We start from the raw sequence: 114,211 nt of genomic DNA on the forward strand, positions 1-114,211 counted from the left end.
CAAGCCCGCTGCCGCAAGGTAAGCAGGAATCTCCTTCCTGAGCCTGCGAAGGGAGGAGAGCACTTCAACTTCTTGGTCGGGTTGATCGAACCATTCGTAGGGTTGGGTCGCCCAGGGGCGCTGGGTGTGGCTAACAGTCGGCTGCCGTTTCTTGGCTCCGCAGGCTTCGCCGCCCAGCGCCCCACGACGACTCGACCGCCGATTAGGAAGTGCGAACAAGTCGCTGTGTAGAGCAATGCCGGCGAGGTCGTCCGTGGCACGAACAACACGAGCACGAACGTCAGGAGCGCGATGAGCCGGATATGGGCGGGGATCGACAGCTGCAAGGGCCACCACCACGGCCTCGCCCTGGACGCCGACGGCATGACCCTGCTGTCACGGCGGGTCGTCAACGACGAGCCCGAGCTGGTGAAGCTGATCGGGGACGTCCTGGACCTGGCCGACGGCTACGAGGGCCCTCGGCGACGAGGCCGTGGGGCCAGCGCGGACTGATGCCGCTCTGCCACAACGGTCCGGTCTCGGCGACGAGTTCAGCAATCACATCGGGCGTGAGGCCCGTGATCCGCTGGCTTCGGATCATTGCTGCACGTGCCCGGTTCCCCACCACACTGACCGTGATCAACGTCCCGACGCGCCACCGCCACCCCTGCACGAGCTCGTTAGACCAGAAACGCTACGGGCGGCGCACTCGCACAAGGCGCGACCTCGCTGCGTAGGCCACCGAGTGAGCCGCTGAGGTGTCCGCACGGCAAGGAAGGCGGCCGGCGGCCGGTGCCGCCGGGGTCAGCCCGACTTCGGCGGCTTCTGCGCGTCGAAGGCGAAGAGTGTGTTCTTGGCCGCGGCCACGATCACCGCACGCCCCGCAACGGTCACGCGCGGGCTTGCGCCCTGCTCGCCCGTCAAACCATCGGCCTGCGGGTCTGTTGTCCACAGGGGTTTGCCGTCGTACGGCGACAGCGCGACCACCCGGCCGGTGGCCGAGCTGAAATACAGCGCGTCGGCTCCCGCAACGGGACCCGACGCGCCCTCCACGCCCGTCTGCCGCGACCACTTCTTCCGGCCGGTCACGGGGTCGAGCGCTGTGACGAGACCGGTCTGCCCGCTCACGTAGACCGTGCCGTCCACCACGCCGGGCGTCCCCGCGTATGTCTTGGCCAGTCGGGAGTACGTGACCTTCCGCGAGGCCGGGTCGACCCGCGCCACCCCGTCGTACCCGGCCAGCGCCGTTCCCTCCATGTGCTCCTGAAGGAGTACGAGCCTGCCCTTGGCGACGCCCATCGGCACGGCGGGGCCGTTAACCGCGATGGGCCTGCCCAGTGTCCCCGAGGCGCGGTCGACCGTGTACAGGGTGGGGTGGCGCACCTCTGAGGCATCCACCTCCGCATCCGTCGCGCACATCGCCAAGAGCTGTGGGCCCACCGGGACGGGAGCGCACTGCGTACCCGCGGGGAACGACGTCGTCCAGGTAACCTCACCACTGTGCGCATCCCGGGCCTCGAAGCGGGAGTTGGAAGCGTCGACCGTCACGACGGCGGAGCCGACCACAAGGGCATCCTGAGTCCGACCCGTGACGGCCGTCGACTGGGCGCCGGACGGGACGGACCACAGCTCCCGGCCGCTGTTCGCGTCGATGGCCACCACCTCGCTGGCAGGGTCATGCGGGGCGTCCTGCGCGGCGAAGCGGTAACCGAGCACCGTGTCGTCGGTGGCGCCCACCAGGTGCATGCCCTGGACGGGGACGCCCGGACTCTTCGCCGTCCACACCCGCGAGCCGTCCAGGGCCCTGATACGGGTCGCGACAACACCGCCGCCCCCGCAGAAAAGCGCGTCGCCGCGCGCGACGCAACGCAGCTCGTCGGGGGTGTCCTCGCGACCGCCCTGCACGGTATTGCGCCACGGCTCGAAGCCGTCCGGAAGTGCGGCACCCGGCGCCGCAACGCTGTTGCCCTTGTCGGCGCCGCTGTTCCCGCCAAAACCGCCCGCCTTCAGCGCGGCGACTCCCCCGCCGATCGCCGCCACCGCGACCGCGGCCGCGAGCACAGGACGCCATCGGCGACGCAGACGGCGGCCGATGGGGGTATCGGTGCTCCCTGTATCGGGACCGGCCGGGGCGGTGGTCGGGGCAGTCGGCGCCGGGGTGGCCCGCGTCGCCAGGTGATGCTGGGTGATCATGTCGCGGGTGCGGCTCGTGCCAGCCCCGTTCGCGTCGGTTCCGCCGAGGTCGGCCGGCAGGTCCCGCAGTAGCACGAGGAGTTCGTCCGCCGAGGGGCGCCCCTTGGGCTCCTTGTCCAGGCACGACTCGACGATCGCGCGCAAAGCCGCCGGCACGGCACCCAGCGACGGCTCCTCGTGCACCACCTGATACGCCGTCATGTATGGGCTGTCCGCGTCGAAGGGCCCGTGGCCCGTCGCTGAGTACACCAGCAGCGTCCCCAGCGAGAAGACATCGGACCGCGGCCCCACACCACGCGGCGCCTGCAATTGCTCCGGCGACATGAAGGGCGGCGTACCGATGACCCGCCCTGTCATCGTCAGCGTCTGCTGGTCCACGGCGCGCGAAATGCCGAAGTCGATGACGCGCGGGCCCTCGGGCGAGAGCACGACGTTCGAGGGCTTCAGGTCACGGTGGACGACCCCCACCCGGTGGATGTCGCGCAGCGCCTCCGCCAGCCCGATGGCGAGCCTCCTCAGCTCCGCTCCGTTCAGCGGGCCCTTCGTGGCGATGCGCTGGGCGAGCGTGTGCCCCTCGATATAGGTCGTCGCCATCCACGGCTGCTCGGCCTCAGGGGCAGCGTCGACCACGGCGGCGGTGAACGCGCCGCTCACCCGCCTCGCCGCCGCCACCTCCTGCCGGAAACGGATGCGGAACTCGTCGTCCCCCGCGAACTGCTGGTGGATCAGTTTGATCGCGACAAGTCGCCCCGAACTCGTACGGGCCAGAAAGACCGTGCCCATGCCCCCCGAGCCGAGCCGCGCCTCAAGCGGATAACCGCCGATCTCGGCTGGATCACCTCCGCGCAGCGACACTCTTCCCGACCTCCCGTCCCCCGTGCACCTCTGCCGCCACGGGCCTGCGTACCTGTCCTGCACACAAACTAGCCGCAGGGCAGTACGGCAGAGCAAAGCGGGTGACGAACCGGGAGCCCAGGGCTGCTCCCGTGCCGCACACGACGAAGCCCCGCCGAGAGGACTTGAGTTCTAGCTTGACTCTGTCGGGGATCTTGGTGGCTCGCGGTCAACTGCCGAGGGTTCGCCAGGACTTCGGCCGGTAGATCTTGTGCTGGTCGAGGTAGTTCTGGAAATCGGTCGGCTGGCGGGGTGGGGGTGCTTCTGCGGCCGGTGGCAGCTCGCTGAGGCGCTCAATGTTGACGGCGATGGCGGTCAAGACGTGCTGGAGGTGGGCTTTGTCCTGTCCTCGGTAGCGGCAGCGTCGCATCCCGTGTCCGTGGGCGAACGGAGCTGGGCGTGACCAGATCGCGCGGCGCGGTCGGCACGAGTGCGGACAACGCCGCCGCGGAGAGTCTGAACGCGACCATGAAGCGCGAGACGCTGCAGGGTCGCAAGCGGTGGAACGGGGCGCGTGAGGCCCGCCTCGCGGTCTTCCGCTGGGCGACCCGCTACAACACCCACCGACGGCACTCCCGCCTCGGCCAGATCAGCCCGATCACCTACGAACAGCGATCAACTACGCTGGCCACCGCCGCATGACAACCGGTGTCCACGATCACGGGGAAGGCCCCGTGCGCGTCCTGGGGCCCGGTGCCAAGGGTGCGGCGGGCTGTCACGTGATCATCGTACGGGCGGCGACTGCCGCTCCACGCCGGTCCTGGGGACCAGCGGAACAGCCAGTAACGCTAAGCCGGTTCCGCAGGTAGTGGCGCCGCAACCGCGTCTCTCAGAACGGCCTTGCAGAACCCGGCGGTTGCGAGAGGGGTTCTGCGAGAACCGGCCTGGGCAAACGTGCCTGGCGCTGGCCAGCAAGAACGGTCCTCACAACCGGTCATTTATGCGAGGGACTGGGCGTGCCTGCCCGCCGCCGAGGTGGAACCGGTGTGAGATCGCATGTGAACAGTGCCCGCGGTCAGGCTGGGACATTCGCATGAGCGGAGGCAAGGATGCCGGGTGACCCGTTCGGGCTGGCCGAGGTGCTCGCCGCTGCGGAGGACGCGGCACCGGCGGCGTCTCTCGCCGTGGTGGCGCGCAATCTACGCGACCGGTTCGACGCGCGGGCGGTGTCGTTCCTGTTCGTCGGCGTCGCTGGCCGGCAGATGGTGCGGGTCGACGAGGGGATCGCCCCGCGGGCCGGCCTCGACGCCGATCAGATCCAGCTGGCCGGCAGCGTCTACGAACAGGTGCTGCGCACCCAGGAGTTGGTGCAGGCCCCCGACGCAGGGCACGGAAAGCGGGTGTTCGCCCCGGTGACCAACCGCGGTGACACCATCGGCGTCCTGGAGATGTCCCTGCCGCACGTCAGCCAGGAGATCCTGAACGAGGTTGGCGAGGCCGCGCACGCGCTGGCGTACATCATCGTCACCGACCGCCGCTTCACCGACCTCTACCGGTGGGGCCAGCGCGCTACCCCTCTCAGCCTGGCCGCCGAGATCCAGCGCCAGCTCCTGCCCGACGCGCCCTCCTGCGAAGCCGCACAGTTCGTGCTCGCCGCGTGCCTGGTCCCGGCCGACGACGCCGCCGGGGACACCTACGACTACGCCCTCGGCCACGACACCCTGCATCTTTCCGTCACCGATGCCATGGGCCACGACGTCGACGCCGCACTCATGGCCACCCTCCTGGTCAATGCCTCGCGCGGCGCTCGTCGCGACGGCGACAGCCTGACCGAGCAGGCCCGCCGGATCCACCAGGCTCTCCTCGACCACGGCCACGACACCATGGCCACCGGCCAGCTCCTGCGCATCGCCCTGGACGGGACCGGCGCACAGGTCGTCAACGCCGGACACCCCTGGCCGCTGCTCCTGCGCGACGGCACGGTGAACGAGGTGCGCCTGGACGTCGACCTGCTCTTCGGCGCCCCCGGACCCACCCCGTACCACGTACAGTTCCTCGATCTGCGCCCCGGCGACCGGCTCCTGCTCCACAGCGACGGCATGCAGGAACGACAAGCCGAGTCCGTCGACCTGCCCGGCCTCATGCGCGAGACCGCCTCCGAACATCCTCGCGAGGTCGTGCGCATCCTGGCAGCAGCGGTTACCGACGCCTGCGGCGGCCACCTGCCCGACGACGCCACGGTGCTGTGCCTCGACTGGCACGGCCCCCACCACGACGGCCGCCACGCCCACGCCGGAACCGGCCGATAAGCACTTCCCCGTGCCTATCCGGAGACCGCCGCCGAGAAGAGGCCATTCCTCTCCACCGTCCGCGTCGCCATCGCCGGCCACGGCCGGGCCGCGCAGCGGGCGCAGGCCGTCTCGGATGCGCCGCCCCTCAGCCGTCTTCCCCTTCGTCCTCGATGGCATCGGGGTCGCGGAAGGGCCGCAGGCACTGGCCGGGTCCGCTGGCCTGACCGGTCGGCATCGCCCCGCGCGGTTGTGAGAACCGTTCCTGCTGGCCAGCGCCAAGCACGTTTGCCCAGGCCGGTTCTCGCAGAACCCCTCTCACAACCGCCGAGTTCTGCGAAGCCGTTCTGAGAGACGCGGATCCGTACTGCCCAACCGCCTGAGCCCGATCGCCTGCCCTGTCTGGGCGTGCAGGCGAGGGTAGCTGCGAGGGCCTGGCTAGCCCTGCCTCCAACTGCTCCCATCCCTTGGCGGCCTCGCCATTGGCGAAGCAGCGGATGTCCCACTCGTCGGGGCCCGGCGGCGGAGCGGCGCGCTCTCCGCGCTTTGGGCTCACGCGGCGGTCCCGGGCTCGGGCACCGGTCCGTAATCCTCGCCCGAGTCAGTGGTCAGCACGGCGTAGAGCTCGGGATCCGCGTGCACCTCGGCGGTGTGCCGCCACTCGGTGAGCAGCTGGGCGACGCCCGCGGTGTTGTCCAGCAACGTTGCGGCGCCGAGCGCATCGACCAGCTCGACGGAGAAGGCGCGCACGTCGTGCGCGGGGAGGTAGCGCACCCACGGGAAGGTCGCAGGCAGCACGTCCAGGACCAGGGTGCGGCCCTGGGGGGTGCGCATCATCTCCACGAACATCCGACTCGTCGCGCCCATCACCTCCAGGTCCTGGTCGGCCCGCGCAGCAGTCGTCAGCACCAGGTCCTCGTCATCACGGCGTCGGAGCACTATCCGCCGCGTGCCGCGCAGGTTCGCCAGCGTTTTCTTCGGCTTGTTCAGCAGCTCCGAGAGAGTCAGCTCCAGTGCGCTCATGACTTGAAGCTTAGTTGACAAGTCCGGGATTCGCGCGGTCACCGGGACCGGTCCCAGCGGATCGGGTACGACACAGTCAGCGTCGGCCGGGGCGCCGGATTCCTCCAACCCCGGAACTTGACCGGATACACCGACGTCGACTGCGGCCGGGGCGCCCCCTTCCTCTTTCCTCCCCCGCCTTCGCCGCTCGCCCCGGTCCCGCTGAATCCGACGATCACCAAGGCAACGACCGCCAGGACCGTCATCTGTCCCCGCGCGCCCGCCGCCCACCGGGAGTGGGACATGACCTTTGTACCGTCCGCGCGCTCGTACGCATCCACGTGCACCATGGGCTGCTCCTCCCCCTCCAGCACCGGAATGCCCCTTGGCGTGCCGGACCCACCAGGGAACCAGCTGCCACTGACAACACGTCAGGGCGCCAGCTCGATGTCCGGCGACCGCCGCGCCCTGCGTCCCGTGAATCGCGAGAACCGCCCAGCTCCCGCTCAGCCCCCGGCAGGATGATCGCCGTGGAAGCAGAGACGTTGGCTGGACTGTTCGGCCTCGGGGGTGCCCTGGTGGGTGCGGCGATCTCCACAGGGGCCGTGATCTGGCAGCAGCGCAAGACCGCCCAGGAAGGAGAGCGGACCCACCTGCTCGGCCTGTCCGAGGCGGCGGCCAATGGAGTCATCCAGATCACGTACAGGATTGAGGACCACTTCGCCGGCGGTGTGCCCCGCAGAGGAACTACTGACGGCAATCAGTGGCACAGGCATCTAAAGGCGCTTCTCCGAGACCTTGAGTCTCAGTCGCTGAGGTTCCCGGACCTCAAGACCAGACAGCTCGTGCGGTGGGGCCACGCGGAGATCCTGCGGGATCCAGAGGGCGTGGCCGAGGAGGAGGACTGGCCGACGGCGCGATACCGAGACATCTGCACCCACTTCCGGACAGTCATGGGCACGGTGATCCGCAGGGAACCCTTCCCGGATGGGATATGGACCCAATTCCCTGGCGCCTGGCCCCCGTCCTGACGCCCCAAGGGCTGGTTCAGCCTCCTCGCCATCACCGCCAACGGCCGCCCTAAGGGCTGTCCCGTAACGGCTGGTCACGGGTGAGATGATCTTGGTGTGTCTGGTGTGATCACGGCGTCGGAGCCGTCCTGGATAGCCCCGTTCACCGGGATGAGCCCACGATGCTTCGGGAAACTGGTGACCGCGCTGCGCCGCGAGGGTGCGGACGCAGTGCGTAAGGGGCGGCCGTGGGGGCTATCACTGGGGGACCGGGTACTGCTGGTCGCGGCGTACTGGCGCACGAACTTGACGATGCGCCAGATTGCCCCGCTGTTCGGCGTCTCGAAGTCGGCGGCCGACCGGATCATCGACCAACTCGGCCCGCTCCTCGCGCTCCAGCCCAGGCGTCGCTTCGCGAAAGACACGGTGCTCATCGTGGACGGCACCCTGGTCCCCACCCGCGACCACACGATCGCCGAACAGTCCAAGAACTACAGGTACTCCACCAACCACCAGGTCGTCATCGACGCCGACACCCGTCTGATCGTCGTGGTCGGCCAGCCCCTGCCGGGCAACCGCAACGACTGCAGGGCGTGGGAGGAATCCGGGGCCAAGGCCGTCGTCGGGAAGACCATGACGATCGCCGACGGCGGCTATCCGGGAACCGGACTCGTGATGCCGCACCGCCGCCGGGCCGGTGAGGAACTCCCCGACTGGAAGCAGGAACACAACCACTCGCACAAGCAGGTCCGGGCCCGCGTCGAGCATGCCTTCGCCCGAATGAAGACCTGGAAGATCCTCCGCGACTGCCGCCTCAAGGGCGACGGTGTCCACCACGCCATGCTCGGCATCGCACGCCTGCACAACCTCATCCTCGCCGGATAGACGAGCAAATCTGCCCAGCGACGGACCGTGTCCGCAGCGACTCAAAGATCATCTAAGAGGCGGCACTTAAAGATCGACAGCGTGGAACGATAGCCACCATGTCTGGTCAAGTTTGGGTGTCACTCATATCGTTGGGCGGCGTCGCGCTCGGTGGCGCGCTGTCCTTCCTCGTCCAGTTTGCGACGCAACGGTCGGCTGAGCGGACGGAGCAACGGCGGCAGCAGACCGAGTTGTCGGAGGCCCGGCGTGCGGAGCGGCTTACGCTGCTGGAACGGTTCGTCGAGGTGGGGGCCGAGGCGGAACGCGCGGCTTTCAGTCGGCCACACGAATGGGACGACACGACCCCTTGGTTCCTCACGACTCAGGACGCCATGAACAGACTCTGGGTCGCGGAACGGCTGATCCGTATCCAGTTTCCGCTGCCCGTGCACGACGCGGCACGTAAGTACTTCCTCGACCTCAACCGGACCGTGTGGGAAGGCGTGCCCGACGGTGAGAGCGTGCGCGACTACCTGGAGGACAACAGACTGGCCTTTCTCGACGCGGCCCGAGCGGTCATGGGATAGCCCACCGCGGACCTCGAAGGTCATTTACGGGACAGCCCTTAAGCCGCCGCGAGGGCGTCGATGCCGGTGAGGTTGGCTGACAGGGCCCACAGGCGTGCGGCCTGCTCGGGGTCGGTCGCGTGTGCGTGCACGCCGCCTTCCGAGCTGTTGCTGGCAGCCTCGGCTATTTCGCAGTCCTCGCAGTACACGCCGCCCATGCCCGCCAGCTGGGGGGAGGTCGCCGCCCATACCTGCGTCGCCGCGCCCTGCCCGGGCGTCTTGAAGGTGGGATCGGTCGGGTTGCCCTTCTCATCGATCCAGCCCGCGTCGACCATCTCCGCCTTCGCAAGGTGGCGCTGTAGCGGGGTGAGGATGCTGCCCGGATGCACCGCGAACGCTCTGACTCCGGCGTCGCGGCCGAGCGCGTCGAGCTGCACGGCGAACAGCACGTTCGCCGCCTTCGCCTGCCCATACGCCTGCCATCTGTCGTAGCCGCGCTCAAACTGCACGTCGTCCCAGCGCATGCCCATGCCGTGGGCGCCGGAGGACACGGCGACCACGCGGGCGCCACCGCGGGCGATCGCCGGCCAGAGATGGTTGATCAGCGCGTAATGACCGAGGTGGTTGGTGGCGAACTGCGCCTCCCACCCCGGGCCGACCCGCGTCTCAGGGCAGGCCATGACCCCAGCGTTGTTGATCACGATGTCGACCTTGCGACCCGAGGCCAGGAACCGCTCGGCGAAACCGCGGACGCTTCCGAGGTCGGACAGGTCGAGGTCGTCGGTCTCGACGCCGTCGATGCCCTCGACCGCCTCCTGAGCGGCCGCCCGTCGCCGGGCGGGGACGACGACGCGGGCTCCGGCGTCCGCCAGGGCGCGGATTGTCTCCAGACCGAGTCCCGAGTAGCCACCGGTGACAATCGCGGTGCTCCCGGACAGGTCGATCCCGCTCAGGACGTCGTCCGTGGTGCTCCGGGCACCGAAGCCCGATCCGATCTTGCGCTGAGGTGTCGTCATGACAGAGACGCTAAGTGCTGGACCGCACTTCAAGTCAAGGGCCGGTGAAGGCGACCGGGTCCAGCCGTTGTGTCTGTGCTAGGCGGTTTCGTTTGGATCAGTCGGTCGTTGGTCCGGGTGTGCCGTTGGCTGATGCGCAGTGGGCGCGGATCGAGCCGTTGTGGGCCCCGCGGAGCACCAGGTCCATGAGTCGGAAGTACTCCTCCCGCTCAGGGACCAGGATCCGGCGCCCCTGCGGCTTCCGATCCTTCCGGATCTCGAACGTCATCGCACCCCTTGAGCTGGGGTGTTGCGACGACCACTAGAACGGAAGTGATCAACGATCACGGCGTCGACGCGCCGCCGCCAACCATGCACGAGCTCGTTAGCTGTGCAGCTGGCGCACCACGTAGGCGAGCTAGCGGACGATCTAGCCGCCTCATTACGCCGGTGCCACGGCCGTAACGGTCGCAACTCGCAAGGGTGAGCATTTCCAGACGGCACGCTGTGGTGTCCTGCGCCGGGATCAGGCTGGTGGCATCCGCAGTCATGTCCTGGATAACGACCGCCAGAGCCAAGAGCATCTGGAAGAGCTGCCCGAGCACCCGCACGGACGTACCCCTCACTTCCCATGATCGCCCGCAGTACCGTTAGGCGATGGCTCGACGCTGGGTGCGAAGGCCGGCACGGCCGGTCGACCACGGCGCCGTTCACTGTGGTGCCGACGCACCGACGGCTCGCCAGCCAGATCGGCGTCCGGCCTGACAGCTGTTACCACCGGGTGGGAGAGCCCTGGTAGACACGGCCTCGCCCGCCCAAGGACAGCCAGGAGGTGCAGCGCAGTACGGGCGCGACAGTTCTCCGCGGGGATGCGCGCGGCAAGCTTGGTGCGCGGGCGAAGCGCCGTCACCTCTATGCACGTTCAGTGCTTGGGTCGCTGGTCGGCGCTGCCGGAGCTCAGGAGCCGACGGGGACAGCGTCGGGAGTGCCCTGTGACCGTGCCGTCTTTTGTCCGACTTTTCCGGGTGCGATGGTGCGGGGGTCGGTCGAGGTCGGTGGGGTCTTCGAGCCACACGACCTCGGCCTCCTGGGCGAGATCGCCTTCTTGCGGCATCGCGCTCATCGGGCCTCCTGTGTTCGGGCAGCCGGTGGACGGCCTGTCCTGGTCTTTGATCGGCTGCGGCGTGCGCAGCCGATCCGCTGCTGCTCTTGCCAGCGGTCATTTTTCGTAGGTTCGGGCTGCCGGGCGTCCCAGTGTGCCTGGTGGTGTCACGAGTTCGTGCCTGCCTCGGTGTCGTCGGGCAGCAGGGCCAGGCCGGGGTAGAACTTGGTGGCGTTGTTCTTGATCATTTCGGCGGGTGAGGCCAGACCGAGTTCCTGGCGGATGCGGCTGGCGAAAGCGCGTGGAGTGGAGGCGCGGATGCCTTCGTCGGAGCACCAGCGACCATAGGTCTCGTAGAGGAGTTTCTGTTCGACGCGCAGGTCGGGGTCGCGGCGGCCGTCGGTGCCTGTTGGTGCAGCTTTCGGTGAGGAAGCGGCCGACGTGGTCTTCGGTGGTTTCGTAGGCGGCTGTGGCAATCCTTACGGAGGTGGGGCCGGTGAGCGGGTCTCGGGTTGCCAGGTACTGGCTGGCACCTTCGATGAGCCACTGGAGGATGCCGGGGCCTTCGTCGGCGACGAGTTCGGCGGCCAGGTTGTCGATTTTGCGTTCGTCGGGGACGCGGCGCTCGAAGGGGATGATGCGCATGCGGCGCCAGAAGGCGTGGCCGCCGGTGCCGACTTCGGGGCGGTGATTGCCCAGCAGCCAGAGCTTGTGGGTGGGGGTGAAAGTGAAGAAGTTCTGGCGCATGCGGCGGGCGGTGATGGTGTCTCCGCCGGTCAGCAGTTTGACGCGGGCCTCGTTGAATTTGTCGTTGGGCTTGAGCTCGCTGCATACGACGATGCGCCGGCCGTGCAGCTCGGTGAGCTCGGTGGAGTGTTCGGTGAACTTGCCTTTCTCCATGAGGAATCCGGGCGAGGCCGCGTTGGCGTAGTCGCCGAGGATCTGCATCGTCACTTCGAGCAGGACGGACTTTCCGTTGGCTCCGGAGCCGTAGAGGAAGGGCAGGATCTGTGCGCCGACGTCGCCGGTGATGGAGTAGCCGAGCAGCAGGTGCAGGAAGCGGATCGTCTCCTGGCCTTTGTCGTCGTCGCCGAAGGTGTCGCGCAGGAAGCTGATCCAGCGCCGGGTTGGCATCTTGTGGGGTGCGACGGTGGTGGCGCGGGAGTGCATGTCGGTGAGCGGGTTGGGCTTGCGCAGCTCGCCGGTGCGCAGGTCGAGACGCCGGCGGGCGTGCAGAGGGCGTAGATGTCGCCGTCGAGGATGTCGGGGTCCAGGCGCAGGGCTGGGGCGGCCTGCGCCTGGTAGAGGAGGGCTTTGACGCCGGAGGAGGATAGGGAGTGGCGTCGGTGGGAGGCGAGTTCGCGGTTGCTGAACGCTCCGGTCGGGTCGTGGCTGGGGAGTTGTTCGGCCATTTCCCCGGCGGCCCATACGGCTGCTTCGTCGCCGCCTGTGAGTCTCCAGCGGTAGGTGTCCCAGGAGTGCCAGCCCATGCCGATGACGTAGCGGAACTGATCGCTGTGGAGGCGGGCGAACAGCTTGGCGTTGCCGCGGTCGGTCAATGAGGTCGGCATGAAGCCTGCGGAGGGCTCGGCGTGGCGGCCGTCGGTCTGCTGGGTGGGAAGCCTTGGAGCAGGCGCGGTTTCCGGTGGAGGGAAGCTGAGGCTCTGTTGGTGGATCTGCGCGGCGGCGGTGGCGGCGTCGAAGCGAACGGGTTCGGCGCTCATGAGCGTCCTCGGGGATGGAGCGGGCGCTGTGCGCCGGCGGACAGAGCGGACTCAATGATCGCGAGGTTGCGGCGTTCCTGGTGCGGGCGAGGCGTTCGTCCTTGGCCAGGATCTGCTGCCCCCGTAGGGGAACGCCCTGACACCTACCCTTACCCATCGCTGAGTTGGCCTGCGTGATTGCCCGGGTGTGCACAGTCCCTTCCGACGATCCGACCGTACTGCGTGAGCGCCAGGATGGGAGCTACTCGCACACCGCGAGGTCGACTCCTATCCCTGGAGCCTCACCATGACCGTCCGTACCCGCACCGCGCTGGCCACCTCACTCGTGCTCGCCATCGCGGCCGGCCCGGTCGCCGCCTCACCGGTCTTCGCTGCTTCGCCCTCCCTCACCGCTTCGGCTCCACGCCCCGACGCCAAGGCGCTGCGGGCGGCGATCGCCGGCCTGCCGGACGCTGACGCCACCGCGGCCCTCGTCCGAGTCGCCGGAACGGACGGCAGTTGGCGCGGCTCCAGTGGCGTCGCCGAGATCGGCAGCGGGCACAAGGCACTGGAACAGGGTCGCTTCCGTGCCGGTTCCACGACCAAGGTTTTCACGGCGGCTGTCGTACTCCAGCTCGCCGCCGAGCACCGGATCGACCTCGCTGCGTCCGTCCAGGACTACCTGCCGGGCCTGCTGCCCGATAGCCCCCCCATTAGCGTCCGTCAACTCCTCAACCACACCAGCGGACTTCAGGAAGCCCACGACGACAAGCCCTTCGCCGAGGCGTACGAGCACCGCTTCGGCACCGTCACCCCACGGCAGCTGGTGGCAGCCTCGGCTGCCAAGTCCCGCGAATTCGCCCCCGGCACCCAGCAGCATTACGTCGGCGTCAACTACACGCTGCTGGGTCTGCTGATCGAGACGACGACCGGTGGCTCGTACGAGCAGCAGGTCTCCCAACGCATCTTGCGTCCGCTCGGCCTGCGCCACACCTCATTCCCCGGCACCGACCCGCGCATCCACGGCCCGCACAACCACGGTTACCAAGCCGTCAAGAGCTCCGACGGGACGACCGAACTGCGCGATGTCACCCAGTGGAATGTCACGGACGTCTGGGCCACGGGCAACCTCATCTCCACGACAGCAGATCTGGAACGCTTCCTGCACGCATTGTTCCGCGGCCAAGTGGTGCCTAAGGCCCAACTGAAGGAGATGTTCACGGTCCCGCAGGGCATACCCCTGTACGGCAGTGACCAGCCCGCCATGTACAGCGCCGGCCTGACGCGCTTCACCTTGCAGGACGGCACGGTGGGCTGGGGCAAGACCGGCGGCCTCTACGGATACAACACCGCCGTACTCGGGGTCCGCGACCTGAGCCGCACCCTCGTCTACTCGGTCAACTCCACGGATGCCAAGGGCAGCGAGATGAACAAGGTCGTCAGACGTATCATCTCGGCCGCGTTCACCCACTGAGCACCGTGCTCCTCCTCCACGGCCCTACGGGACCGTGGAGGAGGTTCGGGCGTCACAGGAGGGACTGTCCAATCAACGGCCCTGTCTCACTTTCGGTGGTGACGAGGGGTGATGCCGTCCTGTGCCCAGTGGGTGAGGGCGGGCAGCGCACCGGCCAGGTGCAGTCGGATCGTCGTCTCTGTGCGTGGCCGCTGCCGCGGTGTGCGGGTCGTGCCGTCGCGCATCACTGCCAGCCACACTTCTACCTGGGCCTGCATCGCCTTGGGGAGGTGGGCGATGCGCCTCTGTGCCCAGGCCGTCATGGCGCATGCATGTTCTGTTCGCGCCAGCAGGCCGGCTTCCTCAAGGATGTCGGTGACGTGGGCGTGGGGCAGGTAGGGGATCTTCTTCAGCAGTGCGGCATCGGTGGCGCTCAGCCTCACTCCGGAAGCGTCAAGGAGACCGAGGAGGAAGTTGACGCCGATATGGGCCTGCCTGGTCAGATCCCGGCGCCATCCCAGACGGGCCGCCTGCCGGTCGGTGAACTGGCCCGCCCAGGCCGCCAGATGCGGCTGGGCGCGGTCCGCCAGACGTTCCGCGCCTCCGCGGTGGTGCAGGCTGCGGGCCATGTCGAACAGAACCAGCTGCTGGTGGGCGGGATCGGGTGCGGGCGTGGCGGGAGGCGTCGGGGGGTGAAAACGGAGCTGCGGAAGAGGCCGGTGATGTAGAGCTGCTGCCCGCCCGTACGGACCTCCTCCCAGGATGCGGCCTGGTCATCGCGGTGGAGGAGGGTGGCCTGCCTGCGGCACAGCCGGCAGATCCCCTGCGCATCCAGGAATGATCTGGCCCGTAACCGCGTGAACCTGAACAAGGTGATCACGCAGTGGCCGGACATGCTGAAGGTCGCCGGTTCCCCGCGTGCGGAGCCCAGCGAGGTCTCGGTGGCCGGAGAGCTGCTGGACGAGGGACGGCACCTCGAGCTCCGCCCGAGGCAGCGCCTGCAGCCCCTCCACGGACACGATCTCGACTGTTGGGCTCAGCACCGCCTGCCGCGTCCGGTTGCCCCGTTCGACCCGTGCGTCCGGCTGTGCCGTGGATATGCCTTTGCCTGCCACGCGGGGAACCTGGTGCGTGGCAGGCAAAGGCTACTCATCCACGGGGATCTGCGCCCACGGGGCACGAACCGGGGGCGTCCGTCCTTGGGGGCCGTTTGCCCGGCCCCAAGGGGTGCCGCTGAGGTCAGAAGTTGAGGAGGCTGCTCTGCCCGACGGTGTCGTTCATTTCGCAGGAGTTCGCAAAGGTGTGTTTCCAGGAGGTGCGGGTGCCCTGCCAGACGCCGTCGACCGTGACGGTGATGGGGGACCACAGTCTCGTGCAGGCCTGGCCGGGCGTGGTGGACAGCAGGGAGTCAGGCCGGCCGTCGGCGGCGCGCAGGTCGGTGCAGGCCGCGGCGGGGTTGGGATGGGTGCCGCTCGCGCCGGGCATGCAGCTCAGTGTGACGGCACGAGCTGCGGTGTCGGTCGATCCGCCGGGCTGGGAGACGGTCAGGACCAGTGCCGAGGGTGCGTACAGACTGGCGGGCGCCGCGGTGGCGGTGACCGAGGTCGCGATGAGTGCTCCGCCGATCAGGGCGGTGGCGGTGGCTGCGGTGGCGGCGAAGCGCATGTTCGTGCGCATGAGGGCTCCTTCAGGAGGGTCGGGGGCCTTGTGGGCCGGGAGCAGCTTCGCCTAAGCAACGGGGCAAGGCCACTTGACTGACCGTGTTTGAGACGTGCCCGACCTGTATGCATGGAGTGAATGCCATGTGTGCAGGTCATGGGGGCTGTGGCGACTCGTGAAGATTTCCAATCAGTTCGAATAGGTGTGAATCCGACTAGTCTCGAGGAGGTGAAAGGCCAGGTCGCCATGGTCGTCGCACCGCACAAAATGGCCGGAAGCCAGGGCCTTTCTCGCTGGGGCGGCGGTTCGGTTTGGTTGGAGTACGCTCGCCGTTCACCTGATCGCCGGCCGTGAGGATGTGGTGGTCGTGACCCGGCCCCGTGTGGGTGTCGCCGTGCTGACCATGGGCGACCGGATCCCTGAGCTGCTGGCCCTGTTGGGGTCGGTTGGCCAAGCAGGACGAACCGGCCGCCCGCATCGTCGTCGTGGGCAACGGCACGGCCCTGGAGGGCCTGCCGGACGGTGGGACCGGGGTGGAGCTGGAAGAGAACCTGGGGGTGTCCGGTGGCAGGCACGGGCCAGTGACTCCAGCAGCGCCTGCATGGAGTCAGCAGCCGGGAGAAGTCGGTGAGCTCTCCGACACGGGCGCGGGCGCCCTCGAGGGACTCCATGGTGAAGTCGATGCGTGCAAAGGCGATGTGATGCAGCAACATCGCGTGTCCTTTCGGTGGCCCCCGACCGGGCTCTGAACAACGCGGTGTTGTTGATTCGAGATCGAACAAGAAAAGGGAGTCGTCGCGAAGAAGGTTCCCCGGCAACGCCGGCAGGTCGGATAAGACGCCCGGAACCGGCCCCTCGCTCGGGCCAGGCTGAAAGCGACGATCATGTCCCCTGCCAGCCAACTGCTCCCCCACGCCTACGCACCACCCTCCCGGGTGAAGAACGCACGCAAAGCGTCATGCATCCGCTGCACGTCGAGGAGACCAGCCCTCCAGCCTGCAGGGGACCACTGCGAACTGCGTGAGCGTCACACGCTCATCCGCTCCCGACCGGTCCATGAACCCCGCTCCCACCCCCGCCAACACGAACCGGTCCACCAACTCCCCCTCCAAAGCCCCAGATACCCCGAAGCCCGGTCGGCCTCCGGGAAGGACAAGGAACCCACCACCCGCAACGCCACACCCACCACCCCTCCCCCAGCCCCGTTTAGCTCTCTCCCTCTCATCCTGGATACCGCTCCACCCTCACGAATCCTGAAGCATCCCGAGCCAGGCCAACCGACCCAGTGAACCCCAACACCCCAGGCCAGACAATAGATCCACGTCTGCTACGCCCCCGCGAACCCAAGCCCCTTCCTACAGCCAAAAGCCATATCGATGCCGGCGGCACACTCCCCCGCGAGGCGGGTGTTCCGGTCGTGCAGGGCGAAGACCTCGGCGTGTGCGTGCAGGTACAGCGGTTGGGGTGGGACAACCTCGGGGCGGCGCAGCAGTGGCTGCTGGGACACGTCCTCGGCCTGGAGGCAGCGGGCGAGGACGAGCGGCCGGTACGCCGCACCCGGGACGACAAGTGGATGCTCAACCTGGCGGCTGCCCGTCAGTTCCACAGTCGGGAGGGGCACCTGAACGTACCCAGGAAACACATCGAGCTAGTGCCCTTGGACGAGGCCGGGGTCGAGGGAGCCGGGGGTCGGGGGGCGGCGCGAACGGCCAGGATGACGGCGCAGGCGGGGCGCTCATGCAGCTGGGGATGTTCCTCGCCAACACACGCCGACGAGCCAACAAACTCACCGATGCACGACGTGCAGACCTCGATGAGCTCGGCATGCGCTGGCAGGCGACAGCGGGACGGTATCGGCATGCTCCGCGGGTGCGGACCTCGCGCTTCCCTATCCGTGGATCATGCGTAACTCGGTCACCCTGTGCGGGCAGTGGATGTACGACGCCTGCTGGACGCGGAGGGCTTCGTGGTCCTTACCCGCCGCTGGGTCGTCGAACCCTCCTGGTCGTGGATCATGCGAGCCCGACGCCACTGCCGCGGTCACGAACGTCTCCCCGAGATGAGCGAATCGTTGATCACCTGGGCCGCCATCACCCTCATGACCAGACGCCTCGCCCGGAAAGGCGTGACCTCAGCTGGCCGAGGAAACCGACCGCTGTCGACGGCTGGCCGGCAAAGGTCAGCCGGACGAAAGAAGCCTCAGCCCATCCACTTGGGCAGGGCAACGTCAAGCCTGGCCATGCGCCATCAAGGCTGCGTGAGGCAACGCCAGTACACCGCCCGGACCGGCAAACTCCGCGCACAACGACTCAAAGTGGTCCTTGATCTCGGCAACGACCACCGGGTCCTGACTCGTCACAATCTGGCCGATCGTCGCCACTCCGGCGGCCGGCCCGCTCCACCACTCCTCAAGCGTCGTCCGGTGGTCCCAGGTCAAGGTGTCGCAGAGGACGTCTGTCAGACCCGCCTCACCGAGCAACGCGGCGAAGCCCTGTTCAGTACGGGGGAAGTCGTCTTCGGGAGCAAGAGCCGGCAGGTGAGCTGGACGGGTGACGCCTGCCGCCTGGACAGCCCTACCCAGCAGGGCCTGCCCGGCGGCCGTGGGAACCGCCCAGATGGTGACGGCTATCCGCCCGCCAGGACGCGTCACACGCCGCAACTCCCTCAGGGCTTCCCGAGGCCGTCCGACATGGTTGAGAACGAAGTTGCCGACCACGGCATCGAACTCGTCGTCGGGGAACGGCAAGCAGGGCAGAGCAGCAAGCTGCACGTCAGCTTCCGGAGCCGCCAGCGCGGCCTGGGCGACCATGCCGGGTTCGGCATCCACCGCCGTCACCTTCGCTCCCCGATCACATGCAACCGCGGCGGCGGTGCCCGTGCCCGTCCCCACATCGAGGACCCGTACACCCTCCCGGACCCCGGCAGTGTCGAGGAGCCCGGGCACCGGATACGCGCAGAGTTTGGCAAAACTCGCAGCATAGGCATCGGCCTGCCCCGCCCACTTCCGCCGCTCGGACTCATCAAACGCCGTCTGCACCACTCGCCCCCTCCCCGGAACAACCACCGCCGCGACAACAACCCGGCGGACCCCGACGCTAACCCATAGCTGATCAACAGCGACTACCTGCGCGACTTCTCCCGGGTCGCCGCCGAGCAGGACACAGCGGAAGGCATCGTCACCAGATTGCTCGAACTGCTCGGGTTCGGGACAACCCGTACGCGCTCTGGCTCTGACTCCTCGTGCCAGGGCCTGGCAGGAGGTTGTGGGCCCGGTGACGGCCCCAGCGCCACTGCGGCCTCGTATCCGGCGTTCATCAGGCAAGTCGAGTGTCGGGTGAAGGGCTGTCGGGCTCTGTGACGGAGATCTTCAGCCGACTGTTGTCGCAGTCAGTGGCTGTCGGATGTTCCGTGCGCCGATACATTCTGGCTATGGCTGCGCACTGAAGTGCCATGGACAGCGCCATGGCCAGGCAGATGCCGGGCAGCCCCCAACCCGACAGGCTGTATGCAAGCGCGAGTTGGAGTGCCACGCCGCACACGGTGATCCGCGCGAGGGCCGGGCTGCCACCGCTGCCCTCGAACACCCCGCCCAGCGCGATGAAGCAAGCGAGAAGCATCAAGTACGGCCCCAAGCAGCGCAGATAGAGCGACCCTGCGTCAGCCACCTCTGCCTCACTGCCGAAGGCCCGCATGATCCACGGCGCGGCGGCGAGCAGTGTCAGCAGGGCCGTGAGCCCGAGTGATCCGGCGAGGAGCAACACCTGTCGTCCGATAGCCCGCCGCTCGTCGCGTCCGGCACCGAGCAGATGGGCGGTGCGGATGGAGGCAGCCTGGCGTATCGCGTAGAAGGCCATGGTCGCGACGTACATCGCCTTCGTCGCGATCCCGTACGCGGCGACCTCACTGACGCCGATCCGGGCGACGATGGCGACGATGGCTAGCGCCCCCGCCATCCGCACGACGAAGTCGGCCGACATGGGAAGCCCGGTCGCAGCCGTCCTGCGCGCATCGGCACTGAGCGAACCGGCCCGGTTCGGTGCCGCCTGGGCTGCCTGTCGCAGTACGCCGTTGCGGTGCAGCGCCACAAATCCGCAAATGAGCGCGACCGTCCGGCCCAGCACTGTGGCGATCGCCGCCCCACGCACCCCGAGGTCGAACCCCAGGATGAAGAAGGGATCCAGCCCGAGAATCAGTCCGTTCGCGAGGATCGCGAGCTTCATCGGGGTGCGGGTGTCGCCCGCACCTTTGAGGATGCCGTCGACGACGTTGGTGGCGAAGAACACCCCGATTCCTGGCAAAGCGATCGAGAAATAGCCAATAGTGAGGGGCAGCGAGTCGCCGCCGCTGCCGCCGAGTACGAGGTGCGCGAGCGGTTCGCGGCACAGGTATCCACCGACGACGACCAAGGGTGTGATGAGCGCCCACAGGACCCATCCGCCGCACACGGCGGAGCGTATAGCTGCCGAATCCTCCGCTCCTCTGGCTCGTGCGACGAGCACAGTCGTGCCAGAGCCGACGACGAGGATGACGCCGAGCAGCAGGTTCTCGACATTCGTGGCGACAGCCACCGCGGCGACGGCGCCTCCGCCGAGCCGCGCCACCCAGACCATGTTGATGATCCCGGCCGTGACCCCCGCGAGAAGCTCGAAGTAGACCGGATACGCGAGCGACACCAGGCTGCGCCGGTGTTCTGCTGCCCTCCCCATGACTGCCCCCATCTTTTCGCTGTACCTCTAATCGAGGTACAGCGAAAAGAGATAGCATGGCGGGACTGGATGGGCAAGCGCGCCGACAGGCGCTGGAAGGAGCTCGGGGCATGCTGGAGCTGTCGATTCTGGGTTTCCTCTTCGAGGAGTCCCTGCACGGATACGAGCTGAAAGCCCGTATCCACGGCCTCAGTGGCCACATCCGCCCGGTAAGTGACGGGGCGCTCTATCCGGCCATCTCCCGGCTCGTGAAAGCGGGTCTGGTCGAGCAGCACACCGAGCCTGGAAGTGGTGCCGCGCCCCGCCGGATGCTGTCGCTCACCGAGGCGGGCCGCACCGAACTGCTGGCCCGGCTGCGGCACCCGAAGGAGGCCGAAATCACCGACGGGCAGCGCTTCTTCACTCTGCTTGCCTTCCTGCACCATCTCCCGGACCGTGCCGAGCAGGCTGCGGTGCTGCGTCGTCGCCAGACCTTCCTCAACATCCCGGCGAGCTTCTTCTACCGTGATGGCGAGCCTGTGCGAGCCGAGGAGGCGCCCGGCCTCTTCCGGCAGGGCATGCTGCGTATCGCTCGCGCCACCGGCACCGAGGAGAAGAAGTGGCTGGCCGAGGCAATCGGCAGCCTGGAGGGCTGAGCGCGGACCGGTGTCGGCGCCCATCCCGCTAGGCGATGGTCAACGACGAGACGCCCGTCGGCGCGGGGCAGGAAGACGGGCGACGTTCCCGGACTGCTCGATTTCTCCCCGAGCCCGCGGGAGCTTCCCGCCGACACCGATCCCGGCCCGGCGCCGCCCGCGCGGATGAGGTGGGCGAACGCGCGCTCCACAAACCAGCGTTGGGCGCCGAGTCCGGAGCCGTGTCCGGTGCCCCGGCGGGCGATCAGCGGTTTCACGCCGAGGCCCCAGACTAGACGGCAGTACTTGTCGTGGTCGTAGCCGCGATCGCCGAGCACGACGTCAGGGCGGCGTCGAGGTCTGCTGCGCTGGCCCCGCACGGGCGGAACAGCGTGGAGGAGCGGGATCAGCTGGGTGACGTCATTGCGGTTGCCGCCGGTCAGGGTGACGGCGAGCGGGATGCCGGTGGCGTCGGTGATCAGATGGTGTTTGCTGCCCGTTGCTGCCCGTCTTGCCCCGGTCGACCGTGCTTCGTCCGGCCCTGGGGCCCCCTTTAACGCCGGGATGTGGGAGCCGTCGACCGCAGCCCGGGAGAAGTCCAGGACGTTCGCGCCGCGGAGCTCGGCAAGGAGAACCTCGTAAAGCCGGGGCCATATGCCGGCCTTGGTCCACTCGGCCAGGCGGCGTCAGCAGGTCGTGCCCGAGCCGAAGCCGAGTTCCTGCGGCAGGTGTTCCCAGGCGCTCTCGCGCGCCCAGCACCCGCGAAACTCGTGATTCGATCGTCAGCGGACTTGATTCGAGCGTTAGGATCGGACACTGTGCTTGGAACAAGCGCAGCGCCTGCTGTTTGGGTAAGAGTGAGAGGTGCTTCATGGACGACATCGATCGGGCCATCCTGCGGGAGCTACAGGTCGACGGCCGGATTCCCTATGCAGATCTGGGACCGAAGGTGGGATTGTCGCCCTCGGCTGCGAGGCTCCGGCTGCAGCGAATGATCGATGCCAAGGCCGTCCAGGTCGTCGGGGTGACCGATCCGATGACGATGGGCCAGCAAGCGATGGCGCTCCTGGGGCTGCGTGTCGACGGCGATCCCCGGGCGGTGGCCGATGAGCTGTCCCGGCATGAGGAGGTCGTGTACACGGTCCTGACGTCCGGCGGCTTCGATCTGTTCGCGGAGGTTGTGTGCGCTCAGCCTCGGGATCTTCTGGACTTCATCAACGACGTCGTGCGGCCCGTCGAGGGTGTCGCATCCGTGGAGAACTTCCCCTACTTCGCGATCCACACCCACCGTTTCCTGTGGCACGTCGACTGAGGGCACCGGAGCGTTGCAGCCCAGCCCGCCCGTACGAGCCGAGGAACTCCGCATGTCGCAGGACGAGCACCGCACCATCGACTTCTTCACCGAGGACGCCCTTCCCGCACCGCGGGTGACGCCGGCCGACGCCGAGCGCATCGCTGGTCAGGACCTTGGGTTCGACGCACACGCGGCAGCGCTGGGAAGCCAGCAGGACGCCAACTTCCTGCTGCGCGACGAGAACGGGGCGGACCTGGCCGTTCTGAAGATCGCCAACCCCGCCTTCGGCGCTGTGGAGATCGAAGCCCAGGACGCTGCCGCTGACCTGGTCTCATCGGCGCACCCGGAACTGCGCGTCGCCACCGTCCTGCGGCGTCCTGACGGCTCCCCGCGTCGTACGGCGGTGGACACCGAGAGCGGGCCGGCCGTCGCAAGACTGCTGCGGCATCTGCCCGGCGGGACGCTCTCGGGACCCCGGCACCTCTCCGCCAGCACCGTGGCGGCCATGGGCACGATCGTCGGAAAAGTCAGCACCGCGCTGCGGGACTTCCGGCACCCGGGCCTCGACCGTGTACTCCAATGGGACCTGCGGTACGCCGACCGCGTCGTCGCCAAGCTCGCCGGGCACATCGGCGAGCCCGAGCGGCGCGCCGCCGTACGCGCCGCGACCGCCGAAGCGTGGGCACGCGTCCAGCAGGTTGCCGACGTACTGCCGTCCCAGGCCGTGCACCTGGACCTCACCGACGACAATCTGATCCGTACGCCCGACAGTCGGCCCCCCATGCCGGACGGCGTCATCGACTTCGGTGACGTGACCGCCAGCTGGGCGGTCGGCGAACTCGCCGTGTCGCTCTCCTCGATGCTCCACCACGACGGGGTCGAACCCCACCACGTGCTGCCGGCCATCCGCGCCTTCCACGCCGTCCGGCCGCTCTCCCCGCAGGAGGCGGAGGCGTTGTGGCCACTCGTGGTCCTGCGCGCCGCCGGCCTGGTCGCCAGCGGGCGCCACCAGGTCGCCGTCGACGGGGACAACGCCTATGCCAAGGCGGCGCTCGACCGCGAGTGGCGCATATTCGAGCAGGCCACCTGCCTGCCCCTTCCGGTGATGATCCACCTCGTCAAGGACGCGACCGGCCTGGCCGGGGTACCCGATCGGGCCGATTCACCGCCGCAGCCGCTTCTCCGGGACCTCGCCGCCGCCGACATCGTCCTCGTCGATCTGTCCACCGACGCCGATGCCATGGACGACGGAGCCTGGATCGACTCCGGCACCGAAGCCCGGCTGGTGACCACCGCGCTCGCGGACGGCGCGGCCGCAGTCGCCACACGGTATGCCCAGGCGCGACTCACCCAGGCCCCGGCACTGTCAGCCGTTTCCGCAGCCACAGTGCCCACCGGTATCGACCTGTGGCTCGGTCGGGCCACCGTGGCACAGGCTCCCGCTGTGGGTGAGGTCCTCGTGGCGGACTGGGGCCAGGTCGAGATCGCCCACGGCTCACGGGTGCTGACCCTGTCCTTCCCGCCTACGGTGCGACCTCTCCTCTCTGTCGGCGCATCAGTCCAGGCGCGTGAGGACATCGCGCACCTCCCCTCTGGAGCCTCGATCCACGTCTCGCTGCGTGCCGCTGCCGGTCCCGCGGTCCCTGCGCTGGTGCGTCCCGAGTACGCCGCAGGCTGGCTGCCGCTCACCACCGACCCCGCACCGCTCCTCGGCCTCGCAGCCACCGGTCTCGCTGAGGGGACGGACCTGCTCGACCGGCGCGACGCCGTGTTCGCGACCGTGCAGGAGCACTACTACGCCAACCCTCCCCGCATCGAGCGTGGTTGGCGCCATCATCTCTTGTCCACCGACGGCCGCGCGTACCTCGACATCGTCAACAACGTCACCCCCTTGGGCCACGCCCATCCCCGCGTCGAGCGGGCGGTCTCCCGGCAGCTGCGACGGCTCAACACCAACTCTCGGTTCCACTACGCCTCGGTGGTGAAGTTCACCGAACGCCTCGCCGGCCTCCTTCCCGAACCTCTGGACACGGTGTTCCTGGTCAACTCCGGTTCCGAGGCGGTGGATCTGGGCCTCCGGCTGGCCATCGGCGCCTCCGGACAGCACGATGTCGTCGCACTGCGCGAGGCATACCACGGCTGGACGTACGCCTCCGACGCGGTCTCCACCTCGCTCCAGGACAACCCGAACGCCCTGGCCACCCGCCCCAGCTGGGTCCACACCGTGGACTCGCCCAACTCCTACCGCGGTCGGCACCGCGGCGCCGACGCCCTGCGCTACGGGCCCGAAGCCGCCGCGGTCATCGACGAGCTGGCCGCCGCGGGCCGCCCGGCAGGAGCGTTCATCGGCGAGACCTTCTACGGCAACGCCGGAGGAGTCGCCCTTCCCGACGGCTACCTCGCGCAGGTGTACGCCGCGGTGCGCCGTCACGGCGGCCTCGCCGTCGCCGACGAGGTCCAAGTCGGTTACGGCCGCCTGGGGAACTGGTTCTGGGGCTTCGAACAGCAGGAGGTCATCCCCGACATCGTGTGTGTGGCCAAGGCAATGGGCAACGGGCACCCCCTCGGTGCCGTCATCACCTCCAAGACGGTCGCCGATCGCTACCGCGAGCAGGGCTACTTCTTCTCCTCCACCGGCGGCAGTCCGGTCTCCAGCATCGTCGGCCTCACCGTCCTGGACACCCTGCGCGACGAGGACCTCCAGGGCAACGCGGTCCGCGTCGGCGGCCATCTGAAGCGCCGGATGGAGGCACTGGCCGACCGCTACGGCATCATCGGCGCCGTCCACGGCTCGGGCCTCTACCTCGGCCTCGAACTCGTCAGGGGCCGCACCACCCTGGAACCGGCCACCGAAGAGACCGCCGAGCTCTGCAACCGCATGCTCGACCTCGGCGTCATCGTCCAGCCCACCGGAGACCACCTCAACATCCTCAAGATCAAGCCGCCGCTGTGCATCGACACCACCGCCGCCGACTTCTTCGCCGACATGCTCGACCTGGCCCTCACCCAACTCGGCCACGGCCACACCTGCTGACACCGGGCTCGGCGTCGGCGCTTCGCGAATCGGCGCCGAGGTGAAACTCGATCTGCCGGCCGGCCACCGCACCACCCTCGACCCCGTACGCCGCAAACCGCTGCCCTTTTGGCCCGCGCCAACCGCACCGTCGACGGCACGCCTGCCTCCGACAGCCGACACGCAGATCCGACTTTGAGATCCCTGGAGAAGAGAGAAGATGATGGACACGATCGTCGTCGGCGCGGGAATCGCCGGCATCACCGCAGCTCGACTGCTTCACGCCGCAGGACAACGCGTGGTCGTGCTTGAGGCGCGGGACCGTGTCGGTGGGCGGATCTGGACGGACCGCACAGCAGGGTTCTCCGTCGACCGCGGCGCCTCATGGATCCATGGCCTCACCGGCAACCCACTCACGGAACTTGTCACCGCGCTCGAGATGGAAACACACGAGTTCACAGTCGGGAGCTTCCAGGCCGGCGGACGGCCCATCGCCGACTACGACGAATCGCGGGTTCGTACTTCGGCCCGGCCCCCGCCTCCCGCCTCCCGCCTCCCGCCTCCCGCCGACGGTTGCCCTCACGTCGCCCATGGCGCCCGGACTCACAGCGCGCCACCCAGCGCGGGGCAAGTCCCGCGACCAACTCGCCCAGATGTTGGCGCGACAGCCCGCAGAAGGCAGGATGGGACATGGCCGCGCGGACCTGTTTGATCTTCACACACCAGACAACTCGCGCGGGTGTCTCTATGTCCCCACACTCACCGACCAAGATCAATCGCAGGTCGGCCCATTAGTGTCGGAGGCATGACGACACCCCTTGCCAGCAGCGCTTTCGACTCGCTCCGCCTCGACGCCGTGCCCGACCAGGAGGCGCTGCGCCGGGCCTACGCACTCCCCGGCGACGCGGCCATGCGCAAGCAGATGACCGAACTCACCGAACAGACTCAGCGGTTGATCGGCTGCTCATCGCTGGTCCTGGTCGCCAGCACGGACGCCGAGGGCAACTGTGACGTCTCCCCGCGCGGCGGCCCCGCCGGGTTCGTCGCCGTCCTGGACGCACGGACGGTGGCGATACCGGACGCGACCGGCAACAAGCGTCTGGACACCCTGCAGAACATCGTCGCCACCGGACGGGCCGGGCTGCTGTTCGTCATCCCGGGACGCACCACGACGCTCAGGGTAAACGGCCGGGCCTGCGTCTCCACCCGCCCAGAGCTGCTGTCGCAGCTGACCGCCGTGGGCAAGCCGCCGGCCAGCGCGCTGGTGCTGGGGATCGAAGAGGTCTACCCGCACTGCCCCAAGTCGCTCCTGCGCAGCGGGGCCTGGAAGCCGGAGCAGTGGCTGCCAGCGGACGCCCAGCCGGCCTCGGCCGAGGTGACGCTGGCCCAACTGGGGATGCCGGAGCTGACGATCGCCGACATCGAGCAGGCGGAGGCGGACTCGCTGAAGTACCGGTACGAGTAACGGGCCGACGAGCGATTGCTGAACCACCAACCAGCCGAACCCCAGGCCGGCACACCCCAAGATCAATCGCGGGGCAGCCCGTAAGCTGCTGGCCTGAGTATCTCTAGGTGTGCCATCTCATGACATTGGTTCCTCGCGGTCAGGCTTGGCGGGCGTAGGACGCGAGGCGATCGGCGAGCTCGATGACGAGGTCGCGCAGTTCATCGGGGCGCTCGATGACGAACGGCCGGTCGAGTGAGGCCAGTACCGGAGGCAACTAGTCGAGCCGCTCCGCCCGCAGCTCGACGCGTAGCCAGCGCTCGGTTGCCCGGTCCTCGCCTGCCGCGGGCTCGTGCTCCCGCAGGCTCGCCGAGTCACTGGGCGATGGTGTCAGGGGCCTGGTCAGCGGTGCGGCGTCCACCCGGGCGTCGGTGAGGTCGGCCGGGACAGCCAGGTAGCCGGGCTGCATCCGGTCGAGGGCTACCGTCAGGACATGGTCAATCTGGCAGCCGGCATCCTGCCGCGTCAGGATCTCTCCCGCGGTGACGACCTCCAGGTACGCGCGATAGAAGTGCTCGAAGTCTCCGTCGAGGAGCATGTGATGTACCAAGTCGCTGTTACGGGCGGACGACGTGGCCGGCGAGCCGGTGATCTGCACCAGGGTCCGGCGCTAATGAGCAGCTGTTTCTGATTTCTTGATCAGTCGTTAGCCATGTCGTGGATGATCGCGGTGACCTCCCTGTGCCCTTTGCAGCCTTGCTGGGGGCGTACTGGCTGGAATCTGAGTCCGATGATCAGCGCGGTGCGGCGGAGTGTAAAGGCGTCACCGATCTGCTGCCGTCTCGGACCGGCCGGGCTGTCATAGTCGCTCTCGCTGCGGTCACCGTGGTTGCCGCGGTGGTGGCGGCCATGGTGTAAGCCATCCAGCGGACGCGCGCCGACAGTGGTGGGGTGAGGAGCGGACGGACAGGGTCCTTCTTGCTCCGGGGGAGGCACCTGGTCATGAGAGTGATAGCAGCCCAGGTGATCAGGGTTTCGGAGTTCTAGACGAGCCGCTCCACCCGACCGTCGACCATTCCAGCCACTCGGCGGCCTGCTTGGGTTCGGCAGCGGAGGGACACAGGGTCCAGGGAGGTCGTGCACGCTCCAGACCATGCCCAGCGCGTCCAACTGCCGTACCCGCTCGGCCTTGAGCCGCCCGAAAGGTCCGCGCCGCAGCCCACGGGTGGCGGCCGGGACCCGGATCACGATGACTGCGTTCAGGCGAGTTCAGGCGGGCACGAAGACGTCCTCATCGGCCCCGTCGAGGATGAACCCGTTGTCGAAGCGGACCCGTACGCTCACGTGAGGCGCCCGTTCCTGGAAGGCGGTCCACGCGGGTTCCAGAGAGCCAACCTTCTCTTCGAGCTGCCTCCTGCTATCCGTGGGCATGTCGAGTCCGAAGGCGTCGAGCAGCGACTTGAGCCGCTCGTACTCGCGCACGTCCTCGCTCTCGTCCTGGTGGTCGGTCACCCGCTCGATGGTCCCGCCGGTGCCCGCCGCCAGAGACAGAAACCCGACGACGACCCCCGACACCTCAACCGAATCGGTCAGCCTGGTGTCGGCTGCCAGCTCCACCCGCTGGCCTTCCTTCAGAGCCATCGACTCCCCATCTCTCCTACACACTGTTCGCTGGCCGCAAACCCGCTGCGAAACGGGCGTCCGCTGAGGCTATATCGGCAGCAGGCTCGCACGTCGAAGTGGCCCAAGGCGACCCGGAAGATCACTGATGACGTCGACGAGCTGCTGGCGTTCTATGATTTCCCCGCCGAGCACTGGGTCCATCTGCGCACGACGAATCCGATCGAGTCGACCTTCGCGACCGTCCGGCTGAGAACCAAGGTCACCCGCGGCGCCGGCAGCGCGGCCGCCGCCCTCGCCATGGTCTTCAAGCTCGTCGAGTCCGCCCAGGCCCGCTGGCGAGCCGTGAACGCACCCCACCTCGTCGCACTCGTCCGCGCCGGCGCCCGCTTCGAACGCGGCCACCTCGTCGATCGCCCCGAGACCCTAGCGGCCTGAACAGCTTCACTCTGTCCGCAGAAGACGAATGGATCTCAGGAATCCGTGCGCCGTATGTGCAGATGGCCATCGAGAGGGAAGGAGGGCGGCGCTGCGGGCAGGACTCTGTCGAACTCGTAACCGCTCTTCTGCGCAACGCGGCACGATGCCCGATTGTCTTCCTGGTGAAGGAGTTCGAGACGTTCCAGCCCGTGCGCGCCGAAGGTGTCGAAGGCCCAGTAGGTGAGAACCTCAAGAGCGCGCGGCGCCACACTCCGTCCCCGCGCATGGGCTGCTGTCCAATATCCCACCTCAGCAGAGGGTTTGCCGGACGCGACTTCCTTGAGGACCACGTTGCCCACCAACTGTCCGTGAGCCACGTCGGGTTGTGCCTCAAGGACGGCAAAGCCGAACCGGTTCCCTGCTACCCAACCACGCTGCTGGTCCCGCACCCACCGTGCCCCGTCAGCATCATTCTCCACGGGCGTGCTCGTCCAGTGGCGCAAAGCGGAGTCCTGGAACGCCCCGACCAGCGCATCAACGTCCTCCGCGCACCAGGGCCGAAGAACGAGAGCGGGAGCGGACGGTGTCGGGACTGCATGCAGTGTGGCGGCGGAGTTCACGAGCTGATCATATGCGGCGGCGTTCTATGCCAGGGCAGCCAAGAATCCTTATCCACAAGTCTTGACTATTACTCCCCTCAGAGCGTTCTGCAGCGGTATGGTACGGCCCTCAACCAAGATCGAGAACATGTTCAAAGAAGCGCGTATCAAACGCCCTTCAGAACACGATCAAGTGCCGCCCGGCCTGCAGGCCCCCAGTTCGGCTTGCCGCCGGGAAGGCCCCGATCTCCGTTCTGCCCCATGAGCATGAGGAAGAGGCTCTTCATTGCGGCCAGCCCGCGGGCGCGCCGGATCGCCTCCTCGTCTGCATGCGCGTACATGTCGAAGAACCGTGAGGCCGTGCCCGCGGGGAGCAGCACCCATGCGGCGGCGAGGTCCCACGCTGGGTCGCCGGCGAACATGTCACCGAAGTCGACGATGCCCGAGAGCGTTCCGTCCGAGACGACGACGTTCGCGGGATGGAGGTCGCCGTGCACCCACACTGGCGGGCCCTCCCACGCGTCGGCCGCAACGGCGTCGTCCCAGACGGCCCGGACGTCGGCAGCGATGTCGTCGGGGGCGACGGCCTGGAAGAAGTTCTCGAAGCCATCCCTGCAGTTCCTGGGATGGGCACCGCGGTCCGTAGCGATCGGCGCCTCGGCGGGCGCCTCCACATGGAGCGCCCGGAGGAAACCCGCCAGTGTGTCGGCCGCGTGGGCGCCGCGGCTGATCGAGCCGTGGTCCAGCGGCTCGCCGGGAACCCACGTCATGACAGTCCAGTGCTTGGGGAAGCGCTCGGACGGTTCGCCGAACCGCACCGGGGTCGGCACCGGGAGCGGCAGGTGCGGGGCCAGCACAGGTAGCCACCGCCGCTCCTTTAGCTGGAGTTCCGGGGTGGGGTCCATGCGCTGCATGCGCACGGCCAACTCGTCCCCGAGGCGCCACATCTGGTTGCCCCAGCCGCCCGCGACCTCGCGGATGGCCAGCCCTGCAAGGTCTGGATGTTGCTCCTGCAGCAGGTTATGGACCAGATCTGCGGTGATCTCGATCTCGGTGTCGGTGTCGGTCATGCGAAGTCACAGTACTGCGGCGGCAGGCGGAGCGGCTCTCGCTCAGGCGATCTGGTCGAAGGCTGGCATGCCGAGGTTGACCGCATTGGATCGGCGGGACGCATCGGTATCGAGCTGCTCGAGCTTGTCCTGGCGCCGGAGGCAAAAAAGACCTCTCCAACTGCAGACTAAGGCTTGCGCGATGCGCCGCGCATGGCGTGGTGGACGCCGTCTCCCTTGAGGCGACAATCACGCAGAATCTCCCAGCACTTCATGCGGGCGAAGACGTGCTCGACGCGAGCTCTCACCTGCTTGTGGGACGTGTTGTGTGCGACCTTCCAGTCGGGAAGTTCCTCGCCCGTGCGGCGGCGGTGCGGCATCACCAGGCCGGTACCCGGATAGCCGCCGTCCGCGATCGTCGTGGTGGCACCAACCGCGTCCCTGGCGCCGGATTCCGCCCATGCCTTGCAGTCATTGCGGTTGCCCGGAAGAGGCCGGCCGACCACGACGACAAGTCGGCTGTCGGCGTCGATGACGACTTGGTGGTTGGTGGAGTACCGATAGTTCTTGGACTGCTCCGCGACTGAGTGGTCACGGGTGGGGACCAGGGTACCGTCCACGATGAGGACGGCACCCTTGGCGAACCGCTCGCGCTGCCGCAGCGCGAGTTTCGGGCCGAGGTGGTCGATGACCCGGTCGGCGGAAGACTTCGACACCCCGAACAGCGGGGCCAGTTGTCGCAGCGTGAGGTTGGTGCGCCAGTAAGCGGCCACCAGCAGCAGGCGATCCTCCAGCGGCAGCTTCCATGGCCGCCCCCGGACCGGGGCGTCCGCTTCCCCTCGGCGTAGCTGCTTCACCAACTTCCCAAAGACCCGCGGGCTCAGCCCGCTGAAACGGGCTATCCAAGTCGGCTCCGACGCCGTGATCACACCAGCCACATCAAGATCATCCCAAGGGGGACGGCTCGACCTCGATCACCCAGTCCTTCAGCTAAGGACCTTGACGTACCAGTGATCCGCCTTGCCATGCCCTTCGTAGGGTCCGGTTTCCTCGTAGCCGTACCTGGTGTACAAAGCCCGCGCCTCAGTGAGTTGGGTGTTGGTCTCGCACACGATCCGGGCAGCGCCCAGCCTCCTAGCTGATTGCTCGACGGCGAGGAGGAGGCCCCGGCCCAACCCCGCTCCCCGCCCAGCGGGGCGCACGAACATCCGCTTGAGCTCCGCAGTCTCCGGAGCGCCTCTGAGCAGCCGCAACCCTGCGCAGCCCAGGAACTCACCCTCATCCCCGCGCGCAACGAGAAACTCGCCGTCGGGCGGGCTGAGCACATGGTGAGGATCTTCAACAAGCACCGCTTGCAGCTCTGCCTCTGTACCTGGGCGCCCCAGCACCCGCCGCCCCATCTCGGTGAAGTACTCCCGCATCACCTCATCGACACCCGCGCCAATGACAGGCTCCGCCTTGATAGTCCACGTTGGCATGCAGGCCATGGTCCCCGAGCAACCTGTGGCCGTCCACCGTCCTCCCAACAGGTTTCCAACCAACCACCACGCCACAGAGATCGTTTACGGGACAAGCCTTAGCTTGATCTTTAACCTGTGCGGCGTGGTCGTGGGGTGGTTGACTTCGTCGTTCTCTTTTTCGCTGCCGCTGTTTTGCGGGGTGTATGCACGTCGTGGCGGGGTGTGGGTCGTGTGTTCTTTTGGCCCGGCGGCCGTCCGGGGCCAGGGCGCGAAGGTTTCGGTGCTTGGGCTGGACAGGCCGATTGCGGGCGGATGTGCCGGAAGTCGCGGCGGACTCGGGCGGGGGTGAGTCTGTCCGGCGGGGTGGGTTTCTCCCAGGGACGGCGCCGGTCGGCTGCGAGTGGGCGGGCGAGCCGCAGTTGGGTGTAGGCAGCGAGGATCAGCCAGGTCCATCGGTCGGCTGCCTCGGGGGTGCGGAGCTTTGGGGAGGTCCAGCCGAGGGTCTGTTTGAACAGGCGGAAGGTGTGCTCGATGTCGAAGCGCCGGAGATATGCCTGCCAGAGGCGGTCGGCGTCGTCCGGGGTCGCATCGGTGTCTGACCACCACAGCCAGACCGGCTTGGGTGTTGCTCCGCTGGGCAGATGGCCGATGTCCAGGCGGATCACCGTTCCTTCCACGATCGGGAGGGTGCCGTCTGCGGCTGCCCAGGAAGAACGGTGGGTCAGCTTGGGGTGCAGCCGGTTCCAGGACCGGGCCCTGGCAGTGCCGTAGAGGCGGGTGTCGGTGATGGTTTCGGTGTCCGGGATGCTCCAGGTGTTGGGCTGTCCGAAGACGAACTCGCCGCCGTGCCGGGGCGGTCGGCCCTGAGTGTGTGGCAGCCGTGGTGGGACCGCTCTGCGCAGGACGCGGTCGGATCGCATCCTGGCCAGCACCTGGACCGGCAGGTCACCCAGGAGGAAGCCGAGGCGGGGCGCTTCGTATCCGGCGTCCGCGACGATGAGGATGTCGGGGTCGCCCGCCTGCCACTGCCCTGCTGCGATGAGTCGCTGCAGCAGATCGCGCAGTTGCCGGGCGGTGACGGTTGCGGTGTCGTCGCCAGGCTTCAGACGCAGCGCGTCCAGCGGCGCCGTCCATGAGCTACGGCCCGGCTCGAGCGCGCAGACGATCGAGTAGGGCCAGCCGGGGACCGGGATGTGCTGGTCCTTGCCCCGGCCATAGGTGTGACACAAAATCCGCTCGGGTGAGGTGTGGGCGTCGGGCCGCAGCCAGCAGGTGACATCGATCGCCAGGACCAGCCGGCCGTCGGCAGACCGCGGCAGTGGCACCTCTGCCAGTGCCCGCCGCAGCCGGCCGTCATCGATGCGTCCACGGGCCATGGCTGAGTAGAGCCCTCCATGGCCGCGGCGGTGCTCACCCACCAACGACAGTTCGGCCAGCGACCTCACCGGCCCGTCGCCGCACAGAACAGCATCAGCCAGCTCGAACAACACGTCCGAACGGGAGGTCAGGCAGGCATAGAACTCGCCCCGGAAGCATGACAGTTGTGCGAGCGACTCTCGCCGGGCGTCGTGATGCAGCAGACTCATCCTCACGGCCTTCGTGCTGAATGTGTGTGTTCCTTGGTCGGAGCACATGTTCAGACGAAGGCCGCCTTCATGTCCGGCAGATACCAAACCGAGTGATCAAGTTCGACGGACCATTCGACGCCGCACGTTAAAGATCAAGTTAGGTGAGCGCTGGCACCTACTAACAGGACTACAGTCCCGGCCGTACACGAATCCAAGCGGGTCAGAAGCCACATGCCATACCGGTCTGCACGGGAATGACGCCGACTTTCGTCACTCGCATCACAGGAAGCAGAGGGCGTCAGCGTCTTCTCCCAGTTCAGGGCAGGTTCCCCACTGACACCTCAGTGACGATCGGCAACTGCCAATTTCATGCAGCCCATCACTTCGGGCGTTGCAGGGAGCCGAGGACTGGCCGGCCACGGCGGCACCGAGCTGCTGCGGCTGGTGCGCGCGGGGGAGGGCGCGCAGGCGGCCGATCTCGTCGAGAAGCACATCCGTGTTCCACGGCACGCTGGTCGACGAGATGCGTGAGGCCCATGAGGAACGCAGGGCCCACGAGGAGCGCCGGGTGAGGACGCCGGCGGCCCGCCGCCGTGGCAGAGGACTGGAGGTCGGCAGCCGAAGGGGCGGCGGGCGGCGCGTGCCGGGGCACGCCATGCACCGCCGCCCTGCTCGGGCGGCGGTGACCGCCTCCCCGACCGCGGAGGCGGCCAGGAGGTGAAGGATGGCGAAGGTCGGCGTGCGTGGGGCAGAATCCCGGACATATGAGCCCACGGCAGTCCCGTCCCACGCACCTCGCGAACCTCGATCTCAACCTCCTGGTGACGCTGCGAGCGCTGCTGCGCGAGCGGAACGTCACCCGGGCCGCCCGGAACCTCGGCGTCACCCAGCCCGCCGTCAGCGCCGCGCTGTCCCGGCTGCGCCGACATTTCGGGGACGAGCTGCTCGCCCGGGTGCAGGGTGCCTACGTCCTGACGCCGCTCGCCGCGCAGCTGGCCGGGCAGGTCGAGACCGTGTGCGCGGCCGCCGAGAGGCTCTTCGCGACAGGCAGGGCGTTCGACCCCGACACCACCGAGCGGGAGTTCACGCTGCTGATGGCCGACTACCAGGCGACGGTCCTCGGCCCCGCGCTGTCACGGCTGTTCGACCGCGAGGCGCCGCATGCGGCGCTCCACGTCCAGCTCATCAGGGAGACCCTGGGCAGTGGCGCGGGCGACGCGATCCGGCTCGTCGACGCCATGGTCTCCCCGCCGCTGGGCCACTTCCGCACCCCAGGTGTCCACTCGGCTCCGCTCTTCCAGGACCGGTGGGTCTGTCTGGTGTCCGCCGACCACCCGCTGTGCGGGACCGAGTCGTTCGGCATCGAGGACCTGGCACGGCTGCCGTGGGTGGTGCCCTACCACCGGGACGAGGGCTACCCGTCGGCCGCTCCGGCGACCCGGCAGCTGAGCACCCTGGGCATCCGGCCACGGATCGCCGTACGCGTGGAGAGCTACCGGGCCGTGCCCGACTTCATCTCCGGAACGCGGCGGGTGGCGCTCGTTCCGGAGCGGCTCGCCGCGCCGCTGAGGTCCGCGCACGGGCTGCGCACGCTCGCCTGCCCGGTATCGCTCGATCCGCTGGAAGAGCATCTCTGGTGGGACGCGAGCCACGACGAGGACCCGGCGCACAGCTGGCTGCGTGACCTGGTGGCCCGGGCGGCGGCCCGCCTTGGACCATAAACGGAATTGATACCTCCCAGTCGAACGCTCTATTGACCTGGGCATTCCCTCCGGCGAGACGGTCCGCCTACGGTGCGGGGCATGCAGTGAGAGCCGCGGTCGCGGCACAACCCCCTTCCACAGGAGCCCTCGATGCCCCATGTCCTGACCATGGCGCAGGTCACATCTGATCGACGGCCTGCCCATGCTCGGCGAGCATGTGGGGAGCTCCCTGATCGGCCCGTTCTTCCGGAGCGGCGGGCTTCTTCCAGGCGACCCGGCTCGCCGGCGCCGCACCCCTCGGCATGGCCTTCGCGGCCATGACCGGAACAGCCGCGCTCGGCGCGGTCGTCACCCGCGTCCCCACCGTGACCGGTACGGACCGGGACCCGCTGACCGACATCCGAACCGGGGACCGGGGCAGCGTCGACGCCGGCCAGGGCATCGCCACGGCCCGCATCGACCCCGCACCCCGCCCCGCCCTCCCCTCAATGATGAGGAGACGTCCATGAGCGCCACACCACACCTCGTGGAACTGGCCCCGATCATCGAGCGTCAGCGAGCGAACCGCCGCTGGCTGTTGATGTACGCGGTCTGCTGTCTGATCACCTTCCTCGACGGCTTCGACTTCCAGATCCTGTCGTTCGCCGCCACCTACCTCAAGAAGGACTTCGGGCTCACCGAGACGCAGCTCGGCACCCTGGGCACGGTCGGCCTCTTCGGCACCATGATCGGTGCGCTGATCATGGGTTATCTGGCGGACCGGATGGGACGCCGTCCCACCATCATCGTGTCGGTCGCCGGATTCGGCGTCTTCATGCTCGGTTTCGCCCAGGCGGACACCTACGCACACCTGTTCGCCCTGCGCTTCATATCCGGGCTCTTCCTCGGCGGCGTACTCCCGCTGACCTGGGCCCTGGCGGCCGAGTACGCGCCGAAGCGGTTCCGGGTGACCGCCGTCTCCATCATCATGTGCGGCTACACGCTCGGCGGCGCCGCCGGCGGTCCCGTCTCCAACTGGCTGATCCCCGACTACGGCTGGCGATCGGTGTTCGTCGTCGGCGGTGTCTGCTCCCTGCTCACCGTCCTCGCGGTGCTGCCGCTGCTGCCCGAGTCGGTGAAGTTCCTGGCGCTGAAGGCCCGCCCCGACAGCGACGAGCGCATCTCCCGCATCCTGAGCCGCTTCCAGCCGGGCCTGTCCATCGAGCCCGGGACCCGCTTCACCACCGAGGCCCAGGAGCAGGCGCACTCGGGCAAGCGGTTCACCCCCGCCCAGCTCTTCCGCGGCCACCTCGCCGCCATCACTCCCCTGCTGTGGGTCGTCTACCTCCTCTCCTCGGCGCTGATCTACTTCCTGGTCTTCTGGACCCCAATGATCAACGAGCGGATGGGCTTCAGCGTGAGCGCGGCCGCCACCATCGCCGCCCTGGCGAGCGTCGCGGGCGCCGTCGCGCAGCTGTTCATCAGCCGGTTCGTCGACCGCAAGGGCGCGGGCATCATCCTGTGGATGCCGCTCGCAGCCGTCGTCTGCATGGTGACGCTGGGCAGCGGAGCTCTCGCCCCGGCCGTCTACGTCGCCTTCGTCATCGGCGCCAAGATGTTCGTCAACGGCGGTCATGGCGGTATCACCAGCATCGCCGGCACCTTCTACCCGACGGCGATCCGTGCCAACGGTGCCGCCTGGGCGTCCTCGGTCGCCAAGATCGGTGCGATGGTCGGTCCCTGGCTCGGCGGTGTCATCCTCGACGCCGGTCTCGGGGCACAAGGCGCGTTCACCGTGTTCGCGGTCTGCCCGGCCGTGATGGTGGTGGTGCTGTTCGTGTTCGGCCGGGTCCAGCGTCGGCTGCCGGCCGAGGCCGAGGGAGCGATCTCCGTGGAGACACCCACGACCGGCGTGGCGCCGGTGAAGACGGCGGCCGCCTCCTGATGACGGACGCCCGCCTCAGTCACTTCGCACAGAACCACCAGCAACAACCAGGAAAGAGTCAAGCGGTGTCCACAGAGCTGCGGAGCAACCATCCGATCGGGTCTTCCCGCTGGGCGACGACCCGCACGCAGTGGAAGGCGCTGGGTTACAACGACGAGGAGATCCGTCGGCCCAAGATCGCCATCGTCAACTCCTCCTCCGGGCTGGCGCCGTGCTTCGCCCACCTCGACAAGGTCGCGGAGGCCGTCCGCCAGTCGGTGTACGACGCCGGCGGGCTGGGCTTCGAGATCCGCACCGTCGCGCCGACGGACTTCAGCATGGCCGCCGGCCGGGGCGGCGGATATGTGCTCTCGGGCCGCGACCTGGTGTCCTACGACATCGAGTCGGTGGTCGAGGGCGCGAAGCTCGACGGAATGATCTGCCTGGCGTCGTGCGACAAGACGACGCCCGGCCAGCTGATGGCGGCCGCGCGGACCGACGTCCCCACCGTGATCGTCGCCTGCGGATACCAGAGCTGCGGTGTCCTCGACAACGGTCGCCGTGTCGACATCGAGGAGGTCTTCGTCGACGCCGGCAAGCTCGCCGCGGGCGCCATCAGCTTCGACGACCTCTGCCAGATGTCCGACCGCGCCATCACCGGCCCCGGCGTCTGCCAGGGGATGGGCACCGCCAACACCATGCACATCGTCGCCGAGGCGCTCGGGATGGCGCTGCCCGGCTCCACCCCGACCCAGGCCAACAGCGAGACGATGTGGGCGGCCGCGAAGGCCGCCGGCCCGGTCGTCATGGCGGCGATCGAGGCGGACCGGCGCCCCAGCACGGTGATGACCCCCGCCGCGTTCCGCAACGCGGTGACGGCGGTCATCGCGGTCAGCGGCTCGATCAACGCGGTCAAGCATCTGGAGGCGATCGCCGCGGAGTCGCCGTACGACATCGATGTCCACCGGCTCTTCGAGGAGATCGGGCGGGAGGTCGGGCCGATCGCGGCCGTCCAGCCCAACGGGCCCACGACGATCGACGAGTTCGACGCCGCAGGCGGCGCTCGCGGCGTGCTCCGGCAGCTCGGCGACAGGATCGACGGCTCCGCCATGACGGTCACGGGCAAGCCGATGGCCGAGGCCGTCGCCGGCGCCCCCGTCGACGCGGAGGTGATCCGCGCCGAGCCGATGCGCGCCGAGTCCACCATCGTCCTGATGCGCGGCAACCTGTGCCCCGACTCCGGCATCGTGAAGCTGTCGGTGACGGAGAACCGGGCCCGCACCTTCCGCGGCACGGCGCGTGTCTTCGAGGCAGCGCCCGAGGCCACCGAGGCGATCGAGCGCGGCGAGGTGCTGCCGGGCGAGGTCCTCGTGCTGCGGGGGCTTGGCGTCACCGGAACACCGGGGATGGGGATGGCCTCCAACGTGGTCTTCGCGCTGAACGGCGCCGGCCTGAGCGAGCAGGTGGCGTTCGTGACCGACGGGCAGCTCTCGGGGCTCGTCAACAAGGGCATCGTCGTCGGCGAGATCTCGCCCGAGGCAGGCGTGCCCGGCCCGCTGGGCGTCGTCCGCACCGGTGACGAGATCGCGATCGACGTCCCGAACCGGACCGTCGACCTGCTGATCGACGACGAAGAGCTGAACCGCCGGATCGAGGCGTACGCCGAAACACGCGCGCCGCAGACCTGGCCGGCGCGGCCCGGCTCCTGGCTCGGCGTGTACGCCGACGCCGTGGAGCCGCTCGACCGGGGCGCCACGCTGCGCCGGACCGCCGCCAACTGACCAACGCTCTCAAGAAAGACGAACGACACCATGCCCCACGCCCTTTCCGATCTCGTCGTCCACACGGTCACCAAGCCGGCCGACCATCCGGCCGAACGGCTCGACGCCGACATCCTCGTCGTCGGTGCCGGCATCGCCGGGCTCTCGGCGGCCATCCAGGCGCGCCGCCTCGGCCGCGACGTCGTCCTCGTCGACGCGCTCCCGGTCCTCGGCGGCCAGTGCGTCAACTCGATGATCGGGCTCTTCTGCGGGATCTACGGCAACGCGCCCGACTACCGCCAGCTGACCTACGGGATCTTCGGCGAGCTCTTCGAGGCGATGGAGAAGACCAACGACATCTACTACCGCCGTACTCACACCCAGACGGTGGTCTACGACGAGGTGGCCCTCGGCCGCTGGTTCGAGAACATCGTCCAGGAGCTCGGCATCCGGGTGGTCCTCGGCGCCTCCGTCAGCGGCGTGGGGATCGAGGGCGGCGTCATCGAGCGGGTCGACTTCGCCACCCGCTTCGGCCCCGTGAGCGTCACCGCCCGCGGTGTCGTCGACACGACCGGCGACGCTGCGCTCGCCTGGGAGGCGGGGCTGCCCTGCCAGGTCCCCGACCGTACCGTCTGGGGCTCCCAGCAGATCCGCCTGGAGGGACTCGACGAGTCCGGCAATCCGGAGCCCGCCGAGCTGGTGGCCCGGGTCGACGAGAAGGCCGGCGAGTACGGCCTCGTCCGCCGCGACGGGCTCGCGTTCTTCTTCCCGGGCCGCAACACCGCGGTGATGAACATGACCCACGTCGAGGCTCCCCTGACCGCCGTCGAGGCCACCGACGCGCAGCTGCGGGGCCGCGCCCAGGCGGACCGGGTCGTGAAGTTCCTCCGGCAGGAGTTCCCGAAGGCGTTCAAGAACGCCAAGGTCCAGGCCTACGGATTCCCGGGGCGGCGGCAGGCCCGCTGGCTCGCCGCCTCCCACCAGCTGACCCTCGACGAGGTACGGCAGGAGACGAAGTTCGACGACGCCATCGCCCGGACGGCCTGGCCGGTCGAGCTGCACGACCGGGTCGAGGGCTACGTATGGGAGACCTTCGGCCCCGACCACGTCCACTACGTCCCGCTGCGCAGCATGCTCTCGCCGCAGGCGCACAACCTCGTGGCCGCGGGCCGCTGTGTCGACGGGGACGCCGCCGCCCTCTCCAGCGTCCGGGTGATGGGCCCTTGCTCGGCGATGGGCCTCGCCGCCGCGCACGCCCTCGACCTGACCCTGGGCGAGGACGTCCACCAAGTCGACCTCGGGGCGCTGCGCGACCGCGTCCGTGAGAACGTCGAGGACTGAGGAGGAGCCGATGGTCGCTCTGACCGACGAAGAGAAGTCCATGCGCGACGGCCGTGACGGCGACGCCGTCGCGGCGGCGATGGACCTGCTCATCAGGTACGCCGACGCCCTGGGCGCCGAGCACCTGTGCGAGACACGCAATGTGGCGGGGACCAACACCCAGCCCTCGCCCGCCAAGACGAAGCTGTTCGAGGAGGGCGGCTGGTCGAAGGCGTTCGCGGTGATCAGCCTCGACTGCGACGACGACATCACGGTGCCGCAGATGAAGGTGCCGACCTGCCAGCTCCAGCACGGCTTCGGCAACGACGCGCTGGGGATCATGCCGTACTCCGAGCGCAACATCGAGCTGCAGGCCGACGCCGAGTCGTTCTACAGCTCCAAGGGCGTCAACGTCCTGGCCACGTGCACTCCGTACCAGGTGGGCAACCTGCCGACCTACGGCGAGCACGTCGCCTGGATGGAGTCCTCGGCGGTGGTGTACGCCAACTCGGTCCTCGGCGCGCGCACCAACTGCGAAGGGGGCGCCTCGACCGGGTCGGCGAGCATCACCGGCCGGATCCCCTGCTGGGGCAACCACCTGGTGGAGAACCGGTACGGCACCCATCTGATCGAGTCCGGGCTGCGGATGACCGGCTTCCAGGACTGGGGCATGTTCGGCTACTTCGTTGGCGACGCGGTCATGGAGGCGCGGCCGGTCATGGTCGGCGACCTCGGCCAGCCCGACCTGGCGGACCTGAAGCACTTCGGTGCGGCCGCCGCCTCCTCGGGCGGCGTCGAGATGTACCACATCCCTGGACGCACCCCCGACGCGCCGACCCTGGAGGCCGCCTTCGGCGGCGCCGCCCCGCCCGAGCCGCTGCACTACGGCGAGGCGGAGCGCCGCGCGATGTACGACTCGCTCAACTCCATCGGGAACAGCGAGGACGTCGACTTCGTGCTGATCGGCTGCCCGCACGCCTCGCTCGAGCAGATCGGCCGGGTCGCGCGGGCGCTCGAGGGCCGCACCCTGTCGGCCGGGACCGAACTGTGGGTCATGACGCCGCGCGCGCTGCGTTCCGTCGCGGACCGCAACGGGTGGACGGCCACCATCGAGGGCGCCGGGGGACGGGTCCTGACCGACTCCTGCCCGGCCATGTCGCGGGTGGCGCCGGCGGGCACCAAGGTGTTCGCCACGGACTCGGCCAAGCAGGCCCACTACCTGCCGGCGATCCTCGGCATCGAGGCCTGGTTCGGCACCACCGAGGAGTGCGTCGACGCCGCCGTGACCGGCCGCTGGCGCGGCTCGCTGGCCCCCGCGGCGGTGGTCCGATGACCAGCGTCGCAGAACCCCGGCGGCTTGTGCTCCGCGGCCGCGGCATCGTGCCGGGGCGCGTCGAGGGCGAGGCCCTGGTCTCCCACGAGACCATCTCCGGCTGGGGCGGGATCGATCCGGCCACTGGCACCATCGTCGAGCGCAGGCACGAGCTCTACGGCGTCTGCTTCACCGGCAAGGTGCTGGTCTTCCCGGGGGCGAAGGGCTCCTCAGGCTGGTCCGGCTTCTTCCAGTCGACCCGCCTCATGGGCACCGCACCGCTGGCGATGGTCTTCACCAACCTGACCACCAAGGCCGCCCTGGGCGCGATCGTGACCCGCGTCCCCACGGTGACCGAGCTCGACGACGACCCGGTCGCCAGGATCGCGACCGGCGACCGCGTCGAGGTCGACGCCGACAACGGGCTGGTGGTGGTGCACGGCCCGTGGCCGCGGGCAGATCATCCGCGGTGACGAGTCCGCGCCCCGCCCGCGGCTCGGGGGCCGTCACCGACTTCACCGGTGACGGCCCCCGAGGCGCGGGTGACCGGTCGGACACCCTCGGCCCGCCCCGCCCCGGCGACCTGGGCGGGGCCGTACGGTAGCCCTCATATCGCCCCGCGCCCGCCCGTACACGATCGGGCGCGCCTTGCTCCCGGCCCTCTCCCGCCAGGAGCCCGAGCATCCCGGAGCCGCCGGTGCCTGGTAAAAGCGCAGCGACGGGTGGGCGCGACGCCCGTTCCCTCAGCGTCCGCACACTCGACGTGCTGGGCGCTTTCGGCGCCGCCCGCCCGCGGCTCACCCTCTCCGAGGTGTCCCGGGCGAGCGGCCTCTCCCTCACGACCACCCACCGCATCGTCACCGACCTCATCGAGTGGGGCGCGCTGGAAGAGGCCGACGGCGGCTACCAGATCGGACTCCGGCTCTGGGAGGCGGCGTGCGCGGCGCCCCGCGGGCTCGCCCTGCGGGAGACCGCGCTGCCCGCGATGGAGGACCTCTACGAGGCGACCCACGAGAACGTGCAGCTGGCCGTGCGCGAGGGGCTCGAGGTCGTCTACGTGGAGCGCATCACCGGCCGTGGCGCGATCCGGGTCCTCACCAAGGTCGGCGGGCGCTTCGCCCTGCCGGCCACCGGCGTCGGACTCGTCCTGCTGGCACACGCTCCTCGGGTGGTCCAGGAGCGGGTGCTGGCCGAGCCGTTGCGGCGCTGGACGCCGTACACCGTCACCGACCCCGCGGTGCTCCGCAAGATGCTCGCCGAAGTGCGTGGCGCCGGGTCGGCCCTCAGCGACCGTCAGGTGACCGAGGACGCGTTGTCGGTCGCCTGCCCCGTGCGTGGCGCGGGCGGCGAGGTGGTGGCGGCGCTCTCCGTCGTGGTCCGCTCCGACGGCCCCCTCACCCTGACGGCGCTGACCCCCGCGGTACAGGCGGCGAGCCGCAGCATCTCCCGCGCCCTGGGCTGGGAACCGACCCGGCCGACCCGTGGCCGGCGTCTGCTGGACGCGGGCTGAGGTCCGTGGGCGTGGGCTGAGAGCCCGTCAGGCGCGAGCTGAAATTCCTTTCCTTCCGTACATCGGAAGTGCCCTGGGCCGCAGAGGGCCGCGTCGGTCAACGTGAGGCAACCCGGTCGTCGCACCGGACCCCGGACGGGGTTCGGCCGGGCGAGAGACACACAAGGAGACACCGATGCCCAGTTGGCCTGTGAACCAGTGGTACGTCGCCGCCTACAGTGAAGAGATCGGCGACGGCCTGCTCGGACGCACGATCTGCGGAGAGCCGCTCGTCTTCTACCGGACCGGCGAGGGCGAGGTCGTCGCGCTGGCCGACCGGTGCGTGCACCGCCGGTACCCGCTGTCGCTCAGCCACCTCAAGGACGACCAGATCGTCTGCGGCTACCACGGCTTCACCTACGACAAGACCGGCGCCTGCGTCGCCGCACCGGCCCAGAAGCGGATCCCGCGCACGGCCCGCGTCCCCGCCTGGACGGTCCGCGAGCAGGACTCGCTGGTGTGGGTCTGGATCGGTGACCAGGAGCTGGCCGACGAGGCGCTGATCCCGCGGGCGCCGTGGCTGGACTCGCCCAACTACACGGTCGTCCGCGGCATGGAGCCGCTCAAGGCGCGCTACAGCCTGCTGGTCGACAACCTGATGGACCTTTCCCACGAGACCTACCTCCACGGCGGCTACATCGGCACGCCGGAGGTCGCCGAGACGCCGATCACGACCGAGGTCGACGAGGACGCCAACGTCGTCTACGTGAGCCGCCACATGGACGACGCCGAGTGCCCGCCGTTCTACTCCAAGTCCACGGGCATCGATGGCCGGATCACCCGCTGGCAGGACGTCGAGTACCACGCGCCGTGCCTCTACCTGCTGCACAGCCGGATCGCCCCGGCCGGCGTCCTGCCGCCGCAGGAGGGCCCGGACGACAAGGCCTTCCACGTCGAGGTGACCTACGGGATCACCCCGTCGACCGAGCACGAGACCCTGGACTTCTGGATGGTCTCGCGTGACTTCGCGCTCGACGACGAGGAGGTCACCGAGTTCCTCGCGACCAACAACCACACGGTGGTCATGCAGGACGTCGTTGCGCTCGACCTGCTCGAAAAGGTCGTCGAGGGCGAGAAGGAGAACTACCAGGAGCTGTCGATCAACATCGACACCGGCGCCCTGGCCGCCCGCCGGATCCTCACCAAGCTGGTCGCCCAGGGCGAGGAGAGGACGGCCGCGGCGAAGGCGGTGACCGCGCCATGAGCAGCCCCAACCAGGCCGGTCCCGCCGCCCCCGTGCGCGCGGACCTGCCGGCGCCGACCAAGATGCTCAAGGGGCGGACCGTCTACCGGGTGGTGTGGAAGCTCAACACCGACGTGCTCGTCGGCTACTGCTGGTGCGGCACCGCCCACGAGGACACCGACCCCATCGCCCTGTGGGAGTGGCTCCTGGCGCACCCGGACACGCACGGCGGCCGGACCGACTCCGCCGTACCCGACCCCGAGCCGGAGCTGGTGGACGCGTGAACACTGAGATCGAGCTGGAGCTGGTCGTCGCGGCCGCCACGGAGCCCGCCGCGGACGTCCGGCTACTCGAACTGCGCAGCCCCGACGGGGCCGAGCTGCCTGCCTGGTGTGCCGGGGCCCACATCGACCTGCTGCTCGACGACGGGCTGGTGCGGCAGTACTCGCTGTGCGGCGATCCGGACGACCGCAGCAGCTGGCAGGTCGCCGTGCTGCGCGAGCCGGAAAGCCGCGGCGGTTCGGCGCACGTCCACGACAAGCTCGGCGTGGGCGATCCGATCAAGGCACGCGGTCCGCGCAACAACTTCGAGCTGGAGCCGGCGGCGGCATACGTCTTCGTGGCGGGCGGCATCGGCATCACGCCGATCCTCCCGATGCTCGCCTCGGCCGACGCAGCCGGTGCCGACTGGCGGCTCTACTACGGTGGCCGCACCCGGGGCTCGATGGCCTTCGTGGACGACCTTGTGGCGCGCCACGGCGACCGCGTCGTCGTCCGCCCGCAGGACGAGACCGGACTCCTCGACCTGGCCGGGATCGTCGCAGGCCGTCCGGATGGCGCGCCGATCTACTGCTGCGGGCCGGCGCCGCTCCTCGATGCCCTGGAGTGCGTGTGCACGCCCCTGCCGTCCGGCACGCTGCGCACCGAACGGTTCACGGCGCTCGAGGCCGACCCGGACGCCGTCTTTGAGGGTTTCGAGGTCGAGCTGACCGACTCCGGACAGGTTCTACAGGTGCCTGCCGACAAAACGATCCTCGACGTGATGGAGGAGGCCGGCATCGAGGTCCTCTCCTCCTGCCGGGAAGGCACCTGCGGCACCTGCGAGACCGGCGTCCTGTCGGGCACGATCGACCACCGCGACGTCCTGCTGACGCCCGACGAGCGAGCGGCCAACGATGTGATGTTCGTCTGCGTCTCCCGGGCCGCCCCCGGCTGCTCGAGGCTGGTCCTCGAACGCTGACGGCGGTCACCGCAGCCACGGAACGACGAAGGTCGACGTACGGGATGCACTCGGCCGGCGGGTGGTCGGTATCCGTGTCGAGGTAGTGCTCGGAGAGGTCATGGAAGACCCGGAGAACTGCTGCTTCGGCGAGGGTGCGGAGGATCTGGTGTTGGCGAACTCCCTGACACGCTCTACTCGACACGCGCGTGATCGATGAACGCGGTCAACGCGTCCACGGTCGCGTCGGGCTGCTCGTCGGGAATGAAGTGCCCGGCTTCCGGGATGACGACGCCGGTCACGTTCTCTGCCCAGGGACTGAGGGAGGCGGCCATGTCGGGGATCGAGCCGTGGGAGCTGGAGATTCCCAGGACCGGGATGGTCAAGTGCCCTCGTCCGGAAGCGAGAGCGTCCTGGTTCTTGCGCGCTGATTCCGTGGCGTCGCGGAAGTAGGCGAGAGCCGCCCGGAGCCCTCCCTCGGCTGCGATGGAGGCGGCGTAGTGGTCGATGTCGGTGCTGTCAAACGTGTCCGGAGACAGTGTCTTGGCCCTCAGGAACCAGGCCACGTAGTCACGCTCGCGGCCGGTGATCAGCGTCTCGGGCAGTTCGGGCAACACGTGGAATGCCAAGTGCCAGGTTTTCCAGGCCTGTTCGGGATCCGTTGGGATGGCGTCCGGGAGGGTGATTCCGGGAATGCCGGCGTCGAGCAGGGCCACGCCGTGCAGGCGGTCTTGGTACCTCAGGGCGAGCGAGAAGGCGACGCAGGCCCCGATGTCGTGGGCGACGAGCCAGTACTTCGGCACGTTGAGCGCGGTCAACGCGGCCTGTATGCGCGAAGCGACGGTGTGAGTGTCGTAGCCCCCTTGGGGGCGATCGGAGTGGCCCTGTCCCGGCAGGTCGATCGCGATCACGCGGAAGCGCTCGGCAAGGCGCGGCATCGCCTTGTGCCAAGCCCACCAGGTCTGCGGGAATCCGGCGAGCAGCACGACGGTGGGGCCGCTCGACCGACCGCCTTCCACGGCGTGAAGCCGGACTCCTTCCGCATCGACCCAGCGGTGGGCGAAGCCCGCGAGGTCACGCAGCGGCAGCCCAGAGACCTGGCTCTGACCGGGAGAGCCGTTCGGGCCGATGGCGGTGTCGGGGTCGGTCATGCCCCGAGTCTAACAAATCTTGGACTATTCAGTTCAGGATAGGATGAACAAGGCCACGCTGGACTGGCTCAAGAACGGGGTGTATGCGGTATGGCCGGAAAGAAGCAGTTCGACGTGGACATCGTGCTCGACGCGGCGATGTTCCAGTTCTGGCGGGCCGGGTACGCCGACACCTCACTCGACGACGTCTGCAGGGCGACCGGACTGAACCGAAGTTCCATCTACTCCTCGTTCGGCGACAAGGACTCGCTCTACCTGCGCTGCCTGGACCGTTATGCCGTCCGGTATGGAGACAGGTACCAACAGGCGCTTTCCTCCGGCGCGTCCGGGGAACCGCTGCTGGCGATACGGGCGTTTTTTGAAGTCACCCTCAAACGCATCGCCGACCCCGACGTGCCGGACGGATGCCTGGTCGCTCAGACCGCGATGGCGACTCCAGTACTCAGCCCCGCTATCGCCACGCGTGCGATCGAAGCCGTGGGGCTTCAGCGTGCGCGGCTGCAGACCGCCTTGAACACCGCAGAGTTGGCCGAGGGCGACGCCGAGAACTACGCCACTCACATCACGGCGGTCAACCAATCCCTGGCTGTGATGAGCAGGGCCGGGGCGAGCCAGAAGCATCTCAGCGCGATCGTCGACATCAGCATGAGCGCGCTCTCACAGGCTTTGCACAACCAGGGCTAGCTAGGCGCGGGCGGCGAAAGGCCCCTCCGCCCGACGCGATCACCTCCGAATACGCCGCGGGCCCAAACCACAAAATGCTCCTTGGCCCTCCCGACGCCGGCCGACCGGCATGCCGCCGCCGGCTACCCGGCGGCACGGGAAGGTGCCCCGAACCGGCGCGCGGTTCGGGGCCCCTTGCCACGAGTGGGCGATCACAGCTCGATGTCGAGTCGTTCCACGTCGGTGAATTCCACCCCGAGGCCGTGTGCCCGGGAGTTGTACGCGCGGAAGTACATCTGCGCGAGGCCGTCGGCCGCAATCTGCTGGAGCTGCTGCTCGTTGGCTCCTTGCTCGTGGACGGTGAACAGGCGGTCGTCGTACTCGGGCGGCAGGGCCTGGGTGATGGCGCAACCCCCGTCTTAGGCCGACTGCAGTCAAGAGGTGAAGTCCACGCGGTCTTCTATCTCACTCCGGGCGGCCGCCTGGGCCTCACTGCCCTCTCTGTGGAGCAGGCCGACGCCCTCGCCGCTCACCTGGCCGGCCTCGGCCACTCGCCGTCCAACGTCATCGCGGACCGCGACACTGCCGACGCTTTCGCCGAGTCCTGGCAGCGGCACACGAGCGCGGCGCCGGTACCGCCTTTCTGGCGGACGCATCTCTACCGCCTCGGCACACTCACCCCACCGCAGCCGCGCCCGGAGGACCGGGGCGCCTCACGGGCGGGCAGGACCGTGAGCAAGTCGTGCACTGGTGCCTTGAGTTCTGTGTCGACGTCGGGAAGCAGCCCTCCATCGACTTGATTGACGCCGGCTCCTGGGACGACTCTCGTTTCGGCGACAGGCACTTCACGTTCTGGGAGACCCCGGACGGCACCCCCGTCGCGATGGCGGCCGCGACCTCGATGGTCGGCGGCATGGACAGGGTGGACCCCGTCTACGCCCCGACCCACCTCCGGGGTCGCGGCTACGCGGGCGCCGTGACGGTCGAGGCGAGCCGGGCAGCACTGGCTGCGGGCGCGACGGATGTCGTCCTGTTCACGGACCCGGACAACCCCACCAGCAATGCCCTCTACCAGCGCATCGGGTACGTCCACGTCGCCGACTTCGCCGGGTACAGGTTCTCCGGCCTTCACAGCAGGGTCGGCGACGCTCGTAGCTCTCGCCTTCCTGTTCGGGGCGCGCAGCACAGCCAAGAGGGGCTCCCGCCCGAGCCCCCTGCAGGAACCGCTTCAACCGCGAGTCCATCGACGGCCGTCGACGGAACGCCGCCCAGCACCCCAGCGGACTGACGCCGAACACCGTTTATGAACGCCCTCTTCCGATGCACAGACAGCTGCCAGGCTGAACAGCTGAACCCCATCCCTCCCCCTTGGAGAGCACCGTGGATCTGAGCGCCAGCGGCGAACCCGTCATCGTGCAGGAGGAGACTCAGGTCGACGTCGGCGTCCGCCTTCGGCCGGGCACTGTCACCCTCACCCAGAATGGCAAGGACTTCGATGCGTACCACGCCCTGGTTAAGTTCGCTTCTGTCCAGAAGCAACCCTGGACAGCGCAGAAGGTCAAGTTCTCGGCCACGGGGACGGACGGCAAATCCGTGGGACTCACCGTGGATCTACTCCTCCTCGCCATGTCGAGCGGCCAGAGGGATCCGCCATCCCGCCCATGTCAGACTCCCACCGGGCCCCGTAAACGATCTCTGTGGCGTGGTGGTTGGTGCGTGAGTGGCCGATCCGGGTACCGTCCCGTCAGGATGATGGTCGATCCAGGACAGGCCCCCAGGTCGAGCCGCATGCGGGTACGGGTCACCGCGACATAGGCAAGCGTGAGTCGACCCAGATTGCGCGCGGCATCGCTCACGCTCATGGCCTGGAGGTTGACGTCGACTACGAGGTGAACTACCTGATCACTGTCAACGACAGCGACCAGGCCGCCTTCGTGGCCCGCACGGTGGGCGAAGTTTTCGGCCAGGATCGCTACCGGGAGGCGCCACGGGCCGGCATCGGTGCCGGAGGATTTCAGCTACGTCGCGGAACGCGTTCCCCCGGCCTTCGTGACGCCGAGCACCTGCCCCTCCTCGCGAACCACAACGTCATAAACCACCAGGAGGACGCGTTCGCTGTGCGGGCCTGCTTGCTTGGTCCCACCGGCGACGCCGCCACCAGGCCCGATCCCAGGCCAGCCACTATCAGCGACAGGCCGCCCAGGCACGAAGATCGCGATCTACAGCTGGAGCATTAGGAGCTCTTCGCGAGGAAGGCTTCAAGGAGGCGCTGGGCCGACTGATGATCGCAACGCATGGCAATTTCCATCGGAGTTTCTCCGTCAACGCACGGAAGAGAAGGATCGGCCCCATAAGCCAACACGATGGCGGTCAAGGCAGAATGCAACGGTATCCGGTCTGCAGGTTGGAATCACCCTCCAAATCAATCGCGTGCGCCAACAGCGCCATACCGAAGCAGATTTCGTTCGGGTCCGCTCCAGAACCCAGAAGAACAGCAAGTTCTTCATATTCATTCATCTCGACAGCTTGATGCACAGGCGACCATGACTCACTCACGGAGCCAACTGAATCAATCACAATTTCATCCATTGTCAAATCTCCAGTACCGAGCGACGGTAATTCAATACTGGCACACTCATCTTCCGCACCACTAATAGAGAATGGACGACTGGGAACCAGGTCGATGGCCCCCATCAGTTCGGCAAGCAGCCCTCTATCGTCCACGGACTCCGCAGAGAAGGGGAGCTGCTTGATGTCGACCCACCGAAACCCGTGCTCTTTCGGATCTGGGACGTAGCGTCGAAAGTTGATGAAGGCGCTTCCCTCGTGAGAGAGCCCGTTGTCCATGGCGCCAGCCTAGAAGGCAGGCAACGGGCCCTGGTGATCCACCGGACAGACCCTGACCACCGATGCCCTTCACTACTCCAGCGTCAGCGCGCTGCACGCGCACTCTTCCTCGCCAGGCAGAAGACTCCTGACAAGCCCTGGTCATCCCGTCCCTTCCGCAGTAACGCCCGGCTGCGGCCGGGTTCGCGTGCCCCAGCGGGCAAGAGAGGGGCCGACAGCGCCCAGCGCCGCGAAGAACAACGCCAGCAGCAGCCAGCCCGCCGTCCCGAGGCCGAGCACCACCGTGGTGAGGATCGCGGGGGCAAGAGCCTGGCCCGCGCTGAAGCCGAGGCCGAGGACACCTTGGTACTGACCCTGGGCATGGTCGGGGGCAAGACCGAAACCCAGGGCGAAGCTGGCCGAGGACTCCCAGACCTCTCCCAGGCTATGGACGAAGATCGCTGCCAGGACCAGTCCCGCCGCCGCCCAGACAGGGGTGTACGCCGCCAGCGCCATCATCGGGCAGCTGACGAGGAAAAGCAGCCCCGCAGTGCGAAACGCCCTGCCACCGTCGTGCAGGGTTTCGATACGGGAGCCGATCCTGGTCTGCATCAGCACGCAGAAGGCGGCATTGACGGCGAACAGCGCGGCCACCGTCCAGCGCGGCACTTCGGTGTGTTCGGAGATCCAGATCGGCAGGAGCAGGGAGACCACCGGGTACTGCAGCCCCATGGCCCCGTAGAGGGCGGTGAACGTCAGGAACGGACGGTCCTTGAAAGCGAGCCAACGGCACTGCTGCGGCGGCGCTGCCAGCACCGGATAACGGGGCAGCAGAAGCAGAAACACCGCGCACAGGGCGAAGCTCGCCGCGTTGCCGAGGATCAGCGTGACATAGGCGCCACGGGTGTCCGCGGCCAGCGCCAGCCCGGCACCCACCGTTCCGAGAATGACGCCAAGATTGACGAAGGTTCGCAACCTCGCCCGGAACAGGGCCGGGCGATCACCCCCCACCCGGACCACCAGAACGCCCCAGGCCGCCCCACCAGCCGCCGCGGCCATCTGATCGACCGTCGCGATGATCGTGAGCGCGGCCCAGCTCTCGACGACGACGAGGGCCGCCATCGACATCGCCTGGACCGCGAGGGCCAGCATCATGATCGTGCGTGCCCCGCGCCGGTCGGCGAGATGCCCTCCGGGGATCCCCGCGCACAAGCCGATCACTCCGGCGATGGTGAGCGCGGCGCCGACCTGCACCGCGGGCAGGCCCACGACCAAGGTGAAATAGAGCGCCGACGCCGCGTTGAACAGACCGTTGCCGACCCGGTTGACGAAACTGGCGCCGATCAGCACGCGCTCCGGCCCGTTGTCCCCTGCCATGCGGCCTATTCGGCCTGCCAGGCCGCCCTTGATCACGGACGGCAGGCTAGCAGCGGCCGCAGAACCCGCCGCAGTCGTACCAAGATCGCGTGCCCCAACCGCGAGGCGGGCCCCGACGAATGCTCCATCCCGAAGGCCGTGTCGACAAATGAAGGCACCCTCAAGTGACCTGCGCGGTCGCGGCATCGGGCTCGCCCCAAGTGGCCGACCTGGTGAAGCGCAGCTCCTTGCCGTGGTTCGGCGGCCGCCCACCCTGCGGCGGTGCAGGCTTAGAAGCACTAACAGAAGTCGTTGATCATGTGACTTTCGGCTTGTTCGGTCGTTGGTCTCGGTGTGGGAAAGCGTCAAGCGCGGCCGTGGGTCGTGTCGGATGAACTGTGGTCGCTGATCGAGCCGTTATTGCCCGAGCCGGGCCCGAAGCTGGTGGCGGGCCGGCCGCGGGTGCCGGACCGGCAGGCGTTGTGCGGGATCTTGTTCGTGCTGCATACGGGCATCCAATGGGAGTACCTGCCCCAGGAGTTGGGCTTCGGCTCGGGCATGACCTGCTGGCGACGCCTGGCCGCCTGGAACGAGGCCGGCGTGTGGGACCAGCTGCATGTCGTGCTGCTGAGGAAACTGCGGGCCTCGAACAAGTTGGACTGGTCGCGGGCGGTGATCGACTCCTCCCACGTCAGGGCAGCTCGGCGCGGCCCAAAAGCGGGCCCAGCCCGGTCGACCGCGCGCGACCAGGCAGCAAGCATCACGTCATCACCGACGGCCAGGGCATCCCACTCGCGGTGTCGCTGACCGGCGGAAACCGCAACGACGTCACTCAACTGCTGCCCCTGCTCGACAAGATCCCACCCGTCGCTGGTGTTGTCGGCCGACCGCGACGGCGACCGGACATGCTCTTCGCCGACCGCGGCTACGACCACGACAAGTACCGGCGGCTCCTCTGGCAGCGCGGTATCCGCCCGGTTATCGCCGAGCGGGGCTACCCGCACGGCACCGGCCTGGGCGTCTTCCGCTGGGTCGTCGAACGCACCATCTCCTGGCTGCACGGCTTCCGCCGCCTACGCATCCGCTGGGAACGCCGCGACGACATCCACGAGGCCTTCCTCGGACTTGCCACCTGCCTCATCACCCACCGCCACGTCCAGCGCCTTTGTTAGGACCTCTTAAGCAGACACCCAACCAGCCCCGGCGCGGAGCTGGTTGCGTGCCGAGGTGGAGGAGTGAGCGCAGCAAGGGATGGCCTGGGCGCCCCTCCCCTACCATGCAGGCGTGATCAAGCCCATTGAACTCTTGATATTTGACTGTGACGGCGTTCTGGTGGACAGCGAGCGCATCGCAGTACGCGTGGACGCGAGGAGCCTGGCGTTGCTCGGCTGGCCGCTCAGCGAGGCTGAGATCGTCGGGGCCTCCCCCTGAGTGGTGGACACGCTGATACTGGATCTGCTTGATCCGGAGGAAGCGAGAAGACCGCCGATGGCGATGAAGGACTACTCGGACGAGTTCAAGGCCGATGCCGTGGCCCTGTACGAGTCCACACCCGGGGCGACCTACAAGAGCATCGCCGCTGACCTGGGCGTCAACCGGGCGACCCTGCGTGAGTGGGTGCTGCGGGACCGCGAACGCCGTGGCGCCGGCGCCGCGGCTGCGAAGCCGGGCACCCGGCCTCGGGAGGCGGTGCCGTCCGCTGATCCGGACGAGCGGGTCCGGCAGCTGGAGGCCCGGGTGGCCGAACTCGAGGCGAGTGAGCGCAAGCTGGCCACCGAGCGGGACATCCTCCGCAAGGCGGCCAAGTATTTCGCCGGAGAGACGAACTGGTGAGGAGCCGCTTCCAGTTCGTTGACGACCACCGGGACACCTACGAGGTGAAGCGGCTCTGCCAGGTCCTGGACGTGAACCGGTCCAGCTACTACAAGTGGCTCGCCGGCGCCGAGGCCCGGGCCACCCGGCAGCACCAGGACCGGCTCCTGGCCGAGGAGATCCGCGAGGTCCACGGCGAGTCCGGCGGCGCCTACGGCTCCCCGCGAGTGACCGCCGAGCTCCGCGAGAAAGGACGGCGGGTCAACGAGAAGCGCATCGCCCGGATCATGCGGACGTTCTCCATCACCGGTATCCGCCTGCGCAGACACGTGCGCACCACCGTCCCGGACCCGGCAGCCTCACCGGTCCCGGACCTGTTCCAGCGGGACTTCACCGCCACCGGACCCGGACTGAAATACATGGGCGACATCACGTATCTCCCCCTGGAAAACGGGCAGTTCCTCTATCTGGCGACCGTGCTGGACTGCTTCAGCCGCAAGGTCGTCGGCTGGTCCATCGCCGACCACATGCGCACCAGCCTGGTCGCCGACGCACTGCGGATGGCAGCGGCGACCCGCGGCAGCCTGGAGGGCGCCGTGTTCCACTCCGACCACGGGGCCCAATACGGCTCCCGGGCCTTCGCCGGCCTCTGCGACCAGCTCGGGGTCACCCGGTCGATGGGCGCGGTCGGCACCAGTGCCGACAATGCGGCCTGCGAAAGCTTCCACGCCTCCCTGAAACGCGAGACCCTCCAGGGCGCCCACGACTACGGCGACTCCGGCACCTGCCGCAGGACCGTCTTCGCCTGGCTGACCCGCTACAACACCCGCCGCCGGCACTCCGCCAACGGCCACCTCAGCCCCAACGAATACGAACACCGACACCACACCGCTAAACTCACGCTCGCCGCGTGATCAATAACCGCGTGCCCACCTTCACGGGGGAAGGCCCGTCGAACGCTTTGTAGGCCGCTCACACGCCGACATGATCACCGAGGTCGAGAAGCACCTCGGCTACCGGCTCCGGGACGGGTGCGAGGCGGAGCAGCACCGGTTGTACCGTCAGGCCATGGAAGCCGAACTCACCACCGTCGACGGCGTGGTGGAGGCCCTCGACGAGATCCAGTTGCCCACCTGTGTAGCCTCCAGCAGTACGCATGCCGGTCTTCGCCACACTCTGGGTCTGACCGGGCTGTACCCGCGCTTCAAAGGTCGCATCTACAGCGCGGCGGAAGTGGCCCACGGCAAGCCGGCACCCGACCTCTTCCTCCACGCGGCACGGCGAATGGGATTCGACCCTGAGGTCTGCGCCGTGGTCGAGGACAGCCGCTATGGTGTGCAGGCTGCCCGCGCCGCTGGCATGCGCGCGTTCGGCTACTGCGGCGGGCTCACCCCGGCAGAGTGGCTGCACGGGCCGGGCACAGTGGTCTTTGATGACATGCGTAACCTGCCGGCTCTCCTCTCCCAGGCGTGATCGTCGAATGTTGATCACGGGCTGCGGCCGCACGACCTCAAGGCTGCGGTTACTTACCGCATCCTCGGCTGGCTCACCCGGATGATCACCGGCCCGCTCGTGCTCTGACAAGGAGGGTTCACCGGTTGGCGTGCACACCGTAGCCTCCCTCCATGGGTGAAGGAGAGGTTCGGGTCGTCGTGCGCAAGTTCGACGGCAGTCTGCACTGGCACCACACCATGGTGCGGCTGGGAGAGGACGAGTACGGGGTCTGGCTCGGTGAGTCGATCGGGACGATCTACGGCAAGGGCGAACAGTCCGAGGTCTACGCCACTCAAGAGCCACGCGTCATGCTCTTTCCCCGTGACGCCTGGTGGACGGCCATGTTCCAGGAGGCACCTGCGCAGCTGGATGTGTACTGCGACGTCACCACGCCGCCAAAGTGGGTACACACGGGTGGAGTCACCACGGTCGACCTGGACCTGGACGTCTGCCGGACACGTGCAGACGGATCCGTCCACATCGCCGATGAGGATGAGTTCGCCACCCATCAGGGCCGCTACGGCTACCCGCAGCACGTCATCAGCCACGCAGAGAACACCGCGGAGTGGCTGTCAGCAGCGCTGCGCGACGGCACCGAACCTTTCGCTACCCGCTACCGCGCGTGGCTTGCCCAAATTCGTTGAGCTCAGCAGACCTGATGCGGCACCACAACCGCACTTCACACCAGCGTCTGTGGACGATCACGTAATTCCCCGCAGCTAGAGATCTTCAATGGCTGAGGTTACGGCGGTTGGAAGTCGAGGCCAGTCTTGGCGATGAGGCCGGGTCGGTACTGCATCCGTTTGAGCCGGGTCTTCACGAGCGTGGTGAGCTGGTCGAGGCTGTGTTTGGTGAGGTTGGCCAGGGACCACTTCAGAAGGCTTCCGCTTTCCGAACGTGATCGTTTGGTTGGGGCTTGGCGGGCATGAACGGCGGTTGATGGCGGGAGAGATGGGGTGGTTCGTCCGCTCGTACTCGCTCGTGGAGGTGGCTGATGCCGTCGGTGCTGGGACTGCTGGAGGCCCGGGAGAAGAAGATCCGGGAAGAGGTCGCGCAGCTGCGGGAGGAGGCCGAGCGGGTGCAGGCTGCGCTGGCTGCGGCGGAAGATGCCGTGGAGCGGCTGGCGGGGGCCCGGGCGGCGGTGGCCGAGGTGCTGGCCGAAGCTCCGGCCGGGGACGCGGGGTCGGTGCGCGGCGCGGTGGCGGGCTCGGTGGTGCCGCACCGGGCCGATGGTGTCGGTGTGGAGGCCCTCGCGGCCGAGTATCAGCAGATCCTGACGGTGCTTGCCGCGCCGCGCGCTGCCGAGGCATGCGGGCGAAGCAGATCGCTCTGGCGTTGGGCTGGGACACGACGCCCGCCAGGGTGGAGGGAGTGCGCGGCCGGGTGAAGCGGCTGGCCGCCCGGGGATGGGCCACCGAGGTCGAGCCGGGAGTATTCGGCGCGGTCAGTGCAGTGTCGGCCGCGGGGTGAAGGCGTCGCGGCGGCGTCCGGCCAGCCGGCTGCCCATCAGCATGGTCATGGACCACTGCACCATCGCCTCATGCATGGCGGTCAGCACCTCGTAGTCGCGCACCAGACGACGCGAACGCACCAGCCAGCTCAGCGTGCGTTCCACCACCCATCGCCTCGGCAGCACCACGAACCCCGCAGTGTCGTCCGAACGTTTGACGATCTCCAGGGTGAGCTGGAGCTCCTCGCTCGCCCAGTCGACCAGCCGCCCTGCGTAACCGCCGTCCGCCCACACCAGCCGGATCGAGAAGTACCCTTCCCGCAGCCGGGACAGTAACGGCACGCCCGCATCGCGGTCCTGCACGCTCGCCGCCGTCACCAACACCACCAGCAGCAGCCCCAGCGCGTCCACGGCCAGGTGCCGCTTGCGGCCGCCCACCTTCTTCCCGCCGTCCCAGCCCGACGTGGTGCGCGGCACGCTCGCCGCCGCCCGCAGCGACTGCGAGTCCACGATCGCCGCCGTCGGATCGACCTTGCGGCCCTCCTTGACCCGGACCGCGTCACGCAGCCGGTCGTGCAGCTCGGTCAGCAGCCCGCAGACCTGCCAGCGGCGGGCGAAGGCATGGACCCGCCGAAACGGCGGAAAGTCCGCCGGCAGATTCCGCCACTTCACCCCGTTGTCCACGACATACCGCACAGCGTCGATCATGATGCGGTGGCAGTAGCCCTCCGGCCGCCCGCCCCGGCCCTCCAGCCAGGCCGGCACTGGCAACGCAGCCCGCACCACTTGCCACTCCGCCTCCGTCATATCCGAGCCGTAGCATGGCAGCCGGTTCGGATGGTCCGCCGCGTTGCCGAACCGGTGCACGAGACAGTCACACGACCGCGCCGACGAGCTGGCCTCCACGGACATCGACACGGCAGACTGCGACAACAGGGCCCTCTCCTGGTACTCGGATCGGTTCGCACCTCCGAACTACCAAGAGGCCCTGCCGTCATGCCCCGGCACCGCCAGCATCACCCCATCAGGGACCTCGTTCGACTGATCAAGACCGCCGAACGGCAAGCGGACGCCTTCCGAGCGGCGGCGTGCAGCGGCCGGCGGGAGGTTTTGGGCGACGGCGGTTCTCCGAGGGGATGCGCGCGGCGATCTCCCGGGCGAACCACTCGGCTTCCTCGGACAGCTCGTCCAGGCCCTCCGCAGCGACCAGTTGAAGAAGACGTAGCAGGTCGTGGGCTTCGTCGAGGGTAAGCATCTCCAGACGGATCGCTGTGGTGTCCTGCGCCGGGATCAGACTGATGGCATCCGAGTTCATGTCCTGGAGAACGACCGCCAGAGCCAAGAGGATCTGAAAGAGCTGCCCGAGCACCCGCACGGCCCTACCCATATCCGTGCACCCGCCGGGCTGGACCCTGACGGCGAAGATCAACGGTCGATCGGCTGAACCCGGTCCAGCCCGGTCTCGCGCACGATGCGCGCCACGGTCCCCTCCAGCGTGCTGCTCGCGTGAATCACCGTCTCGATTCCGCTGGGCAGCAGATCTCGCTCCCGGTATCAGCCCTGAAGGTGTTGCTCGGTGACCTGGGTCAGATAGTCGAGGTCGGGCTTGGTCGCATGCCGCGCGAGCGTTTCCGCCAAGGGCACGTCCAGGTAGTAGCAGCGGGAGACACCCCGATGCTCGCCGACCAGGTCCTCGAGCATCGGCCCGTACCGGTCCGCATACATGATGCCCTCGACCACGACGTGGTAGCCGGCGTCGAGCGAATAGCGGGCCACCGTATTGATCAGCCCGATGTTCTTGCCGCCGGCCACATCCCGCTCACGCCGCACGATCCTGGGGAGGTTGTCCTGAGCGACCAGAGCCAGGCCCCGGCCGAGGACGGGCTGGAGTTCAGGTGAGCGGGGCCGCCTTCGCGTTCCAGTCGATGTGGTGGTCGAACTGCCAGGCCATCTTCTCCGGGTTGATCAGCTTCATGGCCGCCGGCATCACGAGGTCGCGCAGTACGCGGCCGACCGGGCCCGCGGTCTTGTTGCTGTTCGTGCGGGCGCCGAGTTTGATGATGCGTTCGACGCGGGGGCGGCGCAGTTGTTCGTACGCCCGGAAAGCCTGGTCGTAGGGCAGGTCCCTGAGGCAGCGCGCCAGTTCAACGGCGCTTTCGGTGGCGATGGAGGCGCCCTGACCGGAGCTGGACGAGGCGGCGTGGGCCGCGTCGCCGATCAGGGTCATGTGGCCGCGGGCCCAGGTCGGGACCCTTGGCATGTTCTCCATCGGGCCGGTGGTGAGGAGCTGGCTGGGGTCGGTACGGCTGATCATCTCGAGGGCGGGGGTGCGGTCGTCGGCGAAGGCGGTCTGCAGGGTACGCATCCACTCCTTCGCACCGATCGCCTGGGCCTCGGCGACTGTCATCGGGAGGGCGTGGGGCAGGTTCACGAACCACATCGCCGAGGAGTCGTCGAAGACCTGGTAGCCGAAGAAGGCGCGCTTGCCGAAGCACATGTACATGACGCCGTTGGTGGAGGGAAGTCCGGATTGGTGCATCCGGGCTCCGAAGCAGACCAGGCCGGCGTAGTTCGGCTGTGGCGCGAGCGGGTCGATGAGGGGGCGGACCGTGGAGCGGATGCCGTCGGCGCCGATCAGGATGTCGGCGCTGGCCTGCGTACCGTCCGCGAAGTGTGCGGTGACGCCGGAGTCGGTGTCCGTCGTGCCGGTCAGCCGCTTGCCGTGGTGGATGGGTACCGAGCGGCGCTCCGCCTCGTCGTAGATCGCACGGTAGAGATCGGCGCGCCAGGCGAATTGCAGCGACGGGAGGCGGGAGGGCGGGGCGAACTGTGCGAGGTGCTTGCCCGTCCAGCTCCGCAGACCCATGGCGGTGACCGGTGTACCGATGGCGCGGACGAGGTCGCCCGCGCCGATCGCGTCGAGGGCGTTCTGGCCGTTCGGGGCGATGGTCATGGCTCCTCCGGCCCCGTCGGCCGTGGAGTCGTACGCCTCGTAGACGGCGGCCTCGATACCTGCGTGGTGGAGGGCCATCGCGGCGACGGGGCCCGCGATACCGCCGCCGATGATGAGCGCTGTGCGGGCTTTGCTCGTGCGGGTCATGACTGGTGCCCCCTGGTCGGGTCGTCGATCGTCGGTACGCCGCCGGTCTTGTTGGCGCGGCCCACATCCTGGACGTATGCGCGGGAAAACATCGCCGACAGGATCGCGATGCCACCGCGGTGGATGCGGATCTCGCTGTTCGTCGCAGAACCGGACAGATGGATACGGCGGCCGGTCTCTTTGTCGCCGGTGGACGAGGACTGGGGCCGGGAGTCCTTGATCTTGCCGCGGGCGGTCCACCTCAGGTTCCAGTGGTCAATGGCGGTGCTGTCGTCGACGAGCAGCTTGACCATGGCCCGGTCCATGTCGACGTGAATCTCGATGTCGCCGGGGAGGCCGGGGGAACGAAGGTCGAGGACAGCGGCCCCGTGGCGGGCCTTGACCGAGAAGCGGCTGGCCGCGGTCCAGCTTCCCAGGTGCTTGACGAGGTCGTGGTCGCAGTGGATGCGCTCGGTGAGGGACATCTCGGTGGTTCCTCTCTGGATGGGGTTGCGCCGACCATTTGATAGTTGCACTGAAACTAGTATCACGTCAACTAGTTCGTCTGAGGCTAGAGTGGAGTCCATGAGTTCATCTGCTCCCCGTAGCTCGCCCCTCGCCCTGACCGTCCTGGCCCTGCTGCACTACCAGCCGCTGCACCCATACGGCATCCAGCGCCTGGTCAAGGACTGGGGCAAAGAACAGGTCGTCAACGTCAGGCAGCGTGCGAGCCTCTACCGCACGATCGAGCGACTCAATGACGACGGACTGATCGCGGTCCGCGAGACAGAGCGCGATCAGCAATACCCCGAGCGGACCGTGTACGAAGTCACTGACACGGGGCGCGAGACCGCCCGCGCCTGGCTGGAAGAGATGCTCTCCGCACCCAGACAGGAATTCCCGGAGTTCCCGGCCGCCCTGTCAAATCTGCTGCTGCTCACGCCGGAAGAGATGGCGAACGTACTGGAGCTGCGAGCCGGCGCACTCACGGAGAAGCTCGACGGACTGGAAGCGGCCATGGCCGCAGAGGCGGACCGGGGGCTGCCGCGCATCACCCGCCTGGAGACCGAGTACCTGCGAGCCGTAACGGCCGCGGAGCTGGAGTGGGTGCGCACGGTGGTCGGAGACCTGCGAGCCGGCGGGCTCACGTGGTCGAAGGACCAGCTCGACGCCCTCGCGGCGGGGCCGATGCATCAGTGAGCCCGCCCCCGGAGGTCCCGGGGACGGCCCGAAGCGTTGCGCTCTCGCGGGGTCAAACGGGTCCTCCGCACGGTTGCCGGGAGGACGCCGCGACGCTCCGCGTCGGAACCACCAGACTCGCTTCACCACCGGGCTGAAGCCCGATGCACTGCGAATGAATTCCGGTAGCGCCAAGTGAACGACATACAAGCCCCTTCCGGGGCGGAGCATGACGCGAACAGCCACAATCCGCCCGCCTCCTGATCAGCGCCAAGGGGGCGACAGGTGCCGCTGTTCACCCGAAATCCTGAGGACTGGCTCATATGGCCTGTGCGAGGGTGGATTGCCCAATTCGGTTGGATTGTTGGGAGGCTGGCGCGTGTTGGTGAACGAGGTCCGGTGGGTGGAGGCGTGGCCGCCGCCGACGACCGCTGAAGTCCGGCAGGTGTACGGGATCGTCTTCGAATCCGTCAGCGGAGCGGTGGTCGTGCAGGACGACGGGGGCCGGTACAACCTCCCCGGCGGCACACCCGAACCCGAGGACTCGGGCGATCTGCTCGCGACCCTCCGCCGAGAGGTGCATGAGGAGAGCCAGCTCGCCCTCGCCGACTGGGCACCGGTGGGCTACCAGCTGGTGAGCGAGGACGGACGGGCCCCGTACGTCCAGGTCCGCTACGCCGCGCTGTTGGAGAAGGCCGACCCGATCGCGCCGGACCCATGCACAGGCCGGGCCTATGGGCGGATGCTGGTGTCACCGGTGGACGCTGCCGAGCTGCTGGGGTGGGGCGAACGGGGCGCGGCCCAGCTTGCGGCTGCCGCCCGTGTCGCTGCCGAGCGGTGGGGCCTGACGGTCGCTGCGGCAGGAACGGCGCGGCAGGATCTGGTCTAGTCGCGCGGCTGTGTACGCCAGCGCCACCACCGTGGCTCGGCCTGGGTCAGCGTGCATGGCGTGGTCATCCCGCCGCCGGCCTACGCCGGTACCTCGGCGTGCAGGATGTTCGCGAACTTCTCCAGGCCGACGGATTTGGACGCCTTGACCAAAACCACGTCTCCGCTCTTGAGCAGGCGGTTCAGGAGCGGTAGCAGTACGTCGGGGTCGTCGGCCGACTCGATGCGCAGCGGTGAGGCGGGGCGGGCGGCGTCGGCGAGCGCGGTCATCTCATCGGTGGTGCCGAGGCAGCGGCGGGCGGCAGGGCGCAGCCGGCCGGGTCAAGGTCAGTAAGCCGCCCCGTGACCCAGCTCAGCCCGACAGAACGTCCTCAAGTTCCACCAGCTCCTGCGTGTTCAGCGTGAGCTCAACGGCGCTGGCGGAGTCGGTGATGGAGGCCGGGCGGCTGGCTCCCGGTACCGGGATCACTGCCGGGGAGCAGGCGAGCAGCCAGGCCAGGGCGATCTGCTGTGGGCTGACGCCGCGTTCGGCAGCGATGCGGTGGAAGGCTGTGCCGATGGAGGTGGGGCCGGAGGGGCCGTCAAGGGAACTGCGGGAGATTCCGCCGAGTGGGCTCCAGGGCAGGAAGGCCAGCCCCAGCTGTTCACTCAGCTGCAGCTCGAGCTCGCTGTCGCGGACAGCGGGCGAGTACTGGTTTTGTACGGAGACGAGCCCGTTGCCGAGGATCTGATGTGCCTGGCGGATCTGGGCGGTGGTGACGTTGGAGATGCCGGCGGCGCGGATTGTGCCGGCGTCGAGAAGCTCGCGCAGCGCGCCGACGGATTCCGCCCAGGGCACGGTCGGGTCCGGTTTGTGCAGCTGGTACAGGCCGATCGCGTCGACGCCCAGGCGCTTGGCGGAGGCTTCAGCGGCTTGCTTGAGGTGGGCGGGGGTGGCGGTGACGGTCCAGCTGCCGTCGCCGGGGCGGCCGCGGCCGCCCTTGGTAGCCACCAGGACATTGGAGGTGTCGCCGCCGTAGCGGGCCAGGGCGCGGGCGATCAGCATCTCGTTGTGGCCCGCCTCGTCGGCGTGCCAGTGGTAGCTGTCGGCGGTGTCGATAAGGGTGACACCGGCGTCGAGGGCGGCGTGGACGGTGGCGATGGCCCGCGTCTCGTCCGGGCGGTGCTCGATGGACAGCGGCATGGCGCCCAGGCCGATGGCGCTGACGGTGGTGTGGGCGATGGTGCGGTACTGCATGGCCTTGTTCCTTAATCGGTGGGAGCGGCGGACATGGCGAGGGCTTCGGCGACGGCGCCGGGCAGCCAGTCGGTGGTGCGGGAGAAGGAGAAGCCCAGCACCTTCGCGCGGGCGTTGCTCATGGCGTAGTGGCGGTCGAAGGAGAACGGCGAAGCCTCCTCGCCCGCTGGGACGGTCCGGTAGACGGCCTCCCGGCCGGCCTGCGTGGCGACGATCTCGGCGAGGTCGTGCACATCGAGCGGGCCGTCGGAGCAGGCGTTAACCGGGCCGGTGAAGTCGGCTGCGGTCGCCCACAACAGCAGGTCCGCCAGCTCCTCGTAGTGGATGAAGACCGTGGGCAGCGCCTTCGCGTGCACAGTGATCTCTTCGCCCTGGGTCATGCGCCCGGCATAGTGCGCCAGCCTGCCGGTGAATTCCTGCGCGCCGCCCCCGAGCACATGGGCGCTGCGCACAGTGGCGAAGGCAAAGCTGCTGGCGTGGGCGAAGACGGCCTCGGCCTGCCGCTTGCCCTCGGCGTAGTGCGCCTCCAGGTAGGCGTCGTCGTGCCAGGGCAGGTCCATGGCCACCTGCCAGGTGGTCGGGTCCACGCTCTCCTCTGACACGGGCGTCCCCGAGGGCACGGCCGGCAGGGCGGCGGTCGCGGGGTCGTAGACCTCGATCGTGGAGGTCATGACGTAGCGCCGGGTGCGGCCGGCAAAGGCGCGGGCGGCGATAGCGGCCTGTACTGGGGTGTAGCAGACCTGGTCCACCACGACGTCGAAGGTGCGGGCGTCGAGCGCGGCCGTCAGTGCGGCCTCGTCGTTGCGGTCGACGACGAGGTGCTCGACGCCGGCCGGCGGCGGGGTGGAGCCGCGGTTGATCACAGTGACCTGGTGGCCCGCCGCCTGCAGGCGCTCTACCAGGATCTTTCCGAAGTACCGGCTTCCGCCGATGACGCAGATCTTTTGCATGCCCCCATCCTGGAGACCTATCGTCATCAGCAGAAGTCCTGGCTTACTGGGTACGTATTAAGGAAAACTGTTGATCGATGTGCAGCGGCTCCGCGTCCTGCGGGCGGTGGCGAAGCACGGCAGCTTCAACCAGGCGGCCGCGGCTCTCCGCCTCACCCCCTCGGCCGTCTCCCAGCAGGTGGCTGCCCTGGAACGCAGCCTCGGTGCCCAGGTCGTCGCGCGCAGCACCCGAGGCGTCACCCTCACACAGGCCGGCCAGATCATGGTCGGCGCCGCCGAATCCGTCGCCGCGGAGCTCGAACATGCACAACAGCAGATCGTCGAGCTCAGCACTGGCCGCACCCAGCTCGCCGTCGCCACTTTCACCAGCGGCGGCAGGCTCCTGCTGCCCGCCGCTCTCACCCAGCTCATGACAGCCCATCCCCGCACCGTTCTCCACGTCAGGGAGGGCGAACCCGAGGACACCCTTCCACTCGTCCGTCAAGGCGCCGTGGACCTCGCCCTCGCCTACCACTTCGACGGCCCGCTCCCCGTCGGACCGGGCCCCAGCTCCAGCCTCGAGTGGACGCCGCTCCTGGAAGACCCCCTGCACGTCGTCCTGCCGCAGGGGCACCGACTCGCCAACCACGACGCGCTCGACCTCGCCGATCTGGCAGCCGAACCCTGGGTGCTCGGCTGCCTGAAGACCGAGGCATACCTGCGCCGCATCGCCGAGCACGCCGGCTTCGATCCGGAAATCCGCGGGACCACCACCGACTACTTCTTCGCCCGCTCCCTCGTCGCCGCAGGCCTGGGAATCTCCCTGATCCCCTCTATCGCACTCGCCCCCGAGATCCCGGGTCTAAGCACCCTCCCGATCAAGTCGCCGGGCCCGATCCGGCACATCGGCGTCGCCACAATCAGCGGCCGTGACCGGCCCCACGTCACGACGTTCATTCACGCTCTTCGCGAGCAAGCGATTCAGCACAACGGGAATTGATCCGCCACGGGTCCGCCGAACGCCGACGGGGCGGCGTTTCATTGTCGTCCTTGAAGGCCGGACAGCCCCGCGCCGGCCCGCCGGGACGGAGTAGGGCCCAAGGACACGGCGCGCGGAGGCCATCATGCTGACCAGCCACAGCGTCGACGGCGACGCCCTGCACGTGACGCTGCACAACTCCCGGGCCGCGGCCGCCGTTGAGATCGAGGCCCTCGTCCACACCCACCGGCCCCGCCGCGTCACCGTCCAGGTCATTGCAGGGGAAACGACGCCCACCACGCTCAGCGTCGTCGTCCGCGCCCATCGCATGTGCAAGAGCCTCGGCATCCCCCTCAGCCCGACCGGAGCCACCACGGCGGCACAACGCCTTTCACCGCCAACACCGCCTAGACACCGGTCTCGCGTGGTAACCCCCACGAGCCACCAGCCGTTGAACCCACGTGACCACAACGGCAGTGCGACTCGCCCCCACGATCGGCACACAGCAACACAGCGGCGAAGAACCGGTTCCCCGCTCCGCACTTGAGCCGATCTACACCCAGCTCGCCCGGCAGTGGGAGACCGACGGCCGCCTCGTCCCCGGCCGACCGGATGAGCAATGGACGCGACTCACCCGCCGGTGTCCCTGGCCCGGTCGCTGACCCCCACGCACACACAGCGCCACATGTCCCTGAACGGCGGGCACCCGAGGCCGGCACGGCGGCCGGTGAGGATCGGCGTTGCCCACAGTGAGCCCTACCCGGTCACTGCCACCTGGGACTTCCCGCATCCCCGGCGTCTTCGGGAGGGGGCGCCTTGCGGGAGGCCCGGGGGAAGCCGTCCCGCAAGGCGCTCGTGGCCCGCACCCGAGGCGGATGGGAGTACAAACCCCCGGCCACGGCCGTCACCCACACCGCGGCGAGGGCAGAGCCCGCGGCGACGGCCAGTCTCGCGGCCCGGCCCACCCGCCAGCGGCGCGACGCAGCCACCCTTGACCCAGATGGCCGCCTCTTTCGCTGCTGCCCAGATCCCGTTGGTCCCATGATGCGACGCCGTTTGACTGTTCCGGGCGGCACCGCCCGCAAAGCGACCGAGCAGGAGAGTCGACCATCAGCCAGTACGCATCCAGCAGCGCGGCCGGAACAGCAGGATCCAAGACGCCGTCACCCTTCTCGCCTTGCCCCATGCCCGGGCAACGAGCCCAGCACGGCAGAGAAACGGCCGCGGGCCGTTTGGGAGCAGGGGCTGCGGACGAGGACGTCCGGGGCGAGAAGGCCGCCCTCGAACTGGGCGTCACCGGGGACAGGTCACGTCTTGAAAGTGTCCCTTGAAGTGCCCGCACCCGGCGGCGGGAGTCTTCAGCCGGCCTGGCCTGCAGTCTGATCTGCTGGCGGCGTCTGAGGAGAGCCACCTCCTGATCGCTAAGGCTTGGTCGAGCGCGAGCCGTACGCAGGCCCGAACACCACGAGCAGCACCAGGTCTTCGGCCACTTCTGTGAATCGATGTTCTTCACCTGCCGGCACGAAGATCACCGTCCCGGGACTCACCTCGTCCGTTCGGCCTGGTGTTTCGATCTTGGCGCGTCCGGCTGTGACGACATAGATCTCATCCTCGGTGTGCGGGCTCTGGGCATCACGCCCGCCGACCGGGATGCAGTACGTTCCCACCGACAGATCCGACGTCCGTAGCTGCTCGATCCAGTCATGGCCCGCTTCGCCGGGGTGCGTCCACACGCCTGCACCCTTGATGATCTCCATGACGGGACCCTAACGCTGAGCCCGGGGAGCGCAACACCCGTGATCCTGTGACGAGCTCTATGGGGACCGCTGTCCGAGAACTTCGGGGCGCCTCAACTTCACCCGTCTCGACGACATGGTCCGCAACCTGATGAGCCCGCGGCGACGGGTTCTTCTTGCTGATACCTGTGCTGCGTCCTGGCCGGCGGGCCCGGCGACACCGGCAAGAGTCCAGGCGACACAAAGCCGTCGCACTCCCCGTCGGCCCCGGCGAGCCAACACCGGTAAACCTCCACGCACATGACGAAAGGCCCCGTCATTTCCGACGGGGCCTGCTGCTGTCCAGGCGACGACGCGCGGGCCGGGAACGGCGAATACGCGGATCACGGCGCCGATGACGACGCCAGGGTTGCGTGCGGCGATGGCACGGGCGAGGAACGGCTGGGTGATGGGCCTCGGCTTCGGGATGGTGGACGGATTCGACGTCAACGAGGTGATCGAAGCGGCATGAGCTGCACCCCGTTTCGTGGAGTCCCCGGCCTGCCCCGGATCCCGTGTCGTACGGTCTGACGTCGCGGTCGCCCACCGTCCGCAACGGATCTCACCGAACCCGGCGGTGCCGCCGGTACGGCTGAACCAATACCGGGAATCAGGCGGCGACGAGCTCCTGCTCGCGGTCCGGCGTTTTGACCTTGGGCTTGTTGTTCGGCAGCGAGAGCCGGAAGACCTTGCGCCACGCGGAGAACACCTGCTTGGGCAGCGGGCCGGTGACGTACTCCAGCTCGTACTTCTCGAACAGCGCGCGCACCTTCACCGCGACCTCGGCGTACCGGTTGCTCGGCAGGTCCGGGAACAGGTGGTGCTCGATCTGGTGCGACAGGTTGCCGGTCATGAAGTGCATGGCCTTGCTGCCGCTGATGTTCGCCGAGCCCATCATCTGTCGCAGGTACCACTGGCCGCGCGTCTCGCCCCTGATCGACCGGCGCTCGAAGACCTGCACCCCCTCGGGGAAGTGCCCGCACATGATCACCGAGTGGGTCCAGATGTTGCGGACCAGGTTCGCGGTGAACGTGGCGGCGAGCGTGGGGAGGAACGACGGGCCCGACAGCAGCGGGTGGATCACGTAGTCCTTGAGCACCTGCTTGCGGATCTTGCGGCCCACGGCCTTGGCCCGCGCGCGGAACTCCGGGTTCTTGCGGCGGCGCTTGTGCAGGTTCTTGCCGAGCTCCAGGTCGTACGCCGCGATGCCGTACTCGAAGAAGCAGGCGTTGAGGAAGTTCCACAGCGGCTGGCCGAGGTGGAACGGGTGCCACCTCTGGTCCTCGTCGACGCGCATGATGCCGTAGCCGAGGTCGTTGTCCTTGCCGATCACGTTGGTGTACGTGTGGTGCAGCTCGTTGTGCGAGTGCTTCCACTGCTCGGAAGGGGAGACGTGATCCCATTCCCAGGTGGTGGAGTGGATCTTCGGGTCCCGCATCCAGTCCCACTGGCCGTGCAGGATGTTGTGGCCGATCTCCATGTTGTCCATGATCTTCGCCACGGACAGCCCGGCGGTGCCGAGCAACCACGCGGGCGGGAAGATCGAGAACAGCAGCACGCCCCTGCTGACCAGCTCGAGCTTGCGCTGCGCCGAGATGACCTTGCGGATGTACGCGGCGTCCTTCTCGCCGCGGTCGGCGATCACCTCGTCGCGGATCGCGTCCAGCTCGCGCCCCAGCTGTTCGATCTGCTCCGCGGTCAGGTGGGCGGTGGGGTCGATGGCGGTCAAGGTGCTCCTACCGTTCGATGTCGCAAGGGCCCGCCGCGGCGGACACACAGGTCTGGATGAGGACGCCCGGCTCGGCCTCGGTGATCTCGCCGGTGCGCAGGTCGCGGACGGCGCCCGACTTGAGCGGCGTGACGCAGCCGAAGCAGATGCCCATGCGGCACCCGGAGGGCATGAGCACGCCCGCCTCCTCGCCGACGTCCAGCAACGGCGTGGCGCCGTCCGCGTCGACGGTCTTGCCGGTGGCGCTGAACGTGACCTCGCCGCCGTCGCCGGCGACGACGATGCTGGGGCGGAAGCGTTCGGTGTGCAGGCGCTCTTGGACGCCGAACTCGGTCCAGTGCTCTTCGGCGGCGTCGAGCAGGCCCGCGGGCCCGCAAGCCCAGGTCTCGCGCTCGGCCCAGTCGGGCACGAGTCCGTCGAGACGGGCGATGTCGAGCATGCCGTCTGTGTCGGTGTGCACCTCGGTGAGCCGCAGCTTCTTGTCCGCGACCAGGTCGTGCAGTTCGTTGCGGAAGATCACGTCTTGCGGCTGTGGCGCGCAGTGGACCATGACGACGTCGTCGAACTCGATGTCGCGCAGCATGCCCATCACGGGCGTGATGCCGCTGCCGGCCGTCAGGTAGAGCACCTTGGCGGGCTTGGCCTGCGGCAGCACGAAGTCACCGGTCGGCTGGTCGAGCTGGATCAGCGTGCCCGGTTTCGCCCTGCGGACCAGGTGGTTGCTGACCTTGCCGTCCGGGATCGCCTTCACCGTGATCGTGACGCGGCCGTCCTGGCGGTTTGTCGGCGAGGTGATGGAGTAGGCACGCCACAGGCGCACCCCGTTGACGTCGACCCCGATCCGCATGTACTGACCGGCTGTGTGGCCGCGCCAGCCCCGTCCCGGCCTGATCACGATAGTCGCGGCGTCACCCGTCTCGGGGTGCACGGCCTCGATGCGCCCACGAAGGTCAGCGCCCGCACGCAGCGGGCTGACCAGGTCGAGGTAGTCCGACGGCAGCAGCGGCGTCGTGACCATCTCCAGCAGTTTCCACGCCCTGCTGCGGAGGGCTGTACTCGTCATGGCTCCAGCTTGGTGCGCCGCAAGGCGTAAAGTCCTGACCGCAGGACGTAAATCTGGCTGGCTGAATTGTTCGCAGGGAACAAAAACGTGAACCATGCAATCCGGAGGGCCAGCGAACTGGCCCTGGACGAGACGACGGTCACCGCACTTCGGGCCGCGCTGAAGACCACCGCCGACGAGATCGTCCAGGCGATCATCGACGAGGTCCCTCCCTACGCCAACGCCCTTTCGGGCCGCATGGGCGCCACCATCCGCCGAGCAGTCCGCACCGCCCTGGGGCACTATCTGGACCTCGCGAGCGGGAACGCCACAGGCGGCGACGGCGGTGACGCGGCCTACGAGTTGGGCCGCGGCGAGGTGCGCGACGGCCGTTCGATGGACGCCCTCCTCAGCGCCTACCGCGTCGGCGCCCGCGTGGCCTGGCGATGCCTGGCAGCGGGTGCCGTACCCGCAGGTCTGCCCGCCGCCGAGGTCGCCAAGTTCGCCGAGCTGACCTTCGCCTACATCGACGAGCTCTCCGCCGCGAGCGCCGCGGGCCACGCCGACGAACTGGCCGCCCGGGGCAGGGCCCACGAGCGCCACCTGGAACACCTGGCCCGCGACCTCCTCGCCGGGGCGAGCCTGGACGTGCTGCTGGCCTCTGTACAACGGGCCGGGTGGCAGCCTCCGGATTCGCTGACCGCGGTCCTGCTGCCCGCCGCCCAGGCCCGGCCTGCCTATCGCACGCTCGACCCGAGCACCCTCGTCCTCGACGATCTGCCGGACGCCACCGGTGTGCTGCTCGTCCCCGATGCCGACCGGTCACGTCTCTTGCGGCAGCTGACCGAGCGCACCGCCGTGGTCGGCCCGGCCCGGCCATGGGCCCGTGCGTCCGCCTCGTACGCACGAGCCGTACGCGCGCGCTCCCTCTCCTCTGATATTCGCGACACCGAGGACCACCTGCCCGAGCTGGTGCTGAGCGCCGACGTGGACGCGTTCGCAGACCTGCGTGCCCGAGCCCTCGCACCGTTGCGGACCTTGCCTGTCGCGACCGCACGGCGGCTGGAGGAGACGTTGCGGGCGTGGCTGCTGCACCAGGGCAGGCGGGACGAGGTGGCGGCGGCGTTGTTCGTCCATCCCCAGACAGTCCGGTACCGGATGTCGCAGCTGCGGGAGCTGTTTCCGGATCTCGCATCGCCACACCGGGTCCTTGAACTGACGCTGGCGGTCGGTCTTCAGGTCAGCTGACGCGTACTTCGACCGTCCACGACCGCGTCCGCGAGCGGTCCAAGAATCGCGCCTCGTTCTCGGTGCCATCAGCTGGCTCGTGCGGCCCGGGGAAGAGCGGTATGAGCCAGCTGAGACCGGGGGTTGATGTGAAGACCAGACAAGGCCTCGGGAAGCCCGTCGGGGGCGCTGTCTCTGAGAAGCGCGGTGGCGGATACGGTCGACTGGATCCGGTGGACGATGCGCACCCGCCCGCTCGTCGACGCGCTCGTCGAGCATCTGGTCGGTGATCTGGGCCGCTATGCCTTGGAAAACAGCTTTCATGTCGTCGTGGAGGGCGCTGTCCTGGCACGAGCTGACTCACGGGCGCGCGGCGGGCTGCAGCTGGGTGACCGGCGGGGAGGCCAGGCCGGGTCACCAGGGGCGGGGGGCCGGGCCGCTCGCGCCGGGGATCACCGTGGTTCTGCGACGGCCCCGTGCCTTCCTTCCGACAGGTCAGCCGGACGACCGACCGGGCCGGCCTGGCGCACCGCGCGAGGGATGATGAGGATGGAATGACGGAACGTGAGGTCAGGAGCTTTCATGGCGAAGCGGGTTCACCGACCCCGTGAGGATGCGGAGTTCAATTTCATCCTCGGGATGAGCGGAGTTCCGGTCTTCGCATATTTCACCGGGGCATGGCCCAAGGCAATAGAGCCCTGCCGGGTGATGGACATCGTCGTGGGTGGCATCGCCGACGACTACATGGGCCGCCTGACGGCCGTCCGCACCGACATCACGCGTTGTCCGGCCGCAACCGAGCGATACGGGATCACCGGAGCCCCGTCCTACGTCCTGCTGAAGGAGGGAGAGGCGGTGGCGCACGGCGCGGGGCCCATGACCATTGCCGAGGTACGGAAGTTCCTGGACGGTCATCTCTGAGCGGCCGCTGCGGCACGTGGCCGCGACGCCCGTCACGTCTCGTCTAGGAGAGCTGCGCCGCCTGAGACACCTTGGGGCTGAGACACCCCCACAGGTCACATAACGCCGTCGAAGACCGTGCCGGGGCGTAGCGAGTTCATGCCGGCCACGGCCAGATCCATCCACGCTGAGGTGACCGTCCGCCCGGACCGGGCCTGTAGCCGGACGGTCTCGGCGTCGCGCCACAGGACGGTGCGGTGCCCGTCGAACTTGATCTCGTACCACCAGCCCTTGCCGCGGGGCAGCGTCGGCACGGCTTCGGCGAGGGCGACAGCGACGGGGTACTCCACAGGGCCAGCCTGCGGCGGCCGAGCCGGGGATGCGCGCTGGCCCACGCTGCGCGGAGAGGCCCGGCGGTGCGCCCTATGTCCGGCCGATGCTGCTGCCGGGCCGCTCCCCTACTGCTGGCGGGCTTCGGTGTTCTCCCGGATGGCATGCGCGACGTCCAGCAGCGCGTACGCGACGGCCGCCAGGCCCTCGCCGATCGCGTCGGTGCCGCCACGGTGACCACAGGCGGATTCGCGCGTTAGGACTGCGTGACCACGATGACGCCCCGGCCTGCGCCGGTCACCCGCGACAAAACTCCGCCCACGTCTGGTGCGCCGATCTTCGCGGCGCTGGCCGCCCGCTGGCAGGCGCAGGGGCGTGTCGTGCCGGGGCAGGTGGACCGGGAATGGGCCAAGCTGGCTGACAGCTGCCCGTGGCCCAGCTCATAGACCAGCGTGGTGCGTGCCCCTCCACCCCGTGCCCGCACCCGCTGTACCGGCCGGCAGCCTCGACCGCCTGCCCGGCCACCGAGGCTGCCGGACCGGCCGGTCAGGTTGGGCCCCTCCCGGTCCGGCGGCCTGCACCCGGTGCCTGTTGGGCCAGTGTCTTGCGCAGGAGTTGCATCTGGTGCTGGTCGAGCTGGATCTCCCACTGGCCGTCCACCTTGCAGTCGAGGGGGTCGGGGCGGTGAAAGCCCGGAAGGCGGGCGACGATGGCGGTGTTGCGGTCCTGAGGGACGGTCTCGGTCGGCCCGACGCGGACCCAGTGCTCGAGGCGCAGGGTCTCGCAGGCCTTCACGGCGGCGGCAACATCCGGGTGAATACGGATGACTCGAGTCAGCTCGCCGTATCCCAGTTGGCCCACCAGGACCCCGTAGGCGGGGTCTTTGGCCGCGGCGCGGTGTACATCGGCCGCGTACAGGCCGAGGGTGACGGTGGCCGCCTCCATGGGCTCGTCAGGCTCGGCGAGCGGGGCGAAGGGGTCGAGGGCACGCACGCGGTCGGCGACCGCCTGCTTGCTCAGGCCGAGAACCCGCCCGACCTGTTCCAGGGAGTGTGGGGCCTTGCCGAAGGCGTCCGGTTGCCGGGTCCGCAGGGTGAGGGCGTTGACGAGGCCGAGGCAGGCTTCGCGCAGGTAGTCGGCCCGGCCCAGGGTGCACAGCAGGTCTCCGCACTCCCAGGCTGTTTCGAGGTCGATCAGCAGCACCCGCAATCGTGCGATTTTGTGCTGCTCCGGGGTTTCTTGTCCGCGTCGATCCGCAGCACACGTTCCCCGCGATCGTGCGCTCATCTGGCATAGTGGGCGGTCATTTCCGGCGAACTAGACGCCAGACGCAACAAGTGCGGCATATAAGACAGATTCACCCCGACCGGCGACACTTCGTGCTCATGTGCGGTGATCTTTCCGCACGGTGCGGGCACAGCCCCACCGCACCCGCACCGCACCCCCAGGAGCCCGCAGGCGCCCGTCGGCGGCGCGCTCCAGGGCTGCCGGACCGTGGTGGCTGGTACCCGCCGGTCGGGCAGCCCCACCAGTCCACCATCTCGGCCGGTCCGCAGGAACAGCGCCCGCAGCGCGAAGCCCCGGCCGCGCCCCTGAGGGGGAGAGGCCAGGGCTGTCGGTCACGCGGTCCGGGGAAGGGGAACCGGGGCGGCCGTTGTCGCGCACCATCTCAACGATTGCTTTGCCCGCGTGGACACGCTCCGCGTCCACGCGGCGCGCCTTTGTCTGCCTCCTAGGAGGATGCTTGTCATGGAGCCGCTGCCGACGCCCTGCCCTGCCGACCGGATCCCGGACGCGACCGGACTCGCCGCGTTCGAGGCCGCATGCAAGGAGGCCAAAGAGCAGCGCGTCGCGTTCATCGCAGTCGAGCAACAGGGCCCGCTGTGGGCGGTCAAGGCCGACGCGCTCACCGCCCCGCAGCACACCATCACCACCACCGCCCATGACGTCAGCTGTGGTTCAGGGACCACACGACCTGGTCCTCGTACCAGCGGGCGGCACTGACACCGTGCCACGAGGCCGCCGCGTCGACCTGGTCCTCGTACCAGCGGGCAGCACTGACACCGTGCCACGAGGCCACTTCGTCGACCTGGTCCTCGTACCAGCGGGCAGCACTGACGCCGCGCCACGAGGCCGCTTCGCCCTCGTGGTCCGCAGCCCGTACGTAGCGCACAGTGTCCTGCCCACGGTGGTCGTCGTCCGTGTGGTGGCCGGCTTGCTCGCTGCTGGTCGCGGAGGTGGCGGACGCGTCCTGCGCGTGCTGCACGGGCACCGAAGTCGTGGCTGCCGACGCCGAGCCGCCGGCTCCGAGAAGGACTCCGCCGGCCAGAGCCGTGGTGGCGAGTGCGATCGAGACGCGCTTGGTCATGCTGTTCATGGTCATTTCCCTTGCGAGACTGCCGCGGTTTCGCCGAACTGGCGGCCGCCGCTTCTAGGTGAACCGAGATCCGGAAATCCCGGGTCAGTCGGCTTGCCGCAAGGTCATCCGGAGGGGTGCCTCACATTCGGCTCTGCCACCGTACCCGAGGGGGGCCTCATGTTTGCGGTGAGGCTCATCACAGCACGTCGGAGGGGCGAGATTGCGATCGGAAACATGACAACAACCGAATTCGAGGGGGGCCTCATGTTACGCTCGAGCCATGAGCCACCACCACGCCCCGTCCGCGAGGGAGACACCGACGAAACCCCTGCGCCGTGACGCACAGCGCAACAGGGACGCGATCGTGGCCGCCGCCCGCACGGCCTTCTCCGAGCAGGGCCTCGGGGCGTCCCTGGAGGGCGTCGCCCGCGAGGCCGGCGTCGCGATCGGCACGCTCTACCGCCACTTCCCCACCCGGCTCGACCTGGTCGAAGCACTCTTCAACGCGAAGTACACGGAACTGCTCACCGCCGCGGAAGAAGCCGCGGCCATGGACGATGCCTGGGAGGGGTTCTGCCGCTACCTGGAGAAGCTCTGCAAGCTGCAGGCCTGCGACCGCGCCTTCAACGACCTGGTCTCGGCACGGCTGCCCCTTCACGTGGCCGGCCGCGAGATGTACGAACGCACCAAGGAACTCTGCATCCAGATCATGCGCAACGCCCAGGAACAGGGCGTCCTGCGCGGCGACGTCACCGCGCAGGACATCGCCTTCGTGATCTGGTCCCAGGCCGGGATCATCCAGGCCACACGCACCATCGCCCCCCAAGCCTGGCGCCGCCACCTCCACCTGATGCTCGACGCCTTCCGCACCGAGGGCGCCCACGAACTGCCCGAACCTCCTCTGACCAGCCAGCAGGTCGACCAGACCCTCGTCACTCTCGAGTGCACCGAAGAGGGCTGCCGCGAGCAGTCCTGACCACACGAGAGCCGAGGCCGCCGACCACAGCTGCGCATCACACCGGACCGGCGCCACACCGGACCGGTACCTCGGCCGACCGGCCGGGAAGACCCCGAACAGCACTCCGGGCAGCAGGACCACGCGCCGTCCGACCGCCGTCTCCGGCTGCCCCGGCCCGTCCTGTCACACACCGCCCGCATCTCACAGGGCATCCACAGACGCCGGTGGCTGAAGACGCCTTCACCGTTCATGGCATCAGCGATGCGATGGTCGCGGATGCGTCGACCTGGAACCAAGTCGATCTGCGAGCCGGCGTAGGTACCGGTGGCTTGAAGAGTTGTTCGTCTGCCTCGACGTATCCGAAGGGGTCTGATGCAGGGTTGGGTGACAGGTTGACCTGCCCCACCTCTCAGGTTCCAGTTCAACCAACAGCATCACGTTCGGCGGGGCCGGGCTACTTGCTGCGCGAGCGCCGTCCGAAGACCGCTTGGCGCAGGGGTGGGTACTACTGGCGCAGGTCGGTGCGGCAGGAGGGACAGTGCCGGCCGTCCTCCGACGGGGCGGACTCAAGATCGTATCCAGGTGGACCGGTGATCGGCCCTTTGCACCACTCACACGGAGCGGCATCAGGGCCGGCCCGGGACCCGGGTCAGGTTCCTGCGCCCAGCCTTTCCCTCTCCGCCGCCCACTCCTCGTGTTGCCTCTCGCGCTCTTCCTCACGTCGGGGGCAGCGTTGCTCGTCGCCGACCTACCAGGCGTCATGGTCCGCGGGGGTTGGCGAGGGCGCGACCGTCAGGGGCGTGCGGAACAGCGGACGGTCGTCATGAGTCCGACCAGGGCCGAGGACGCCGCCGAGGAATCTGGCTCAGGTACCCGGCGCTTCGCCATCGAGATCCCCGGCGGAGTCCCGAACTGATGCCAGGGTCAGGTGTCGGCCTGCGCGTCGTCGTCGTGCAGGTTTTCCGGAGTCGTCCCTGCGGTCGGCACGTCGATGCCTGGAGATCATGGTGAGTACTGTTCCTTCTGTTCCTCGCCGTCTGCCGCTGGCTCGTGTCGCCGACGAGTTCGTGCTCACCACGGTCCTGCTGTTCCTGGCCGTGACGGTCGTCCGGTGGCTACGTGATCCGGACTCCCCCCTCTACATCGCCGATCTGAACACCGCACTCGCCGTCATCGGCGTCCTCAGCGGAGCCATCCTCACCGGGCTGATCTTCACGCCGCCCGGCAGGCGCAGCGGGGGTCACATGAATCCCGCCGTGACGGTTGCCCTGTGGCTGGTGGACGCCTTCCCCGGTCGCAGCGTCGCGCCCTACATCCTCGCCCAACTCGCCGGCTCCGCAGCCGGCACGGGCCTGGCACGCCTGGTGTGGGGCCCTGCGGTCTCCCTCCCGTCGGTCGCCCACGGCGCGATCAGACCCGCGCCCACCTGGGAGCCCGCAGCCGTCTTCCTCGCCGAGGCAGGAGCCATGGCGGCCCTGATCCTCGTCGTCGGCTACTTCCTGGCCCACCCCCGCTTCACTCGCCTGCTGCCCTACGTCATCGGAATCTCCGTGGCCACGGTGATCGCCCTCCTCGGCCCCCTCAGCGGAGGCTCCATCAACCCCGCCCGTCAACTCGGCCCCGCCGCGCTCTCCGGCCAGACCAAGGACCTGTGGATCTATCTCATCGTGCCAGTCCTGGGAGCAGTCATCGGAGCCGCGATCTATCACCTGTTCATCTGGCGGTTCAACGCGTGCCGACCCCTGACCTACAAGCTGACGGGCGACGAAGCGCGCGAGGCAAACGACTGAAATCGGTATCCCGGCCATCGCCATGCGCCGGCGGTCCTCCCGTCCGACACCAGTCGCGACACCGGCACCGGCGGGGACCACAGCCGGACGGCCGGCCCGAGCACGCGGATCGCCCGGTCCGAGCGACAGCCAAGGCGGTCGTCGACTTGAGCCACGTCAACACTGTCCATATTCGAGACCTTTGATCCGATATCGCTAAGCTTGCCTCGATTCGCTTCTAGGCGGATTTCCGGAACAAGCGGAGGACGGAAACTTCCATGCGCGTCTTCGTTGCCGGTGCGACCGGTGCGGTTGGCCGACTGCTCGTTCCGCTGCTGTTGGACGCGGGGCACCAGGTCACCGGAATCTCCCGCTCGCTTGCGGGGACCGACCGCGTACTGCGTCAAGGCGCGTCAGCCGTTCAAGCAGACGTACTCGACCGGGACGTTGTCCGCCAAGTAGTGGCAACGGCCGCACCTGACGCGGTGATCGACCAGCTCACCGACCTGTCGGACGCAGATGGGGAGGCAACCAACCGGCTGCGCCGGGAGGGGACGCGCAATCTGGTGGACGCGGCCAAGGCCGCCGGCGTGCCGAGGATTGTCGCCCAGTCAATCTCCTGGGCGTACGCGCCGGGCGAGCAGCCGGCCGACGAGACCGTCCCCCTCGACCTCGGGGCTCCGCAGCCGCGAGGGGGGATGGTGGACGGTATCCAGGCGCTCGAGGAAACAGCGGCCGAGTTGGACACGGCGGTACTGCTGCGGTACGGCGTCCTGTACGGCCCCGCCACCTGGTACGCGCCTGGCGGCCCCGCAGCCGCAGCCCTGTCCGGAGATCCGGCCGCCCGTTTTCTCGGGAGCGTCGAGGCGGATCTCTCCGTGATCTCGTTCGTTCACGTTGCCGATGCGGCACGGGCCGCCGTCGAGGCCCTCGACTGGCCGACTGGGCCGGTCAACATCGTGGACGACGAACCCGCGCAAGCTCGCGAGTGGGTGCCCGTCTTGGCCAGCGCCCTCGGCGTGCCCGCACCAGAACCCACATCAGGCCAGCAAAGCTGGGCCCGAGGAGCTTTCAACGGCCTGGCCCGCTCACGTGGATGGCAACCCGCGCATCCGACGTGGCGGTCCGGCTTCGCAGCGCAACTCGCCTAGGTTCTGTCCGGTCGGACCAGGCGCACGCCTGGTGAGACAGCTGCTGGTCGGTGAAGTGTCGGTCGGCGGCCAGGCGCCTGGCCGCTCCCTCGATCGCGCCGCTGCCAATCGGCCAAGAGCGGCGGGGCTGGGTTCGCTGATTCCCTGCAACTGGTCCGGGACGCGGGAGGAACCGCAGGTGAGCCGCTGTGGCTTCTTGCCCCGAAACCCATACACGGGGGCCGGTAGCGACGGAGCCCCTCCGGTGTCGCACGAAGGGTAAGATCCCCGCAATTCCGGGGCTGGGATCCATTGGGGGCGGGAATGAAACGTGCGCTGCTGGTCGGGGTGGGAGTTGTGCTGGTGCTGGTCACCGGGTGCACGGACAGTGGATCGCCGCAGGCTTCCCGGACTTCCCGTGCGCCCTCGTCGTCACCTTCACCGTCAACGAAGGCTCCCGTGCCACCGGAGCCGGGTCCGGCCAAACCGCTCGGTAGGGCAGCGGTCGGCAAGCGGGACGGGAAGCTGGTGGACTCCTTCACCGAGTTCATCGAGGAGTCGGACCTGGACACACGCATCGAGCCCGAACTCCCGGAAGTTGCCGTGCTGCAACGCCTTACCCCCACGGGCACGGGCGACCTGGTATGGATGCCGGACGCCGATACGTACTGTCTGACGACGATCCGGTCCAGCCTGAAGAGCCATCGGTGCTACGGACTCGCGCCGAAGCGCCCGGCGCGTGGCTATGTACAGGTGGGAGACCCCACGCCGCGCGGCGTGGGGTCGACGTACTCGAAGCAGGACTGGCTGTCGGTCAGTGTTGTGGAGAATGCCCAAGGGCCCTTCACGTTTACCGGTGATCGGCCGAAGGGCACCAGCGCGGTGCGCCAGGCCACGCTGCGCTTCACCTCGGGCCGGACCGTGACATTCCTCGCCTATAGCCAGACAGATTCGAGGATTCCGCAGAACACCAAGATTTGTGGGCCCCACCACAAGGTCTGCTTCGATCCCTACGACCGTGATCTCGGGCGTGCCACTTAAGTCGTTGGTCATGCGCGTTCCGACACCGGCGGTCAGGCTGTTCGGACGCAGAAGGGGTGTCCGGCCGGGCTGGCGTAGACGCGCGAGCCTTTTGCGTCGGGGTCGGTGACGTCGTCGGTCGGGCGCAGGCGCCGGCCGCCCGCGGCCAGGACCTGTTGGTCCGCGGCAGCCAGGTCGCCGGTGGCGAGGTCGAAGTGCATCTGCTGCGCGTTCCCGTCGGGCCAATGCGGCGGCACGTGTCCGAGAGCCCTTTGGACGGCGCTGGCGGGGAGGCCATCGGCGTGCAGGAAGTGATGCGTCGGCGCCTTGGCGAGGGATCCGCCGAGCAGGTCGTGCCAGAAGGCGCTCTCGCTGTCGAGGTCCGCGCTGTCGATGATCAGTGCGGTCCGCTCAGTCGAAGACTGCTACCTCCCTGTTCGCCGTCGGGGCACCCCCATCTGTGGGCACCGGATGGGATCGTCGCCCGGGCGCTCGATCCCGCCATCGCCGAGCGCCTCTGGGCAGTCTCCACCCATCTGCTGCACGCCTAGCGGGCGATCCCGCCGCCTCCCATATACAGGTCCAGCTTCCCGGTGCGCTCGAAACTGTCGCCGTACAGCCGGGTGACGCCGCCGGTCGACAGCCCCTGGTCCGTGCCGGGCAGCAGCCATGCGGAGCTGCGAATCTTGTCGTCGCCCGGCGCGGCCACCGTCAGGTCGGCCCGGTGGTCGCCGTCCATGTCGACGAGGCGCACCGCCATACCGAATGTGGCCCGCGCGATCCTCTTGCCGCCGATGTCGCCCGCATCGATGACTCGGGCCCCCTCACCGGTCAGGCCGTTTGGACCGCCCAGCAGGAGCAGCACCTGTTCCGGGCCCGTCTTCGCGTACTCCTTGCTCCGGGGTGAGCCGGCCACCACGTCCGCGTAGCCGTCACCGTTGACGTCACCGGTGTCCAGGGAGGTGAAGGCGGCGTCCTCGTCCTGGGGCTCCTCGCCGGGTACGCCCGGGGTGTCGCGGTCGATGGTCGTCGACCGTTTCCCCTTCCCCGGCCCGGCCTTGGAGCCGTACACCACGGTCACCGAGCTATGGCTCGCCTTGCCGCGCCGGGGACTGAGCACGAGGTCCGCGACGCCGTCGCCGTCCACGTCGCCGACCGCCCCGGCCGCAGCGTCGGGGAGGTCGATGCCATCTGGCTGGGCGAGGCCGCCGCCGCGGGCGTGGAAGTAACTGACCGGCCAGCGCTCCTCGAACCGGGCTGTGCCGAGGGGCTGGTCGTGGTGGAAGGCCATCAACTCGTCGGCACCGTCACCGTCCAGGTCCCCGGCGACGAGGCCACGGTAGTTCGCGGTGTCGATATCTTTTGCGGGCTGGCACGGTGCGGACACCGGGCCGGTGCCCGCCGGGGTTCCGTCGCGTTTGAAGGGACCCTTGAGCAGGCCCTTGTCGGAACCGAGCCCGAAGACCAGATCGGCATGCCCGTCCCCGTCGAAGTCACCAGCGACGAGTTGCTCCTCCAGGATCGGGTCCAGCGCCCAGGAGACGTGGCTGCCGTCCGTCCCCGGTACCCGGACGGCACTCTTCAGCCCGTCCGGGGAGCCCCACATGATGATCACGCTCGGTTTCCAGTCGAAGACGGCGGTGGCAAGGTCGGTGTATCCGTCCCCGTCGAAGTCGCGGGCCACCACATCGGTCCCGAAGAACGCCTCGTCCCGGGCCTCCCCCGGTATCCCAGGGTCGTTCTGCGTGAGGTACTGGCAGCGTGCGAGACCGGTCCCGTTGCCCGATCCGTACGCCACCGCGATACTGCCGCCGCCGCTGCCGTTCTCCACGTCGCCCAGTGCTCCCATGGCCAGGTCGGGGTGACCGTCACCGTCGAAGTCCGCGGCGGGCGCGGTACCGGCCGGTGCCTGGGCGCCCTTCGCCGGGGTCCCGGAGGGCACGGTGCCGTGAACCGCGGTGTGGCAGGTGCGGGGTGCGGCGATGCCCTGGGGCCCGTGCTGAACCAGAACCCCTCCGACCGCGACAACGACCCCGATGACAGCAGCACCGCCCGCGATCACCCACCGGCGTCTGCCGCCACGCTTCTGCACGGCCACCTGCTCTTCATCTTCGACGTCCATGTGATCAAGCACGTCTCGGCGGTACCCAGCAGTTCCGGACGGATCACCGTAGCCCACGCACGCACGTCGTCGCGCACTGGCTAGACACGTTCAACATCGCCTACGGCCCGGTCAACACCGATGCGTTCCTCTCCACACCCACCGTGTCCATCGACGAACAAGGACCACTCCGATAACCCTGTCCTGAACGTCGGCGACGGCCCCAGGTGACGTTGCGTCACCGAGGCCGAACCCCTTTGATCGCCCTCACGGAATTTGTGCCTGATCCGAGAACCGACAGCAGACGTTCACCACTTCGGGAGTCACCGGGGTCAGCCGGCCGTTCGATTTCTGCCGAGGCACGCCGGCGACTGGCCCGTTGACATCTCCCCCAGCTGAAGCAGGGCCCGGCGGCGGCGCTGAGCCGAGGAGAGGCTCCAGGTGGCTGCTCGGCGATGTCACGAAGCGCAAGCAGTTCGATTCCGGGACTCACTCAAGTGACTCCCGAGATGTACGGCCGGGCCGGCTTCAGTCTCTTGCGGAAACGAGTCCTGCGGGCCTCCTGACGGGCCCGTCACAAGCTCTGCTGGAGTCGCTCCGCAGCCTGATCAGGAATGTCCTCGTAGCCAGGCCGTGCCAGCAGGACCGAGCTGAAGTGGTAGCCCTGTTCTTCCTCAGGCTCATCGTCGGCTGCGAACGGACGCCAGAAGCTCAACAACAAGTCAGGGGCGATGAATGAAGCATCGTCGTCAGGATCTTCCTCGATCGAGGTGAACTCACCCATGCGCTGGACAACCTCGCGGGCCGGAAGCGCGAACACGTCCACACCGTGAAGCAACACTCGGTCCGTCTGGGACGACGGCCTTCCCAGCTCGATGGCTTCAAGCATGTCGCGCATGCAGTGGATGCTGATCATCAGCCCGCTGGGACGGAAGACGTGCTGCCCCGGCCGATCAGACTCCGAGATCGCAGAGAGATCGCGGAGCAAGTCCAGCGCCGTGTTCGCCGCGTGCCGAGTCATACCGATCCGCAACGGGCCGACGCCGGTCGGCGGGGCGAGGTGGAAGTCCATGTGGGCATGATCCCAAACAGATCTGTCAGCAAGTCACGAAGTCCCGGCAGGATACAGAGCGTGAGAGGTCCACAGGAGTTGGACCAGAACCGGTTCTCGCGAACAAAGCCAGTGCAGCCCTCTTGGTGATTCAGCTTGTCACTGCGTCCTCGAGTTTTAAGAAACCGGCAGGCGCAGGGTCAGAGCTCCCCAGATGCCGGACAGGACTTCCACCGGCGCCTGGACCTGCGCGGAGCGGTAGCGCTCGGCGAGATCCCCGACCAGTACTTCCACCTGATACAGGGCTGCGCGCCGGGCCTCCGCATACGGTCCGAACGCCAGTTGGGGGCGGCGCCGCGCGGCACCGCACGACACCGTCGCCATGGTCGGCGCACGCCAGGCCCTGCTCCACGAGCACGCCCAGGGCCTTCGTCACCGCCTGCGCTACGCAGTCCCCGATGGCCAACGCGTCGGGCCACTGTCAGGACGGTCGACGAGCAGCCCGTACACGTGCTCCGCTTCGGCCCTCAGATCGAGCAGTGTCGGCAACGACCCGTCCTCGATGTCCGTCACCGAGACCACCCCTCGATCTTGCGCTGCGTTGACGGCGCCAGATTTAACGCCGCCCTCCCCAGTCGGCCACGAGCGGGCCAGGGCCGCCCCTGCACTGAGTGCCCCAACATCCTCTGGCTCGTGGCCGAGGACCACTATCCGTTCGTCGGCGCGTACGGGGATCCCGTCGCCCTCCTCCCCAACCCAGGCTGACCAGGAGCTTCCCCGTTCCTGCGAGCATCAGCATCACAGCCCGGGCAGTGGAACCCGGCGCCCACCCGACGCGACACTCGGGCCCTTGGCCTGCCTGCGACCCCGCCCAGAAGGCAAAACGGTCCACCGACTCCGTCGGCGGACCGTCGAGAAAGATCGAGGCTATCCATCTGCTGTCCACGATCACGGGGAAACTTCACCGCACAATTCTCCCCTTTCCACACGCTCCACGCCGCGCAGTTCCTCCTGGCCGCCATCGTGTACGACGACTGCCCGGAGCAGCTGCGAAACGGGTGCGGGGTCCCGGACATCGACCGGCTGGTCCCCGAGGACGCGGACGCCTGTCCTGATGACGGCCGATGGGCAGCGCAGCCTGTTCGGAGGCCGGCTCGATGAGGAACTGCGCAACGTCGAGGACCATGTGGCCGCCACCGGCCGCGCCCGGGCCACCATCCAGCTGGTGCTGGGGCAGGTGCCACACGGTCGCGAGGGCCGGGCGCGGATGCTTCACCTCGTCTACGGGCTCCGTGACGACCCGCGTGCGATCGCCGGCGTTCTCGCCTCACCACTGCGGCGCTGCGCAAGGTGGCCCTGCAGCGGCCGGCGGACGCGTGGGTCGGGCAGTGACAGTGGGCATAGGGTCCGGACGCCACGCCGCGGGAGGTCATGCCCGACAAGGAGCGACCGACCGCGTCACACTGACAGCAGGTGTGCCGACGAGGCGAGGTGGTCGCGGATGAAGTTCGGAGTATCGACATTTGTCACCGATGAGGGCATTGGCCCCGCGGCGTTGGGACCCGCCCTGGAGGAGCGTGGGTTCGACGCCCTGCTGCTGGCCGAGCACTCGCATATTCCGGTCAAGCGGGAGTCCCCGTACCCGGGGGGCGGTGAGCTGCCGCGGATCTACTACCGGACGCTCGACCCGTTCGTGGCGCTCGCCGCGGCCGCCTCGGTGACCCGTGACCTGCTCCTGGGCACCGGCATCGCTCTGGTGATCCAGCGCGATCCGATCCACACCGCGAAGGAGGTCGCCTCCCTCGATCTGATCTCCGGCGGCCGGGCCGTGTTCGGGGTCGGCGCGGGCTGGAACCGCGAGGAGATGCGCAACCACGGGACGGATCCGGCCGTCCGCGGGCGGCTCATGGACGAACGCATCCGCGCGATGGTCGAGCTGTGGACCAAGGAGGAGGCCGAGTTCCATGGCGACTTCGTCGACTTCGATCCCGTCTACGCCTGGCCCAAGCCGGTCCAGAAGCCCCATCCGCCCATCTGGGTCGGGGGCGACAGCGAGCGCGCTTTCGAACGCGTCGCCGCGTACGGTGCGGCGTGGATGCCGAGCGCTCTGCCGCTCGAGAAGCTGGGTGAACGCATCGCGCGTATGCGGCGGACGGCCGGTGACCGCCCGTCCGTCGTGGTGTACGCGGGCCGACACGACCGCAAGGCGCTCGACACCTACGCCGAACTCGGCGTCGAACGCGTCCTGCTGTATCTGCCGACCCTGCCGGAGAACGAGACGCTGCGCACCCTGGACGAACTGGCCGAGGCCACGTCCGGCCACCGGTGACAGCTCGCGGCTGCCGCTGAATAGGAGCTGACCGTGCCGGACATGGCCGGGGACGAGGCGCGCCGCCGGTTCATGACCGCGCGGGTGGCGCGCCTGGCGACGGTGGATGCGGGCCTGCGCCCGCATCTGGTGCCGGTCGTCTTCGCGGCCCACGGCGAGGAGGTCGTCACCGCCGTCGACTGGAAGCCGAAGAGGTCGCAGCAGCTCAAACGGTTAGACAACATCGCGGCCCACCCAGCTGTCTGCCTGCTCGTCGACGCGTACGACGAGGACTGGGAGCGGCTGTGGTGGGTCCGCGCGGACGGTGACGCCCGCGTGCTGCCGCCCGGCACCCAGGGCGAGTACCCGGCGGCCGTCGCCCTGTTGCGGGAGAAGTACGCGCCGTACCGGCAGCGACCGCCGACCGGTCCGGCGCTCGTGATCGCCGTCCGCCGGTGGCACGGCTGGCGTGCCGCGTCGGGGGGGTGACCGTAGGGCAGGAGACACGCCGCCCCCGGCATCACCAGTACCGGCACCATCACGGCTCGTCGTCGCCGCTATTCGGCTACCCGACACCGCCGTTGCCCCGGAGGAGCTGGGTGTCCATCCGCCCGCCGCCCCGACACCGCTCGTCTCCCCCGGCGCGCGGCGAACGCCGCAGCTCAGCCAGGCCCGACTGCGGGTCACCCCCGCAAGAACTCCTGCAGATCGCGCAGACCCTGGGCGCAGACGGCGTCCATCACGCCCAGGTCGAGACAGGCCGGGTCGCCCGGGTACGACGCAGCGGACGCCCACCCCAGCCCGCCGACTTCGGCGACTTCCCCGCCCTGATCTCCCGCACCGTCAGCGACCTCACCAACGACGAACGCAATGTGCTGCGTTCGGTGTCCCTGCTGGACGCGTTCTCCGTACCCCTGGCCACCCAGGTCGCGGACCGGCGTTCGTCATCGAGGACCCGACCGGGCTGTGACCCTTCCACCTCCACCAAGTCGTACGCTCCGCGATCCGCCATGCCGACGACCACACCGACGACCGGTGGTCCGAACAGGACTGGAAGCGCGCCGCCCAGCGGGCGCTCTCAGCGCTGGGACGCGAGTGGGAATGCGGCCCGCGTCGCGGCGGCGTGCGGCCTGACCCGGCCCCAAACCTCAGTCCTGTCAGAAGCACCGGGTGACCTCGTCGCCCGGGGCTTCGTCGTGTTCCGGGTGGATCAGTCCGGCGTTGGTGGCAGCGACAACTGACGGGCCGCGGCTTTGGCGCACACGACGAGGACGGCCCCGGTGACGCCCCCGTACGTTGTGCCGACCAGTCGCGAACGACGGAGAGTGGAGCCCAGGATGACCGAACTGATCCCGTCGGAAATCACGCGGTCGGCGCCCGGGGCGGGCAGACGCACGCTCGGCGTGCTGCCCCTGGTCGGAATCTTCTTCTTCACTGTGTCCGGAGGCCCCTTCGGGCTCGAAGCCTCACTGTCCAGCGCCGGTCCGGGCATGACCCTGCTGATGATCGTCCTGGTGCCGGTGGTCTTCGGCGTGCCGAACGCGCTGGTGGCAGCGGAGTTGAGTGCCGCGATACCGGTCAACGGCGGCTACTACTACTGGACGAAGATCGCGCTCGGCAGAGGTGCGGCCTTCGTGTTCGGTGCCTGGAATTCGATCGGGTCGGTGCTGAACCTCGCCCTCTACCCGATCTTGCTGGTCGACTACCTGGCCACCTGGGTCCCGGACATCGCCCGCGGGAAGGGGCTGGTGATCGTGGACCTGTTCCACGGCGGCTTCGTCGTCGACCTGCACTGGATCGTCACCGTCGCTCTCATCCTTCCGATGGCGTACCTGAACTACCGCGGCTCCAAGGCCGTGAGCGAATACTCGGTCGGGATGATGCTGCTGATCCTCGCACCGTTCGCGGTGCTGACGGTCCTCGGCATCTGGCATGCAGTCAGCAACGGGATCAACGTGCTCTCGCCCTTCACGGTGCCGGGGCAGAGCGTCCACTCGTCGGTGGCCGGCGCGCTCAGCGTGATCGTGTGGCTGTACCTCGGCTTCGACGGCCCGAGCACCGTGCTGGGCGAGGTCGCCGACGCGCACCGCACCTACACCCGAGCCCTGGCCATCTCGGTTCCGCTGATCATCACCGCCTACCTACTGCCCACCATCGCCGCCATCGGCAGCGGGCTGCACCGGGGCTCGCCCGCCGACTGGGCCCAGGGCGACTTCATCGTGGTCGGCGACGCCCTGGGCGGAATCTGGCTGAAGGTCCTGATCTCCCTGGGATCGGCGCTCTCCCTGGTGGGACTGTTCATGGCGATCCTGCTGACGAGCACCCGGGTCCCGCGGGCGCTCGCCGCGGACGCGTACCTGCCGCGCTGGATGGCCCGGGACAGCAAACGCTTCAACACACCGGTGGGTGCCCTGCTGGCGAGCACCACCGTCGTCGTCGTACTCGCCGCCGTCGACTTCAGCTCGATCCTGCGGGCCACGGTGCTGCTCACCCTGGCCTCGATCCTGCTGGAATTCGTGGCCTTCCTGGTCCTCCGCTGGAGATATCCGCAGATGCTCCGGCCGGTTCGGGTCCCCGGCGGCTGGCCCGGCGCGGTACTGGTCGTCGTGCTGCCCACAGCAATGATCGTGTACCTGGCGTGGAGTACGGCGGTCGACGAGGCCGCGACGTTCGGCACGAGTCTCGCGGTGGCGCTGCTGGCCGTGCTGCTATACCCGCTGTGCCGACGGTTCGTCAAAGGCGACCGGCCGGACGCGGAGATCGACTCCTCCCAGGTCGAGCTGGGTCCGGACCGGTTCGCGGGATTCGGTTCGCGGAAGGCGGGCGTCTGATGGATGTGCAACGGGTGCTCTCTGGGCTTGCGGAGCGGTTGCGGACCTGGTGGCCGGTGCCGGGAATCGCGATCAGCGTCGTCGATGGGACCGGCGAGTCCGCGTTCGTCACCTCAGGATTCGCGAACGCGGAATCCAGGGCGCCGGTCTCACGGCGCACGCGGTTCGAGATCGGTTCCATCAGCAAGACCTTCACCGCCTTCCTGCTCGGCATACTGGCGGACGAGGGAAAGGTGGACCTCGACGCGGCGGTCGCCGACCACCTGCCCTGGTTCGCCCCGAACGGCGGCACCCGCGCGATCACCGTCCGGCATCTCCTGCAGCACACCTCCGGCCTGGTGGCCGGGGCCGACGCGCTGCCTGATGCCGCCGCACGCGGCTACGCGCTGCGCGATGCGAGGACCTGGGCCGAACCAGGTGAGCTGTTCCACTACTCCAACGAGGGCTACAACCTGCTGGGGTTGATCGTCGAGCAGGTGACGGGGGAATCGCTGGCGGACGCCATGGCCGGACGGCTGCTGCGGCCCCTGGGCATGCGCGACTCGGCGGCACGGATCACTCACGAGGACATCGCCGAACTCGCCACCGGGTACCGGTTCCTGCGCGACGACCGCCCGCCGCTGCCCTCGGCCGCGCTCGCGCCGGCCGGCTTCTTCGAGTATGCGGCGGCCGATGGGAACGTGCTGGCAACCGCTTCCGACCTGGGCTTGTTCGCCCGCATGCTGCTAGGCCGGGGCACCCTGGACGGCACCAGGATCATCGGGCCAGAGCATCTCCGACAGATCGTCACGGTGCCTGCCGACGCGGTCAGTTCCGGCTACGCGCTCGGCGTGGACGTGGAAGTGATCGACGGCCGCACCTGGCTGACGCACGCCGGCGGGATGGTCGGATACCGCTCGTACCTCGCCGTCGACACCGACGGCGGGCACGGTGTCGCCGTGCTGACCAACGCACCCGGCGAGTGCCAGATCATCGACCGCTTCGCCCGCCATGTGCTCGCCGTCGTCCAGGGAGCCCCGGCGGACCCGACGCTGTTCGACCCGGAGCGGATCCCCGACGCCCAGCGCTACGTCGGGATACACGGAACGACGCCGCGTCAGATCTGCGTCGAGGCCACGGGGGACGACCGTCTCACGCTCACCTCGGACGAGGTGACCGGCAGGCTGTACGACGCGGGGGACGGGCGGCTGGTGTGCGATCACCCAGGATGGTCCGCCTACCACCACTCCCTGGACGGACGCTGGCTCTACGGACCCGAGTCACTGGGCCCCAGCCCCTCCGCGCCGACCACTCCCCCGCATGCACTCGCAGGTCACTACCGGAGCTACACCCCCTGGTATCCCAGCTTCAGCATCGTGCAGCGGGCGGGACGACTGCACATGATCGCCGCGACCGGCGTGGAAGCACCCTGCGACGAACCGGAACTTGTCCCGCTCGACGACGGGACGTTCCGCATCGGAGCCGACCCCCGGCTGCCGGAGCGCCTGACGTCCGGCCCCGCCCCGGACGGCGCGGTGCTCTGGGTCGACCTGGACGGGTGCCGCTACACGCGCTCGTTCCGGGGACAGCCGGAGCCTTGGGAAGCGCCCGTCCGCAGCCCGCGCACCCGGAGCTAGAGGTGCGCGAGCAGCATGGCGTCGGCATCGGCGAAGTCCAGCCCGGAGACCTCGCGGATACGGCGCAGCCGGTAGCGCATGGTGTTGGGGTGGATGTGCAGGGCCTCCGCCGCGGGGCGCAGCCAGTCCATGCCAGCCACGGCCAGATCCAGGTCGCGATCCCAATGCCGAACCCGGCGGCGAGCTGGGCGTAGGTGTCGCCACAGCGCAGGTAAGACCTAGGCCGTCTCTTTCGGATCATGCCTAGACAGCGTCGCCGTCCGCCCGCACCCAGGCCAGCTGCAGGTCGCTCAGCGGGGGTACGAACCCCTCTGGGAACATCAGCATGAGCGGCTGCGGCCACATGTTCTCCGGCCCGTGCTCTGGGCAGTGCAGAGCGATGAGATGTGCCCCTTCCCCGCAGGACTCGTGCCAGTAGTGCCGATCATGCTCCTGGCAGAAGTACCCGTAGCTTGAGCAGTCGTCCTCATCTCTCGGCTCATAGAACCTGGGATCACGGACGATCTGGGTCACCGGCTCCTGCCGATTGAACCTCGGGATGGGCCGGGGATCACGCCACAGCAATCGGGGAGGAAGCACGCGCCCATGCTGCACCGAGGCCCACTCCTGCGGATCACTGGGTCGTTGGTCCGGTCATGTCGTTGACTGATGTGCAGTGGTCGCGGATTGAGCCGCTGCTTCCGGACCGGACTCCGCGACGCGGCGGGCGGTGGCGTGATCACCGGCAGATGATCGAGGCGATCGAGTGGAAGTACCGCACGGGCTCACCCTGGAAGGGCATGCCCTCCGAGTTCGGTTCGTGGAAGGGCGTCTATAACCGCTTGCGGAAATGGGCGCTCGATGGCACGTGGAAGCGGGTGTTCACCGTTCTGCTCGCCCAAGCGGACGCCGAGAGGGATCTCGGCTGGGTCGTCGCGGTCGACTCAACTATCGTCCGTGCCCACCAGCACGCCGCCGGGGCCCGCAAAAGGGGGCGCTGGCTGGCGAGCCAGAGGACCATGCCCTCGGCCGGTCCCGTGGCGGGCTAACCACCAAGGTCCACTTGGCGGCGGACGACCACTGCCGGTCTCTCGCTTTCGTTTTGACCCCGGGACAGGCCGGTGACGCGCCCGCATTTGAGCAGGTCATGGCCACAATCCGGGTGCCTCGCCCACTCGGGCGGCCTCGAGTGAGACCGGCCATGGTCCTGGCGGACAAGGCCTATTCCTCGCGCGCGATCCGTGACCACCTCCGCAGACGTGGCATCCGGGCGGTCATTCCCCAGCCCTCCGACCAGATCGCCAACCGAAAGCGCCGCGGCCGCCACGGCGGAAGGCCACCCGGATTCGACAAGGCTGCCTACAGACAGCGGAACACCGTGGAACGGTGTTTCAACAAGCTCAAGCAGTGGCGCGGCCTTGCGACCCGGTATGACAAGACCGCGACCATGTACCAGGCCGGACTCCACCTCGCGGGCATCCTCATCTGGGCCGCTCGGTGATCCGAAAGAGACGGCCTAGCGCTGGGTGGCTCAAGTGCCCGTTTCGAAGGTCGAGTTGTACGCGGCGATACGCCATGACGCTCGGGTCGAAGGGATGTCCTGCAGGGCTTTGTCGGCCAAGTATGGGGTGGGCCGCTTGTGGCTCTGCCCGTGATCCGTCGGATGGAACTCAGGGGTGCATGACGATCTTTCCCACGTGCTCCCTGCGGGAGAGCTCTTCCTGCGCCTGAGCGGCCTGGTCCAGTGGGAAGGTCGCTGCGATGACGGGCTGGACCTCTGCCCGACGAGCCAGGTCCATGAGGAGGCCGAAGTGTGCGGGCGTGTGCATGGAGGACCCGACGACCTGGGCGTTGTGCAGGTAGAGGCGGCGCACGTCGAAGGTCACGTCGTAGCCGCCGAGTGCGCCGGCGATGACCCACCGGCCCCCTTCGCGCAGCAGCGGCAGCCCTTCACTCACCAGCTCGCCGGCCACGACGTCGAGTGCGACGTCGATGCCCTCCGGGGCGGCAGTGCGGATCTGCTCGGCGACATCTCCTGCGCGGTCGATGACTTCGTGCGCGCCTGCTTCGCGCACGGCGTCGATCTTGGGTCCGCTACTGATGGCGAGCACCCTTGCGCCGCGCGCACGGGCGATCTGCACCAGCGCGAGGCCGACGCCGCCGGACGCTCCCGAGACCAGGGCGGTTTCTCCCTTCTGCAGCCGGCCTCGCTCGATCATGCCCAGCGCCGTGCCGTAGGCGGTCGGCAACGTCGCGAGCTGGTCGTCCGTGAGCGGGGATTCCGTCACGTCATGTACACGCTCCACCGGTGCCGTCACGTACTCGGCGTATCCGCCGTCGCGTTCGCTCCCCATCAGGCCCACCGGGTGGGCGTCCGGCCCTTCGGTGTCGTAGATCGCGGGGTCGACAACCACTCGGCGTCCGACAAGGCTCCCCTCCCCTCCGGTCCCGACGGCCACGACACGGCCAGCCACGTCGGCGCCCTGGATGCGCGGGAAGTCGATCGGGCCGCGCCAGCCCGACAGCGCCTTCGGGTCTCCCGGACGGCCGTAGGCGCCCTCCCGAGTCCACAGGTCGGTGTTGTTCAGGGCTACCGCGCCGACCTGGACCAGTACCTCTCCCGCCCGCGGGGCAGGGACGGCGACCTCTGTCAGCTCAAGAACCTCCGGCCCTCCGTGCCCTGTGATTCGCACCGCTCGCATGAACTGGGACGCACTCATCGCTTGAACCTCCTCGCAGGTATACTGATCTGTGAACATCTCACACCGTACACCGATCAGTGAAGGGGCCCGCAGTGCAGGAAGCTCGGCCATTGACGCCGGCCGGCCGCCGCATCGTGGCGGCCGCAGAGGAGCTGTTCTACAACCGCGGAATCACAGCGGTCGGCGTGGATCTGATCGCTGAGCACTCAGGGGTGACCAAGCGGACCCTGTACAACCAGTTCGGTTCGAAAGACCACCTCGTGGCGGCTTACCTCACGGAACGCGACCAGCGCTGGCGGTCACTCGTCCGTGCCGCCGTCGACGTCGGCGACACTCCCGCGGAGGCCGTCACCGCACCATTCGAAGCACTGCGGACCTGGAGCGAAACCAACACCCGCGGATGCGCCTTCATCAACGCGCTCGCCGAACTCCCGGACCCCTCGCATCCCGCACACCGCATCGCCGCGAACCAGAAGCTCTGGCTGCTGAACCTGTTCAAGGAACTCGCCGTCACAGCGGGCTGCTCGCACCCGGCCACCCTCGCCACCCAACTCCTCGTGCTGCACGAGGGCGCTGTCGCCACGCAGCCCCTCTCGCTCGACACCCTTCCGGAGAGCACTGACCTGGCACGAGCCCTGGTTCAAGCCGGCACATCGCCCCGCCACTAGAGGGGTTTCGACAAGGTGCTGCCGTTCGGCCAGGCTGGGCGGCACCCGGTGCCTGCGATCGCAAGACGGAGGATCGCAACGTCTGCGGAGCAGGCGGTGGGTTCAGCCTGCCAGCTGCTGCAGCCATTCGCGCAGCAGCGCCGTCTCCGTGTCTCGCAGAGGTACCCCGGCGCCCGCAGCCGGGGGCTCGGTGGTGAGCGCGGTTTCCAGTGCGGCATCGAGGGGCCCGCTACACCAAGGGGCACGTGCCCACATGGATCTGAGATCCACCCCGGGACAGGTGCCGCTCAGGTCGGCTCCGGTGAGGGTGTGACCGAGATACGCGCCAAAGGGGCCAACGAGATGATCTTGAATCCTGGATGCGCTCGGACTCACCTGCGACGGCGGGCGGCGGGGTCGCGTTCGGTGACGTGCCGGGCGACCGCGTCGACGCCGGCGCGGGCGTTCCGCTCCAGGGAGCGGACGGAGGCGTGGCGGGAGCGGGCCATCAGCATCGGGGTGGATGTGCCGCCTTCGGCGTCATGTGTCAGAGCACTGTGGCGGAGCCTGTGCAGTGTCCAGCCGTCCAGGTCCTCGATGTCCTCGGGTGAGGCGAGCGGATTGGCCAGCGGCCGGGTGTTCGCTTCGAAGATCTCCTCGGCCCGGCGGTAGGAGAGCCGGGCCCGGCCGGTCTCCGGGCACACGTCGAGCGTCGGCGTTCCGGCCGGCGCCTTGCGGTCGGTGCCCGTTGGCCGCTCGGGGGCGATGAGCGAGGAGGCTACCGGCGGGGAAGGGCGTCAGCCTTCGCGGATGGGGAGCATGGCCAGGGCCTGGGAGCGCTGTGCGACGAGGTCGTCATAGGTGCCGTCGCGCTCGGGGTCGATTCGGGGCAGTCAGAGCAGTCGGGCTCGGCGGAGCCCCCTTCTGTCTCGCGTAGTGGGCCAGGGCCAGGGATTCCACCCACCCGGCCGTGCCGGCGTGCAGCGGTGTCATGTCTGCTGGTAGGCGTGGATCCCGAACTCGTCGGGGCGCGTCACTCGTCGTCCGACGGCGAGTGACGCGCGTGCGGATGGCGCAGGCGCACCCAGATGTCGCGCGCCTGCCGTCCGGCGGCGGTGCGGCTGCGAGCCACGAGTCTGTGCGCCTGTTCCGGCGTCTCCACCATGGGGCCAGATCCGCGCAGCGGTCGCCCCGCGGTCTCGTGCAAGAAGAACGTCGAGATGAGGCCGATCAATCCGGCGACCATCAGGTAGTACGCGGGGACCATGTTGTTGCCCGTCGCCTCAACGAGGCCTGAGGCGAACAGGGGTGTGGTGCCGCCGAAGAGCGACACGGACAGGTTGTACGCGATCGACAGGGCGCCGTAGCGGATCCGGGTGGGAAAGAGGGCCGGCAGTGTGGCGGCTGCGGTGCCCGCGAACATGACGAGCAGTATGCCGAGGATCATGCACCCAAACGCCGGAAGCAGGATGCCGCCCTCCCTGATCAGTAGGAACGCGGGATAGGACAGCGCGATGAGCGCGATGCTCCCAGCCATGAACATGGGTCTGCGTCCCCACCGGTCGGACGTCCTGCCGACGGTGGTGATCAGCAGGACGACCAGGAGCATCGTGCCGAGGACCAGCAACTGCGCCGTCGTGTCGCTCTCGCCGAGCGTCACGGTCATATAGGTCGGCAGGTACGACGTCACCATGTAGTTGGTGACGTTGTAGAGCAGGACGAGGCCCATACAGATGAGTACCGCCTCCCAGTGGCGCGCGAAGATCTCCTTCACGCGGCCCTTGCCCGACTGCCGGGCCTGCTCCACGGGGTCTTCGTCCGCCCCCTTCCCCGACGCCTGCGAGTGCGCGTACGCGGCCTCCTGCTTGAACGCGGGCGTCTCCTCCAGCTTCATGCGCATGTACAGGCCGATGAGACCGAGCGGACCCGCCACGAAGAAGGGGATACGCCAGCCCCAGTCCGCGAGGCCGTCGCTGCCGAGCGCCAGCGTGAGCACCGTCACCAGACCGGAGCCGAGCGAGTAGCCGACGAAGGTGCCGAAGTCGAGCCAGCTGCCGAGGAAGCCCCGGCGCTTGTCGGGCGCGTACTCGGCGATGTAAGTCGTGGCGCCCGCGTACTCGCCGCCGGTCGAAAAGCCCTGGACGAGACGGCACACCAGCAAAAGGACCGGGGCGAGGAAGCCGGCCGCCGAGTAGGTCGGCAGGAAGCCCACAGCGAAGGTGCTGGCCGCCATCATGATCATCGTGGCCGCGAGCACCTTCTGCCGGCCCACGCGGTCGCCGAGGGGCCCGAAGACGAGCCCGCCCAGGGGACGCACGACGAAGGCCGCGGCGAAGGTGGCGAAGGTGGAGACGACCTGCGCGCCGGGGGAGCTCGACGGGAAGAAGACCTTGCCCAGGGTGCCCGCCAGGTAGGCGTAGACGCCGAAGTCGAACCACTCCATGGTGTTGCCCAGAGCGGCCGCGGTGACGGCCTTGCGCACCTGCGGACGGTCGGCGACGGTCACGTCCTCGGCCGTCAGGGCCTTCTTACGGCGGCGCAGCAGCGTACGCAGCATGCGGTCGGTGGCCGGATGCGACGCGCGCGGAGCGATCCGCCCCGGCGGATCGGATTTCCGGCGCCGGAAGAGACCTGGCATGGGCGGAGCCTCTCTGCGGACGGCTGCGGGAGCCACGGGCTGCGGCACCGATGCGGACGGCTCTCATTCTTCGCAGTGGGCGGCCGGACCGCCTCCAGAGACGGGCTGTATGCGTGGCCCGGGTCACGCCGACGCGAGGGGGTCCCTCCTCGACGATCAGCGCACCGTCCGCGTGCCGTCCCGGCACGGCCGGCACCGCGGCATGTCTGCGCCATGGCCGGCCTCGGCCCCGAGCACACGCCCCGCCTCGCGATCAAGGTGCGTACTTCTCACCGGCCCGGGACTGGAGGCCGGGTTCACCACGTTCGTAGCCGGCAGCCACACCCTCACCAGGCCCGTCACTGTTCCCCAGGAAGACATCGATCCGCCCGGAGCTCCCACCGGCGGACACCGGCCCGAACGACGTGGCCCCCCTTCGAGAACCGCACCTGGCCGCCCGTAGCCTCAACCCGCTCCGGCCACGAGCGACTGGTCGTGATGATGCAGTTCGGCTTCCGGCAGCCCCTCGGCGTCCGCGACCGCCACCCCGACGGCTCTGTTGCCCTCGTGGGCCCGCTGCGCCTGCTCCAGGGCCCGTGTTCCCAGGACGCGGCCCACGCCCGGCCCCAAGAATGGGCCGGCCTGCTCACCCCTGGCAGACCTCGACAAGCTCAAGCCGGACAAGCAGCTTCGTCCGGCTGGTGAGCACCACGGCTGACCCCCTTCACGCACCGGCCGATCACGCCAAAGCGCAGTCACAGCCTCCGGTGGACAGCAGGACGCTCAGGATCAGGAGCCAGATCCGAGCCGTCGACACCACCGACCGGTCAGCCGCCGCAGAGATCGACAAGGGCCGACACCATGACCCGGCAGCCGTCCGCATGCTCCTGGGCCGGCCCGCCCAGGCGGCCGGCGATGGAGGGATGAGCGAGCACGACCAGGCCCGGGTTCTCGACAGCGGTTGTTCAGCCTTTCGGAGGCGCCCAAACCACCCTGTGTTCGATGTTCACGAGAAGCGGTTCTGGCTCAACTTCCGTGAAAACCATGCCGACCGGGCTCGTGCCAGCCTCTGGACGAGCCGCTGACCTGCCGGTTCGCCGGGGCCGCCAGCCTCGGACACCGAGGATCGGTTCGACTTCACGGAAGTTGTGCCAGAACCATCTCGGGTTCTGGCACAACTTCCGTGGCGACGGTCCGTCGATCGCCACGACGGTCCGGCGGGCCGGTGAAACCGGGAGGTCAGCAGGTTGACTTGAGGTGGGCGCGAGTGAGGACCGCAACAGTCACGGAAGTGATGCCAGAGCCCGATCTCGTGGACAAAGCCATGGCCTCCACCCCTCAATAAAGCCAGGCTGTCGACAGACGCCGTGCCAGTACATGGCACAAGCGTGGCGGTGAGCGGCAGGAAAACGGTGGGTGCGGCGTCAGGCAGACGGTATGCCGGTCAGGTCTCGATCACGGCATCGCAGTCGGGGCAGACCATGGATGCGTATTCCATGGGATACCAGGACGCTCCAGGGTGCTCGGAGGGGTTCCAGCGGGTCGTCTCCATGGCGAAGGTGTCCCTGCCGCAGAGGGTCCTCGGCCCCGTCGGGGTGGGCGCCCCTGGGGCTGCGGGCGCCGCGTGCACCGTGCGGACGGGTCGTTCCTCACCGCTCGGTGTTCCCGGGGAGGAGCCCGTGGCCACCGGCTTGTCGAGCTCGTACACGACGACGATCTCGCTCATGTCTCTAGCGTAGGCGGTCGCGCATTCGAACCGCCCACAGCCTGCGGCCGGGCGTCGGCGATCGGCTGGCGAGGCTCTTCACGTGGCCCACCCCTCGACGGCTATCCCGGCCCGTCGACCGGCATGCGGTGTAGGGCCTCATTCCCCATGTGGACGGCGTAAGGGTCGCCCAGCCGCACAAGAGCGTGCCGCCATTTCCCTTCCCGTCACCGTCACCGTCACCGTCACCGTCACCGTCACCGTCACCGTCACCGTCACCGAGTGGGTTTGCCCTTGACGGTGCGCTCCCCCAGTGATCTCGAAGGACTGCGGGGTTCCCGTGACCCTGGTGGAACGGAAGGTGATCGTGGAGTGCTCTGCGGTGTGCAGCAGTGCCTTGTCCGCGAGGGTCCGTTTGATCTCGGCCCGGTCGGCGGCACGCGCGCACCAGGGTGGCTGAGTGGCTGGCGGGACGGCTGGGCGGTGCTGCCGGGAGTGTGGTGATCTTTTGCCGTTGTGGTTAGCGGCGGAGGCGTTGTTCTTGATCGGAGACAGCAGTGACCGGCCGGGAGCCTCTCGCGTGCCCGGAGAGCCACGGAGGTCGGCCCTCGGCCGGTGGTCTGTGCTCGGAACTGAGGAACCCAGGCATGAGCGCTACGTGGTGCCAGGGCTGCGCACGTCCGCCTGACCCTGGGCATGGTGCGCGCCAACCGCCCCTGGGCGGTGTTCCCCGGGACCCTGCACGCGAGCCGCCCCCGGCATCCGGATCCGGATGCCCGAGCCTGTCCCGCGCCCTGGCGAACGTCTTCGCCACCGCAGCCGTCGGGTTCATCAACGGCACGACCTGGCAGGTCGTCACCGCTGAGTCCTTGGACGTCCGCAACCTGCCGAGTTCTTACCGTTTCGCGAGCGATAGCGGAGACCGTGCGTTGCCGGAGTGGCGCGAAGCGATGGCGGGGAACCTGTACTGGGCCCGTTGCTGCGTGGCGGGCGCACCGTGCCGGAGGACTCGAGTGCACTGGAGGTGTGTGATGAGTGCTGACCGCTCCCACGAGAGCCGTGATGGTCACGTACTGGTCCTCGATGCTGGCTCTTCGAGCCTTCACATCGCTCTGTTCGCGGCGGACGGTGAACGGGTGGCGGATCGAGACGCCTCGGAGCCCCCGGGGCCTGCTGCGGCGGCGGAACTGCGGAACTTCCTCAGCGAGGTGCCCGCTCCTGCGGCGGTTGGTCACCGCCTCGTCCACAGCGGTCCGCACCTGACTGGACATACGCTGATCGACGCACGCGTACGGGCTCTGCTGGCGGACGTCGCCGATCTCGCGCCGCTGCACGTGACCCCTGCCCTGCCTGTGGTCGATGCCGCACGAGAACTCCTGCCCGACGTTCCTCATGTCGCCTGCTTCGACACTGTCTTTCACAAGGATCTGCCGGCACAGGCGCGCACGTACGCCGTGCCGGAGCGATGGCGAGCCGAATACGGGCTGCGCCGGTACGGCTTCCACGGGCTTTCCTACTCGTGGGCACTGCAGAGGACGGCGCAGGCCCTGGGCCGACCCGTCGACAACCTCCAGGTCGTGCTCGTCCACCTGGGCGGCGGCTGCTCGGCCTGCGCCGTCCGAAACGGACGCAGCGTGGACACCACCATGGGCCTCACTCCGCTGGAAGGCCTGGTGATGAGCCGGCGCAGCGGCAGCATCGACCCCGGCGCGCTGCTGTGGCTGCAGCGGCGGCACGGTCTGAGCACGGACGAATTGGATGACACACTCCACCGGCATTCCGGTCTGCTCGGCCTCTCCGGTACCTCGGGAGACACCCGGGACCTGGTGCGCGCCCGCGCGGAGGGTGATGCCGCGGCCGCGTTGGCGCTGGCGACGTTCACACTCAGCTGCCGCAGGGGCATCGCCTCGATGGCCGCCTCGCTGGACCGGCTGGACGCACTGGTCTTCACCGGGGAGATCGGCGAAGACCAACCCGAGGTGCGCGAGGAGATCTGCTCGGCCCTGACTGTTCTCGGTGTACGAGGCGGGCTGCTCGTCCCCGAACTGGACGATTTGATGCGGGAAGGCCTCCGACGCATCGATCAGGCGGGGAGAGGTGTCCCGGTCCTCGTGGTAGCAACCGGCGAGACACAGCAGATCGCCGCCGAGACCCGACGAGTGCTCGGCATGTAACTGGCCAAGGCAACTGCCGGCACATCCACATTGCCTGGCCCGCACAAAGAACCGGCCTCCTGTACCAGGACAGCACTGGGGAGTGGCGACGTCTGGTCCTGTACGCCGCCCCCGTCTGGCTCGCTGTCGAAGCCAGTGGGCCGGCCGCCTCGCGAACCACGGTTCTGCCGGTGTCTTTGCTGGTCGAGGCGTTCGGGGTGATGTGCTGGATTCCGCGTCGTCGCAGGTAGCGGCGGCTCTCTCAGGACGTGTAGGCCTTGTCCGCCAACGCGGGTGCGCGGCCGTCCAACTCCGGCACGAGGAACGGAGACCTTCTCCAGCACGCGCTCGAGTTGAGGGCCGTCACCGTAGTGGCCAGGCGTCAGGACAAAAGCGAGAGGCCGGCATCGCCCCTCTGCGACGAGGTGATTTTGGTGGTGAAGCCACCGCGGGAGCGTCCCAGGCATTCGCCGAGCTGACCACCTCCGCCAGCCGGACGGCCAGTTTCCGTAGCACAGCACCGGATCGACCTGGTTCTTGAAGTGCTCTCCTCCCTTCGCAGGCTCAGGAAGGAGATTCCTGCCTACCTTGCGGCGGCGGGCTTGGCGCCACGGGTGCGCCTGACGACTGCCCTCCCGGCAGCCGGGATGAGCGCGTGGCCCATCCGGTACAGGTGCAAGATGTTCCGGGCTGCGTTCCAGTCGGCGTTGCCGGACCATCCGCAGTCGGGGTTCTTGCATACGAACGTGGCCTGGTCTTCCCGGCTACCGGGCGTGATGAAACCGCAGGCGGAGCAGCGCAGGGAGGTGTTCGGGGCGGGAACCTTGGCGAGGGTGCCGCCGTTGCGGGCAGTTTTGTACGTCAGCATCGTCACGGTGCGACCCCATGCCTCCTGGCTGATGGAGCGGTTCAGACCGGACTTCTGCGCGACGTTCTTCCCCGGCTGGTCGGTAGTGCCCTTGGCGGACTTGACCATGTTCGTGATGTTGAGCTGTTCCACCACGACCGTGCCGTACTGCTCGGCGATGGCGGTGGTGGCCTGGTGCTGCCAGTCAATGGCTCGGCGCGTGGCTCTTGCGCGGAGCTGCTTGATCTGGTCGTAGGTGCGGTGTAGCCGGTTCGAGCTGCGCTCTTTCGGCTTGCGGAAGGACTTGCGGTGCGCGGCGCGCTGTTCCAGGCGAAGCAGTCTGGCTTTCTCGTCCGGGTTCAGCCACTTGTCCCGGTCGGCGGTGCCGTCCGGGAGCCGGGGCGGCCGTCCGTGGTCTTGGTGGCTGCCGTCGGACAGCGCGAGGGGCAGGTTCACCCCGGCGTCGATGCCGACCTCCAGTCCGGTGTGCGGTTCGGGCTTGACCTCAAGAGTCTGGACGCGGAAGGCGATGTGCCGGCCGAGTCCGTCTTTGACCAGCCGTGCCCCGGTGATCCGGTTCTCCTTGTTGGCGTGCTTGCCGACCGGGAGGTCCTTGGTCCAGCGGAAGCGGACGCGGCCCACCTTGGGGATGTTGACCATGCCCCACCGGCGGTGTACTCGCTTGATCTGCAAGTCCCGGCCCTGCGGGATGTCCACCGACAATGCCGTGCGGAAGCGGGCCTTGAAGTTCGGCTCGTCCGCACGCCCGTCCCAGCAGTTCCGCCACGCCTGGAAGTACGTCTTGAGTACCGCCTGCGCGGCCTGCGCGGGCAGCACCGCGTACCAGTCGATCTCCTTGCGGGCCTGCCGCAACGCCTGATCCATGCGCGTCGGAGCGCGCTGACACTTCGGCGTCATCTGCCACAGGTCGTGGAGCTGATTCCACATCGCGCGTGCCGCGTGCGACTGGTCGTCCATGAGCCGGACCTGTGCAGGCGTCAGCGCCAGCCGGGCGCGATGCCCCAACTGCCGCTTCTCCCACACGAGTTCGCTCATGACAATCACCCTACTACAGTTGGCTTATGTCACCACGATGGAACCCGAATCCTGACGTGCGCACCGGCCGTCACGTCGTCTACAACCTGCATGTCCACTTGGTTTTTGTTACCAAGTACCGGCGCAAGGCATTCACCGACGCCATGCTGACCCGCACTGAGGAGATCATGCGCGAGGTCTGCGCGGACTTCGAAGCCGACCTGAAGCAGTTCAACGGCGAACAGGATCACGTCCACCTGCTTGTGCACTACCCGCCCAAGGTCCAGCTCTCCAAACTGGTCAACTCCCTCAAGGGCGTCTCCTCCCGCAGGCTCCGCCAGGAACACAGCGCACACGTGCGCCGCTACCTGTGGGGCGGACACTTCTGGTCCGGCTCCTACTTCGCCGGATCCTGCGGCGGGGCACCGCTGACCGTCGTCAAGCAGTACATCGAGAACCAGCAGCGCCCCATCGGCTGAGAACAACACCGCAGACCCGTGCGAACCGCGCGGGTCAGAGCAGCTCTGAGATGGCCTTCACCCCCGCCGTAAACAGTTGCGCCTGCCCGAGAGCCCGCGGTGGTTGGTCCTCAGACACGGACGCGTCGGCGTGGACGAGGCCGCAAGGGTGCTTGAGGACATACGGCCCGACGGCTACGACATCTCCTCCGAGCTCGAGGAGTTCGTCGCCTTGGAGGGACGCCAGCAGCGGACCAGCAGACGCAACCGCGGGTGGAGCGGGCTGTGGCAGCCATGGGTGCGCCCGGCTTTGGTGGTCGGCTGCGGCATCGCCGTCTTCACCCAGCTGTCTGGCATCGAAATGATCATCTACTACGCCCCGACCATCCTGACCGACAACGGCTTCTCCACGACGACCGCTCTGTCGGTCAGCGTGGCGCTGGGCATGACCTACCTGGTGATGATGGTGGTTGGCCTGGTGATCGTCGACAAGGTCGGGCGCCGTCGGCTGACCCTGGTGATGGTGCCCGGCGCGGCGGTCAGTCTGTTCGCCCTCGGAGCCTTCTTCATCACCGGCCACGCCACCCGTGACTACGTGCCATCCATCGTCGCCTGCCTGCTCGCCTTCATGTTCTTCAACGCTGGCGGGCTCCAGCTGATGGGCTGGCTGACCGGCTCCGAGATCTACCCGCTGTCGGTGCGTGCCGCCGCCACAAGCGTGCAGTCGGCCACGCTCTGGAGCACGAACCTGCTGATCACGCTGACCCTGCTGACGATGATCAGCATCTTCGGTGTGGGCCAGGTGTTCTGGATTTACGGGATGTTCAACGTCGCGGCGTGGCTGTTCGTATGGCGGCGAATGCCGGAGCTCACCGGGCACAGCCTCGAAGACATCGAGAGGCACCTGAAGAGCGGGAAGTTCCGCCCCCCGCGGCTTCGCCCGCGTCTGACGCGAACCACGTGGCAAAGTGCGGCTCCGAACCGCTCCGGAGGTCGGAACGCAGAGTCAGGGCGCGGGACACTTCAGCTCAGCCTGGCGGATGAGCTGATCGCTGTGCCAGCCGTGGTCCGGATATGGTCCGGATCTTGGTGGACCGGCCAAGCTACGTCCTTCCCCCGGAGCTCACGCCGCTAGGGCGGCCGACCCCATTGACCTGCCAGGAAGTACGCGGGACACCCGATGTCGGAACGGTCTCCTGCTCCGACGCAGGTGTGCGGTCAGCCGGGTGAGGGCGGGGCCGTGGCGTTACGCGTGAGGGTGTCGAGTCGGGCGGCGAGGTCGGGGTGGGCGGTGGTCAGGTGGGGGCGGGTGGCGTTGAGGGGGTGGATGAGGTCGGCGGGGTCGTTGTGGGCGAGGGCCGCGTGGAGTTGGTCGAGCGGGTGACGGGCGGCGGTGGGGAGGTCGGTGAGGGCGGTGATCTGGCCGGCGATGCGGCGCAGGTCGGCGGCGTTGCGGCGGGCCCATTCGGCTTGGGTGTGGTCGGCGGCGCGGCGTTCGCGGGTGGCCTGGACGCGTTGTTCGCCGGTGGTTCCGGTGGGGCCGGGCCGGTTGCGCAGGTAGCGGCGTTCGGCGGCCTGGCGGCTGGCGACGCCTAGGGGGTGGGCGAGGTCGGCCCAGGTGGCTCCCGCGTGCCGGGCCGTTTCGATCAGGCCGGTCTCCCATCCGGCGAGCTGCTCGCGGACCTGCCGCAACAGCAGCAGGGAGGCCAGGGCCTGCTCCGCGCCGGGGCCGGCGGCTGGGGTGCCGGAGGCGCGCTGCTGGGCGGCGTTCAGGGCGTTGTCTATGGCGTGCAGGGCCGCCGCGGCGGCAAGGAACGAAGCCGGGCTTCGGTCGTCGGCGCTGAACGAGGCCGACTGGTCGGCTGCTGTCACGGGCACCTCCCTCGGGCTTGTCATCGACTGGACGACACCGCGCTTGTCATCCATTGGATGACATGTTACAACGATTTCAGTGAAGCGCATTGGCAGCAACTGCCCGAACCTGCTGGAGGTGTTTTCACGATGTTGATGCGCACTGACCCCTTCCGTGAACTGGACCGACTGGCTCAGCAGCTGATTGGCCCGGGCACCTGGTCGCGGCCGTCCACGATGCCGATGGACGCCTACCGCGAGGGCGACCAGTATGTGGTGTCCTTCGACATCCCCGGCGTCAGCGCGGACGCGCTCGACATCGACGTCGAGCGGAACATGCTGACCGTCAAGGCCGAGCGCCGGCCCGTGGCGAAGGCCGACGACGTGCAGATGGAACTGTCGGAGCGGCCGCTGGGTGTCTTCTCCCGCCAGATCGCGCTGGCCGACACGCTGGACACCGAGCACATCGAGGCGGACTACGACGCCGGCGTGCTCACCCTGCGGATCCCGATCGCCGAACGTGCCAAGCCCCGCAAGATCGCCATCGGCGGCGGCCGTAAGGAGATCTCCGGCTGACCCAACGGCGACAAGGGCCGAACAACGGCGGAGGACGGGTCACTGATCTCCCCCTCTCCCGTCCTCCGCACCCCATCGACCGAAGAAGGTGGCGGCGGTGACCCTGCGACGCGAGGCGTTCCTCGACCGAGTGAAGGAACGCGGTGAGTACGACAGCCCGCAGGAAGCAGAACGCGCGGCCCGTGTGGTGCTCGCCCTGCTGGGGGCGCACCTGGTCGGCGCGGTGCGCGCCCAGCTCGCGGCGCGCCTGCCGGAAGACTTCGCCCTGATCCTCCTCAACCCGCTGCAGAGCGCCGAACCGCTGCCACCGGAGCGGTTCGTTCGGGCGACGGCGGCCTGGATCGAGGGGGCCACCGAGCAGACCGCGGCCTGGGACGTCAGCGCCGTCCTCAGCACCGCCGGCGATGCCGCTGGTGACGACCTGCTGGGGCAGATCCTGTTCCAGCTCCCCCCGGGCTACGACCTCCTCTTCGGACGCCCCCAGCCCGCCTGATCACCCACCCACTCACCTGGTGCCCGTACACCGGCACCACTATCCCGGCGACAGAAAGGCAACCACCGCAGTGATCTCCGACCTGCGTACACCACTGCAGCAGCTGCCCGCGATGACCTACGAGCAAATGCTGGACAAGGTCCGCTACGAAGGCGCCTACCCCACCCGCGAGCGGGCCGAGGAAGTCACCCATCTGGTGCTCGAGGGACTCGGACGCCAGCTGACGGGCGACGAACGCGTCGAGCTCGCCGCCCGCCTCCCCTTCGAAGCCGCACGTGTCCTCACGGCTCAGATCCCCGACTCCCCGCCCCTGACCGGTTGGGCCTTCGTCAAGGGCCTCGCCGACCGCACCGGTGCCTCCCTGGCCACCACCCGCTGGAATACCGGAGCCGTCTTCGCCGTCGTCGCGGCCCTGGCCGGCCCCGACCTCCTCACCCGCATCCTGCGCCAGCTCCCTTCCGGCTTCGCGCTGCTGTTCGGCCGCGCCGAACTCAATCCCGCCGCCTGAGCGCGCCGTGTCCATCCGGCGCGGGCGCGTTGGTCACGGTGACGCATACACAGGTTGCAAAGACCCCACGGGACCCGTACCGCGGGCGCCGGGGCAACAGCAGATGCCCGTTCCCTCTTCCTGACCGTCGATCGAAGCCCTGGTCCGCCCGGGACCAGGGCTTCGATCCGCCCCCGGGCGCTGGGACGCGGTGGGGGCGGGTCGGGTGTGTATGTGACGGGCTGCCCGGGCCGGCGGCAGCCCGAAAAGCGCGGCGCCCGCACCGAGCGATCAGCGACCAGGCCAGGGATGACGGCGGGCAACGGTGTCCGCTTGCCAGCGGATGCCCCTGGCGATGCGGCGGCGCAGACTCCTCCGGCAAGCGAGGGCGAGGTCCCGGGCCATGTCGGCGGGCAGGCTCGGGTCGGCGACTAGGACGAGCCCCAGGTTCCTGCCGTTCATGTCCGCGTCGGGCTGCCTCATACACCCTTGACCTGCCGCCGGGTGGGCCCCGGTGATGTCGCGCCTCGCCCCTCCCCCGGGCTGCCATCGCAGGGAGGGATGCGCTCGTTCACCCGTTCGGCAGCACATCGCGCCTGCGGGCCGGAGAACCCCTAGCATGCTGACTGTGCGACCCATTCTCCCGAAGTTCGAGGGCGGCCGGGTACAGGGCCTCTTGCAGCTCATCGAGGACGGCATCCACCTCGTCGTCGCGGCGCTCCTTGTACTGCTCGCGGGGCTCCTGACCGTCGGGGTCGTCCACGATGTCATCAGGTCGATCCAGGGGCCATACCGTGAGGAGACGGTCGTTCTCTCCGCCCTGGACAACGGCCTTGTGCTGTTCATCGTGGCCGAGCTGCTCCACACCGTCCGCCTCACCATCAGGAACCAGACCCTCGACGCGGAGCCGTTCCTCGTCGTTGGCCTGATTGCCGGCATCCGCAGGGTGCTCATCGTGACAGCCGAGGCGGAGAAGTCCTTCCACTGGAACGTCGAGGGGATCGAACTGCTCATCCTGGCGGGGCTGATCCTCGTGATGGCGACAGCGGTGTACGTGTGGCGGCGCTCGACGCGGCCCGGAGACTATTTCCCGCTCGAGGAGGCGCGGCGCTCCCCGTAGCCGGCGCCCGTCACCCATCCCGGTGCGCGGGTCCTGATGCGTCATCTTCCGCCTCCACGGCCGCCCGCACCCGCTGCTCCTCGCGAGCAGAGCCGACGTCCCGTTCCAGGGGTGTGCGGGTCACCGCCGTCGCGAGGTCCTCCAAGGCCCGCTTCTGCAGTTCCGCCCCACGCCGCACCACCGGGCTCCGGTCCCCGTCGGCAGCACCCTCCCACGCGTGGAGCGCCTCCTCCACACGCCCCCAGTCCGGATTCCTGTGCTCGCGCAAGTCGACTGCCGCCTGCGCGGTGTCCGCCTCCAAGGCCTCGGCGAACCGCTCCGCCTCGGGGACGAAACGACTGTCGACCCGGGGGACGTCGCTCTCCATGAGCATCGCCACCCGGCCGAACCCCTTGAGCGCCTCCTGCGCCTCCTCCGCCTCGCGCGACGTCAGGCCCCTGGGGCGGACCGGTTCCTGCCTTGCCCGGTCGTAGGCCTCCTGCCAGGCGGCACGTGCCTCCCTGCTCGCCAGCAGCGCCCTTCGCATGTCGGCGCGGTGCTCCCGGGTCGGATCGGCGTAGCTGCGGAGCACCGCGGCCGCGTAGCGGCCGTTGGCGGCGAGCCAGTCCGCAAGCCGACCCGGCAACCGGGGCGTCTCCCATGCGGGGAACACCACGTACGCCAGCATGGCCAGGGCCCCGCCGAGCAGGGTGAGCACCACCCGCTCCGGGACCGTCTGCTCCCACGCCTGGCCGCCCATACCAAGCAGGAAGACGACGTACGCGGCAGTGAAGCACTGGGAGTAGGCGTAGCCGGTACGGCTCAGCGTGTACGACAGGCCCGCCGAGACAACCGCCAGCGCGCCGAACACATGGGCGTCCGGGCCCAGGGCCCGGACCATCCCGGTGGCGAGTGCGACCCCCGCCAGGGTCCCGGCGAGACGGGCCACCGCACGCGCGTACGTCCGGTGGAAGTCCGGCCGCATCACCATCACCGACGCGATGGGCGCCCAGTAGCCGTGGCCCAGGGGTAGCTGGGCGGCGATCAGATAGCCGAGCGTGGCCACCGCCGCCAGGCGGACGGCGTGCCGGAACACGGGCGAGTCCCCACGGAGCTCACGGCGGACCGCCCGGACGACGACCGGGACCAGCCGGAACATGGTCGGGCGCACCAGGAACTGGGCGCCCGCTGGGCCGGGCTGCGTGGGCCTCTTCCCGCCGCCGCTCCCGGCGATCTCCAACGCCTCGCCGAGCAGTTCAACGAGCCGCTCGGCGGCCTGCCGCGCGGGCCCCTCCAGCACCTCGTGCTCCTCATCGACGCGCAGGACGTCCGCGCTCCTGGGCGGCACCTCGGCGGGAATGCCGCGGCGGATCGAACGGGCGGCGACGTCCAGGACGTCGGCTGCCGCGTCGAGCAACTCCCGCGCGCGGTCCCGCCCGGGACCCTCCGCCGGGGCGCCGACGTCCGGGTCGGCGAGCACGGCGACGACCGGCCGAATGCGTTCGGCGAGGCCCCGGGGGCCGTGGAGGACGGGGGGACGGGTTCGGGCCTGTGATGGCGTCACGGCGGCCGCGTCCCGGGCCGCCATCAACGGCTCCGGGTCGAACGAGGCGGTCGGGTCGTGCCGCAGCCGACGGGCGTAGTCCGCCACGGCGGCCAGGGCGTCGGCGAGCGCGTCACGATGCGCCCCCCAACGCCGGATCGGGAACAGCAAGATCAGCACGGCCTGCACCACGCCTCCGAGCGCGATGACCCCGGCGTGCTCCAGGGCTCGCCCGACGCTCGTGGGCAGGGTGACGGTCACAAGCATGCTGCCGACCGTCGTCGCTGCGACGATCCCAGCGGTCGATCCGACGGCCCACGCCATCCCCGCGGCAAAGGCCCATACGGCCAGCAGGGGGAGGAACGTCGCGAGTCGCCCCGCCGCCAGGTAGCCCACGAAAGTGCTGAGCGCCAGACCTGCGCCCGCGCTGAGCGCGATCACCTTGCGTGGACGCCAGGTGCGCTGGAAGGTGGCCCCACCCGCGGAGTAGGCACCGAGGGCGGCGGACGCGGCGTACGCAGGAGAGATCAGCCACAGCGCCGGCCCAATGACGATCGCCACCCCAGCGGCCGTGCGCAGCGCGAGCAGGGGCTCCAGCCGCGTCTCCTCGATCCTCAGCCCGGATCGCACGACCTCCCCGAAGGCCCGCAGCCACCTCACGGGTGTGAGCCTAGCCGGAACGCCCTGCCGGGTCGCGCCACCACGCAACGCGCTTCGGTGTCCGGCCCGGGAGTAACGGCTCGATCCGCGCCCAATTCGCGCCCGTCTACAACGTATAGGCGTGATGGGAGCGCTGATCCCGGAGTCCGGCAATGCCCTGCCACCCGGGAGGATCCAGAACACCTGCGAGGCACAGCGCTACGTCCTGGCCGGCATCCGCGGGCGGTTGCGGATGCCAGGCGAGACGGTCCGCGTCAGCCGTCCCTGGCTGCTGTCCACCGGCCTCTCCAGAGCGCTCGCTAGCGTGTTCGCCACCGCGGCGTTCGGCATCGTCAGCACCGACAAAGAATGCTTTGAAGTCATCGTCGAGCGCAGAGGTGTGAAGAAGGCGCTGGTTGTCCGCTTCGGCGGCATCCCGCTCAAACGGCAGCGCACAGCGGTAATGGCCGACCGAGAGCCGTTAAAGCCCAACCACATCAGCACCACCGAGTCGGTGAAGCGGCTCCTCGCGGACTGCTGCGAGATATGCGGATCAACGAGCCGGATTGAGGTCCATCTCATCCGGTAACTCGTCGATCTCAAGCAACAGGGCCGAGCCGAGCGCCCCGTGTGGGTGAAGTTGATGGCAATGAGCGACGTAAGACCCTGGTCGTCTGCTGGCCTTGCCACGAGGACATCCACGCGGGACGAGCGACCTCATCCACGCGGAAAAGATCACTGGAGAGCGGTGTGCTGGGAAACTAGCCCGCGCCGTTCGGGAAGGCAGGGCGATCGGCATCGTCGTCACGCTGGCCGTCCTGCGCGCGCAGGACGGCCGGGACGTCGGGAATCTCCCAGCACACCGACATCAGGATGCGCCACGTCGCCGAACTCATCGTGTAGTGGGCCCAGGCGGGACACCTCGCGAGCGATATCCGCCACAAGCTGGAACGCAGCATGGCGACGCGCGCGACCCTGCGCCCCGAACCCGGCTGACCAGTGCTCAGCCCCTCGCGCCGTCGTCAGGAGCGCGCTAGCCGGGCCGCGAGATAGGGCGCGGTGGCGCTGCGGCGGGCCCTCGCCACCTTGGCCGGCCGGCCCGCCGCGACCACCCGCCCGCCCGCGTCGCCGCCGCCCGGCCCGAGGTCGATGACCCAGTCGGCGGTGGCGATCGTGTCCAGGTCGTGCTCGACGAGGACGACCGTGTTGCCGGCGTCGACGAGCCGGTGCAGCTGTCGCAGCAGCAGCGCGATGTCCGAGGGGTGCAGCCCCGCCGTCGGCTCGTCGAGCAGGTAGAGCGCGTGACCACGGCGGGCTCGCTGGAGTTCGGTGGCCAGTTTGATGCGTTGCGCCTCACCACCGCTGAGTTCCGTCGCGGGCTGCCCCAGCCGCAGGTACCCCAGTCCCACCTCGCGCAACGTCTCCAGACTGCGGGAGGCGGCCGGGACGGCGGATAGGAACTTGGCGGCGGCGTCGACGGACAGCTCCAGCACTTCCGCGATGTTCTTGTCGTGGTAGGTGACTTCCAGCGTTTCGGCGTTGTACCGGGCGCCCTGGCAGGTCGGGCACGGCGCGTAGGTGCCGGGCAGGAACAGCAGTTCGACCGCGACGAATCCTTCGCCCTGGCAGGTCTCGCACCGCCCCTCGGGCACGTTGAAGGAGAACCGCCCGGCCGAGTAGCCGCGCGCCCTGGCCTCGTCCGTCGCCGCGTACAGCTTGCGCACCGCGTCGAACATCCCCGTGTACGTCGCCAGGTTGGACCGGGGAGTTCGGCCGATGGGCCGTTGGTCGACCCGGACCAGCCGGTCGAACGACTCGACCCCCGACGCGTCCTGGACGTCGACCTCCAGCTGCGCCTCGTCGGGCTCCTCGGGTACGAGTCCGAGGTGGCCGCGGACGACCTCGGCGAGCACCTGCGTCACCAGCGTCGACTTTCCGGAACCGGACACGCCCGTCACCGCCGTCAGTACACAGAGCGGTACGTCGACGGACACGTCGTGCAGATTGTGGCGGGAGACGCCGCTCAGGTGCAACCAGCCGTGTGGTGTGCGCGGGCGGTGATCGAGCGGCTGGGCACGCCCGAACAGGTACTGGCTCGTGGCCGACTCCCCGACCCGCTCAAGACCGGCGACCGGGCCGCTGTACAGCACGCGTCCGCCGCCCTCACCCGCGCCGGGGCCGATGTCGACCACCCAGTCTGCCCGCCGTACGACGTCCATGTCGTGCTCCACGACGAACAGCGAGTTGCCCGCCGCCTTGAGGCGGTCCAGCACGTCCAGCAACGGTTCCGCGTCAGCCGGGTGCAGGCCCGCGGAGGGTTCGTCGAGAACGTAGACGACGCCGAACAGCCCCGAGCGCAGCTGGGTAGCGATCCGCAGGCGCTGCGCCTCGCCGGGCGACAGAGTCGTCGAGCGGCGCCCGAGGCTGAGATATCCGAGGCCCAGGTCGAGCAGTACGTCGACCCGCGCGACCAGATCGCCGCAGATCCGGACCGCGACCTCGGTCGTCTCCCCGGATCGGGCGGTCGACGTGGTGGCGTCGGCCTCGGACCGCCCCGCGACGGGCCGCAGCAGCGCCACGACCTCGGTGAGCGGCATCGCGTTGATCTCGGCGATGGAACGTCCGACAAAGGTCACGGCGAGCGCCTCGGGCCGCAGTCCGCTGCCGTGACACTCGGGGCAGGGCACACTCCTGACGAACCGGAGCGCCCGTTCTCGCATCTTCTCGCTCTTGGAGTCGGCGAGGACGTGCATGACGTGCTTGCGGGCGCTCCAGAACTTTCCCTGGTAGCCATAGTCGACGCGGTCCTCCTCCGGCTCGATGTACACGGAGGGCTGCTCGTCCGTGTACAGCAGCCAGTCCCGGTCCTTCTTCCTGAGCCTGCGCCACGGTCGGTCGATGTCGATCCCCAGGCCGCTCACGACACTGCGCAGGTTGGCGCCCTGCCAGGCGCCCGGCCAGGCGGCGATCGCCCCCTCGCGGATGCTCAGCGAGGGGTCCGGGACGAGCAGGTCCTCGGCGACGTCGTGCACGATGCCCAGTCCGTGGCACTCCGGACAGGCGCCGGCCGCAGTGTTGGGTGAGAACGACTCGGCCTCCAGCCGCGCGGCCCGGGGCGGATAGGTGCCGGCGCGGGAGTACAGCATGCGCAGCAGATTGGACAGCGTGGTGATGGTGCCGACCGTCGATCGCGAGCTGGGCGACCCGCGTCGCTGCTGCAGGGCCACGGCGGGTGGCAGTCCGGTGATTTCCTGCACGTGCGGTGCGCCGACCTGTTGCAACAGCCTTCGGGCGTACGGTGCTACGGACTCGAAGTAGCGCCGTTGGGCCTCCGCGTAGAGCGTGCCGAACGCGAGCGAGGACTTGCCCGAACCGGAGACGCCGGTGAAGGCGACCATCACGTCCCGCGGAACGTCGACATCGATGTTCCGCAGGTTGTTCTCACTGGCGCCCCGGACATGCACGAAGGGGTCGGTCGCGTCCTTGCTCACCGTTCCTGATTACCTGATCGCACCGGGAACCGCGCGACAGGCGCCGTCATCGGGCCCCGCTCACACGAGCGTCCGGAGTATCCCGGATCCATTTTCGCTACACGGCCTAAACTTGATCTTTAACCTGTGCGGCGTGGTCGTGGGGTGGTTGACTTCGTCGTTCTCTTTTTCGCTGCCGCTGTTTTGCGGGGTGTATGCACGTCGTGGCGGGGTGTGGGTCGTGTGTTCTTTTGGCCCGGCGGCCGTCCGGGGCCAGGGCGCGAAGGTTTCGGTGCTTGGGCTGGACAGGCCGGAGGCTGTCGCACGGCTCCTGCCCGGTGAAGGTCAAGAGCGATTCGTTGTTCGGTTCCGAGGGTCAGGGAGGCGTCGGAACCTTGGCTGGTGGGGCGGAACTTCTTGTCGTGTGACCGTGAACGTGATCTTGAGATGCCGCGGGATGTGCGGGAGTGGCTGCCGCCCGAGCACCTGTGCTGGAAGGTGCTCGACGTCGTCGAGTTACTTGATCTTTCGGCGTTCGAGGGCAGCTACCGTGACGATGGGCGAGGCGGGGTGGCTTACCCTCCCGCAAGCCTGGTTGCGCTGCTCCTGTACTGCTACAGCAAGGGAGTGCGCTCCTCCCGTCGCGTCGAGCAGGCTTGCTGGGACGATGTGGGCTGCCGGATCATCACCGCGAACCGCCGAGTGGATCACTCCACCGTCGCGCGGTTCGTACGACGCCACCGTGCTGCCTTGAACTCGCTGTTCGTGCAGGTGTTGTCGCTGTGCGGCCGACGTGGCCTGGTCGATCTTTCGGCGGTGGCCGTGGACGGTTCACCGATGGAGGCGAACGCCTCACGCGACGCCAACCGGCGGCTCCAGCGCCTGGAGGAGACCATCTCCCAGTGCGAGAACGAGATCCACGCGCTATTGGAGGACGTGGTCGACCACGCGCTGAGCGTCGAGGCCGACGGCACGGCACCCCAGGGCGACGGCGAGGACGCGTGCGACAACTGGCCTCGCCTGTCCCGGCTGTGCGACCGGCTTGCCCGGGCCCACCTGGCCAGGAACAGACTGCATGAGCGGGCGATGCCTTCACCTACCGAGATCCGGATCAAGGTCGAAGCCGCCGAGCGGATGGTGGCCCGCGCGGAGAAGCGCCTAGCCGCCGAGACCGAGGCTCACCAGGAGAAGCTGAAGAAGTACGAGCTCCGCGTCCGAGAGGACCGGGCGGCAGGACGTCGTGGAGCGAACGGGCGGCCGCCGGTCCCGATGGAGCACAAGACCGTCCTCGTTCGCCAGCGAACGCGACTGGTGAAGATGCGGGCCTGGCTGGAGCGGGCCCGCACACCTCGACCGGCCCCCTCCCCAGAGTCGCGTGCCTGCCTGAGCGATCCCGACTCCCGGCTGATTCCCGGCAAACGCGGCGGCTACCTGCAGGGATACAACATCCAGATCGTGTGCGCCCGCCGTCAATTCTTGCTGGCCATCGAAGCGCACGACAATCCCTCGGACAGAACGGCCCTACTGCCCATGGTGAAGAAGACGCAGCACAATCACCAGGCCGCAGGGCTACCCGGCGACGTCCAACTCTGGCTCGCCGACAGCGGGTACGCTTCCGCCGCCGCCTTCGAGGCCCTCGCTGACCTCCCGCTATTGGTCTCGGTCACCAGCGATGCCGACCAGGCAGGCTTTCCCGCGAAACGTCAGCAGGCCCCTGCCGGCCAGCAGGACATGGCGGCCCGCCTCGCCACCCCAACAGGACGGGCCCAGTACCGTCAACGCAGTGCCCTGGTCGAGCCGGGATTCGCCCAGATCTTCCAACGCTTCGGACGACACCTCAACTACCGCGGCCGCCCGGCGGTGGACGCCGAGATCAAGCTCCTCGGCACGGTGCACAACCTCAACAAACTCATCAACCACGCGCCCAGGAAGCGCTCTTGACCTTCGCCGGGCAGGAGCCGTGCGACAGCCTCGCCGATTGCGGGCGGATGTGCCGGAAGTCGCGGCGGACTCGGGCGGGGGTGAGTCTGTCCGGCGGGGTGGGTTTCTCCCAGGGACGGCGCCGGTCGGCTGCGAGTGGGCGGGCGAGCCGCAGTTGGGTGTAGGCAGCGAGGATCAGCCAGGTCCATCGGTCGGCTGCCTCGGGGGTGCGGAGCTTTGGGGAGGTCCAGCCGAGGGTCTGTTTGAACAGGCGGAAGGTGTGCTCGATGTCGAAGCGCCGGAGATATGCCTGCCAGAGGCGGTCGGCGTCGTCCGGGGTCGCATCGGTGTCTGACCACCACAGCCAGACCGGCTTGGGTGTTGCTCCGCTGGGCAGATGGCCGATGTCCAGGCGGATCACCGTTCCTTCCACGATCGGGAGGGTGCCGTCTGCGGCTGCCCAGGAAGAACGGTGGGTCAGCTTGGGGTGCAGCCGGTTCCAGGACCGGGCCCTGGCAGTGCCGTAGAGGCGGGTGTCGGTGATGGTTTCGGTGTCCGGGATGCTCCAGGTGTTGGGCTGTCCGAAGACGAACTCGCCGCCGTGCCGGGGCGGTCGGCCCTGAGTGTGTGGCAGCCGTGGTGGGACCGCTCTGCGCAGGACGCGGTCGGATCGCATCCTGGCCAGCACCTGGACCGGCAGGTCACCCAGGAGGAAGCCGAGGCGGGGCGCTTCGTATCCGGCGTCCGCGACGATGAGGATGTCGGGGTCGCCCGCCTGCCACTGCCCTGCTGCGATGAGTCGCTGCAGCAGATCGCGCAGTTGCCGGGCGGTGACGGTTGCGGTGTCGTCGCCAGGCTTCAGACGCAGCGCGTCCAGCGGCGCCGTCCATGAGCTACGGCCCGGCTCGAGCGCGCAGACGATCGAGTAGGGCCAGCCGGGGACCGGGATGTGCTGGTCCTTGCCCCGGCCATAGGTGTGACACAAAATCCGCTCGGGTGAGGTGTGGGCGTCGGGCCGCAGCCAGCAGGTGACATCGATCGCCAGGACCAGCCGGCCGTCGGCAGACCGCGGCAGTGGCACCTCTGCCAGTGCCCGCCGCAGCCGGCCGTCATCGATGCGTCCACGGGCCATGGCTGCGTAGAGCCCTCCATGGCCGCGGCGGTGCTCACCCACCAACGACAGTTCGGCCAGCGACCTCACCGGCCCGTCGCCGCACAGAACAGCATCAGCCAGCTCGAACAACACGTCCGAACGGGAGGTCAGGCAGGCATAGAACTCACCCCGGAAGCATGACAGTTGTGCGAGCGACTCTCGCCGGGCGTCGTGATGCAGCAGACTCATCCTCACGGCCTTCGTGCTGAATGTGGGTTGCGTCCAGGGAAGTGGTGTACGGGTTCGACCTGATCCGGGGGTTTG

105 protein-coding genes and 14 pseudogenes (1 of these 119 cut by a window edge) are annotated in these 114,211 nt (G+C 68.7%); 64 read left to right on the forward strand and 55 right to left on the reverse strand.

Annotated elements, in window-relative coordinates; all coding sequences use genetic code 11:
- On the forward strand, window positions 1-22 hold the end of the coding sequence (locus tag OG574_RS00845) for an RNA-guided endonuclease InsQ/TnpB family protein (protein WP_326771377.1). The gene continues 1,298 nt to the left of window position 1, outside the view; the window shows 22 of its 1,320 coding nt (coding positions 1,299-1,320); the start codon falls outside the window, past its left edge; it ends in the stop codon at window positions 20-22.
- 269 nt (window positions 23-291) lie between these two features.
- Window positions 292-447 (forward strand): annotated as a pseudogene (locus tag OG574_RS00850) (IS110 family transposase); the annotation flags it as partial.
- A gap of 336 nt (window positions 448-783) precedes the next feature.
- On the opposite strand, the gene OG574_RS00855 reads toward OG574_RS00850, so the two are convergent.
- Window positions 784-3,027 carry a serine/threonine-protein kinase gene (locus OG574_RS00855; RefSeq protein ID WP_326771378.1) on the reverse strand — a complete coding sequence of 748 codons (2,244 nt, stop codon included), beginning with the start codon at window positions 3,025-3,027 and terminating at the stop codon, window positions 784-786.
- Window positions 3,028-3,235: 208 nt separating this feature from the next.
- The gene (locus tag OG574_RS00860) at window positions 3,236-3,436 is read right to left on the reverse strand and encodes a transposase (RefSeq protein WP_326771379.1); all 201 of its coding nucleotides are present in this window, start codon (window positions 3,434-3,436) and stop codon (window positions 3,236-3,238) included.
- A 20-nt stretch (window positions 3,437-3,456) separates the two neighbouring features.
- Between OG574_RS00860 and OG574_RS00865 the strand changes: the two are divergent.
- Together OG574_RS00865 and OG574_RS00870 are read left to right on the forward strand one after the other, a co-directional pair.
- A pseudogene (locus OG574_RS00865) lies at window positions 3,457-3,708 on the forward strand (integrase core domain-containing protein); the annotation flags it as partial.
- Between the two features lie 407 nt (window positions 3,709-4,115).
- On the forward strand, window positions 4,116-5,315 hold the full coding sequence (locus tag OG574_RS00870; protein WP_326771380.1) for a PP2C family protein-serine/threonine phosphatase: 1,200 nt from the start codon (window positions 4,116-4,118) through the stop codon (window positions 5,313-5,315).
- A gap of 531 nt (window positions 5,316-5,846) precedes the next feature.
- On the opposite strand, the gene OG574_RS00875 is transcribed toward OG574_RS00870, so the two are convergent.
- A complete protein-coding gene (locus OG574_RS00875; protein ID WP_326771381.1) occupies window positions 5,847-6,317 on the reverse strand; it encodes a hypothetical protein in 471 nt (156 codons plus the stop codon).
- Between the two features lie 509 nt (window positions 6,318-6,826).
- On the opposite strand from OG574_RS00875, the gene OG574_RS00880 reads away from it, so the two are divergent.
- From OG574_RS00880 to OG574_RS00890, 3 genes are all read left to right on the forward strand, one after another.
- A complete protein-coding gene (locus OG574_RS00880; protein WP_326771382.1) occupies window positions 6,827-7,327 on the forward strand; it encodes a hypothetical protein in 501 nt (166 codons plus the stop codon).
- A gap of 96 nt (window positions 7,328-7,423) precedes the next feature.
- The gene (locus OG574_RS00885) at window positions 7,424-8,191 is read left to right on the forward strand and encodes a transposase (protein WP_326771383.1); all 768 of its coding nucleotides are present in this window, start codon (window positions 7,424-7,426) and stop codon (window positions 8,189-8,191) included.
- 98 nt (window positions 8,192-8,289) lie between these two features.
- A complete protein-coding gene (locus tag OG574_RS00890) occupies window positions 8,290-8,757 on the forward strand; it encodes a hypothetical protein (RefSeq protein ID WP_326771384.1) in 468 nt (155 codons plus the stop codon).
- A gap of 38 nt (window positions 8,758-8,795) precedes the next feature.
- Here OG574_RS00890 and OG574_RS00895 read toward each other — a convergent pair whose 3' ends face one another.
- Complete coding sequence (locus OG574_RS00895; RefSeq protein ID WP_326771385.1) at window positions 8,796-9,752, reverse strand: SDR family NAD(P)-dependent oxidoreductase; 957 nt, start codon at window positions 9,750-9,752, stop codon at window positions 8,796-8,798.
- 1,248 nt (window positions 9,753-11,000) lie between these two features.
- Window positions 11,001-12,557, reverse strand: a pseudogene (locus OG574_RS00900) (DNA primase family protein).
- A 286-nt stretch (window positions 12,558-12,843) separates the two neighbouring features.
- Here OG574_RS00900 and OG574_RS00905 point away from each other — a divergent pair.
- Window positions 12,844-14,010: a serine hydrolase domain-containing protein gene (locus OG574_RS00905; protein ID WP_326771386.1), complete on the forward strand. Its 1,167-nt coding sequence runs from the start codon at window positions 12,844-12,846 to the stop codon at window positions 14,008-14,010.
- Between the two features lie 86 nt (window positions 14,011-14,096).
- Here OG574_RS00905 and OG574_RS00910 read toward each other — a convergent pair whose 3' ends face one another.
- Window positions 14,097-14,618, reverse strand: a complete 522-nt coding sequence (locus tag OG574_RS00910) for a hypothetical protein (protein ID WP_326771387.1) — start codon at window positions 14,616-14,618, stop codon at window positions 14,097-14,099.
- Window positions 14,619-15,228: 610 nt separating this feature from the next.
- Window positions 15,229-15,666, reverse strand: coding sequence for a subtilase-type protease inhibitor (locus OG574_RS00915; RefSeq protein ID WP_326771388.1), 438 nt, complete (start codon window positions 15,664-15,666; stop codon window positions 15,229-15,231).
- 349 nt (window positions 15,667-16,015) lie between these two features.
- Here OG574_RS00915 and OG574_RS00920 point away from each other — a divergent pair.
- Window positions 16,016-16,223 (forward strand): annotated as a pseudogene (locus OG574_RS00920) (glycosyltransferase family 2 protein); the annotation flags it as partial.
- A gap of 752 nt (window positions 16,224-16,975) precedes the next feature.
- Here the strand turns inward: OG574_RS00920 and OG574_RS00925 are convergent.
- The 3 genes from OG574_RS00925 to OG574_RS00940 form a co-directional block, all read right to left on the reverse strand.
- Window positions 16,976-17,269 carry a hypothetical protein gene (locus OG574_RS00925; RefSeq protein ID WP_326771389.1) on the reverse strand — a complete coding sequence of 98 codons (294 nt, stop codon included), beginning with the start codon at window positions 17,267-17,269 and terminating at the stop codon, window positions 16,976-16,978.
- 606 nt (window positions 17,270-17,875) lie between these two features.
- Window positions 17,876-18,688, reverse strand: a complete 813-nt coding sequence (locus tag OG574_RS00935) for a class I SAM-dependent methyltransferase (RefSeq protein ID WP_326771390.1) — start codon at window positions 18,686-18,688, stop codon at window positions 17,876-17,878.
- A gap of 274 nt (window positions 18,689-18,962) precedes the next feature.
- Window positions 18,963-20,354, reverse strand: coding sequence for an MATE family efflux transporter (locus OG574_RS00940; RefSeq protein WP_326771391.1), 1,392 nt, complete (start codon window positions 20,352-20,354; stop codon window positions 18,963-18,965).
- A 110-nt stretch (window positions 20,355-20,464) separates the two neighbouring features.
- On the opposite strand from OG574_RS00940, the gene OG574_RS00945 reads away from it, so the two are divergent.
- A complete protein-coding gene (locus OG574_RS00945; RefSeq protein WP_326771392.1) occupies window positions 20,465-20,989 on the forward strand; it encodes a PadR family transcriptional regulator in 525 nt (174 codons plus the stop codon).
- A gap of 167 nt (window positions 20,990-21,156) precedes the next feature.
- Here OG574_RS00945 and OG574_RS00950 read toward each other — a convergent pair.
- A pseudogene (locus OG574_RS00950) lies at window positions 21,157-21,705 on the reverse strand (IS5 family transposase); the annotation flags it as partial.
- A gap of 134 nt (window positions 21,706-21,839) precedes the next feature.
- Here OG574_RS00950 and OG574_RS00955 point away from each other — a divergent pair.
- From OG574_RS00955 to OG574_RS00970, 4 genes are all read left to right on the forward strand, one after another.
- Window positions 21,840-22,280, forward strand: a complete 441-nt coding sequence (locus tag OG574_RS00955; RefSeq protein ID WP_326715418.1) for an Lrp/AsnC family transcriptional regulator — start codon at window positions 21,840-21,842, stop codon at window positions 22,278-22,280.
- A 52-nt stretch (window positions 22,281-22,332) separates the two neighbouring features.
- A complete protein-coding gene (locus tag OG574_RS00960) occupies window positions 22,333-25,296 on the forward strand; it encodes an aminotransferase (RefSeq protein WP_326771393.1) in 2,964 nt (987 codons plus the stop codon).
- A 202-nt stretch (window positions 25,297-25,498) separates the two neighbouring features.
- Window positions 25,499-25,987 carry an FAD-dependent oxidoreductase gene (locus OG574_RS00965; protein ID WP_326771394.1) on the forward strand — a complete coding sequence of 163 codons (489 nt, stop codon included), beginning with the start codon at window positions 25,499-25,501 and terminating at the stop codon, window positions 25,985-25,987.
- A gap of 93 nt (window positions 25,988-26,080) precedes the next feature.
- Window positions 26,081-26,740: an MSMEG_1061 family FMN-dependent PPOX-type flavoprotein gene (locus OG574_RS00970; protein WP_326771395.1), complete on the forward strand. Its 660-nt coding sequence runs from the start codon at window positions 26,081-26,083 to the stop codon at window positions 26,738-26,740.
- Window positions 26,741-26,879: 139 nt separating this feature from the next.
- On the opposite strand, the pseudogene OG574_RS00975 reads toward OG574_RS00970, so the two are convergent.
- Window positions 26,880-27,089, reverse strand: a pseudogene (locus OG574_RS00975) (transcriptional regulator); the annotation flags it as partial.
- A gap of 899 nt (window positions 27,090-27,988) precedes the next feature.
- Window positions 27,989-28,231 carry a hypothetical protein gene (locus tag OG574_RS00980; protein WP_326771396.1) on the reverse strand — a complete coding sequence of 81 codons (243 nt, stop codon included), beginning with the start codon at window positions 28,229-28,231 and terminating at the stop codon, window positions 27,989-27,991.
- Window positions 28,232-28,453: 222 nt separating this feature from the next.
- Between OG574_RS00980 and OG574_RS00985 the strand changes: the two are divergent.
- A pseudogene (locus OG574_RS00985) lies at window positions 28,454-28,777 on the forward strand (transposase); the annotation flags it as partial.
- A 35-nt stretch (window positions 28,778-28,812) separates the two neighbouring features.
- Here the strand turns inward: OG574_RS00985 and OG574_RS00990 are convergent.
- The 5 genes from OG574_RS00990 to OG574_RS01010 all read right to left on the reverse strand — a co-directional run bounded on the left by OG574_RS00990 (window position 28,813) and on the right by OG574_RS01010 (window position 33,453).
- On the reverse strand, window positions 28,813-29,379 hold the full coding sequence (locus OG574_RS00990; protein ID WP_326771397.1) for a GNAT family N-acetyltransferase: 567 nt from the start codon (window positions 29,377-29,379) through the stop codon (window positions 28,813-28,815).
- Between the two features lie 146 nt (window positions 29,380-29,525).
- The gene (locus tag OG574_RS00995) at window positions 29,526-30,428 is read right to left on the reverse strand and encodes an aminoglycoside phosphotransferase family protein (protein WP_326771398.1); all 903 of its coding nucleotides are present in this window, start codon (window positions 30,426-30,428) and stop codon (window positions 29,526-29,528) included.
- Between the two features lie 167 nt (window positions 30,429-30,595).
- The gene (locus OG574_RS01000; RefSeq protein WP_326771399.1) at window positions 30,596-31,345 is read right to left on the reverse strand and encodes a transposase; all 750 of its coding nucleotides are present in this window, start codon (window positions 31,343-31,345) and stop codon (window positions 30,596-30,598) included.
- 48 nt (window positions 31,346-31,393) lie between these two features.
- On the reverse strand, window positions 31,394-31,885 hold the full coding sequence (locus tag OG574_RS01005; protein ID WP_326771400.1) for a GNAT family N-acetyltransferase: 492 nt from the start codon (window positions 31,883-31,885) through the stop codon (window positions 31,394-31,396).
- Window positions 31,886-31,995: 110 nt separating this feature from the next.
- Window positions 31,996-33,453 carry an NF041680 family putative transposase gene (locus OG574_RS01010; protein WP_326771401.1) on the reverse strand — a complete coding sequence of 486 codons (1,458 nt, stop codon included), beginning with the start codon at window positions 33,451-33,453 and terminating at the stop codon, window positions 31,996-31,998.
- Between the two features lie 364 nt (window positions 33,454-33,817).
- Between OG574_RS01010 and OG574_RS52590 the strand changes: the two are divergent.
- The 13 genes and pseudogenes from OG574_RS52590 to OG574_RS01070 form a co-directional block, all read left to right on the forward strand.
- Window positions 33,818-33,958: pseudogene (locus OG574_RS52590) on the forward strand (GntR family transcriptional regulator); the annotation flags it as partial.
- Between the two features lie 241 nt (window positions 33,959-34,199).
- Window positions 34,200-35,156 carry a LysR family transcriptional regulator gene (locus OG574_RS01015; RefSeq protein WP_100596887.1) on the forward strand — a complete coding sequence of 319 codons (957 nt, stop codon included), beginning with the start codon at window positions 34,200-34,202 and terminating at the stop codon, window positions 35,154-35,156.
- Window positions 35,157-35,455: 299 nt separating this feature from the next.
- Window positions 35,456-35,647: a hypothetical protein gene (locus OG574_RS01020; protein ID WP_326771402.1), complete on the forward strand. Its 192-nt coding sequence runs from the start codon at window positions 35,456-35,458 to the stop codon at window positions 35,645-35,647.
- The gene (locus tag OG574_RS01025; protein ID WP_100596889.1) at window positions 35,644-37,062 is read left to right on the forward strand and encodes an MFS transporter; all 1,419 of its coding nucleotides are present in this window, start codon (window positions 35,644-35,646) and stop codon (window positions 37,060-37,062) included. The genes OG574_RS01020 and OG574_RS01025 overlap by 4 nt, the downstream gene beginning before the upstream one ends.
- A gap of 65 nt (window positions 37,063-37,127) precedes the next feature.
- Entirely contained in the window at window positions 37,128-38,822 is a 1,695-nt protein-coding gene (locus tag OG574_RS01030; RefSeq protein WP_326771403.1) for a dihydroxy-acid dehydratase domain-containing protein, read from the forward strand.
- A gap of 30 nt (window positions 38,823-38,852) precedes the next feature.
- Window positions 38,853-40,142 (forward strand): FAD-dependent oxidoreductase, encoded by a 1,290-nt coding sequence (locus OG574_RS01035; RefSeq protein WP_326771404.1) that lies wholly within the window; start codon window positions 38,853-38,855, stop codon window positions 40,140-40,142.
- Window positions 40,143-40,152: 10 nt separating this feature from the next.
- Complete coding sequence (locus OG574_RS01040; RefSeq protein WP_326771405.1) at window positions 40,153-41,454, forward strand: aconitase X catalytic domain-containing protein; 1,302 nt, start codon at window positions 40,153-40,155, stop codon at window positions 41,452-41,454.
- Complete coding sequence (locus OG574_RS01045) at window positions 41,451-41,906, forward strand: aconitase X swivel domain-containing protein (RefSeq protein ID WP_326771406.1); 456 nt, start codon at window positions 41,451-41,453, stop codon at window positions 41,904-41,906. Before OG574_RS01040 ends, OG574_RS01045 begins: the two co-directional genes overlap by 4 nt.
- The gene (locus OG574_RS01050) at window positions 41,903-42,037 is read left to right on the forward strand and encodes a hypothetical protein (RefSeq protein ID WP_326771407.1); all 135 of its coding nucleotides are present in this window, start codon (window positions 41,903-41,905) and stop codon (window positions 42,035-42,037) included. Before OG574_RS01045 ends, OG574_RS01050 begins: the two co-directional genes overlap by 4 nt.
- Window positions 42,038-42,130: 93 nt before the next feature.
- Window positions 42,131-42,943 (forward strand): IclR family transcriptional regulator, encoded by an 813-nt coding sequence (locus OG574_RS01055; protein ID WP_326771408.1) that lies wholly within the window; start codon window positions 42,131-42,133, stop codon window positions 42,941-42,943.
- A gap of 175 nt (window positions 42,944-43,118) precedes the next feature.
- Complete coding sequence (locus OG574_RS01060; RefSeq protein ID WP_326771409.1) at window positions 43,119-44,186, forward strand: aromatic ring-hydroxylating dioxygenase subunit alpha; 1,068 nt, start codon at window positions 43,119-43,121, stop codon at window positions 44,184-44,186.
- The gene (locus tag OG574_RS01065; protein ID WP_326771410.1) at window positions 44,183-44,449 is read left to right on the forward strand and encodes a hypothetical protein; all 267 of its coding nucleotides are present in this window, start codon (window positions 44,183-44,185) and stop codon (window positions 44,447-44,449) included. Before OG574_RS01060 ends, OG574_RS01065 begins: the two co-directional genes overlap by 4 nt.
- A complete protein-coding gene (locus OG574_RS01070; RefSeq protein ID WP_326771411.1) occupies window positions 44,446-45,405 on the forward strand; it encodes a PDR/VanB family oxidoreductase in 960 nt (319 codons plus the stop codon). Before OG574_RS01065 ends, OG574_RS01070 begins: the two co-directional genes overlap by 4 nt.
- A gap of 173 nt (window positions 45,406-45,578) precedes the next feature.
- Here the strand turns inward: OG574_RS01070 and OG574_RS01075 are convergent, their stop codons facing one another.
- Window positions 45,579-46,535 (reverse strand): alpha/beta fold hydrolase, encoded by a 957-nt coding sequence (locus tag OG574_RS01075; RefSeq protein ID WP_326771412.1) that lies wholly within the window; start codon window positions 46,533-46,535, stop codon window positions 45,579-45,581.
- Between the two features lie 90 nt (window positions 46,536-46,625).
- On the opposite strand from OG574_RS01075, the gene OG574_RS01080 reads away from it, so the two are divergent.
- The 3 genes and pseudogenes from OG574_RS01080 (at window position 46,626) to OG574_RS01090 (ending at window position 49,435) form a co-directional block, all read left to right on the forward strand.
- Window positions 46,626-47,219: a TetR/AcrR family transcriptional regulator gene (locus OG574_RS01080; protein ID WP_326771413.1), complete on the forward strand. Its 594-nt coding sequence runs from the start codon at window positions 46,626-46,628 to the stop codon at window positions 47,217-47,219.
- A 395-nt stretch (window positions 47,220-47,614) separates the two neighbouring features.
- Window positions 47,615-48,486 (forward strand): annotated as a pseudogene (locus OG574_RS01085) (GNAT family N-acetyltransferase); the annotation flags it as partial.
- A 409-nt stretch (window positions 48,487-48,895) separates the two neighbouring features.
- Window positions 48,896-49,435, forward strand: coding sequence for a hypothetical protein (locus tag OG574_RS01090; protein WP_326771414.1), 540 nt, complete (start codon window positions 48,896-48,898; stop codon window positions 49,433-49,435).
- A 133-nt stretch (window positions 49,436-49,568) separates the two neighbouring features.
- Here OG574_RS01090 and OG574_RS01095 read toward each other — a convergent pair whose 3' ends face one another.
- Window positions 49,569-50,045: a hypothetical protein gene (locus OG574_RS01095; protein ID WP_326771415.1), complete on the reverse strand. Its 477-nt coding sequence runs from the start codon at window positions 50,043-50,045 to the stop codon at window positions 49,569-49,571.
- Window positions 50,046-50,186: 141 nt separating this feature from the next.
- Complete coding sequence (locus tag OG574_RS01100) at window positions 50,187-51,437, reverse strand: MFS transporter (RefSeq protein WP_326771416.1); 1,251 nt, start codon at window positions 51,435-51,437, stop codon at window positions 50,187-50,189.
- Window positions 51,438-51,734: 297 nt separating this feature from the next.
- Between OG574_RS01100 and OG574_RS01105 the strand changes: the two genes are divergently transcribed.
- The 5 genes and pseudogenes from OG574_RS01105 (at window position 51,735) to OG574_RS01125 (ending at window position 55,330) form a co-directional block, all read left to right on the forward strand.
- Window positions 51,735-52,552, forward strand: a protein-coding gene (locus tag OG574_RS01105; protein WP_442816782.1) for an IS5 family transposase whose coding sequence is annotated in 2 segments (ribosomal slippage) — window positions 51,735-52,064 and window positions 52,067-52,552 — 816 coding nt in all. Because the reading frame shifts where the segments join, the coding sequence is not laid out codon by codon here.
- 112 nt (window positions 52,553-52,664) lie between these two features.
- A pseudogene (locus OG574_RS01110) lies at window positions 52,665-52,796 on the forward strand (HAD family hydrolase); the annotation flags it as partial.
- 72 nt (window positions 52,797-52,868) lie between these two features.
- Window positions 52,869-54,106, forward strand: a protein-coding gene (locus OG574_RS01115) for an IS3 family transposase (protein WP_326771418.1) whose coding sequence is annotated in 2 segments (ribosomal slippage) — window positions 52,869-53,192 and window positions 53,195-54,106 — 1,236 coding nt in all. Because the reading frame shifts where the segments join, the coding sequence is not laid out codon by codon here.
- Between the two features lie 37 nt (window positions 54,107-54,143).
- Window positions 54,144-54,665: pseudogene (locus tag OG574_RS01120) on the forward strand (HAD-IA family hydrolase); the annotation flags it as partial.
- A 179-nt stretch (window positions 54,666-54,844) separates the two neighbouring features.
- A complete protein-coding gene (locus tag OG574_RS01125; protein ID WP_326771419.1) occupies window positions 54,845-55,330 on the forward strand; it encodes a DUF402 domain-containing protein in 486 nt (161 codons plus the stop codon).
- A gap of 98 nt (window positions 55,331-55,428) precedes the next feature.
- Here the strand turns inward: OG574_RS01125 and OG574_RS01130 are convergent.
- Window positions 55,429-55,569: pseudogene (locus OG574_RS01130) on the reverse strand (IS630 family transposase); the annotation flags it as partial.
- A 111-nt stretch (window positions 55,570-55,680) separates the two neighbouring features.
- Here OG574_RS01130 and OG574_RS01135 point away from each other — a divergent pair.
- Window positions 55,681-56,073 carry a hypothetical protein gene (locus OG574_RS01135; protein WP_326778845.1) on the forward strand — a complete coding sequence of 131 codons (393 nt, stop codon included), beginning with the start codon at window positions 55,681-55,683 and terminating at the stop codon, window positions 56,071-56,073.
- A gap of 57 nt (window positions 56,074-56,130) precedes the next feature.
- On the opposite strand, the gene OG574_RS01140 is transcribed toward OG574_RS01135, so the two are convergent.
- The 5 genes and pseudogenes from OG574_RS01140 to OG574_RS01160 form a co-directional block, all read right to left on the reverse strand.
- On the reverse strand, window positions 56,131-57,069 hold the full coding sequence (locus tag OG574_RS01140) for an IS5 family transposase (protein WP_326771420.1): 939 nt from the start codon (window positions 57,067-57,069) through the stop codon (window positions 56,131-56,133).
- Between the two features lie 112 nt (window positions 57,070-57,181).
- Window positions 57,182-57,511, reverse strand: coding sequence for a DUF6417 family protein (locus OG574_RS01145; protein ID WP_326771421.1), 330 nt, complete (start codon window positions 57,509-57,511; stop codon window positions 57,182-57,184).
- A 50-nt stretch (window positions 57,512-57,561) separates the two neighbouring features.
- Window positions 57,562-58,026: pseudogene (locus OG574_RS01150) on the reverse strand (kinase); the annotation flags it as partial.
- A gap of 1 nt (window position 58,027) precedes the next feature.
- Complete coding sequence (locus OG574_RS01155; RefSeq protein ID WP_326771422.1) at window positions 58,028-59,236, reverse strand: FAD-dependent oxidoreductase; 1,209 nt, start codon at window positions 59,234-59,236, stop codon at window positions 58,028-58,030.
- Window positions 59,233-59,700: a hypothetical protein gene (locus OG574_RS01160; protein ID WP_326771423.1), complete on the reverse strand. Its 468-nt coding sequence runs from the start codon at window positions 59,698-59,700 to the stop codon at window positions 59,233-59,235. Before OG574_RS01160 ends, OG574_RS01155 begins: the two co-directional genes overlap by 4 nt.
- A 100-nt stretch (window positions 59,701-59,800) precedes the next feature.
- Here OG574_RS01160 and OG574_RS01165 point away from each other — a divergent pair, with 100 nt between their 5' ends.
- Both OG574_RS01165 and OG574_RS01170 read left to right on the forward strand, forming a co-directional pair.
- Entirely contained in the window at window positions 59,801-60,415 is a 615-nt protein-coding gene (locus tag OG574_RS01165) for a PadR family transcriptional regulator (protein ID WP_326771424.1), read from the forward strand.
- A 358-nt stretch (window positions 60,416-60,773) separates the two neighbouring features.
- Window positions 60,774-61,283, forward strand: a complete 510-nt coding sequence (locus tag OG574_RS01170; RefSeq protein WP_326771425.1) for an NUDIX hydrolase — start codon at window positions 60,774-60,776, stop codon at window positions 61,281-61,283.
- 80 nt (window positions 61,284-61,363) lie between these two features.
- On the opposite strand, the gene OG574_RS01175 is transcribed toward OG574_RS01170, so the two are convergent.
- The 3 genes from OG574_RS01175 to OG574_RS01185 all read right to left on the reverse strand — a co-directional run bounded on the left by OG574_RS01175 (window position 61,364) and on the right by OG574_RS01185 (window position 63,469).
- Window positions 61,364-61,552: a hypothetical protein gene (locus OG574_RS01175; RefSeq protein ID WP_326771426.1), complete on the reverse strand. Its 189-nt coding sequence runs from the start codon at window positions 61,550-61,552 to the stop codon at window positions 61,364-61,366.
- A gap of 82 nt (window positions 61,553-61,634) precedes the next feature.
- Window positions 61,635-62,519, reverse strand: coding sequence for an aldo/keto reductase (locus OG574_RS01180; protein ID WP_326771427.1), 885 nt, complete (start codon window positions 62,517-62,519; stop codon window positions 61,635-61,637).
- 11 nt (window positions 62,520-62,530) lie between these two features.
- Entirely contained in the window at window positions 62,531-63,469 is a 939-nt protein-coding gene (locus tag OG574_RS01185; protein WP_326771428.1) for an NAD-dependent epimerase/dehydratase family protein, read from the reverse strand.
- 70 nt (window positions 63,470-63,539) lie between these two features.
- Here OG574_RS01185 and OG574_RS01190 point away from each other — a divergent pair, with 70 nt between their 5' ends.
- Complete coding sequence (locus OG574_RS01190) at window positions 63,540-64,448, forward strand: LysR family transcriptional regulator (RefSeq protein ID WP_326771429.1); 909 nt, start codon at window positions 63,540-63,542, stop codon at window positions 64,446-64,448.
- Between the two features lie 1,400 nt (window positions 64,449-65,848).
- Here the strand turns inward: OG574_RS01190 and OG574_RS01195 are convergent.
- The 3 genes from OG574_RS01195 to OG574_RS01205 form a co-directional block, all read right to left on the reverse strand.
- On the reverse strand, window positions 65,849-66,184 hold the full coding sequence (locus tag OG574_RS01195; RefSeq protein WP_326771430.1) for a cupin domain-containing protein: 336 nt from the start codon (window positions 66,182-66,184) through the stop codon (window positions 65,849-65,851).
- A gap of 628 nt (window positions 66,185-66,812) precedes the next feature.
- The gene (locus OG574_RS01200) at window positions 66,813-67,931 is read right to left on the reverse strand and encodes a fatty acid desaturase family protein (protein WP_326771431.1); all 1,119 of its coding nucleotides are present in this window, start codon (window positions 67,929-67,931) and stop codon (window positions 66,813-66,815) included.
- Window positions 67,932-67,938: 7 nt separating this feature from the next.
- On the reverse strand, window positions 67,939-68,994 hold the full coding sequence (locus tag OG574_RS01205; protein ID WP_326771432.1) for a ferredoxin reductase: 1,056 nt from the start codon (window positions 68,992-68,994) through the stop codon (window positions 67,939-67,941).
- Between the two features lie 87 nt (window positions 68,995-69,081).
- On the opposite strand from OG574_RS01205, the gene OG574_RS01210 reads away from it, so the two are divergent.
- Entirely contained in the window at window positions 69,082-70,221 is a 1,140-nt protein-coding gene (locus OG574_RS01210; RefSeq protein ID WP_326771433.1) for a helix-turn-helix domain-containing protein, read from the forward strand.
- A gap of 561 nt (window positions 70,222-70,782) precedes the next feature.
- Entirely contained in the window at window positions 70,783-71,121 is a 339-nt protein-coding gene (locus tag OG574_RS01215) for a thioredoxin family protein (RefSeq protein WP_326771434.1), read from the forward strand.
- Between the two features lie 95 nt (window positions 71,122-71,216).
- On the opposite strand, the gene OG574_RS01220 is transcribed toward OG574_RS01215, so the two are convergent.
- Window positions 71,217-71,450, reverse strand: a complete 234-nt coding sequence (locus OG574_RS01220; RefSeq protein WP_326771435.1) for a hypothetical protein — start codon at window positions 71,448-71,450, stop codon at window positions 71,217-71,219.
- Window positions 71,451-71,525: 75 nt separating this feature from the next.
- Between OG574_RS01220 and OG574_RS01225 the strand changes: the two genes are divergently transcribed.
- Window positions 71,526-71,690, forward strand: coding sequence for a hypothetical protein (locus OG574_RS01225; protein WP_326771333.1), 165 nt, complete (start codon window positions 71,526-71,528; stop codon window positions 71,688-71,690).
- A gap of 286 nt (window positions 71,691-71,976) precedes the next feature.
- On the opposite strand, the gene OG574_RS01230 is transcribed toward OG574_RS01225, so the two are convergent.
- A complete protein-coding gene (locus OG574_RS01230) occupies window positions 71,977-72,639 on the reverse strand; it encodes a hypothetical protein (protein ID WP_326771436.1) in 663 nt (220 codons plus the stop codon).
- A 540-nt stretch (window positions 72,640-73,179) separates the two neighbouring features.
- Between OG574_RS01230 and OG574_RS01235 the strand changes: the two genes are divergently transcribed.
- Window positions 73,180-73,434: a hypothetical protein gene (locus tag OG574_RS01235; protein WP_326771437.1), complete on the forward strand. Its 255-nt coding sequence runs from the start codon at window positions 73,180-73,182 to the stop codon at window positions 73,432-73,434.
- Here OG574_RS01235 and OG574_RS01240 read toward each other — a convergent pair.
- Window positions 73,379-73,807, reverse strand: a complete 429-nt coding sequence (locus tag OG574_RS01240) for a hypothetical protein (protein WP_326771438.1) — start codon at window positions 73,805-73,807, stop codon at window positions 73,379-73,381. The two genes, OG574_RS01235 and OG574_RS01240, sit on opposite strands and share 56 nt — an antisense overlap.
- 262 nt (window positions 73,808-74,069) lie before the next feature.
- Between OG574_RS01240 and OG574_RS01245 the strand changes: the two genes are divergently transcribed.
- The 4 genes from OG574_RS01245 to OG574_RS01260 all read left to right on the forward strand — a co-directional run bounded on the left by OG574_RS01245 (window position 74,070) and on the right by OG574_RS01260 (window position 78,687).
- Window positions 74,070-74,765, forward strand: coding sequence for a TetR/AcrR family transcriptional regulator (locus tag OG574_RS01245; RefSeq protein ID WP_326771439.1), 696 nt, complete (start codon window positions 74,070-74,072; stop codon window positions 74,763-74,765).
- A gap of 986 nt (window positions 74,766-75,751) precedes the next feature.
- The gene (locus OG574_RS01250) at window positions 75,752-76,537 is read left to right on the forward strand and encodes an MIP/aquaporin family protein (protein ID WP_326771440.1); all 786 of its coding nucleotides are present in this window, start codon (window positions 75,752-75,754) and stop codon (window positions 76,535-76,537) included.
- A 257-nt stretch (window positions 76,538-76,794) separates the two neighbouring features.
- Window positions 76,795-77,667 (forward strand): NAD-dependent epimerase/dehydratase family protein, encoded by an 873-nt coding sequence (locus tag OG574_RS01255; RefSeq protein ID WP_266421546.1) that lies wholly within the window; start codon window positions 76,795-76,797, stop codon window positions 77,665-77,667.
- A gap of 507 nt (window positions 77,668-78,174) precedes the next feature.
- Entirely contained in the window at window positions 78,175-78,687 is a 513-nt protein-coding gene (locus OG574_RS01260) for a hypothetical protein (RefSeq protein WP_326771441.1), read from the forward strand.
- Window positions 78,688-78,719: 32 nt separating this feature from the next.
- On the opposite strand, the gene OG574_RS01265 is transcribed toward OG574_RS01260, so the two are convergent.
- From OG574_RS01265 to OG574_RS01280, 4 genes are all read right to left on the reverse strand, one after another.
- A complete protein-coding gene (locus OG574_RS01265) occupies window positions 78,720-79,067 on the reverse strand; it encodes a VOC family protein (RefSeq protein ID WP_326778319.1) in 348 nt (115 codons plus the stop codon).
- A gap of 146 nt (window positions 79,068-79,213) precedes the next feature.
- Entirely contained in the window at window positions 79,214-80,788 is a 1,575-nt protein-coding gene (locus OG574_RS01270) for an FG-GAP repeat domain-containing protein (protein WP_326771442.1), read from the reverse strand.
- A gap of 553 nt (window positions 80,789-81,341) precedes the next feature.
- Window positions 81,342-81,839: a hypothetical protein gene (locus tag OG574_RS01275; protein WP_326771443.1), complete on the reverse strand. Its 498-nt coding sequence runs from the start codon at window positions 81,837-81,839 to the stop codon at window positions 81,342-81,344.
- A 156-nt stretch (window positions 81,840-81,995) separates the two neighbouring features.
- The gene (locus tag OG574_RS01280; protein WP_326771444.1) at window positions 81,996-82,193 is read right to left on the reverse strand and encodes a hypothetical protein; all 198 of its coding nucleotides are present in this window, start codon (window positions 82,191-82,193) and stop codon (window positions 81,996-81,998) included.
- A 1,126-nt stretch (window positions 82,194-83,319) separates the two neighbouring features.
- Here OG574_RS01280 and OG574_RS01285 point away from each other — a divergent pair.
- The 5 genes from OG574_RS01285 to OG574_RS01305 all read left to right on the forward strand — a co-directional run bounded on the left by OG574_RS01285 (window position 83,320) and on the right by OG574_RS01305 (window position 88,573).
- Window positions 83,320-84,147, forward strand: a complete 828-nt coding sequence (locus OG574_RS01285; protein ID WP_326771445.1) for an LLM class F420-dependent oxidoreductase — start codon at window positions 83,320-83,322, stop codon at window positions 84,145-84,147.
- Between the two features lie 33 nt (window positions 84,148-84,180).
- On the forward strand, window positions 84,181-84,615 hold the full coding sequence (locus tag OG574_RS01290) for a TIGR03668 family PPOX class F420-dependent oxidoreductase (RefSeq protein ID WP_206302036.1): 435 nt from the start codon (window positions 84,181-84,183) through the stop codon (window positions 84,613-84,615).
- A 110-nt stretch (window positions 84,616-84,725) separates the two neighbouring features.
- Window positions 84,726-85,367 (forward strand): hypothetical protein, encoded by a 642-nt coding sequence (locus tag OG574_RS01295; protein ID WP_326771446.1) that lies wholly within the window; start codon window positions 84,726-84,728, stop codon window positions 85,365-85,367.
- A gap of 96 nt (window positions 85,368-85,463) precedes the next feature.
- Complete coding sequence (locus tag OG574_RS01300; protein ID WP_326771447.1) at window positions 85,464-86,957, forward strand: APC family permease; 1,494 nt, start codon at window positions 85,464-85,466, stop codon at window positions 86,955-86,957.
- Window positions 86,957-88,573, forward strand: a complete 1,617-nt coding sequence (locus OG574_RS01305; RefSeq protein WP_326771448.1) for a serine hydrolase domain-containing protein — start codon at window positions 86,957-86,959, stop codon at window positions 88,571-88,573. Before OG574_RS01300 ends, OG574_RS01305 begins: the two co-directional genes overlap by 1 nt.
- On the opposite strand, the gene OG574_RS01310 is transcribed toward OG574_RS01305, so the two are convergent.
- On the reverse strand, window positions 88,570-88,704 hold the full coding sequence (locus OG574_RS01310; protein WP_326778320.1) for a helix-turn-helix domain-containing protein: 135 nt from the start codon (window positions 88,702-88,704) through the stop codon (window positions 88,570-88,572). The genes OG574_RS01305 and OG574_RS01310 overlap by 4 nt on opposite strands.
- A 112-nt stretch (window positions 88,705-88,816) precedes the next feature.
- On the reverse strand, window positions 88,817-89,086 hold the full coding sequence (locus OG574_RS01315) for a hypothetical protein (protein ID WP_326771449.1): 270 nt from the start codon (window positions 89,084-89,086) through the stop codon (window positions 88,817-88,819).
- Between the two features lie 122 nt (window positions 89,087-89,208).
- Here OG574_RS01315 and OG574_RS01320 point away from each other — a divergent pair.
- Window positions 89,209-90,053, forward strand: a protein-coding gene (locus OG574_RS01320) for an IS5 family transposase (protein ID WP_326771450.1) whose coding sequence is annotated in 2 segments (ribosomal slippage) — window positions 89,209-89,539 and window positions 89,539-90,053 — 846 coding nt in all. Because the reading frame shifts where the segments join, the coding sequence is not laid out codon by codon here.
- A 169-nt stretch (window positions 90,054-90,222) separates the two neighbouring features.
- Here the strand turns inward: OG574_RS01320 and OG574_RS01325 are convergent.
- Entirely contained in the window at window positions 90,223-91,272 is a 1,050-nt protein-coding gene (locus OG574_RS01325; protein WP_326771451.1) for a zinc-binding dehydrogenase, read from the reverse strand.
- Between the two features lie 92 nt (window positions 91,273-91,364).
- On the opposite strand from OG574_RS01325, the gene OG574_RS01330 reads away from it, so the two are divergent.
- Window positions 91,365-91,922: a TetR/AcrR family transcriptional regulator gene (locus OG574_RS01330; RefSeq protein WP_326771452.1), complete on the forward strand. Its 558-nt coding sequence runs from the start codon at window positions 91,365-91,367 to the stop codon at window positions 91,920-91,922.
- A 371-nt stretch (window positions 91,923-92,293) separates the two neighbouring features.
- Here OG574_RS01330 and OG574_RS01335 read toward each other — a convergent pair whose 3' ends face one another.
- The 5 genes from OG574_RS01335 to OG574_RS01355 all read right to left on the reverse strand — a co-directional run bounded on the left by OG574_RS01335 (window position 92,294) and on the right by OG574_RS01355 (window position 96,868).
- On the reverse strand, window positions 92,294-92,605 hold the full coding sequence (locus OG574_RS01335) for a site-specific integrase (RefSeq protein ID WP_326771453.1): 312 nt from the start codon (window positions 92,603-92,605) through the stop codon (window positions 92,294-92,296).
- A gap of 329 nt (window positions 92,606-92,934) precedes the next feature.
- A complete protein-coding gene (gene proP / locus OG574_RS01340) occupies window positions 92,935-94,458 on the reverse strand; it encodes a glycine betaine/L-proline transporter ProP (protein ID WP_326778321.1) in 1,524 nt (507 codons plus the stop codon).
- A 525-nt stretch (window positions 94,459-94,983) separates the two neighbouring features.
- Window positions 94,984-95,136, reverse strand: coding sequence for a hypothetical protein (locus tag OG574_RS01345; protein WP_326771454.1), 153 nt, complete (start codon window positions 95,134-95,136; stop codon window positions 94,984-94,986).
- An 826-nt stretch (window positions 95,137-95,962) separates the two neighbouring features.
- Window positions 95,963-96,244, reverse strand: a complete 282-nt coding sequence (locus OG574_RS01350) for a hypothetical protein (RefSeq protein WP_326771455.1) — start codon at window positions 96,242-96,244, stop codon at window positions 95,963-95,965.
- A gap of 138 nt (window positions 96,245-96,382) precedes the next feature.
- Entirely contained in the window at window positions 96,383-96,868 is a 486-nt protein-coding gene (locus OG574_RS01355; RefSeq protein WP_326778322.1) for a YceI family protein, read from the reverse strand.
- Between the two features lie 491 nt (window positions 96,869-97,359).
- Between OG574_RS01355 and OG574_RS01360 the strand changes: the two genes are divergently transcribed.
- Window positions 97,360-98,397, forward strand: coding sequence for an acetate/propionate family kinase (locus OG574_RS01360; RefSeq protein WP_326771456.1), 1,038 nt, complete (start codon window positions 97,360-97,362; stop codon window positions 98,395-98,397).
- Window positions 98,398-98,959: 562 nt separating this feature from the next.
- Here OG574_RS01360 and OG574_RS01370 read toward each other — a convergent pair.
- Complete coding sequence (locus OG574_RS01370) at window positions 98,960-100,279, reverse strand: RNA-guided endonuclease InsQ/TnpB family protein (protein WP_326771457.1); 1,320 nt, start codon at window positions 100,277-100,279, stop codon at window positions 98,960-98,962.
- 26 nt (window positions 100,280-100,305) lie between these two features.
- On the opposite strand from OG574_RS01370, the gene tnpA reads away from it, so the two are divergent.
- Entirely contained in the window at window positions 100,306-100,737 is a 432-nt protein-coding gene (tnpA, locus tag OG574_RS01375; protein ID WP_100599321.1) for an IS200/IS605 family transposase, read from the forward strand.
- Between the two features lie 76 nt (window positions 100,738-100,813).
- Entirely contained in the window at window positions 100,814-101,851 is a 1,038-nt protein-coding gene (locus OG574_RS01380; RefSeq protein WP_326771458.1) for an MFS transporter, read from the forward strand.
- Between the two features lie 83 nt (window positions 101,852-101,934).
- Here the strand turns inward: OG574_RS01380 and OG574_RS01385 are convergent, their stop codons facing one another.
- Entirely contained in the window at window positions 101,935-102,588 is a 654-nt protein-coding gene (locus OG574_RS01385) for a type III effector protein (RefSeq protein WP_326771459.1), read from the reverse strand.
- A gap of 129 nt (window positions 102,589-102,717) precedes the next feature.
- Here OG574_RS01385 and OG574_RS01390 point away from each other — a divergent pair, with 129 nt between their 5' ends.
- From OG574_RS01390 to OG574_RS01400, 3 genes are all read left to right on the forward strand, one after another.
- Window positions 102,718-103,143, forward strand: a complete 426-nt coding sequence (locus OG574_RS01390) for an Hsp20/alpha crystallin family protein (RefSeq protein WP_326771460.1) — start codon at window positions 102,718-102,720, stop codon at window positions 103,141-103,143.
- Between the two features lie 97 nt (window positions 103,144-103,240).
- On the forward strand, window positions 103,241-103,636 hold the full coding sequence (locus OG574_RS01395; RefSeq protein ID WP_326771461.1) for a DUF2267 domain-containing protein: 396 nt from the start codon (window positions 103,241-103,243) through the stop codon (window positions 103,634-103,636).
- A gap of 70 nt (window positions 103,637-103,706) precedes the next feature.
- Window positions 103,707-104,144, forward strand: a complete 438-nt coding sequence (locus tag OG574_RS01400; RefSeq protein WP_326778323.1) for a DUF2267 domain-containing protein — start codon at window positions 103,707-103,709, stop codon at window positions 104,142-104,144.
- Between the two features lie 270 nt (window positions 104,145-104,414).
- Here the strand turns inward: OG574_RS01400 and OG574_RS01405 are convergent, their stop codons facing one another.
- The gene (locus tag OG574_RS01405) at window positions 104,415-104,606 is read right to left on the reverse strand and encodes a hypothetical protein (RefSeq protein ID WP_326771462.1); all 192 of its coding nucleotides are present in this window, start codon (window positions 104,604-104,606) and stop codon (window positions 104,415-104,417) included.
- Window positions 104,607-104,751: 145 nt separating this feature from the next.
- On the opposite strand from OG574_RS01405, the gene OG574_RS01410 reads away from it, so the two are divergent.
- On the forward strand, window positions 104,752-105,243 hold the full coding sequence (locus tag OG574_RS01410) for a phosphate-starvation-inducible PsiE family protein (protein WP_442816783.1): 492 nt from the start codon (window positions 104,752-104,754) through the stop codon (window positions 105,241-105,243).
- A 10-nt stretch (window positions 105,244-105,253) separates the two neighbouring features.
- Here the strand turns inward: OG574_RS01410 and OG574_RS01415 are convergent, their stop codons facing one another.
- Window positions 105,254-107,425: an FUSC family protein gene (locus OG574_RS01415; protein WP_326771464.1), complete on the reverse strand. Its 2,172-nt coding sequence runs from the start codon at window positions 107,423-107,425 to the stop codon at window positions 105,254-105,256.
- Window positions 107,426-107,546: 121 nt separating this feature from the next.
- Between OG574_RS01415 and OG574_RS01420 the strand changes: the two genes are divergently transcribed.
- Window positions 107,547-107,993, forward strand: a complete 447-nt coding sequence (locus OG574_RS01420) for a hypothetical protein (RefSeq protein ID WP_326771465.1) — start codon at window positions 107,547-107,549, stop codon at window positions 107,991-107,993.
- A 172-nt stretch (window positions 107,994-108,165) separates the two neighbouring features.
- On the opposite strand, the gene OG574_RS01425 is transcribed toward OG574_RS01420, so the two are convergent.
- Window positions 108,166-108,363, reverse strand: coding sequence for a hypothetical protein (locus tag OG574_RS01425; RefSeq protein ID WP_326771466.1), 198 nt, complete (start codon window positions 108,361-108,363; stop codon window positions 108,166-108,168).
- Window positions 108,364-108,426: 63 nt separating this feature from the next.
- Window positions 108,427-110,895, reverse strand: coding sequence for an excinuclease ABC subunit UvrA (gene uvrA / locus OG574_RS01430; RefSeq protein WP_326771467.1), 2,469 nt, complete (start codon window positions 110,893-110,895; stop codon window positions 108,427-108,429).
- Between the two features lie 426 nt (window positions 110,896-111,321).
- On the opposite strand from uvrA, the gene OG574_RS01435 reads away from it, so the two are divergent.
- Window positions 111,322-112,815: a transposase gene (locus OG574_RS01435; RefSeq protein ID WP_442816784.1), complete on the forward strand. Its 1,494-nt coding sequence runs from the start codon at window positions 111,322-111,324 to the stop codon at window positions 112,813-112,815.
- On the opposite strand, the pseudogene OG574_RS01440 reads toward OG574_RS01435, so the two are convergent.
- A pseudogene (locus OG574_RS01440) lies at window positions 112,802-114,136 on the reverse strand (NF041680 family putative transposase); the annotation flags it as partial. The gene OG574_RS01435 and the pseudogene OG574_RS01440 overlap by 14 nt on opposite strands.
- Window positions 114,137-114,211: the final 75 nt, after the last annotated feature.

This window comes from Streptomyces sp. NBC_01445 (assembly GCF_035918235.1).
Classification (GTDB): Bacteria; Actinomycetota; Actinomycetes; order Streptomycetales; family Streptomycetaceae; genus Streptomyces.

Coding starts and splice junctions, on each gene's coding strand:
- OG574_RS00860 (WP_326771379.1), bottom strand. CDS start 3,436: ATGCGACGCTGCCGCTACCGAGGACAGGACAAAGCCCACCTCCAGCAC.
- OG574_RS00870 (WP_326771380.1), top strand. CDS start 4,116: ATGCCGGGTGACCCGTTCGGGCTGGCCGAGGTGCTCGCCGCTGCGGAG.
- OG574_RS00875 (WP_326771381.1), bottom strand. CDS start 6,317: ATGAGCGCACTGGAGCTGACTCTCTCGGAGCTGCTGAACAAGCCGAAG.
- OG574_RS00890 (WP_326771384.1), top strand. CDS start 8,290: ATGTCTGGTCAAGTTTGGGTGTCACTCATATCGTTGGGCGGCGTCGCG.
- OG574_RS00895 (WP_326771385.1), bottom strand. CDS start 9,752: ATGACGACACCTCAGCGCAAGATCGGATCGGGCTTCGGTGCCCGGAGC.
- OG574_RS00905 (WP_326771386.1), top strand. CDS start 12,844: ATGACCGTCCGTACCCGCACCGCGCTGGCCACCTCACTCGTGCTCGCC.
- OG574_RS00910 (WP_326771387.1), bottom strand. CDS start 14,618: ATGGCCCGCAGCCTGCACCACCGCGGAGGCGCGGAACGTCTGGCGGAC.
- OG574_RS00915 (WP_326771388.1), bottom strand. CDS start 15,666: ATGCGCACGAACATGCGCTTCGCCGCCACCGCAGCCACCGCCACCGCC.
- OG574_RS00940 (WP_326771391.1), bottom strand. CDS start 20,354: ATGGGGAGGGCAGCAGAACACCGGCGCAGCCTGGTGTCGCTCGCGTAT.
- OG574_RS00945 (WP_326771392.1), top strand. CDS start 20,465: ATGCTGGAGCTGTCGATTCTGGGTTTCCTCTTCGAGGAGTCCCTGCAC.
- OG574_RS00955 (WP_326715418.1), top strand. CDS start 21,840: ATGGACGACATCGATCGGGCCATCCTGCGGGAGCTACAGGTCGACGGC.
- OG574_RS00960 (WP_326771393.1), top strand. CDS start 22,333: ATGTCGCAGGACGAGCACCGCACCATCGACTTCTTCACCGAGGACGCC.
- OG574_RS00965 (WP_326771394.1), top strand. CDS start 25,499: ATGGACACGATCGTCGTCGGCGCGGGAATCGCCGGCATCACCGCAGCT.
- OG574_RS00970 (WP_326771395.1), top strand. CDS start 26,081: ATGACGACACCCCTTGCCAGCAGCGCTTTCGACTCGCTCCGCCTCGAC.
- OG574_RS00995 (WP_326771398.1), bottom strand. CDS start 30,428: ATGACCGACACCGACACCGAGATCGAGATCACCGCAGATCTGGTCCAT.
- OG574_RS01005 (WP_326771400.1), bottom strand. CDS start 31,885: ATGCCAACGTGGACTATCAAGGCGGAGCCTGTCATTGGCGCGGGTGTC.
- OG574_RS01010 (WP_326771401.1), bottom strand. CDS start 33,453: ATGAGTCTGCTGCATCACGACGCCCGGCGAGAGTCGCTCGCACAACTG.
- OG574_RS01015 (WP_100596887.1), top strand. CDS start 34,200: ATGAGCCCACGGCAGTCCCGTCCCACGCACCTCGCGAACCTCGATCTC.
- OG574_RS01020 (WP_326771402.1), top strand. CDS start 35,456: ATGACCGGAACAGCCGCGCTCGGCGCGGTCGTCACCCGCGTCCCCACC.
- OG574_RS01025 (WP_100596889.1), top strand. CDS start 35,644: ATGAGCGCCACACCACACCTCGTGGAACTGGCCCCGATCATCGAGCGT.
- OG574_RS01035 (WP_326771404.1), top strand. CDS start 38,853: ATGCCCCACGCCCTTTCCGATCTCGTCGTCCACACGGTCACCAAGCCG.
- OG574_RS01040 (WP_326771405.1), top strand. CDS start 40,153: ATGGTCGCTCTGACCGACGAAGAGAAGTCCATGCGCGACGGCCGTGAC.
- OG574_RS01045 (WP_326771406.1), top strand. CDS start 41,451: ATGACCAGCGTCGCAGAACCCCGGCGGCTTGTGCTCCGCGGCCGCGGC.
- OG574_RS01060 (WP_326771409.1), top strand. CDS start 43,119: ATGCCCAGTTGGCCTGTGAACCAGTGGTACGTCGCCGCCTACAGTGAA.
- OG574_RS01065 (WP_326771410.1), top strand. CDS start 44,183: ATGAGCAGCCCCAACCAGGCCGGTCCCGCCGCCCCCGTGCGCGCGGAC.
- OG574_RS01075 (WP_326771412.1), bottom strand. CDS start 46,535: ATGACCGACCCCGACACCGCCATCGGCCCGAACGGCTCTCCCGGTCAG.
- OG574_RS01080 (WP_326771413.1), top strand. CDS start 46,626: ATGGCCGGAAAGAAGCAGTTCGACGTGGACATCGTGCTCGACGCGGCG.
- OG574_RS01095 (WP_326771415.1), bottom strand. CDS start 50,045: ATGGACAACGGGCTCTCTCACGAGGGAAGCGCCTTCATCAACTTTCGA.
- OG574_RS01135 (WP_326778845.1), top strand. CDS start 55,681: ATGCCGTCGGTGCTGGGACTGCTGGAGGCCCGGGAGAAGAAGATCCGG.
- OG574_RS01155 (WP_326771422.1), bottom strand. CDS start 59,236: ATGACCCGCACGAGCAAAGCCCGCACAGCGCTCATCATCGGCGGCGGT.
- OG574_RS01160 (WP_326771423.1), bottom strand. CDS start 59,700: ATGTCCCTCACCGAGCGCATCCACTGCGACCACGACCTCGTCAAGCAC.
- OG574_RS01165 (WP_326771424.1), top strand. CDS start 59,801: ATGAGTTCATCTGCTCCCCGTAGCTCGCCCCTCGCCCTGACCGTCCTG.
- OG574_RS01175 (WP_326771426.1), bottom strand. CDS start 61,552: ATGACCGCGCTCGCCGACGCCGCCCGCCCCGCCTCACCGCTGCGCATC.
- OG574_RS01180 (WP_326771427.1), bottom strand. CDS start 62,519: ATGCAGTACCGCACCATCGCCCACACCACCGTCAGCGCCATCGGCCTG.
- OG574_RS01185 (WP_326771428.1), bottom strand. CDS start 63,469: ATGCAAAAGATCTGCGTCATCGGCGGAAGCCGGTACTTCGGAAAGATC.
- OG574_RS01195 (WP_326771430.1), bottom strand. CDS start 66,184: ATGGAGATCATCAAGGGTGCAGGCGTGTGGACGCACCCCGGCGAAGCG.
- OG574_RS01205 (WP_326771432.1), bottom strand. CDS start 68,994: ATGACGAGTACAGCCCTCCGCAGCAGGGCGTGGAAACTGCTGGAGATG.
- OG574_RS01215 (WP_326771434.1), top strand. CDS start 70,783: ATGGCGAAGCGGGTTCACCGACCCCGTGAGGATGCGGAGTTCAATTTC.
- OG574_RS01225 (WP_326771333.1), top strand. CDS start 71,526: ATGTCCGGCCGATGCTGCTGCCGGGCCGCTCCCCTACTGCTGGCGGGC.
- OG574_RS01235 (WP_326771437.1), top strand. CDS start 73,180: ATGGAGCCGCTGCCGACGCCCTGCCCTGCCGACCGGATCCCGGACGCG.
- OG574_RS01240 (WP_326771438.1), bottom strand. CDS start 73,807: ATGAACAGCATGACCAAGCGCGTCTCGATCGCACTCGCCACCACGGCT.
- OG574_RS01245 (WP_326771439.1), top strand. CDS start 74,070: ATGAGCCACCACCACGCCCCGTCCGCGAGGGAGACACCGACGAAACCC.
- OG574_RS01250 (WP_326771440.1), top strand. CDS start 75,752: ATGGTGAGTACTGTTCCTTCTGTTCCTCGCCGTCTGCCGCTGGCTCGT.
- OG574_RS01255 (WP_266421546.1), top strand. CDS start 76,795: ATGCGCGTCTTCGTTGCCGGTGCGACCGGTGCGGTTGGCCGACTGCTC.
- OG574_RS01270 (WP_326771442.1), bottom strand. CDS start 80,788: ATGGACGTCGAAGATGAAGAGCAGGTGGCCGTGCAGAAGCGTGGCGGC.
- OG574_RS01275 (WP_326771443.1), bottom strand. CDS start 81,839: ATGGACTTCCACCTCGCCCCGCCGACCGGCGTCGGCCCGTTGCGGATC.
- OG574_RS01285 (WP_326771445.1), top strand. CDS start 83,320: ATGAAGTTCGGAGTATCGACATTTGTCACCGATGAGGGCATTGGCCCC.
- OG574_RS01300 (WP_326771447.1), top strand. CDS start 85,464: ATGACCGAACTGATCCCGTCGGAAATCACGCGGTCGGCGCCCGGGGCG.
- OG574_RS01305 (WP_326771448.1), top strand. CDS start 86,957: ATGGATGTGCAACGGGTGCTCTCTGGGCTTGCGGAGCGGTTGCGGACC.
- OG574_RS01310 (WP_326778320.1), bottom strand. CDS start 88,704: ATGGACTGGCTGCGCCCCGCGGCGGAGGCCCTGCACATCCACCCCAAC.
- OG574_RS01325 (WP_326771451.1), bottom strand. CDS start 91,272: ATGAGTGCGTCCCAGTTCATGCGAGCGGTGCGAATCACAGGGCACGGA.
- proP (WP_326778321.1), bottom strand. CDS start 94,458: ATGCTGCGTACGCTGCTGCGCCGCCGTAAGAAGGCCCTGACGGCCGAG.
- OG574_RS01350 (WP_326771455.1), bottom strand. CDS start 96,244: ATGAGCGAGATCGTCGTCGTGTACGAGCTCGACAAGCCGGTGGCCACG.
- OG574_RS01370 (WP_326771457.1), bottom strand. CDS start 100,279: ATGAGCGAACTCGTGTGGGAGAAGCGGCAGTTGGGGCATCGCGCCCGG.
- tnpA (WP_100599321.1), top strand. CDS start 100,306: ATGTCACCACGATGGAACCCGAATCCTGACGTGCGCACCGGCCGTCAC.
- OG574_RS01390 (WP_326771460.1), top strand. CDS start 102,718: ATGTTGATGCGCACTGACCCCTTCCGTGAACTGGACCGACTGGCTCAG.
- OG574_RS01405 (WP_326771462.1), bottom strand. CDS start 104,606: ATGAGGCAGCCCGACGCGGACATGAACGGCAGGAACCTGGGGCTCGTC.
- OG574_RS01425 (WP_326771466.1), bottom strand. CDS start 108,363: ATGCTGCGTTCCAGCTTGTGGCGGATATCGCTCGCGAGGTGTCCCGCC.
- OG574_RS01435 (WP_442816784.1), top strand. CDS start 111,322: ATGCCGCGGGATGTGCGGGAGTGGCTGCCGCCCGAGCACCTGTGCTGG.